This window comes from Sphingomonas aerophila (assembly GCF_014199305.1).
Lineage (GTDB): Bacteria > Pseudomonadota > Alphaproteobacteria > Sphingomonadales > Sphingomonadaceae > Sphingomonas > Sphingomonas aerophila.
The window spans coordinates 115048-228185 of sequence record NZ_JACIJK010000007.1; the positions used below are offsets into that span (position 1 = coordinate 115048).

A 113138-nucleotide genomic window follows, 5' to 3' on the forward strand; every position below is an offset into this window, starting at 1 on the left:
GGGTTGAAGATGTGCTCGCTCATGCGACCTAGCCTGAACAAAAAAGGCCGGAGCGCAAGCTCCGGCCAAGGGGGAGAAATGATGAAGCGTAGGCCTCAATAGGTCAGACGGGCGGTGACGCTGATCCGGCGATCGTTCAGCACCGACGACTGCGGCCGGTTCGCTACACCGTAATAGGTGCGGTTCTCGGTGTTGGTCAGGTTGGTGCCGTCCACCGTCATCGCGAAATGAGGCGCGATGGTATAGGTGATCGACGCGTCCAGCTGGCCACGCGCATCGTTGAAGATCGGCAGGTTGCCCGACCCGTTGCCACGCGTGGTGACCACGTACTTCGACCGCCAGTTGTAGGCGACGCGTGCCGACAGCGGGCCTTTGTCGTAGAAGCCGATCAGGTTGTAGCTGTACTTGGACAACTGCTCCAACGGCACCGTCAACTGCGCACCGGTGGTATCCTGCGCGTCGGGGGAGGGCGCCTTGCTGTCCACATAGGTGAAGTTCGCTTGGGTGCCGAAGCCCGACAGCCAGCCGGGCAGGAAGTCGAAGAAGGTGTTGCCGCCGACCTCGAAGCCCTTGATCTTGCCGTTGTCGCCATTCAGCGGGCGGGTGACCTGATAGGTGTAGCTGTTCGTGCCGAAGGTGTAGGTTTCCGGCGCGGTGACGTTGGCGATGAAGCCGTCGACCTTCTTGTAGAAGCCCGCCGCATACACCGAGGACGTGCGCGAGAAGTAATATTCGAGGCTGACGTCGGCCTGGTCGGCCGTCAGTGGCCGCAGGTTCGCGTTACCGGTCGTGGCGGTGCGCTGGCCGTTGGTCGGGTTGTTTTCGTAGATGATGATGTTCGGGTTCAGCTGGTCGAAGCCGGGCCGGGTCAGCGCCTTTGACGCGGCAAGGCGCAACTGCAGCTTGTTCGTGAAGTGGAAGTTGAGGTTCACGCTCGGCAGGAACTTGGTGTAGTTCGAATCGACCGTCAGTGCGTTGTACACGATCGGGCCGTTGCCGAAGACGGGCTGGCCGGCGGTGTCCACGCCCGTCTGGACCTGGGCCGATGAGCCGATGAAGCCTGACGTGTTCACCTTGGTCTTGACCGCGCGCACGCCGATGTTGCCGTCGATCGGCACCGCACCGGAGGTACCGAAGCGGACCACGCCATAGGCGGTGTAGGTCTTCTCACCCTGCGTGTTGCGGTCGCTTGGCACATAGCCGACGCCGTTCAGCAATGCCTGCTGCTGCGAGGGGTCGACAAAGGGCGCGAGTGCCTGGCGCGTGGCGTCATAGTCGAGCACGACGTCGCGGTTGAAGAATGTCACACCGTCCGGCACGCCCTGGAACCCGCGATACAGGTCACCGCGGAACAGGCGGGTCTGGTACAGGTCGGGCGACAGCGCGCGGGTCAGCCCGTAATAGGCGTAGGTCGAACTGTCCGTAACGGCGGAGCGGTCCGTGTAGCGCACGCCCGCGGCTATCGATCGCAGGAAGCTGTTATCGAACTTGTAGTCCACATCCAGCCGACCCGCATATTCGGTGCCCACCGAGTGCTCGATATGATCGAGATAGCCTCCACCCGACGCGTAGTTTGCCGGGTCATCGACCAGGCCGTTGCCATTGGCGGGGTTGTTGTCGGGCGTGATGATCATCGTCGGCACGCCGTTGCCAACGGCCGTGTTCAGACGCTCGGCGGTGGAGGCCAGGATCACGATGGAGCGCTGCCCGTCGGTCGTGCCGCGGATGTACTGGAAGTCGCCGTTGACGGTCAGCCGGTCGGTCGGCCGCCACTTCGCATTCAGCGAATAATCGCTCGTGACCGACTTGCGCTGTTCCAGGCTGGTGTTCGCGTTGGTCGGCACGTTGACGAAAGTGCCGCTGCGGAAATTGCCGTCCTTGTCATAGGTGAACGGCTGGTTGAAATCGGGCGTGATCGGGTTGTCGCCGGTGTACGCGAAGTAGCTGTAGTCGCCGTAGCGGAACTTGTAGTCCGAGCGGATATATTCGGCGGTAAGGTCCAGTGTGTCGGTTGGGCGCCACTGAAGCGCGGCATCGACGCCAAAGCGGCGGCGGTCACCCAGATACTGGCCGATCCCGACGCCGTGCGACAGATAGGTGGGCTTACCCACCCGGTTCAGGCCCTGCGCGGTGGCGTAATCGGTCGGATTGGCCGGCGTGCCGTTCGCACCAACGGTGTCGTTGAGCAGGTAAAAGGGCTGGCTGGAAATCTGGTCCTGCCGGAACGCCGTCTGTTGATAGGCCAGGTCAACCAGCAGGCCGATCTCGCCGATACCGGTGTCCCAGCGATCGGACACGAGCAGGTTCGCCTGCGGCTTGGTGGTGTCGTACAGGTCGTAATAGTTGGCGCTGCCGCTGGCCGAGAGCTTGAACCCGTCAAAGTCGAACGGTTTGCGGGTGCGCAGGTTCACGAGGCCGCCGATACCGCCCTCGATCAGGTTGGCCGCCGGATTCTTGTAAACGTCGACACCGGCCAGCAGTTCGGAAGGGACATCCTCCAGGCTCAGCGTGCGGCCGTTGTTGGCGGTGAACACGTCGCGGCCGTTGATCTCGGTGCGGACCTGGCTGAGGCCGCGGATCGCGATGGAGCTACCTTCGCCGAAGTTGCGCTGGATCTGGATGCCGGTGATCCGCTGCAGCGCCTCGGCGACGTTGCGGTCCGGCAGCTTGCCGATGTCTTCCGCGACAATGGAGTCGACGATCTGGTCGGCGTTACGCTTGATGCCCTGGGCGGAGCTGAGGCTGGCGCGGACGCCGGTTACGACCACGTCGCCACCGCTCGCGTCGCTGTTGCCGCTGTTGGGATCAACAACACCCTGGTCGCCGCTGGGCGCCGTGGTCGCGTTGACGGTCGATGAGTCCTGCCCCTCGGGCGAGGGCGCCGGCGTCGGAGAAGGAGCCTGGGTCGGCGCGGTGCCGCTCTGATCCTGGGCAAGGCCCGGTGCCGCCCATCCTGCCATCAGCAACGCTGCCAGGGAGGCCGTCGCCTTCAGGTTGGCGCGCGAGCCACGTGCTGCCGTTGAACCCGTCATCATCCTCGTCCTTCACCTCCGCTGAGCCGGACCAGCCAAGCGTGGCCGGATCCTTCGCCGGACATCTCCGTCGGCTTAGCCGCACTGGTGCCCGTCACGTTCATTAGCGCAACAGCAACGCTATTCATATATGAATTTTGATCGCACCAGCGATTACGCTAGGCTGGCGCGATAACGGCGGCAAAACCCGCTGCCTAGCTGTGATAAGAAGGTGACGACGCATGCGGAGCAGCGTGTTGGCCATGCCGGTAGCTGTCGCGGCGCTCGCCCTGTCTGCTTCCTCGCCCGCCAGAACCGCCGACTCAGGCGCCGCGACTGACCAGGGTCATAGTGCCGAGTCAGTGTACCAAAGCTCGCCCGAGCGGCGGGTCGTGGTGGAGCGTGACTGGGGGCAGTGGCTGGGGCCGTTCCGAGCGAAGCTGGTCCCAAGCCTGATGCAGGATTTCGGAGAGCGTTACCTGTACGCCGCTGCCAACCGTGCCCTGGGCGCGCCAAAGCCGGGGGAGCAGCGCGTCGTCTTTCTGGGAGACTCGATCACCGACCGCTGGGATCTGCCGCGCTACTTCCAGGACAGCCATTACGTGAATCGCGGCATAGGCAGCCAGGTCACCGCGCAGATGATCCTGCGCTTTCACCAGGATGTAATCGCATTGAAGCCCGCCGCTGTGGTTATCCTGGCCGGCATCAACGACGTCCAGGGCTTCCTGCAGCAGGAAACGGCCGAGCAGATCGAGGCCAATTGGGAAACCATGGCGGACCTTGCCGACCGCCACGGTATCAAGGTCGTGTTCGGGTCGATCCTGCCCGTCAACAACTACACGGAGTCGGCACGCGACGTGGTGAAGGAGCGTGATCCTGCGACCTTGCGATCGCTGAACGGCTGGTTGCGGCAGTTCTGTCGGCAGCGCGGCTATGCTTATGCCGATTATTATTCCGTGCTGGTGGACGACAAGGGCCTGATGCAGCGGGACCTGACGACCGATGGCGTTCACCCGCTGCGTGCTGGATATGCCCGCATGGCCCCAGTCGCGCGCGCCGCAATCGCTCGCGCTCTGGAGGCGCGCTAGGGCTGCGCCGCCAGATCGAAGATGAGCGCGGCCGGCGTCCATTTCTCGCCGGCTTTCGCCCAGGAAAGCGGTTGCTGGAAGCCGTCCATCAGGCGCTCCCACGCCTGAACGTCAGGGTCGGCCGCATCGCGCGCAGCCTTTGCCGCCGGGTCGAAATCGGCCGTGACGTCCAGGATCATCGCCAGCCGCGGCCCGCTGCGAAAGATCTGCATGGCGGCGATGCCGGCCTGCCGGATGCTTGCGACCACCGCGACGGGGACTTCGCCTGCCGCATGCCATTCTTCATAGCGCTGGATCAGGGCGGGATCGTCCACCAGGTCGAGCATCAAAACATGGCGTGTCATGTCAGTTGATCCAGCCGCCATCGATGATGTGCGCCTGGCCCGTCGTGAACGCGGCTTCATCGCTGGCGAGGTATAGGGCCAGGGCGGCCACCTCTTCGGGCCGTCCCAGTCGGCCCATGGGCTGACGCTGCGTGAAGTCCGCGCGCGCCTTGGCGTAGTCGCCCGTGTCGTGCAGTCTCTGCTGAAGCGAAGGGGAATCGACCGTGCCGGGGCAAATGGCGTTGCAGCGAACGCCTTGCGCGACGAAATCTGCCGCCACCGCCTTGGTCAGCCCGATCACCGCAGCCTTGGTTGCACCATAGGCGAAGCGGTTGGGGATGCCCTTGACCGAGCTGGCGATGGAGGAAACGTTCACGATGCTGCCGCGGCTGCGTTCCAGCATTGCGGGCAGGTACGCCCGGATGGTGCGGTACATGGCGGTGACGTTGATCTCGTTGGAAAAGGCCCAGTCAGCCTCGTCACAGTCGAGAATGGTGCCGTTGTGAACAAAGCCCGCCGCGTTGATCAGGACGTCTATCGGCCCCGTGGTGTGAGGTAAAGTAGCGACCGCCGCCGCATCGCGTACATCGAGCGCCAGTGTCTCTCCCGCTAGTCCCGCCAGCTTGCCCGCATCGATGTCGGTCGCGATCACGCGCGCGCCCTCGGCAACGAAGAGTTCGGCGGTGGCGCGGCCGATGCCCTGGCCGGCGGCAGTGATCAGGGCGGTCTTTCCCGCCAGGCGTCCGCTCATGGTGCGGTCTCCAGATTAGGCTGTGATTGAAGCGCTAGGTGACAATCGTCCCAAAGCGTGTCGGGGATCGCTCGCGCGGCCAGGCACATGGTGGCCCTGACCTGATCGGGGCCGACCAGGCCCGGGATGACGCTGGCCACCGCCGGCGCGCGCTTCGGGAATTGCAGCGCGGCGGCGGCGAGCGGCACACCATAGGTGTCGCAGACCTGTTCCAACCGTGCGACGCGGGCGATCACCTCTGGCGGGGGCGGGGCATAGTTGAAGTGGCTAGCGGCGGCGCGTGCGCTCCCCTCGACCAGAATGCCGCTGTTGTAGGGGCCGCCGATCACGATCCGCGTGCCCAGCCGCTCGCATCGTTCGAGCAGGGGCGCCGCCTCATCCTGCTCGAGCAAGGTGTAGCGGCCCGCCAGCAGGACGACGTCAAGCTCGACACGGTCGAGCAGATCCTGGCAGACCGCGATTTCGTTGACGCCGATCCCGATCTCGCCGACCGCACCCTCGTCACGCAGGCGCCGCAGGGCAGGGTACCCGCCATCGAGAAAGTCGCGGAGGTGCTGCGCTGCCTGCTCACCATGGGTAGCCGTGCCAAGATCATGCGCGAACAGGATGTCGATCCAGTCGCGGCCTAGCCGGGCGAGGCTCGCCTCGTGACTGCGCAGCACCCCGTCATGCGTGTAGTCGAACACGGGTTCGAGCGGCGGCGCGCCGACAAAGCCGTGCCGCTCGACCGCATCGCTGTCGGTGGATGTGAGCAGGCGTCCGACCTTGGTCGAGACGATCGCGTGCTGGGTGGGATCGTGCCGGGCGAGCGCGCGGCCCAGTCGTTCCTCGGCAAGACCGAAGCCATAATGCGGGGCCACGTCGAAATAGGAGATGCCGTTGGCGAGCGCGGCCGCAACCGTTTCATCGGCCAGCTGGTCATCGACGAACCGATACAGGTTGCCAATGGCGGCACAGCCCATGCCAAGTGGGGGAAGCTGGATCATCGGGTCAGGCCGTAGGTCGCCCGCGCCGTGCCACCGAAGACCGCGTCGTGAAGGGAGGGCGGAACCAACCGGCGGGCCTGCTCCAGCCATCCTGCATAGTTGCCGGCCAGGGTAAGGACGGGCCAGTCGCTTCCCCACATTAGTCGATCGGTGCCGAACAGGTCGACCAGGACCGACACGATCGGTTCGATCGCGCCGGCGGGCATGTCAGGCGAGAGTTCGGTCAGCAGGCCCGACAGCTTGCAGCGGACCTGCGGCCGCGCGGCGATCGATGACAGGTCGCGGCGCCATCCCTCAAGCGCGCGCGGATCAGGCTTGCCCGCGTGATCGATGACAATGGCCAGTTCCGGGTGACGCGCGGCCAGGCGATTGAGGCTGGAAAGGTGGGCCGGACGGATCAGCGCTTCGAGGACCAGTCCGGCCTGCTCCATCGCGGCCCAGGCGGGTTCCAGCGCCCCATTGTCGTACCAGTCGGCGGCGCAATCCTGTACCATGGGGCGCAGGCCGCGGAGCCGCGAATGCCCTGCCAGTCGGGCGATGGCCTGCGGGGCGTCTGGCGCTTCCAAGTTTGTCCAGCCGACCACGCCAAGGACGGCCGGGTCGCGATCGGCCAACTCCAGCAGCCAGGCGGTATCGGCCGGGTCTTCCTGGCTCTGCACCAGGATGACACCCTCGGCGGCAACCGGCGCTGTTTCCTTGCGCCAGTCCTGCAGCGAGAAATGGCGGTGGATCGCGCTCAGAGACGGCGGCGGCCAGCTGAAGCCATTCTCACCTATCCGCCAGACATGGACGTGCGCGTCGATCACGCCCGCCGCCGTTCCGCCAGCAACGCAAAGCCGAGTACGACCCCGAAGCAGATGGCCGGCACGATCATCGCGACGACGATCGACCCGGCGCGATCGGACACAAGTCCCATGACGGCGGGGAAAACGGCGCCCCCGACGATCGCCATCACCAACAACGCCGCGGCTGACTTGGTGCGGGCTCCCAGGCCCTCAACTGTCTCGGCGAAGATGGTCGGGTACATGATCGACATGAAGAAGCTGGAGGCGACCAGCGCCGCGATGCCGATGCCGCCGCCGACCACGGCCGCGACGAGCCCGCACATCAGACCCACTCCGGCAAACCCGGCCAGCAGCCGCGTGGGGGAGAAGCGTGTCATCAGCGCGGTGCCGGCAAAGCGGCCCACCATGAACAACACCAGTGATGCGGTCAGGTAGTCCGCCCCCGTCCGCTCATTGGTGCCGGGCACGGCCACCTCGCTGTAGCGGATCAGGAAGCTCCAGATGCCGACCTGCGCGCCGACATAGAAGAATTGCGCGATCACGCCGGCCAGCACGCGGGGATTGCGCAACACGGCCGCGAAGTCGGATGCGGCACCGACGCCTTCCTCCACGTCGTGCTCGGTGGCGACAGCAGGAAAGGGCGTCACCCGGATCAGCAGCGCCCAGACCAGCACCGCCAGCCCAATCACCAGGTACGGACCCTGTACGGCGGCCGCCTCCGATGCCCGGCCGGCTGCGGAGGTTACCGGGGCGGCATCGCCCGACAGGATGAAGGTGCGACCGATCAGCACGCCGGTGATCGACCCCAGCGGGTTGAACGCCTGCGCCAGGTTTAGTCGCCGTGCGGCCGTGTCTTCGCTGCCCAGTCGGGCCACGAGCGGGTTGGCGGACGTCTCAAGGAACCCGAGGCCGCTCGCGATCACGAACAGCGCCAGCAGAAAGGCGGGATAGCTCTGCCACGCTGCAGCGGGCAGGAACATCAGTGCGCCGGCCGCATATAGCAGCAATCCCAGCAGCACCGCGGCGCGATAACCAAAGCGCCGCATGATCAAAGCCGCCGGTATCGCGAGGCAGAAATAGCCGAGGTAAAAGGCCGATTGAACCAGTCCGGCCCCGAGGTCGCTGAGGGTGAACAGCTTCTTGAAGTGCGCGATCAGCACGTCGTTGAGGTTGTTGGCGACCCCCCACAGGAAGAATAACGCGACAACCAGAACCAGCGGCGCGCGCCGCACGGCCAACTGTCCGGTCATGCGATACCCCGGCCGTCGATGCGCACCACGGGCACGAAGCCGCCCGGCGCGCGCCCATTCAGGCCAAGGTGCAGCCCGCGCGCGTCCTGGCGATGCGCCACGGGGCCGCCGCCCAGCATCGTGACCCGCTCCACCACGCCGGCGTTCGCACCCGATGCAAGTGCCGCGATCGTGGCGTCGCCAGGCGGCTTCAGAAACTGGGCATAGAGCGCGCCAGCCCTGGTCGTGAAGCGGACATCCTCCGCCGTGAAGGGCTTGGCCGCTTCTTCGTTCTTCATCCCCGCGACGGGCCGGGTCGGACCCTCGCCATAGATGCGCCACGGCCGCGACGCGAAGATCGCTTCCCCATTGATCGCAATCCAGCGCTCCATGTCGTCGAGGATCTTCTCCTCTTCGCTGTCGAGCGCGCCATGGCCCGGCATCGGGATGGAAAGGAGCAGGTTGCCATTCTTGGACACCACGTCTGACAGCCGCTGGATGACGTCCTCCGCCGTCTTGTAGCTGCGGTCGTTCAGCCGGGCGACGTTGTAGAACCAGTCGCCGATGCAGGTGTCCGTCTGCCACGGTTCGGCGCGCAACCGGTCGCTGAAGCCGCGCTCGACATCCTCGACGATGCCGCCCAGTTCATGTGGTTGCAGCTTCTTGCCGGTCAGCACCACGTCCACCTTGCCGTGCCACTGGATGGAGCGGTTGTAGTAATCCGCTGCCGCTTCGAGCCCGACCGGGCCGAACGGCAGGCCGGTGTCGTCCATGTAGCACAGGTCGGGCTTGTACTTCGCCATCAGGTCCGCCTGGCGCAGCAGCCAGTGCGTGACGTAAGCCGCGTCGCCCGGCGGCGGCGTTTCGATCCATTGCCCGTCATGCGCGTCATGCCAAGCGTTCATCGCCTCGACCGAGTTGATCCCGTCGGGCACGACCATGTGTCGGCCCGTATAGAGTTGCTGGGGATCGAGCCCGTTCCACCACTGACCGCGCCCGCCCGCACGGTTCACGCTATAGGCATCGTAACGAACTCCCGCCTTGGGACCGACCGGGTCATAGCCATAGGCGGGTTGATACCAGTGCCAGCTATGCGCGGAATGGTTGGACACCCCGAACTTCAACCCCGCCCGCCGCGCTGCTCGCTCCCAGATGCCGACAACGTCGCGCTTCGGCCCGACCCGCAGCGAGTTCCACGGGTGGTAGCGGCTGTCATAGCAGTCGAGATTGTCGTGATGGTTGGCGAGGGCCATGAAATACTTGGCCCCGACCCGCTTGTAGCGCGCGATCAGCGCCGCCGGATCCCAGCGCTCGCCGCGCCACAGGTTCTGGATATCCTTCATCCCGAACACCGATGGGTGGCCATAGGTACGGACGTGGTGTTCGTACACGGGGTGGCCCTGCATGTACATGAACCGGCCATACCAGTCGCCCTGCGCAGGCACCGACTGCGGCCCCCAATGCGCCCACAGGCCCAGCTTCGCGTCCCGGAACCAGTCGGGGTACCGATAGTGCTGGCGGAGCGAGTCCCAGGTCGGCTGGACGGGCCCGCGGACCGTGCCCATCGGGCTGGCGGCGAGCGCCCCGCGAGCGGCGGCAAGCGCGGCGGTGCCGGCGAGGAAGCCGCGGCGGTTGATCTGACTCATGCTCCGCGCCCCAATGTGCGGCGGATCGCGTCGATCGCGGCCGGCTCCATTGCGCGGTAGCCTGCGGCTGTCGGGTGCACCCCGTCGCTCGCAAACCCCGGTTTCATCGCACCCTCTGCCGTCGCAAGAACCGGGTGGTAGTCGACCCAGGTAAAGCGGTTGCGGGCGGCGTAACTCTTGATCCAGGCGTTCAGCGCCGCGATTTGTGGCATCGGCTTCTTGTCGCGGCTCCAGGGAAAGCTTGCAGCCGGGGGAATGGAGGCGAGGATCACCTTGATCCCGTTGGCGCGGGCCAGCTCCGCCATGCTCTGGATGTTGCCCTCGACCGTTTCGATCGTCGCGGCGCCGGTGTTGCCGGCGACATCGTTGGTGCCGGCCATTATGTGCACCGCGCGTGGATGAAGATTGATCACGTCCTGGCGAAAGCGGACCAGCATCTGCGGCGTCGTCTGCCCACTGATCCCCCGGTCAACGCGACCGTCGGTCCAGAACGCGCGGTCAAGGTTGATCCAGTTATCGGTAATCGAGTCACCCATGAACACGACGCGTGGCCGTTCGCGTAATGCCCGGTTGTCGGCGGCGTACCGGCACAGCTGGCCATAGTCGCGGGTCAGCATGCGGAGGTTCCACATCTGCCAGCCCTCGCCGTCGCTGGGCTTCGGATGAACAGGGCAGGGATCCGCGACAATGCCCGAGGGATCATCGGCGTAGCGATCGCCAGGCACCCTGGTCTGTGCCGACGCATAACCAGTGGTCAGCAGCGTGACCAGAACCGCTCCGCCAACGAACCTGACCAACTCTTCTCTCCCGCTCCGTCGGCTCACCGCAACTGACGAGTCAGCCGTACGGTCGGTGCCGTTCTGTCGGACCTTACAGCAGAGCGGCCGGGCTAACGCAACATACCATGAAAACGCGTTTCAGATATGAACATCCCACCGGGTTCACCAACGTTTCCGATTACAAGTGCTTGTCGCCTCTGGTTGGTTTCCCATCTTTGCGCCACGAGATTGCGCCCATGCGCGCCCTGTGGAGTTCACTCATGACCTATTGCGACACCCAGCTTTTTATCAACGGCGAATGGCGCGATTCCGCGGACGGCAGGTCGCTTCCGGTGCGCAATCCTGCAACCGGTGCCGAGATCGGCCGCGTCGCTCATGCAGGAACCGCGGACCTGGACAGTGCGCTGGCCGCCGCCGAGCGCGGGTTCGAGGTCTGGCGCGACTTCATGCCGGCGCAGCGCAGCAAGATCATGCGCAAGGCGGCGGCCCTGATGCGCGAGCGGGCCAGCGACATCGCGCAGCTGCTCACGCAGGAGCAGGGCAAGCCGCTCGCCGAGGCGAAGGGCGAGGCGCTGGCCGCCGCGGACATCATCGAATGGTTCGCCGAGGAGGGCTTCCGCGTGTACGGCCGTCTTGTTCCCCATCGCAGCAATCCCGCCATCCGCCAGATGGTGATCAAGGATCCGGTCGGGCCGGTCGCCGCCTTCACCCCGTGGAACTTTCCGATCAACCAGGTTGTGCGCAAAATCGGCGCGGGGCTGGCCGCGGGCTGCTCCATGATCGTCAAGGCACCCGAGGAAACGCCCGCCAGCCCAGCGGCGCTGATCCGGGCGTTCCAGGACGCGGGCCTGCCTGAAGGCGTGCTGGGCCTGGTGTTCGGCAATCCTGCCGAAATCTCCGAATATCTGATCGCTAGCCCCATCATCCGCAAGATCACTTTCACCGGCTCGACCCCGGTCGGCAAGCTGCTGGCGGGGATGGCCGGGCAGCACATGAAGCGGGTGTCGATGGAGCTTGGCGGCCACGCCCCGGTGATCGTGTGCGAGGATGCCGACGTGGCGCTGGCGGTGAAGAGCGCGGGGAGCGCCAAGTTCCGCAACGCTGGTCAGGTCTGCATCTCGCCCACGCGTTTCCTCGTCCACAACAGCGTGAAGCAGCAGTTCGCCGAGGCGATGGCGGAGCTCGCCCGTGGCATCAAGGTCGGGGACGGGATGAGCGCGGATACGCAGATGGGGCCGCTCGCCAACCCGCGCAGGCTGACGGCCATGGCGGAGTTTCAGCAGGACGCGGTGGCGCGCGGGGCGACCGTGCTCGCCGGCGGCGAGCGGATCGGCGACACCGGCAATTTTTGGGCACCGACCGTGCTGACCGACGTGCCGCTGGAAGCCCGTTTGTTCAATGATGAGCCGTTCGGCCCGGTCGCAGGCATCCGCGGCTTCGACCAGCTGGACGAGGCGATCGCCGAAGCCAATCGGCTGTCCTTTGGCCTTGCCGGCTATGCCTTCACCCGCTCGCTCGCCAATGCCGACCTGCTGTCGCGACGGGTCGAAGTCGGCATGTTGTGGGTCAACACGCCGGCTGCGGGTTCGGCGGAGCTGCCCTTCGGCGGCATCAAGGATTCCGGTTATGGCACGGAGGGTGGGCCCGAAGCGCTCGAAGCATATCTGAACACGCGGGCAGTGGTCGTCGCCAACGTTTGACCCTGACGCGGATGGGCTGCCATCGCATAAGGGCAGTCCATCCGGTTGATGCAGATGGATGCGCAGCCGTTGTTAGCGTGTAGGCTGGCGTATGTTTCGCGCCACCACCCACACCGGACATGGCGAACCCGGCCTGCACATCGGCGTGATCACCTCACCGGTGCGGGGCCATATCGACCCGCTGCTTGCCCTGGCTTCCGCCTTGCACGATCGTGGCTGTCGGGTGACGTTCGTCCATGCCGCGGATGCGGGAGCGCTGATCCAGGGTTCCACGGCAGGTTTTCGGGCGGTGGGCGCGCGTGACTATCCGGCCGGCGCGCTGCGCGAATACGTCAGGGTCCTTGGCGGGGCGACCGGTCTGGTGGGCACGGTCAGGATGGTCGCCGCCACCGCGCGCTTGTCCGACATGCTGTGTCGGGAGGCGCCGGAGGCCCTTCGCGAGCTGGGCGTGAAAATAGTGCTCGCCGATGTTGCGGAGCCGGCGGGCGCGCTGATCGCGCGGCATCTTGGCCTGCCGTTTGTTGGTGTGATTACCGGGCTTCCGCTGCATCCCGATCCCATTGTGCCGCCGCCTTATCTCGGCTGGTTGCCCGACACATCGCGCCGCGGTCGCATACGCATCGGCCGGGTGTACCGTGCGGCGGGCGTCCTGATGAGCCCGATCACGCGGGTGCTGCGGCGCTATGCACGATTGTGGAACATCGCCGGTGACCCCACCCAGGTGCTGTCGCCGCTGCTGACGGTGGCGCAATGTCCGCCAGGCCTGGACTTCCCTCGATCCTTGCCTTCGCCGCCGATCGCATGGTGCGGTCCATTCCGCGCGAGGGAGGAGGGCGACTTCGATCCGCCGCACGATGATGGCCGACCGCTCATATTCTGTTCGCTGGGAACGTTGCAGGGCGGGCGGTATGGCGCCTTGCGCATGATCGCGGCGGCCTGTGCGGAGATTGGCGCGCGAGCGGTGATTGCGCATTGCGGCCTTCTGACCGAGGAGCAGGCGCGATCACTGCCGGGTGACCCGCTGGTGCATCCATTCTGGCCTCAGCGTGCCGTCCTGCGTCATGCCCGCGCGGCGATCGTCCACGGCGGCTTCAACACCGTCCTGGATTGCCTGTCGGCCGGGGTGCCGATGGTGGCTGTGCCGATTGCGTTCGAACAGCCAGGCACCTCGGCCCGGCTGCGGGCGGCGGGCGCTGCGGTAGTGGTGCCGCGTCGGCGCATGACCCGCCGCAGTCTTCGCAATGCCCTCAGGAAGGTTTTGAACGAGCCGAGCTATGCGAGGGCAGCCGGCGGGTTTGCCGAGCAGCTCAGGGGGGCCGATGGCGCAGAGATGGCAGCGGCGCACATTGTTGGCGCCTGCGTGCGCCAGCCATAGAGCGGGAAGTCCTCCATTGGCGGGCGTGAGGGCACGCAGGAGCACAGCATCTGCTCGTCTAAGAAAGATCGCCCAACTAGCTTCTTGCTGCCGGCAGTTCGGCTCGTAGCCGCTCGATTTCGTCCTCGGCCGCGCCCTCCACGCCCGCCACCTCGTTCCGGGCCCCGGCAACTGCCACGATCAGCTCGTCAATCTTCAGGTGCAGTGCCTTGTCGCGGCGACGCTGCTCGTTGAGCACCATCTGGGTCAGGACGAACCCGCCAATGGTCAGAGTCGACGCCAGCGCATTCTCACCGCCTCCCAATGCCAGCCATAGAACGCAGGCGATCAGAACGCCCAACTGGATCAGCGGATGTGCAGCAAAGGCCGCCATGGCCCGCGACAGGTGGCCAAGGTTGGTTCGCAGGTATGCCAGCATCGACGCGCAACGCTTCGATCCGCCCGTCAGGTTCATGCAGCCATGTTGATGCCCGAACAGGTCGGCGCCTGCCGTTGCCGATCACGGCCGCGATACGGCATCCGTGGCTGGCGACAGGGGTGTTCCGGGCCGCCAACCGCCGCCCATCGCCTGGTACAAGGTTACGAAGCTGGTCAGCTGATCGCTCTCGGCCTGCACGAGCGACAGCTCCGCGGTGAGGAGCGACCGCTGCGCATCGAGCTGTTCGATGTACGACGAATATCCCGCGCGATATCGGTTGCGGGCATTCTCCAGCGCCCCGCGCGACGCGTTCACCTGTTCGACGAGCGCTGTTGCCTGCTCGCCCGTGCGTTGCACGCCTGCCAGGGCGTCGTCGACCTCTCGAAAAGCGCTAAGAGCGGTGCGACGATAGGCAAACGCCGCCTGATCACGCCGCGCGGTGGCGGCGTTCTCCTGCGCGCGCAGCCGTCCCGCATCAAAGATCGGCGCGAGCCCGCTCGCCCCCAGCGAGAACACGCCCACCGGGTTGCTCAACGCGGTTGACAGGACCAGCCCGACCGACCCGGTCAGGGCGATGTTGGGGAGAAAGGCTGCGCGTTGGCTGTCGAGCGACAGATCCGCCGCGACCAGGGTCTGCTCCGCCTGGAAGATGTCGGGTCGTTGGCGGAGCAACGACGCAGGCAGGCCGTCCGGAATGGCGGGCAGCCTCAGGCGGTTGATCGGCACGCCCCGCGCGATCGGGCCAGGCACGTCGCCGACCAGCAGCGACAGCGCATTTTCCTGCCGCGTGATGGCAAGGTGGGCGGCCGGCACCAACTGCTGCGTGGAGGCATATTCCGCCTGTGACTGGCGATATTCGAGCCTGGATGAATAGCCGGCCTCGTACCGACGACGCGCGATACGCAGCGCGTCGCTGCGCGCGGCCAGGGTTTCGCGCGCGATCTGGAGCCGCTGGTCCAGCGCACGCAGGACAACATAGCCGCTTGCCGCGCTCGCCGCCGTTGCCAGCCTTACCGTGTCGCGGGCGCCCTCGCTGGCGAGCAATTGCGCGCGGGCGGCGCGGCTGGCCAGGCGGAGGCGCCCGAACAGGTCCAGGTCGTAGCTGGCCGTGATGACCGGCTGCGTGCCGATCGCGCGCGATGGCGTGCCGAACGGGCTGAGCGTTTGCCCCTGGGTTTCAGGCAACGAGCCCCCGACTTGCGGTGATAGCTGCGCACGCGATAGGGCTTCGGCAGCGCGGGCTTCTTCCACACGCCCGGCCGCAATGGCGATATCGACATTGTTCGCCAGAGCCTGCGCAACCAGCGCGGTCAGCGCCGGGTCACCGAACCCGGTCCACCAATCGGCGGTAACCGGGCCGCCCGGCTGCAGGTCCGTGCGCCAGGCCGCCGGGGGCGTGACGGCCGCGGCCACTGGCTTCGGCACGCGCGGGCCCGGCGACACGCAGCCGCCCAGGGTGGCCGCCAGTAACAGCGATGCCGAAAAGCGGCGTGTCACGGAGCGACAGCACCCGCGGTATCCACGCGGGCGACCACCGACATGCCCGGACGCAGCCGGGTCCGCAGCTGCTGGCCGGGATCGATGCGCAGCCGGACGGCGATTCGTTGCGGCACCTTGGTGAAATTGCCGGTGGCATTGTCGGATTTCAGTACCGCGAACTCGCTGCCCGCCGCCGGGGAAATGCGCTCCACCCGTCCCGTCAGCCGTGCGCCCGCCAGCGCGTCAACCGTGAAGCTGGCGCGCTGGCCGACCGTGATATGAGCGGTCTGCGCCTCCTTGTAGTTGGCGATCACCCACACTTCCGGCGGAACCAGGAACAGGAGTTGGGAGCCGGCTGTGACATATTGGCCGACGCGGACGCCCACTTCGCTGAGCCGGCCGGCTTCCGGCGCGCGGACCACCGTGTTGGCAAGATCGATGCGGGCGAGCCGCAGCGCGGCCTCCGCACCCGACACACCGGCCTGTTGCCCGCCGCGGCCGACCTCCACCGTGCGGATGTCCTGCCGGGCAATCTCTCGAGCCGACTCCGCCTGCGCCACTGCCGCTTCGGCCTGGCGCAGCGATGCCCGTGTCTGGTCGCGCTCACGCAGCGACACCGAACCATCGGCCACCAGATCGTTGACGCGCGCCATGTCGGCCTGCGCCCGCAGCAACTGGGCGCGCGCGTTGGCCACGGCGGCTTCCTGCGCACCAAGGCTTGCCCGGCGGCTGGCGGCGGCCTGGCGCGCGTTGGCGAGGGTTGCAGCCTGTCCCTCGACCTGCGCCTGTGCCTGCTCGACGCGCTGGGCGTAGATGCGCTGGTCGATCACCACTAGCGGCTGCCCCGTCTTCACCGTGGCGAAATCGGGAACGAGCACGCGGGTGACATAGCCCGACACCTGCGGCGCGATTACCGTGACCCGGCCGCGGACATAGGCGTTGTCGGTGCTCTCGTACGCAGTCGCGAACGGGCCGATGCGCCACGCGGCAAGGACGGCGGCGATCCCCGCAACGGCGAGGATCGTGATGACCGCAACGGCGCGATGGGACAGGGCAGGGGGACGCCAGCCCGATCCGGCGGGCGCACCGGTGACGGCCTGTTCCTCCGCCAGCTTTTCATCCGAAACCGACTCCGCGGACACAGGCGATCGAACGTCGGTCATGCCGCTCCTTTGCGGCGCGCACGGACCGTCCGACGCACCAAGAGCACGCACAGATAGGCGAAAGTCAGCGCTGCCAGCAACGCGATCATGCGGAAAACATCGTCATAGGCCAGCACATTGGCTTCCCGTGTCGCGGTTTGCGACAACAGGGCGCCCCCCTCCGCCGTGCGGAACGCCTGGTCGCCCACGACGCGACCGATCCCGGCAGAGCCCGCCTGCAAACGCGCTTGCACGATCGGATCGGTGGGGTCGATCGCTTGTACGATGGCGGCGCTGTTCGCCTTCTCCCGGACGATTTGATAGGTACCGAGCAGGGCGGTGCCGCCCAAACCGCCGATCGAATTGATGATGCCGAACAGCGCAATGAAGCTGATGATGTGGCCCGTCCCTTCCTTCAGCGCCCGACTGAGGCCAAACAACAGCGCGGGGCCGAGGAAGTAGGTGGTGCCAAAGGCGATCAGCGCCTGCGTTCCATAAAATTGCGGTGCCCGTGTCAGGCTGGTCGCATGGCTGTCGATAAAGGCGGCGATCGCCACCAGTCCCACAGCGAGCATGATCGGATGAGTGGGCCGCTCGACGTCCAGCGTGGCAGCGCTCAGCACCACGCCCGCCACGGACGCAGCTGCCACGATCGCGAACAGCGTCTGCATCTGGTCATTGTTCTGCCCCAGCGCGTTCAGCAGGCCAACAGCGCCCACCGTCTGCTCCGACAGGACGATCCGGGCCATGACCGTCACCACGGTGAAGCGGATGATGTCTGCGCTAGCCAGCCAGCGGGTGTTGAGCAGCGGATTGGCGCGGCCGCTTTCGATCAGGAGGGCGAGCGCGAGCATCGGGATCGCGATGATCAGGGCCCAGCCGATCCAGGCCGCCTGCGTCCACCAGACGATACGGCCCAGCCCCAGCACCGCCGCGAACAACCCCATGCTGCCCGCGAACAAGGCGAAGGTGACAAAGTCCAGCGGCTCAAACGCCTTGCGCCGGACCGTGGGGGGTAATCGGAACGCGAGCACCGCCGCGACGCTCAGGATCGCCAGGCCAAGTTCGAACAGGTACAGGGTGCGCCACTGGCTCATGGCCAGCAGGTCTGGCGAGAACAGCCGGGCGAGCGGCGTCGCGCATTGCGGCACGCCGATGCCAAGCACGACGCCGCGGAGCCGCGCCCGAGCCGGCACCGATTGCATCATATAGTACAGGGCAAAGGTGGAAAGTGGCGCCGCCGCCATCCCGCTTGCCGCCCGCACCAGCACGGCCGTCGTGAAGCTGTGCGCGAACAGGTGCGCGAGCGTCAGCATCGCATACAGGCCAAGAAAGATCAGCGCGAAGGGGCGAAGGCCGAACTGCTGGCGGAACTTGATCAGCAGCAGGTTGATGCTGACATTTGTCATCACGAACACCGTCGGCAGCCACGCAATCTCCGCCGGGTCCAGCCCCAGCGCCCCTGCCAATGTCGTCGTGTTAGCCGATACCAGCGCATTGCCGAAGCCGGCCGTCAGCCCCAGGAGTACGCCTACCGCCGCATAGGCCACCCGCCGCGCGTGCGGATGCTCGGGCGACCCCGGCGACCCCGGCATCGTCGGCTCCTCATGGGGCGCATAGGCCCATTCCTCTTCGCTGAGGAAGCGCTTCAGGCGGGCGATCAATGACACAGGGCTGACATACCCATTTCGGGTGCCTCGTCCTAAACCTGCCTTTATCTCACAACCCCGGCGTTGTTGCTGCGGTCACGGTCGGGCAGGTGATGGTCGGGGTCGAGTTCGGCGCGGATCACGCGTCCTGCCGGTACCAGGATCAGGGTGGTCGGCTGGCGGATAAAGGTTTCGGCCGGCAGCTTCAGGTCGACGCTCCGCCCGCCGGCATAGGTGACCCGCAACGTCGCCGGCATGACCAGCTTGTCGCGCGCGGTGACTCGCACCAGTGTCTCGCCCGATTTGGCGCGCTCGATCCCCGCGACGGCCAGGTCCATCTGCCAGTTGTTGGCGTACCAGCCGCGCCACCACCACGACAGGTCCTCGCCCGCCTCACTTTCCATCGCGCGAAAGAAGTCGGCGGGCTTGGGATGCTTGAATGCCCAGGCGGCAGTGAACCGGCGAAAGGCGGGGTCAAAGCGCTCTGGCCCGATGATCTCCTCGCGGAGCAGCTTCAGCCCCAGGGCCGATTTGAAGTACGTGACGGGGTGGCGATACTTCTCCGTCACAGTGTCCGACCGTGACAGGATCGGCGGCGCGTCGGGGTCGGCCAGCACGGGCAGTACCTCGTCCACCGGGTTGCCGCCGCCCGGCGCGAACTCGCTGTCGCGCTTGGGGCCGTATTCGCCGCGGTTGAATTCATCGGACTGGTAGATGTCTATGAAGGTATTGAAACCTTCGTCCATCCAGGCGTGCCGCCGCTCGTCAAAGCCGACGATCATCGGATACCAGCTGTGCCCGATTTCATGCGCGGTGATCCAGAACAGCTCCTTGCCGGCGTCATCGATCCCGTCGAACACGATGCCGGGATATTCCATGCCCGCCGCCGGCCCCGCTACGTTGACCGCTGCCGGCCAGGGATACGGAAACCACTTCGCAGAAAAGCGCTCAACCGAGTCCTTCAGATACTCGGTGGAGCGGCCCCAGCGATCCCGGCCCTGGGATTCGGGCGGGTAGAAGGACATGGCGATGGACGACTTGCCGCCGGGCAGATTGATCCGCGCCGCGTCCCAGGCGAACGCGGCCGACGCGCTGAAGGCGACGTCGCGGGTGTTCTCCATCCGGTAGTGCCAGGTCCGCGTGCCGCCCGTCCGCGGCCGGGTAGCGGGAGCCGTGACCTCCGACGGTGAGCGGATCAGCACCGTGCGGTCGCTGCCTCGTGCCTGTGCCAGCCGTTCGCGCTGCTGCGCGGTCAACACCTCGCCCGGGTTCTGAAGCTCGCCTGATCCGGCGACGAGCATGTCGGACGGCACGGTGATCCAGTAATCGAAATCGCCGTATTCGAGATAGAATTCCTGGGCGAGGTAGGGGAGCGTGTCCCACCCGCGCAGGTCGTCATACACCGCCATGCGCGGGTACCATTGCGCGATCGAGAAGATGTCGCCCGACTTGCCGGTCAGCCATCCGGTCCGGCCGCCAAATGCTTCCGCCGGGATGAGGTAATGATAGCGAATGCGGATTGTCGCCTTGCCACCAGCGGCCAATGGCTGCGCCAGCCGGAACTGGGCGCGTGTGTCCGTCACGAACGGGGTTACACCGGTTTTGCGCCCGTTCACCTCGACCGAGACCGCGTCGAGGGTCATCCCCTCTGTCGAGGCGCGCGGCACTCCGCCCAGCGCCAGTCCGCTGCGTGAGCCGACACGATAGAGGTTCTGGTCCAGCTGGAGCCACAGCACATCCAGCGTGTCGGGGCTGTTGTTGGTATAGCTGATGTCAACCGAGCCGGTGATGGTCTTGGCAACGGGATCAAGCGTCGCGCGGATCGCATAGTCGGCGCGGTTCTGCCAGTAATCTGGCCCGGGCAGGCCGTTGCCGCTGCGATAACGGTTGACCGGCTGCCCCATGTCGAATGGCGCGAACGTTTCGCGGGGCTGATACGTCTGGGCACTAGCGCCCACCGCAATCAGGGCAGAAATCAACAACCAGCCGCGCGTTTTCACGTGTCCGCTTCCCCGGGAGGGCCGCCCTCCAATCGGAAAAGCTTTGGGTCATGGCGCCGGCGCCTGTCCACCGCAAAGGAGCGGCGGTGGCGCGATATGGTCAGACAGGCTGGCCTTGTCGCAAGCGCCAATTGGAGATGTGTGCCAGGGCCAGCACCAGGCTGCCTGCGACCGTGGCAGGCACTTCGCTGTCGTGATCAAAGGCAAGGGCGCCCGCCGCCAGCAAGGTGAGGCCAGCCACGCCCACGATCAGTGGCCAGCGTCTTCTGTGGCGTGCGCGCCCCTGCCACAATGCGACCAGCGCCAATGGGATCGCGACCGCCAGCACCCACAGGTGAAAGCTTTCAGGCACCACGACCACCGACAAGGCCGGCAGCGCGGCAACGATCAGCGGTAGCCCAACGCAATGGAGCAGGCACGCGATCGAGGTGCCGATCGCCACCCGGTCGGCCCAATCCGTACGGGCGACGGTGAGATCATATCCGCCGCTCATCGCTGTTGTCCTTTCATACGCCTGAACATGATACATTATACCACAACGCGCAAGGAGGAACCCGCATTGCCGTTGGCGCAGGAATCCAAAGGCGCGCATAACAGGACGGGGAACTTGACGAACGCTGCCGTCTGCTCTTCGGCGTCGGCGATGCTGTTCGCGATCGCGTTTGGCGTGGCGGCATCGCTGGCCACCTTGGCTGGCGGCCTGCTGGCGCTGCGGCTGCGCGAGCGGTTGGTGCTGGTGCTCGGTCTAACTGCGGGTATCGTGCTGGGGGTCGCGGTATTCGACCTGATTCCGGAAGCGGTGGAGATGGCGGGCGATCGCTGGACTACCCGCGCGATGGTTGCCTGGGTCGGGGCGGGGCTGGGCCTGTACATGCTGCTGGACCGGCTGCTCAGCCGGACGGAGCGGTTGCCGGTCGCCTGGCGCGCGCATCTGGGACCGGCGACGCTGACCCTGCACAGCTTTCTCGATGGCATGGGCATCGGCCTTGCCTTTCAAATCGACCATCAGGCGGGGTGGCTGGTGGCACTGGCGGTGCTGACCCATGACATCGCCGATGGCGTGAACACGGTCAGCTTGTGCATGGCTGCGCAATCCGAAGCCTATGCGCGGCGCTGGCTGGCGATCAACGGGGCAGCGCCGTTGCTGGGCGTGATCGCCGGGCTGGGCGTGGTGATCCCGGCGGGAGCGCTGGCGCCGATGCTCGCGATCTTCGCAGGCGTTTTCCTGTATATCGGTGCGTGCGAGCTGGTGCCGCGCAGCCACGCGCTCGACCCGCGGTTGCGCACCACGCTGGCGAGCCTTGCCGGAATGGCACTGATGTTCGCGGTCGCGGGTGCCGCTCGCTAGCTCAGCGCCTGTCGCACGGAAGGCAGGATCCGCCCAACGACGATGCTGACGCCCTGCGCGTTGGGGTGGAGCCCGTCGCGCTGGATCAGCGAGCGCTGGCCGGCCACGCCGTCGAGGAAGAACGGGTAGAGCGGCACCCGATGCGTCCGGGCCAGCGTGGGGTACATGCCATCGAACGCCCGCGCGTAGTCGGGGCCGAGATTGGGTGCCGACCGCATCCCGGCCAGCAGCACAGGGATACGGCGGCGCTGCAACTCGGTCAGTATCTGGTCGAGGTTCGCGCGGGCCTGCGCCACTGGCAGGCCACGCAGCATGTCATTGGCGCCAAGTTCCACGATGACCAGGTCAGGCGTGCGCTTCAGGCCGCGCAAGCCCCAGCGCAGCCGCGCGCGGCCCTGCGCTGCGGTATCCCCTGCCACCCCGCCATTCGCGACGGTCGCCGCAATCCCCTGCCGCCGCAGCGCTGTCTGCAATTGGGCGGTGAAGCCCTGGGCTGGCGGCAGGCCATAGCCTGCGGCCAGGCTGTCACCGAATGCCCAGATCAGCGGCTGTGCGGGTGCTGCGGCCGGCGCCGCAGCGCTTGCCGATGCAAACCCCGCCAAGCCCAAAGCGAGGTGGACAAGCACGCGCCGCCGCTCGTACCGCCCCTGTCGTGACAACCATGCCATCCCCGATGCCTAGCGCGGTGATCGACGCGCGCAATGTGCAACTGACGCTCGGCCGTGCCCCTGCGCGGGTAGAAGTGCTTCGCGGCATCGACCTCAGCGTCGGCGACGGCGACAGCGTTGCGCTGTTGGGGCCCTCGGGATCGGGCAAGTCGTCATTGATGGCTGTCCTCGCCGGGCTGGAGAGGGCGAGCGCGGGCGAGGTGAGCGTCGCGGGGCTCGACTTCTCCGCCCTGGACGAAGATGCGCTGGCCGTTGCGCGACGCGGGCGGATCGGGATCGTGCTTCAGGCCTTCCACCTGCTGCCCACCATGACGGCGCTGGAGAATGTCGCGGTTCCGCTGGAACTGGCCGGGGAGGCAGATGCGTTCAGCAGGGCGGCTGCCGAACTCGCCGCTGTTGGTCTGGCCGCGCGTACCGGGCACTACCCAGCCCAGCTGTCGGGCGGCGAGCAGCAGCGTGTCGCCATCGCCCGCGCGCTGGTCGGGCGGCCGGCGTTGCTGTTCGCGGACGAACCGACGGGCAACCTCGACACGGCAACGGGTTCGCAGATCATGGACCTGTTGTTCGAACGCCAGCGGGCGAGCGGCGCGACCATGGTGGTAATCACCCACGACCCGGCGCTTGCCCGCCGTTGCGCGCGCGTGGTCGAACTGGCGGACGGTCGGATCGTCGCGGACCGGCGCGCGGCATGATCGGCGTCGCCTGGCGGCTTGCCTGGCGTGACCTGCGCCGGGGCGGGCAGGGGCTGTGGCTGTTGGCGCTGTGCCTGTTTCTGGGCAGTGCAGCGCTCGCCGGCATCGGCAGCTTGTCGGCCAGCGTCCTTGCCGCACTGGACGAGGGCGGACGGGCGATGCTGGGCGGTGATCTGGAAATGACCGTGTCGCAGCGTCGTGCGAGCGTGGAGGAAGGCGCTGCCTTCGCGCAGGCCGGCCGCGTGTCGGAAGTGGTGCAGACGCGCGCCATGGCGGATGCAGGGCGTGGGCCGGTGCTGGTCGACCTGCGCGCGGTGGACGCGAAGTGGCCGCTGGTAGGCCAGTTTCGCCTGACCCCGGGTGCGTTGGCGGCACGGCCGAAGGGAGCGCAGATTGCGGTTGCCCCCGCGCTCGCCGACCGCTTGGGTGTACGCGTCGGCCAACGGCTGCGGGTCGGGCGCGCGGACGTGCAGATCATCGGCCTGATCGCCGACGAGCCCGATCGACTGGGGGCAGGCTTCGCGCTCGGCCCGCCGGTGCTGGTCGATCCGGCCGGGCTGGACCTGATCGGCGCGATACAGCCCGGCAGCCTGTACCAGAGCCATTACCGGATCGCGTTGCGGCCCGGCATTGCCGCCCGCGCGACCGGGCGCCGCTTGACTGACCGTTTCCCGGGTGCCGGATGGGCGACGCGCACCGCAGGCGACGCGGCGGGAGGATTGAAGCGGGGGTTGGCGCAGCTGGGGCAGTTCCTGCTTCTTGTCGGATTGGCATCCCTGGCGGTCGCGGGTGTGGGTGTCGGCAGCGGGGTGTCGGCCTACCTTGCGGGCAAGACACGTATGATTGCGACCTTGAAGGTCCTCGGCGCGCGCTCTCCCCTGATCGCGGCGGTGTTTCTGGGGCAGATCGGGGCGGTCGCGGCGCTCGGTATTGCGCTGGGGCTGGTCGTCGGCGCGTGCGTGCCGGTGTTGGTGGCACAGGTTGCAGGGTCGGCCCTGCCCGTCAGCCCCCGCCTGGCGATCTATCCCGCACCATTACTGACCGCGGCTGCCCTGGCTGCATCAGTGGCAATGTTGTTCGCGCTTCCGGCGCTGGCGCGGGCGCGGCGGGTTCCCGCGGCGACGTTGCTGCGCGACACGGTTGGGGTAGGGGCGCGCCCGTCATGGCGGCTGATCGCGGTCGTGACCCTGCTGGTTGCGGCCCTGGTCGGGATAGCGGTGCTGACCGCATCGGACGCGTACCTCGCGCTGGGCTTCGTCGGCGCGGCGGCAGCATTGGTCGCGCTGTTGTGGCTTGTGGGCGTGTTATTGCGCCACGGGCTCGCCAGGCTGCCGCGTCCACGTCCGCCGTTGCTGCGCCTTGCTCTCGCCAACCTGCACAGGCCGGGCGCGCAGACGGACCGGCTGGTGGTCGCCCTAGGCCTCGGGTTCTCGCTGTTCGTCGCGATGACGACGATCAACACCAGCCTGTCCGCCGAACTCGCCAGCACCGTGCCCGCCAAGGCGCCCCGCTTCTTAGCCCTCGATCTCCAGCCGGAGGACGCGCCATCGTTCCGCACCGCCGTTGCCGCGGTGGACCGGCACGCGCGGATCGAGGCGGTGCCCTCGCTGCGGGGATCGATCAGCGCGATCAAGGGCGTGCCCGTTGCCCAGCTTCGGGCCCGGTCGGACAGCTGGGTGCTGCGCGGCGATCGCACGCTGACCTGGTCGGCGACCGTGCCCCCGCGCAACCAGGTGGTCGCTGGGCGATGGTGGCCGCAGGACTATCGCGGACCGCCGCTGGTCTCGATCGAGGACCGCGCCGCAACCGCGCTTGGCATACGTATCGGCGACACGATCACCGTGTCAGTGCTGGGGGTCGAAGTGCCGGCACGCGTCGCGGCGCTGCGCAAGATCGACTGGAGCGGCCTTGGCCTGAACTTCGCGATCGTGTTCTCCCCAGGCTATATCGAGGAAGCGCCGCATACGCTGCTCGCCAGCGTCTATGCCCGCCCGACGGACGACGGCGCGATTGCGCGGCAGGTCGGGGCGGCGCTGCCGTCGGTCACGCTGGTGCGGGTCGGCGACATCATCGGGCAGGTCGGCCAGGTGCTGGCCCAGGTGGCGCTCGCGGTGCGTGCGGCTGCCGCCGCGACGGTGGCGGCGGGGTTGGCCGTGTTGGTGGGAGCGGTCGCCGCGACCACACGGGCGCGCCGCTACGATTCGGTGGTGCTGAAGCTGCTCGGCGCCCGCGCGCGGCAAGTGCTGACGGTGCAGACGATCGAGTATCTCCTGCTGTCCGTCCTGCTCGCCGCTATTGCTCTGGTCATCGGGGCAGGCGCTGGCTGGATCGTCGTGACGCGCGTGTTCAACCAGCCCTGGGCACCAGATTGGGCGGCCGTGACGGCCGTGATTGGGACCGCCTGCGCGGTCACGCTCGGCATCGGATTGTTGAGCGGCGTATCGGTGCTCCGCGCCAGACCCGCCCAGGCGCTGCGAAGCTTGTAGCGCTCAGGCGGCCTTGACGGCTGCGTGAGGGGTCGCCTCCTCGGCAATGGCTTGGAGCGCGTCCTTTAGCGACCCCACATACCGGTCCGACCCGATCGTGTGCTGGATTGCCGCATCGCTGAGCGCAGCCTCGCCTTGCGGCCACAGCCCAACCACGATGCGTGCCGAGGGCGCCTTCGCGCGCAGCCGCTTGATGAGGTAGCGCAACTGGGCGGGGGAGCCTGAAACCTCCAGGTAAGACACTGCGATCACAGCGATATCGGACAAGTCGAGCGAGACAATCTCCTCGCGGGAGGTCTGGCCGTTCGCCACGGTGGTTGCGGTCACGCCGCGCGCGCCGAGCAACTGCGCGAGCATGGCGGTGACAACCTCGTCAAACGGACCATGGCCTGCCACGCAGGCGACCTTGCCCGCCGGAACCACGGGTGCTGTGCCCGCGTCGGCATGTTCGGCCAGTTCCGCCACAACATGCTGCATCGTCCGCGTCATCGCGACTTCCCGGGCAGGGTCGATCGTGCCGCGCGCCTGATCCTCGACGGCAAGCTTCAGGCCGGCCAGGGCTACATCGTCATAATAGTCGACCAGCGGCCGGTCGGCGAGCAGCGCTTCGGCATGGGCCAGCGCCTCATCCGGATTGTTGGCGAGCACGCGCTGGTAGAATGTTTCAACCGGAGTCAGCGCCGGCCTGTCGCCCAGCAGGACGTCGAAGAACTCCAGGCTTTTGACGTGCCGGCCCAGCACCACCAGGCAAAGGGTAAGCGGCGTCGACATGATCAGCCCGATCGGGCCCCACAGCCACGTCCAGAAGATCGCGGACACGATCACCGACACCGGCGACAGCCCGGTCGAGTGCCCATAAAGCAGCGGCTCGACCACATAGCCGGTCAGCGGTTCGACGATGAAGAATAGGGCCACAACCTCAACCGTCATGGTCCAGCCCGGGTCCACCGCCGCCGCCAGCGCCGCAGGCGCGACGGCCGCGATCAGCGATCCTATATAAGGCACGAAACGCAACAGCCCGGCCATCACGCCCCACATTGCGGGCGAGGGCACGCCGATCAGCCACAGGCCGATCCCGATGACGAGGCCGAAGCAGGTGTTCACCGCCAACTGCGACAGGAAATATCGGCTGAGCCGTTGTCCGGCATCGTCCATCGCGCGCGTGGTGCGATGCAGGTCGCTTGACCCGAACAGCCGGATCATCCGGTCGCGCAGGTCCTCCTTCTGCATCAGGATGAAAATGGCGACGATCAGAACAAGGATCGTTGTTTCCAGCGGCCCCAGTATCGGCGACAGGACGGTCTTGGCGATGGTGAAGGGCGACGTGCGCTCCTCCACCAGCCGCACCGGCACGGCCCGGTTCTGCTGGGACAGGGCTGCACGCCCCGCGACAGGGGTGGCCGCGCTACCTGACGGCCGATGCCCGCCCAGGCCCTGGGTGATGGAAGCCAGCCGACCCACGGCAAAGGCCTGAACGCCCTGCACCTTGGTTTCGATGGTTCGGGCATACTGGGGCGCGTTGTCGGCAAGCGCCGCGGCCTGGCTGCCGATCAGCGTTCCCACCGCGCCAAGCAGCCCCAGCGCGACGAGCACCGCCACGATCACCGCCGGTGCGCGGGGCATGCGAAGCCGTTGCAGCATGCTGACGACCGGCGACAGCACGAACGACAGCATCACCGCGAGCGTGATCGGGATCAGGACATCCTGGCCGAAGTACAAGGCCGCGACCACCAGCGCTCCTACCGCGACCGCCAGCAAGCTGCGAAGCTCCGGCACCGCAGAATGGGGTACGTTGGCCGCGCCCGCCGCCGGCGGGCCGTCACGCGATCCGGTCAGAACATCCTGATAGCCAGCAGTTTTGTCCGGATCGGTCACGCGCACCCCTTTGCCCCGGAGCCGGAGCAATCGCTTGAACGTCCGACCCAGTGATATGGTCCGTGTCGGAACCGAAACGACTGGATGATGGCTGACAAGGGCGGGGCTACACGCCATATGGGCCCAGAACCGTCGGACGTTGCCCATGAATACCGCGACCTGCAGCCAGCTCCACGCCGATCACAATCCCGCGCGCGACCATCGCCGGTCCGAGCGGGCGACCACGGCCGTGCTGGTGCTGACATTGACGACCATGATCGTGGAAATCGTGGCCGGGTGGTGGACAGGCTCCATGGCCCTGCTTGCCGATGGTTGGCACATGGCCATGCACACGGTCGCCATGGCGGTGGCGGTGTTTGCCTATCGCTTTGCCCGCCGCAATCGCGATTCCGCTCGCTACAGTTTCGGCGCGGGCAAGGCGGCGGATCTTGGCGCCTTCGCCAATGCGGTGATGCTGGCCGTGGTGGCAATGCTGGTTGCGGGCGAGTCGGTACAACGACTGGCGTCGCCCAGCCCGATCGATTTCACGCCCGCACTGTGGATCGCGACGGCCGGCTTGGCCGTGAACCTGCTCAGCGCGTGGCTTTTGCGTGATGAGCCGCACGACCATGGCGATGGGCATGCGCACGACCATGGTCACGATCATAATCGGGAGGCCGCGTTCATCCACGTCTTGTCGGATGCGCTGACCTCCGTTCTGGCAATTGTGGCTCTGCTATGTGGCCGGCGCTTCGGCTGGACGTGGCTCGATCCTGCGACCGGCCTGCTCGGCGCGGTCATGATCCTGCGCTGGTCGGTGTCGCTGATCCGGCGTTCGGGCGCGATCCTGCTGGACGCGAGCCCCGAGTCCGAAACGACGCAACGTATCCGCGCCATTGTCACCGATCATGGCGACCAACTGCACGACCTGCATGTCTGGCCTATTGCGGCAGGCCGTTATGCCGTGGCGGTCAGTGCCAGTCCGACGGGGCAGGACACCTATCGCGAGGCGATCCTGGCATTGCCGGGCGTCGCGCACCTGACACTTGACCGGTCGGATGAAGGGCACGGACCCGTCGCCGCTGGCGCGCTCGATCATCACCACGGCCACCATCACCACCAGTAACTTGGGGCAAGCCTGGCCATTGTCACGAAAGTGACATGGCGGTGTCATCGACCGGGACCATGCGGCAGCGATGGCCACCAGCATCATGACGCCGGCGGGGCTGCCGCTCGGCGCCCGCCCCGGTCCGCGTCTCGACCATTCCATCCATCCCGCCGGGCGCTGGGTATTCCTGGCCGTTCTGGTGGCAGGGCTGGCCTATGCCGGCATCAGCATCACCATCGACACCCAGCAAGTCGGTGAACAGCTCGCCACCGGTGTGTTCCTGTTCCTGGGGCTCGCGCTGCTGATCGCCCTCGGGTTCGAATTCGTGAACGGGTTCCACGATACCGCCAATGCGGTCGCGACAGTGATCTACACCCACGCCATGCCCGCGCCACTGGCAGTGGTGTGGTCGGGCGCTTGGAACTTCATCGGCGTCATGGTGTCCACCGGCGCGGTCGCCTACTCGATCGTGACCCTGTTGCCGGTGGAGCTGATATTGCACGTCGGGTCTGGCGCAGGGTTCGCCATGATCTTTGCCCTGTTGCTGGCGGCCGTGATCTGGAACCTCGCCACCTGGTATGTGGGCCTGCCGAATTCCTCCAGCCACGCGCTGATCGGCTCTATCCTAGGTGTCGGGCTCGCCAATCAGCTGCTGGCCGGCGGCGGCGCCGCCTCCGGCGTCGATTGGGGTCAGGCGTACAAGGTGCTGCGCGGGCTGCTTCTCGCCCCCGTGATCGGCGGCATTGGCGCGTTCGTCCTGCTGCTCGTCATGCGCCGCCTGTTTCGCGAGCCAAAGCTGTACCAGGAGCCAGCCGCCGGCGCGCCGCCGCCAAGGGGCATACGGGCGCTGCTGATCTTTACCTGCACCGCGGTCAGCTTCGCCCATGGCAGCAATGACGGGCAAAAGGGCATGGGGCTGATCATGCTGATCCTGATCGGCTGCGCGCCAACGGCCTATGCGCTGAACCGAACAGTGCCCGACAGCGCGACCCCTGCCTTTGTCCAATTGGCTCAGCGATCGACGGCCGCGTTCGAGCGGCAAGCTGCAGGGACGGCCCCCGCCAGCGCGGATGCTGCGCGACAGGTGCTCACCGGTGCTCTCCAGACCAGGGAGGTCGACCGACCCGCTGTGTACGGCGCGCTTGGAACCTTGTCTCGGGATCTGTCGGGACGCATTGCCGGCTATGGCGCGCTCAGCCGCGTGCCTGCCGCTGCGACGCCCAACCTGCGCAACGATATGTACCTGGTGCTCGACGCCACAAAGCTGGTCGGCACGGACAAGGGCGCCAAGGCCCGCTTCACCAGCGCCGACATGACCACGATCAAGGATTATTCGGGCAAGCTGGAGCAGGGCACACGCTTCATCCCGACCTGGGTCAAGGTGACCGTGGCGCTGGCGCTGGGCCTTGGCACCATGGTCGGCTGGCGGCGGATCGTGGTGACGGTGGGGGAGAAGATCGGCACCACCCACCTGACCTATGGCATGGGCGCCGCGGCAGAGCTGACGGCCGCCGCGACCATCCTGCTGGCGGATCGATACGCACTGCCCGTGTCGACCACGCATGTCCTGTCGTCGGGCGTGGCGGGCGCTTCGGTCGCCAACGGCGCTGGGCTTCAGGCCCGTACCATTCGAAACATGGCGCTCGCCTGGGTCCTAACATTGCCAATCGCGATGGCAATGGCGGGTGGGCTTTATGCCCTGTTGCTCGCCGGGGTCCGTGCAGCCGGCGCCTGATCTACGGTAGCCTCTTCGTTCCCGGGGCCTTATGGCTGTCATTGATATCGGGCCGGGTCGGCGCGCGAGGGAGTAAAGCTATGGCTGGAACCGACGGTTCCGATGTGTCGCGGCGCGGTGTGGTGCTGGGCGGGGTCGCGTCGGCGGCCGTGACCGCCCTGCCCGCAACCGAGGTGGAGGCACAGGCAGCGCACGATCCACGTCAGGCCCCCCCGCGGATGACGGTCGCCATGACCGTGAACGGCAGCAAGCGGCAGGTGACGGTGGACACCCGGACCACGCTGCTCGACACCTTGCGCGAGCATCTGCAACTGACCGGCAGCAAGAAGGGCTGCGATCATGGGCAGTGCGGCGCGTGCACGGTGCTGGTCAACGGCACCCGCATCAATTCCTGCCTCAGCCTCGCGGTGATGCACGAAGGCGACGACATCACCACGATCGAGGGGCTGGGCCAGCCGGGCAAGCTCCACCCGATGCAGGCGGCCTTTGTCGAACATGACGGCTATCAGTGCGGCTATTGCACGCCCGGCCAGATCTGCTCGGCCGTGGCGGTACTGGACGAGGTAAAGCGTGGCGTGCCGAGCCATGTCACCGACGACCTGACCGCAAGGCCGCGCGCGACCAACGCCGAGCTGCGTGAGCGGATGAGCGGCAACATCTGCCGCTGCGGTGCCTATTCCAACATCCTGGAAGCGATGGAAGAAGTCGCCGGGGGCCGCGCATGAAGCCGTTCACCTACACCCGCGCCAAGACACCGGCAGAGGCCGCGGCAGCCGTGGCGGGCACCCCCGGTGCGAAGTTCATCGCAGGCGGGACCAACCTGCTCGACCTGATGAAGCTTCAGGTCGAGACGCCGACGCATCTGGTCGACATCCAGGATACCGGGCTCGACAGAATCGAAAAGAGTGCTGACGGCGGCCTGCGCATCGGGGCGCTGGTCACCAACACCACGGCCGCGGCCGATCCGCGCGTAAGGCGCGACTATGGTGTCCTGACACGCGCCATCGTCGCCGGGGCGAGCGGCCAGTTGCGCAACAAGGCGACAACCGGCGGCAACCTGCTCCAGCGGACGCGCTGCCCGTATTTCTACGACCCCAACCAGCCGTGCAATAAGCGCAAGCCGGGTTCGGGCTGCGCGGCCATCGGCGGCTATAGCCGTGGCCTGGCGGTGATCGGATCCAGCGATGCGTGCATCGCCACATATCCGGGTGACATGGCGGTGGCGCTTCGTGTGCTCGACGCCGGGGTGGAAACGGTGCGCGGCGACGGCACCAAGCGAACGATCCCGATCGCGGACTTCCATCGATTGCCGGGCGACAAGCCGCACATCGACAATGTGCTGGCACCTGGCGAGCTGATCACCGCGGTGACATTGCCGAAGCCGATCGCTGGCCGCCATTTCTACCAAAAGGTCCGCGACCGTGCCTCTTATGCCTTTGCGCTGGTGTCGGTCGCGGCGGTGATCCGTCCCGACGGCACGGGCCGCGTCGCGTTCGGCGGGGTGGCGCACAAGCCCTGGAGGGTGGAGGGGGCCGACGCGGCACTACCGCAAGGCGCGAAGGCGGCGGCGCAACTCGCCTTTGCCGGCGCACGCCCGACCGAGGAGAACGCATTCAAGCTGCCGCTGGCCGAGCGCACGCTCGCGTCCGTCCTGGCGCAGGCAAAGGGTTGATCTGATGAAGTTCGACACGCCCGCGGGCACCAATCCGATCGACAACAAGACAGTTGTCGGTCGCCCGACATCGCGCATCGATGGCCCGCTGAAGGTCAGCGGCACGGCGCCCTATGCCTATGAGCGTCACGACGTCGTGCCGCACCAGGCCTATGGCGTCATCCTGGGCGCCGCGATCGCCAAGGGGCGCATCAACCGGATCGACAGTGCGGAGGCGTTGCGGGCGCCGGGCGTCCTTGCGATCGTGACGCATGAAAATGCGGGCAAGCTCGGCAAGGGCAAGATGAACACGGCCAAGCTTCTCGCCGGGCCGGAGGTCGACCATTACCATCAGGCGGTCGCCGTCGTGGTCGCCGAGACCTTCGAACAAGCGCGTGACGCCGCGACCATGATCCGGGTCGACTACGCCCGCACCAAGGGTCGTTTCGACCTGATGGAGCAAAAGGATGCACCGCTGGTCGGCGGCAGCAGCGGCGAAGGCTCGGGCGCGCCACCCATCGATCGCACGGGCAAGTTCGAGGAAGCGTTCGCGGCAGCGCCGGTGAAGGTCGACGTGACCTATACGACGCCCGACGAGAGCCACATGATGATGGAGCCGCACGCCACCATCGCCGCGTGGGAGGGCGACAGCCTGCGCCTGTGGACGTCCAACCAGATGATCGCCTGGGGCAAGGGCGACGTCGCACGCACGCTGGGCATACCGGCGGACAAGGTGCGGCTCGACTCGCCCTATGTCGGCGGCGGCTTCGGCGGTAAGCTGTTCGTCCGGGCGGATGCGATCATGGCGGCGCTGGGCGCCAAGGCAGCAGGGCGGCCAGTGAAGCTCGCCCTGGCGCGGCCCATGATCCCCAACAACACGACCCACCGCCCGGCCACGATGCAGCGCGTTCGACTGGGCGCGGGGCAGGACGGCAAGCTGACCGCGATCGCGCATGAAAGCCTCTCGGGCGACCTGCCCGGCGGCGGGCCGGAGACGGCGGTGTCGCAGACCAAGCTGCTCTACGCCGGTGCGAACCGACTGACGTCGATGCGGCTGGCCGTGCTGGATTTGCCAGAAGGCAACGCGATGCGCGCACCGGGCGAGGCGCCGGGGCTGATGGCGCTGGAAGTCGCGATGGACGAACTGGCCGAGAAGCTCGGCATGGATCCGGTCGAGCTCAGGATCGTCAACGATACCCAAGTCGATCCGGAGAAAAGCGGCCGCGCCTTCTCGCAGCGGCACCTGATCGAATGCCTTCGCACCGGCGCCGACCGTTTCGGCTGGAACCGCCGCAACTCGAAGCCTGGTCAGGTACGCGACGGGCGCTGGCTGGTCGGCATGGGCGTGGCAGCGGGCTTCCGTAACAACCTGCTGATGAAATCGGCGGCGCGGGTGCGGTTGGAGCGTGATGGCCGCGCCACGGTCGAAACCGACATGACCGACATCGGCACCGGCACCTACACCATCCTGGCCCAGACAGCGGCGGAGATGCTGGGCCTCCCGCTGGACGCCATTACTGTGCGATTGGGCGATTCCGACTTTCCCGTGTCGGCTGGATCGGGCGGGCAATGGGGCGGCAACAACTCTGCCGCGGGTGTCTATGCCGCCTGCGTCAAGTTGCGCGGGCTGGTCGCGGCGCGGCTGGGCCTTGGCGACAATCCGGAGTTCGCAGGGGGAAAGGTGACCGGCGGTGGCCGCTCCGTTCAGTTGCTCGACGCGGTCAAGGCCGGGCCGATCACGGCGGAGGACGGCATCGAATATGGCGACCTGGACAAGACCTACCAGCAATCGACCTTTGCCGCGCATTTCGTTGAGGCGGGCGTCGACGCCTGGACCGGCGAAGTCCGGTTGCGGCGCATGCTGGCGGTGTGTGACGCCGGCCGCATCCTCAATCCCAAGGCGGCGCGCAGTCAGGTGATCGGCGCGATGACCATGGGGGCGGGTGCGGCGTTGATGGAGCATCTGGCGGTGGACAAGCGCTTCGGTTTCTTCGTCAACCACGACCTGGCCGAATATGAAGTTCCGGTTCACGCCGACATTCCGCATCAGGAAGTCGTGTTTCTCGACTATCCCGACGACAAGTCCTCGCCGCTGAAGGCGAAGGGTGTCGGCGAGCTTGGCCTTTGCGGCGTCGGGGCGGCGATCGCCAATGCGGTCTATAACGCGGCGGGCATCCGGGTTCGCGATTATCCCATGACGCTGGACCTGCACCTGGACCGGCTCCCTACCTATCGCGCCTGAGTTATGGTTTGTTGGACACTTGGGTTATCCCGTTCTAAGCGTGGCTGTCGCTGACCACGCGGCCAGGGCTGTCGCATCGCCCGGGTATGCGGGGTCCGCGCGGGCAGGGGGATGAAAGGGCAGGTGCTGGCCGAACCGGGACGCGCCACTATTATCGATGTGGGGCGGGCCGCGGGCGTGTCTGCCAAGACCGTGTCGCGCGTGTTCAACGGCGAACGTTATGTCAGCGAAGGCGTCGCGCAGCGCGTTCGCGAGGCAGCGGCGGCGCTCAACTACCACCCCAACATGCTCGCCCGTGCGCTGGTAAGCCGCCGATCGCATCTCATCGGGCTGGTCTATGAACGGCCGTCCCCGTCCTATGTCGTTGACCTGCAAGAAGGCGTGCTCGCCCGGCTGAAGGATGAGCGGTATCGGCTGGTGGTGATCCCGGTCGCGTCAATGTCAGAGCGTGCCGCTGAAGTGGTCGGCCTGCTCCGCTCCGCAGCGCTCGACGGAGTCGTGCTGGCGCCCCCTGCGTCCGACGACCCTCGCATCCTGGCCGATCTGGCCGCGGCCGGCATCCGATCGGCCCGGATTGCGCCCACGCGGGACATCGAAGCGGCACCCAGCAACCTGATCGACGACATCTCTGCCGCGCGTGAGATCGCTGCCTATGTGCTGGGCCTGGGGCATCGCGACGTCGCGGTGATCCTCGGCGACCCGACTCATGCGGCCACTGATATGCGGCTGGCCGGATACCGGCAGGCGTTCGCGGCGGCGGGGGTGGAGATGGCCGAGGACCTGATCGGGCAGGGCGCGTTCTCGCACGAAACCGGCTATGCGGCTGCGGCAGCACTGCTGGCCGGCCCCCGGCGTTTTACCGCGATTCTGGCGCAGAATGACGACATGGCGGTTGGAGCGTTGCTCGCCGCGAGGGAGGCTGGGCTGCGCGTGCCGGAGGACCTGTCGATCATCGGTTTCGACGATTCGGAAGTGTCTCGGATCAGCTGGCCGCGGATCACCACCATCCGTCAGCCGGTGTTCGACATGGCTGTCGCGGCCGCCGACATGGTGATCGCGCAGCTGGAAGGCAGGGAGCCCCGGCGCCGTGTCCAGCATGCCCATCAGCTCATCATCCGTGAGTCCGTCGCGCCCCCTCCAGCGGGCTGAGCGGAACATAGCCCGTCCGGCAGGCATATGTCGGTGATGAACGATGATGATGTTTCCGCGGAGGCCGGCGAAGAGGCGGGCCGTGCGGTTCCAAGCGGGCGCCTGGCGCGCCTGGGGGGCTTTGGTCGCCTGGCCGGGGGCGTCGCTGGCGGGATGATCGCTGAGGGGGCGCGGCGGCTGGCTGCGGGCGAGCGGCCGCGCATGGGTGACCTTTTGCTGACTCCGGGCAACGCGGCCCGCGTCGCGGATCGTCTGTCGCACCTGCGCGGCGCGGCGATGAAAATGGGGCAGATGATCTCGATGGACGCGGGCGACCTGCTGCCGCCTGAACTGTCGACGCTGCTCGCCCGGTTGCGCAACCAGGCGTACCGGATGCCGCCAGCCCAATTGGCGCAGGTGCTCAGCAAGGAATGGGGTGCGGACTGGCGCCGCCGCTTTCGCTACTTCGATGCGGCTCCCGTCGCGGCCGCTTCGATCGGACAGGTTCACCGGGCGACCTTGCCCGATGGTCGCTTGCTTGCGGTCAAAGTGCAGTATCCGGGCGTGCGGGAAAGCATCGACGCCGATGTCGACAATGTCGCGACCCTGCTGCGCGTATCCGGATTGCTGCCGAGCAGCCTCGACCTGAAACCGCTGCTTGCCGAGGCAAAGCGCCAATTGGCCGAGGAGGCGGACTATCGGCGTGAGGGTGCCGAGATGACGCGCTATGCCGAGCGGCTGGCGGGCGACCCGCGCTATGTGGTCCCCGAACTGGTGCCCGAATTGACCACCGATCGGGTGCTGGCGATGACATTCGTCGAGGGTCGCGCGGTGGAGACGCTGGCCGACGCGCCCCAGGAAACGCGCGACCAGGCAGTGACGGCGCTGATCGAACTGGTTCTTGCCGAACTGTTCCGCTTCGGCGTGATGCAGACCGATCCCAATTTCGCGAACTATCGCTGGCAGCCGGAGACGGGACGGCTCGTCCTGCTCGACTTTGGCGCGGCGCGACCGGTGCCGAAGGAAACTGTGGCAGCGTATCGCGCGCTGGGTCAGGCCGGCCTGTCGGGCAACGCGGACGCGATCCGGGAGGCGGCAATCGGGGCCGGGTTCCTGGGCGAGGCGGCGGTTGCAGCGCACCGGCCCTCGGTGGACCGCATCATCGCCGCGGTCCAGGCGACGATTGCCAGGCCGGGGCCGTTCGACTTCGGCGACCGTGCCTTTGTCCCGGTTGTTCGAGAGGAGGCGCGTGTCATGCTCGCGGATCGCGACACCTGGCATGTGCCGCCCATCGAAACCCTGTTCGTGCAGCGGAAAGTCAGCGGCACAGCGCTGCTGGCCGCGCGCCTTTCCGCGCGGGTCGACATATTGGGACTGGTCGCGCGCGCTTTAGCTTAGCTCGGCCAGTGCTTCGAGAAGGCGGTCGACCTCCGCGGCGGTGTTGTAGTGGCACAGGCCGACCCGGACGAGGCCACCCGTCTCCTCCAACCCCAGCGCAGCCACGGCTTCAACCGCATAGAAATGCCCAGACCAGGCAAAGATACCCCGGTCGGCCAGGTGCTGGGCCACATCGCCAGGCGAGTGACCGGCCACGGTAAAGGCGAAGGTCGGGACGCGACCGTCTACCGTGTCGGGGCCGTACAGCCGCACGCTGTTCAGCCGGCGCAGGCCGGCGAGTAGCCGGTCCCCCAACTCTCGCTCATAAGCGACGCAGCCTTCCATCGCCGCGACCAACCTGTCCCGGCGCGAGGTGCCGCCGCCAAGCTCCCCGCCCAGCCAGGCCAGATACTCGATGGTTGCCAGCGTGCCTGCCTGTGCCTCGAACGACGGCGTGCCCGTTTCCAGTCGTATCGCGGCCGGCCAGGTTGCGGCGGGACGGACCTTGTAGGCGGACAGCGCCCCCCATCGCTCCGCACGGCCCCACAGAACGCCTGCATGCGGCCCGAAGAACTTGTAGGGCGAACAGGCGAGGAAATCGCAGCCGATCGCGCGGACATCAACCGCGATGTGCGGCACGGACTGCACCGCATCAACAAACACCAGCGCCGGGGAATGCTGGCGCACGAGGCTGACGATTGTGGGCAGGTCGTTGAGCGTGCCCAACGCATTGCTCGCGCCACCTACCGCGACCAGGCGGGTACGGTCGTTCAGCAGCCCGGGCAGCTGGTCGAGACACAGCCGTCCGGTGTCCGCGTCGAACGGCAGCCAGCGCACCGTGACGTCGCGATCCTGGGCCGCCAGCAGCCAGGGCGCGACATTGGCATCGTGGTCCAGCCTGGTCAGCACCACCTCGTCCCCCTCGCGCCAGTCACGGGCGAGCGCGCGCGACAGCGACAGGGTGAGCGTGGTCATGTTGGGCCCGAACGCGATCTCGTCCGGTTCCCCGCCCAGCAGGTCGGCCATCGCGGCATGTGCTGCCCGGGTTGTCGCGTCCGTCGTGATCGACGTGGCAAAGCGCCCGCCAGCGTTGGCAGTGCCGCCCAGCAGGTGTCCGGCCATCGCCTGAATCGCGTCGACGCACGCCTGGGTGCCCCCGGGCGCGTCGAAATAGATGCGGGGCTGACCCCCATCGGTCACCGACAGGGCGGGGAAGCGCGCACGCACGGCATCGATGGGAAAGGTCATGAATGGCGTCCTATGGGGCGGATCGATGCAGGGCCGATGCCCAACCACTCTACCTTTCGCAACGGCGCAAAGTTGTTGTGGTCAGCCGCGGCGGTTGTCCGGTCTGCCGCCCGCGCTCACTACGCCGCGACCGGCATCGCCTCATCCCGCTTCAGACGGGTCGGGATCACGAGGTGCCGGATGAAGTTGACGATCTCGGTCCGCCGGCGATCGGTCTCGGCGAACTCGTGGTCGACTCCCAGGTGCCAGCGAAGGTCCAGCCGGTCGGGCCGGGTATCGAGTGCGTCGATCATCGCTGCTCGGTCCGCGACGGCATCGGTCGTCAGCGCCAGGCCTGCTTCGACGATGTCGTCCGCATCGCGCCGTAGGGCCGCCGCGATCTCCGCCAAAGACAGCTCGGGGTGGTATTGGACACCCCAGAATATTCCCGCATCATGGCGGATCTCGACCGCCTGGATCCGGCTGACGCCGTTTCCTGCGAGCAGGGTCGAATGGGGTGGCAGCTCTTCCACCTCGTCACCATGCATGGCCGGCGCGTCCCACGCCGGCCCGCGCCCATCGAACAGGGGGTGGTTAAGCCCCTCCCCGTACCGGGCAATGCGGCGCGCGATTCCGGCCTCTTGCCGTTCCATGGAGCGGACACGCCCGCCCGCGGCAGCAATCGCCAACTGCAATCCCGCGCAGGAGCCAAAGCTCGGCACGCCGGCTGCGAAGACGCGCCGCATGAAGTCGATCTGGCGGCGGGTGGCGGGGCTGTCGTCATAAATGTGCAGGGGCGATCCGGTGACGAACACCGCATCCCAGCCACGGATGGCGTCGCGATCGGGCAGCGCTGCATCCTCGTCGGCGGGCGCGACCCGGTCGCAGGCACAGCCGGGCGCCAGTTGCTCCAGGGTCGCACTATAACTCTCGCCCGAACTTTTCCCGACACGCTCTCGGCGCCGATCACGCTGTTCGGCCGTTTCGCTTTCAATGACCAGGAATCGGAGCGGTGGCGCATCGGCCAGTGGACTGGGTGAGGGCATGGCCGGCAAACGATCCGGCATGGCCCAGGGTCCGTTGAACCAAGGGGAGACGCGGAAACTTGTCTCAGGTTGATCGAGGTTTCTGGCGGCGTAGCGGCGGGGGGCGTATGCCCGTCGCCATGCGAAGCCGCTTCTCCCGTTCGGGCATGCGGGTCTGCCTTGCGGCGGGCATGGTGCTGGTCCTGTCCGCGTGTAGCGGTGGCATCATGGACCCTGCCGGGCCGGTCGCAGCAGGGGAGCGCACGATCATGCTCGACGCGCTCGCCATCATGCTGGCGATCGTGCTGCCGACCATGGCGGCAACGGTGGCGTTCGCCTGGTGGTATCGTGCCGGGAACAAGCGCGCGACCTATCGGCCCGACTTCGTGCATTCCGGGCGTATCGAGCTGATCGTTTGGTCGATCCCGTTGCTGACGATCATGTTCCTGGGGGGCGTGATCTGGGTCGGAAGCCACCGCCTTGACCCCGCCCGCCCGCTGGAGAGCCGGGTACGGCCGCTGGAGGTGCAGGTTGTCTCGCTGGACTGGAAGTGGCTGTTCATCTACCCTCAACAGGGTGTCGCCTCGGTCAACCGGCTGATCATCCCGGCCGGCGTGCCGGTGCATTTCGAGCTGACGTCCGCCAGCGTGCTGAACACCTTTTTCGTGCATCAGCTTGGCAGCCAGATCTACACCATGAACGGGATGCGTTCGCAGCTGAACCTGCAGGCGGACCGTCCGGGACGATATTACGGCCAGTCGGCGCATTTTTCGGGCGACGGCTTTTCCGACATGAACTTCTGGACGATGGCGGTGCCGGTTGGCCAGTTCAATAATTGGGCAGCGGCGGCGCGCGGCAATGGGCCGGTACTCAGCGCCGCGAACTACCGGCAATTCGCGCGACAAAGCCAGGGCGTGAAGCCGTTCACCTTCCGCGCCGTGCAGCCCGGCCTGTTCGATGCGGTGGTGAGGCAGCAACTGCCGCCCGCGCCCGGCCCCGAAACGGGCCGCGGTGGCCACACGATGACCTCTCCCGGAGACGCGCACTGATGTTCGGCAAGCTCGACTGGAGCGCGATACCCTTTGACCAGCCCATCCCGCTGATCGCTGCCGCGGCGATCGGCGTCATCCTGGCCGCCGTGCTCGGCTGGATCACGGTGAAGGGGCACTGGCCCTATCTGTGGAACGAATGGATCACGTCCGTCGACCACAAGCGCATTGGCGTCATGTACGTCATGCTCGGCGTGGTGATGCTCGTTCGCGGGTTCAGCGACGTGATGCTGATGCGCACGCACCAGGCGGCCGCGTTCGGGGCAAGCCAGGGCTATCTGCCACCGGAGCATTACAACCAGATCTTCTCCGCTCACGGCACCATCATGATCTTTTTCGGGTCGATGCCCTTCATCATCGGGCTGATGAACTTCGTGGTGCCGCTGCAACTGGGCGTGCGTGACGTGGCGTTTCCCACGCTGAATTCAGTCAGCTTCTGGTTAACCGCATCGGGCGCGTTGCTGACCAACGTCAGCCTGGTGATCGGGGAGTTCGCCCGGACCGGATGGCTGCCTTATGCGCCGCTCAGCGAAACCAGCTACTCGCCCGGCGTCGGCGTCGATTACTACCTGTGGGCGCTGCAGATCGCGGGTGTGGGCACGTTGATGAGCGGGGTGAACCTGGTCACCACCATTCTCAAGATGCGGGCGCCGGGGATGGGCTACCTGCGAATGCCTATGTTCTGCTGGACGGCGCTTGGGTCCAACATGCTGATCGTCGCGGCCTTTCCGATCCTGACCGCAACGCTCGCGATGCTGACGCTCGACCGGTACCTCGGCTTTCACTTCTTCACCAACGAAGCTGGCGGCAACCCGATGATGTTCATGAACCTCATCTGGGCCTGGGGCCATCCGGAGGTATACATCCTGGTGCTGCCCGCGTTCGGCATCTTTTCGGAAGTCTTCTCGACCTTCTCGTCCAAGCCCTTGTTCGGCTACCGTTCCATGGTGCTGGCGACACTGTTCATCGTCGTGGTCAGCTTCACCGTATGGCTCCACCATTTCTTCACCATGGGCGCGGGCGGCGACGTGAACGCCTTCTTCGGCATCTCTACCAGCGTGATCGCGGTCGGCACGGGGGTAAAGGTCTTCAACTGGCTGTTCACCATGTATGGCGGCCGGGTGCGTTTCGATACGCCGATGCTGTGGGCGCTTGCCTTTGTGCTGTACTTTGTGGTGGGCGGCATGACGGGCGTACTGCTTGCGGTGCCCCCCGCCGACTTCCTGCTCCACAATTCAATGTTCCTGGTTGCACATTTCCACAACGTCATCGTCGGCGGCGTCATCTTTGGCGCGATGGCTGGCTATGAATATTGGTTTCCCAAGGCCTTCGGCTTCCGCCTTGACGAAGGGTGGGGCAAGCTCGCCTTCTGGCTGACGGTGGTCGGCACGGTCGTGGTGTTTGGCGCCTTCTACATCGTCGGACTGGAGGGCATGACCCGTCGCCTTCAGCACATCGACAACCTTGCGTGGTACGACTGGATCATGGTCGCCCTGGCCGGCACGCTGCTGATCGCGGGTGGCGTACTGGCCCAGATCATGCAGCTCGTCGTGTCGATCCGCCACCGCGACAGGCTGCGTGACGAAACGGGCGACCCCTGGGATGGCCGCAGCCTGGAATGGATCACGCCGTCTCCGCCCCCGGTGTTCAACTTTCCCGTCCTGCCCGACGTGCATGGGGAGGAGGCGTATTGGGAGATCAAGCAACGTGCGATCGAACAACAGCAGCTATCCGAAGTGCCCGATTACCAGCCGATCGAGATGCCGCGAAACAGCCCAACGGGCGTGATCACTGCGTTTTTCTGCACCTTTGTGGGCTTTGCGCTGATCTGGCACATCTGGTGGCTCGCCGCGCTGGGGCTGGTCGGGGCCTATGTGACTTTCGTCGTGTTTGCCTGGAGGGACGAGGTCGAGTTTGAAATTCCCGCCGAGGAAGTGGAACGCATCGATCGTGCCCGTCGCGAAAGCCGGCAGGTGATACTTGAGCGCGGGGCCCCGGCATGAGCGGGGCAACTGCCCAGGCCGGCCGCCAGCATGGCGCCCGTGGGCACGATCCCTATGCGCTGGGCCACGGACACGGGGGCGGTGGCGACCACGAAGCGACCGGTCATGGTGAGGGCGGGCCTGCGTCCAAGCGGATCATCACGGGCTACGGCTTCTGGATCTTCCTGCTGTCCGACATCGTCATGTTCTCGGGCTTCTTCGCCGCCTATGCGGTGCTGGCCGGGGAGACGGCGGGCGGGCCCGGCGGGCGCGAGCTGTTCGAACTGCCCCGCGTCGCGATCGAAACAGCGCTTCTCCTGCTGTCCAGCTTCACCTGTGGTCTGGGCAGCGTCGCCACAGAACGCCGGTCGGTGTTCTGGACGCAGATCTGGTTGCTGGCCACCGGTCTGCTCGGCGTCGCCTTCCTGGTGCTGGAGGTGCAGGAGTTCGTGCAAATGGTGGCGGAAGGCGCCGGGCCGCAGCGAAGCGCGTTCCTGTCCGCCTTTTTCGCGCTGGTCGGCTGCCACGGCCTTCATGTCGGCGTGGGCATATTGTGGCTCGGCACCATGATGGCGCAACTATGGGTCAAGGGGTTCCGCGCGGACATCCTGCGCCGGCTGCTTTGTTTCAACCTGTTCTGGCACGCGCTCGACATCATATGGGTCGCGTTGTTCACCATCGTCTATTTATTGGGGTCGGGCGCATGAGCGATCACAAGCGACTGGATGGAGACCGGAACGATTCAGCCCCCGGGGACGAGGGCGTGAACACGCATGAGCCGCTGAGCGGCGTGAAGGGCTATGCCATCGGCTTGGCGCTGGCATCGCTGCTGACCGCGGCGGCGTTCATCCTGCCGGGCACCGGGCTGATCTGGGGGCCCGCGATCCCGGCCGCGCTGGTCGTGCTCGCCATCGCTCAGATGGGCATCCACCTGGTCTTCTTCCTCCACATCACCACGGGATCAGACAACCAGAACAACGTGATCGCGCTCGCTTTTGGCGTGCTGATCGTCGCATTGGTGGTGCTGGGGTCGGTGTGGATCATGAACCACCTCCACCACCAGTTGATGACGCCCGCCGACATGATGCGGATGATGCGTTAGCTGACGCTCTCAGCGCCGGGCCGGGTGACCGTGGCCCGGCCCGCCTCGCGATCGATCCGGACGACAACATCGCCAGCCTTGTCGGGCAGGTGGAGCTCGAAGCCGTTCGCTCCCGCCCACGCATCGGGCGACATCGGCTGGCCGGTAAGATCATACCAGCGTGCCTCCGGGCCTAGCCAGATTGTCTCTTCCAGCACGGACCCGCGCCGCGCCCGGCTGAGCGCTGCCACGAATGCTTCCAGCCTGGTATCGCGGCACGCCCAGTCGACCCAGCTCGTACCGTTGTTCTGGGCATAAGCGTTGTTGTTGCCACCCTGGGTCCGCCCGAACTCGTCACCCGCCGTCAGCATGATCGTTCCACGGCTGGCAAACAGCGTCGTCAACAGGGCCCGTGCGGCAAGGTTGCGGCGGGCAAGCACCTCCGGCTCGTCGCTCGGACCCTCCACCCCGTTGTTCCAGGAGTGGTTCTCGGCAGATCCGTCGCGGTTATGCTCGCCATTCGCTTCGTTGTGCCTCTCCGCGTAGGACAGCGTGTCGGCGAGGGTGAAGCCGTCGTGCGCCGCGACGAAGTTTACGCTGCGCGTTCTGTCTCCGGCGAACAGGTCGGACGATCCCGCCAGCCGCGTCGCGAGCACGCCGGCCTCGCCGTCGCCGCGCCAGAACCGGCGCGCATCGTCGCGAAACCGGTCGTTCCACTCGAGCCAGTTGTCGGGGAACGCGCCAAGCTGGTAGCCGCCCGGCCCGACATCCCAGGGCTCCGCGATCATAACGCGATCGTTCAGCAGCGGGTCGGCCGCAATCTCGGCAAAGAAAGGCGCCGCAGGGTCGAACCCGGGCCCGCGCGCCAGCACGGGAGCGAGGTCGAACCGGAAACCATCAACCCCCGCGCGCGCGAAGTGGCGCAGCGAGGCAAGCACCAGCGCGCGCACCTCTGTTCGCGCGGCGTCCAGCGTGTTGCCGCAACCGGTGTCGTTGATCAGCGTGCCATCGGGCGCGTGCGCGTACCACAGCCCCTCGTCCAGGCCGCGCATCGACAGGGTGGGACCCGCGCGATCGCTTTCGCCTGAATGGTTGAAGACGAGATCCAGAATCACGCCAATCCCCGCCGCTCGCAGCGCCGCCACGGTCGCGGTCAACTCGGCCAGGCCACCTGGAACCAGACCCGGATCGAGCGCCATCGGCACGACCGGGTTATAGCCCCAGGCATTAGATAGGCCGAGCGGTGGCAGGTGCCGTTCGTCGATCCACGCGGTGATCGGCATCAACTCCACCGCCGCAACCCCGATCGTTCGCAGGTGATCGATGATTGCGGGGCGCGCGAGCGCCGCGAGGGTGCCGCGCTGCGCCTCCGGCACATCCGGATGCCGCATGGTGAAGCCGCGGACGTTGAGTTCGTAGATCAAGCCACCGTGGCGGAACAGCGGCGGGGCGGGGGTGCCCGTTAGCGGCGACTGCACCAGGGCGCGCGGTACAAGGTCGGCGGTATCGGCCCCCGGCTGCGACAGGCGCGGGTCGTAGACGAAGCGGCGGTCGAGCACGGTTGCATAAGGATCGACCAGCAACTTGGCGGGATCGAGCCCCGGCCCATCGACGCGAAAGCCATAGGCGGTGCCGACACCCGCGGCGGGCACCTCTATCGACCAAAAATCGCCGGCGCGCACCATCGGCACGCGACGCTCAGCCTCTCCGTTGAACAGGCAAAGCCACGCCGCCGTTGCCGGCCGCGAAGGCAGCGTGAAGCGCGTACCTGTGCCGGTCAGCACAGCGCCCAGCGCCAGCTCCGTCCCGTTCGCGGCGGGACGACCCCTTTCGCCCATCAGGTGATGACGTCCGGCTGCTTGCGTCCCGTGTGGCGCACGATCCCGGCAATCTCGTCCGCCGCCGCGACGATGTCGGCCAGTGCCGCGCCCGTGTCACGGTCAAGGTCGCCGTCCGGCCCTTCATAGCGTTCGAGATAGACGCGGAGCGTCGCACCGCTGGTCCCCGTTCCCGACAGGCGGAACACCACGCGGCTGCCGCCCTGGAACAGGACACGCACGCCCTGGCGCGCGCTGACCGAGCCATCGGTCGGGTCATGATAGGCGAAGTCGTCCGCAGTCTCGACCGTCAGCCCGGCCACCTGCCGCCCGGGCAGGCTGGCCAGGCTGCCGCGCAGTTCGGCCATCAACGCATCCGCGCGTTCGCTCTCCACGCCTTCATAGTCGTGGCGGGCGTAATAATTGCGGCCATAGGTCGCCCAATGTTCGCGCGCGATCTGGTCGACGCTCTTGCCGGTTTTGGCGAGGATGTTGAGCCACAGCAGCACGGCCCACAGCCCGTCCTTTTCGCGGACGTGATCTGACCCGGTACCCGCGCTCTCCTCGCCGCAGATCGTCGCCATGCCTGCGTCGAGCAGGTTGCCGAAGAACTTCCAGCCCGTTGGCGTTTCGAAGGCAGGGATCTTCAACCGCTCCGCCACACGGTCCGCGGCGGCGCTGGTCGGCATCGAACGGGCAATGCCCTTCAGCCCGCCGGCATAGCCTGGCGCGAGGTGTGCGTTGGCGGCGAGCATGGCGAGGCTGTCCGACGGGGTCACGAACCGCCCGCGCCCGATGATCAGGTTGCGGTCGCCGTCCCCGTCGGATGCGGCGCCGAAGTCGGGCGCGTCGTCGCCCATCATGCGGTCGTAAAGCTCGCGGGCATGGACAAGGTTGGGGTCGGGGTGGTGCCCGCCAAAGTCCTCCAGCGGCATGCCGTTGACGACGGTACCGGGCGCGAAGCCCAGGCGCCGCTCCAGTATCTCGGTCGCGTAGGGGCCGGTGATGGCGCTCATCGCGTCGAAGCTGACCGTCAGCCCGGCCGCGCGGATCGCGTCAAAGTCGAACAAGCACTCCATCAGCGCGGCATAGTCGGTGACCGGGTCGACAATCTCGACGGCCATGTCGGCGACTGCCACCTCACCCAATTGGTCGAGATCGACGTCAGGCGTATCGCTGGCCAGCCAGCGGTCGATCACCTGGGTTCGCGCGAAGATTGCTTCGGTCACGCCCTCTGGCGCGGGGCCGCCATTGGCGATGTTGTACTTGATCCCGAAGTCCTCGTCGGGCCCGCCGGGATTGTGGCTGGCGGACAGGATCAGGCCACCGACCGCACCGCGTTGGCGGATCAGGTTGCTGGCCGCGGGCGTGGAGAGCAGGCCGCCTTGACCCACCACGACCCGGCCGACCTTTGCCGCCGCGGCCATCCGGATCGCCTTCTGGATCACCTCGCGATTGAGGTACCGGCCGTCCCCGCCAATGACCAATGTCGCGCCGACAAGGTCAGCCCCGACCACGTCGAACACCGACTGGATGAAGTTCTCGGCGTAGTTGGGTTGCTGGAATACCCGGACCTTCTTGCGAAGGCCTGACGTACCGGGCTTCTGGTCGGGAAAGGGCGTGGTCTGGTGTGTCCGGATCATGTCTGTTCCACGAGAGAGCGATAAAGATTGGCGTAGCGAGCCCCACTGGTAGCCCAGGACCAGTCGGCGCGCATCCCGTTCTTCTGCAACTGGCACCAGCGTTCCGGCTGGGCGTACAATGCCATCACACGGGTCAGCGTGGCGGTCAGGGCGTCCCACGAGACGTCGCCGAACTGGAAGCCGGTTGCGACCCCGGCTGCGAGCGCCGCTTCGTTGGCGTCGATCACCGTGTCGGCAAGCCCGCCGGTGCGCGCAACGACCGGGACGCAGCCATAGGCAAGGCCGTAGAGTTGGGTCAGACCGCACGGCTCGAACCGCGATGGGATCAGGATGGCGTCGGCCCCACCCTGAAGCAGGTGGGACAATGCCTCGTCATAGCCGATCCGCACCCCGATGCGTCCCGGGTGACGCGCGGCTGCCGAGACAAAGGCTGCTTCCAGCGCAGCATCCCCCGATCCGAGCAGTGCGAGCCGGCCGCCACCAGCAACCAGTTCGTCCAGCGCCCAGGACAGGACGTCCATCCCCTTTTGCCATGTCAGGCGACTGACGACGGTGAATAGCGGGCCGTCCCCAGGCTCCAGCCCAAACACGCTTTCCACCGCCCGCTTGTTGCGGATGCGCCGGCCGAGCGCGCGGGCGGAGTAGGGGGCGGGCAGGGCGGCGTCCGTTTCCGGGTTCCAGACCGCGGGGTCGATGCCGTTGACGATGCCGTACAGGCGATCGCGCCGGGCGCTGACCAGCCCTTCCAGCCCCATGCCGAAGCGGCCATCCCGGATTTCCTGCGCATAGGTCGGGGATACGGTGGTGATCGCGTCCGCCGCCTCCAGCCCAGCCTTCAGATAACCGACGCCGCCATAATATTCGACGCCGTCGACTGAAAACGCGGTTTGCGGCAGGCCGAGTTCAGGGAAGATGGCTACATCGAACCGCCCCTGGAACGCGATGTTGTGAACGGTGGTGACGCTTTTCGCCGCCGGGCCCGAACCGGGCGCGAAGCGGAGGTATGCCGGCGCCATCGCCGCTTGCCAGTCATGGGCGTGCAGCAGATCGAACCGATGGGAGGGTACGGCGCCACTGGCCAGGTCGGCAGCAGCGCGGGAAAGGGCCGCAAAGCGGCGCCAATCGTCCGGATGGTCGTACAGTCCCGCGTCGGGGCGAGCGAACAGCTTGGGCGCGTCCAGGACCAGCAAGGGATGCTCGCCCAGCCTCGTCGCGAGCAGTCGCGCTTCCACGCCCAGCAGATCGGGCCAGCGATGGACGACCTTCGCGCCCTCCACCGCTTTGGCCAGCGCGGGATAGCCCGGCAGCAGCGTCGTCGTCGCGATCCCGTGCGGCGCGAGCGCTGCCGGAAGCGCACCCACCACATCGGCCAGCCCGCCGGTCTTGACCAGCGGATAGGCTTCCGATGCGACGGAAAGGACGGACAGGGTCACGACGTCACTTTCGGCGCTCACACCAGCCGGTCGATCATCGGCTGGGTGATCAGGCACACGCCCTTATCGGTACGGCGAAAGCGCTTGCTGTCGAGCAAGGGGTCGTCGCCCACTACCAGGCCGTCCGGAATGTGGACGCCACGGTCTATCACCACCCGGCGCAAGCGCGCGCCGCGGCCGATATGGCAATAGGGGAGCACCACCGCCTCATCGAGCATCGAGAAGCTGTGCGACCGCACGCCCGTGGACAATAGCGAACGGTGGATGGAGGAGCCCGATATGATGCAGTTGCCTGCCACCAGGCTCGCCACCGCCGAACCACGGCGCCCGTCGACGTCATGGACGAACTTTGCCGGTGGCGTGATCTCCGAATAGGTCCACAACGGCCAGCTATGGTCGTACAGGTCCAGCTCCGGCACGACATCCGTCAGGTCCAGGTTCGCGTCGAAATAGGCATCAATGGTGCCCACGTCGCGCCAATAGGCCCCTGGTTCGCCGGCCGAGCGCACGCAGCTCGACGAGAAGCGGTGCGCCTGCGCCTTGCCGTGCTCGACCAAGTAGGGGATCAGGTCCTTGCCGAAATCGCGGCTTGATCCCGGCGTATCGGCGTCCCGGCGTAGCTGTTCGATCAGAAAGCGGGTGGTGAAGACATAGATGCCCAGGCTTGCCAGCGCCACGTCTGGGCTGCCGGGGATCGCGGGTGGGTCCTTGGGCTTTTCGATGAAGTCGATGATCCGGTCGTCGCCATCGACGTGCATCACGCCAAAGCCGGTTGCCTCCATCCGGGGCACTTCCATGCAGGCGACCGTCACGTCCGCACCGCTGTTGCAGTGCTGCTGGAGCATGACCTCATAGTCCATCTTGTAGATATGGTCGCCCGCCAGGATGACCATGAACTCAGGGCCATAGCTCTCGATGATGTCGATGTTCTGGAACACCGCGTCCGCAGTGCCTTCGTACCATTGGAACTCGGAGATACGCTGACTGGCGGGCAGGATGTCGAAGCTTTCGTTGCGTTCGGGACGCAGGAAGTTCCAGCCGCGCTGCAGGTGGCGGATCAGGCTGTGCGCCTTGTACTGCGTCGCGACGCCGATGCGCCGGATGCCGGAATTAAGTGCGTTCGACAGCGCGAAATCGATGATCCGCGATTTCCCGCCGAAATATACGGCAGGTTTGGCGCGAGTGTCCGTCATTTCATGCAGACGACTGCCGCGCCCGCCTGCAAGCACATAGGCCATGGCATCTCGCGCCAATGGTCCTTTGCGATTGTCCATATCCTCTCCCTCCTGTTCGCGGCGTGTGCAACGCCGTCGCCCCTATTCTTCCAGTTCGAGCATGATGGTCGCGAGCGGCGGAAGCGTGACCCACGCCGTCCCCCCTTTCGCTTCCACCACGCCCAAATTACCCAAGCCCGACCCCCAGTAGAAATGAGCGTCAGAGTTGATCACTTCGCGCCAGCGCCCGTCGGCTAGCGGCACGCGATAGGGCGCGCGCGCGACGGGCGTGAGGTTGGCAATGACCGCGATTGGCGGATGGCCCGGCGCCTTGCGCAGCCACGCGAATACCGAGTTTTCCGCATCGTCAGACACCAGCCATTCGAACCCGTCGGGCTCACAGTCGCGGGCGTGCAGCGCCGGCTTCTCGCGGTACAGGCGGTTGAGGTCGCGAACCAGTGTCCGCACCCCGTCATGCGCCGCGGAGTTGAGCAGATCCCAGTCGAGTGCGCGTGCTTCGGACCATTCGCGCCGTTGGGCGAACTCCTGGCCCATGAACAACAGCTTCTTGCCCGGATGGCCCCACATCAGCGCGTAATAGGCACGCAAATTGGCGAACTGCTGCCAGTCATCGCCCGCCATCTTGGTCAGCAGCGACCCCTTGCCATGCACCACCTCGTCATGGCTGAGCGGCAGCACGAAATTCTCGCTGAACGCATAGGCCAGGCCGAACGTCATGTCGTGGTGGTGGTAGCGGCGATGAACCGCCTCGCGTGTCATGTACTGGAGCGTGTCGTGCATCCAGCCCATGTTCCACTTGAACCCAAAGCCCAGATTGGTGCGCGGCGCGTCCTCATTCGCCGGTGCCGATACGCCGGGCCAGGCGGTTGATTCCTCGGCTACCGTGAACACGCCGGGATGGGCACCGTACACGGCCGCGTTGACATGCCGCAGGAAGTCCACTGCTTCCCAATTCTCACGTCCGCCGCCCGCGTTCGGGATCCATTCGCCCGCCTTGCGCGAATAATCGCGGTACAGCATCGACGCGACCGCATCCACGCGCAGCGCGTCGAGATGATAGCGCTCGGCCCAGAACAGCGCGTTGTTGATCAGGAACGAGGCAACCTCTCGCCGGCCAAAATTGTAGATTGCCGTGTTCCAGTCGGGGTGGAAGCCCAGCCTGGGGTCCTCATGCTCGTACAGCGCGGTGCCGTCGAAGCGAGAAAGTCCGAACGCATCGGTCGGGAAGTGCGCGGGCACCCAGTCGAGAATGACCCCGACGCCCGCCTTGTGCGCACCGTCCACGAAACGCGCAAAGCCCTCATGGTCGCCGAACCGCGCTGACGGCGCATAAAGCCCCGTCGCCTGATAGCCCCAGCTCGGATCATAAGGATGCTCGGTGATCGGCAGGAACTCGATATGGGTGAACCCCATCTCGACCACATAGGGGATCAGACGTTCGGCGAGCGCGTCCCAGGTCAGGAACCAGCCATTCTCGTCGCGATCCCAGGACCCGGCATGGACTTCATAGATGGACATCGGACAGCGGCGCGGGTCGACGCTCGCCCAGTGCGCGCGGTGCGCGTCGTCGTCGAAATCGTGGTGCGGCGGGCCGGTCGTGATCGACGCAGTGGCGGGCCGCAGCTCGGCGGCGAAGGCGAAAGGATCGGCTTTTAGCGGCTGTACCTGCCCGTCGGCCCCGACGATTTCGAACTTGTAGCTTCGCCCCGCGCCAAGGTCGGGAACGAAGATCTCCCAAACGCCAACGTCATTGCGGCGCCGCATCACGTGACGCCGCCCGTCCCAGTCGTTGAAGTCGCCGACCACCGACACGCGGCGCGCATTGGGTGCCCAGACTGCAAAGTGCACGCCACGCGCGCCCTGGTGCTCGACCATGTGAGCGCCAAGCTTGTCGAACAGGCGGCGGTGGGTTCCTTCCGCCATCAACAGGTCGTCGATCGGCCCCAGCACCGGGCCAAAGCTGTACGGGTCGCCGACCCACCATTCGACGCCTGCCGCCCCGGCGCGGTATTTGACCGGCTGCGGTTCGCCCGCGATCACGCCCTCGAACAGGCCGCGATCGTCGATGCGTTCCAGCGCACCCAGGTCGTCGCCGGCCAGGCTGAATGCCTGCGCTACTTCAGACCCGGGCAGCCAGACGCGGGCAAACGTGCCCTCGGGCCCCGCATGGGTGCCCAGCAGCGAGAAAGGATCATCGTGGCGCCCTTCCAGAAGCGCGGAAAGGGCGCCACGCGGCGGCTTCACATGACGCCCCAGATCTGGCGGGCATATTCGGAGATGGTGCGGTCGGAGGAAAACCAGCCGACGCGGGCGACGTTGCGGATCGCGGCTGCGTTCCAGTCACCCTCGTTACGCCAGCGCGCATCCACCCCACGCTGTGCGGCATCATACGCGTCGAAGTCCGCGGCGACCATGAACCAGTCATGGTCGTACAGGCCGGCGATCAGGCCCTTGTACCGGTCGGGATCGTCGGGAGAGAAAACGCCGGACGCGATGGCTTCCACCGCCTGGCGCAGTTCGGGCGAGTTATCGATCACCGCACGGGGATCATAGCCTTCACGCCGCTGTGCAACCTCTTCGGCGGTCATGCCGAAGATCACGATATTCTCGTCGCCAACCCGGTCCTTGATCTCGATATTGGCGCCATCGAGCGTCCCGATCGTCAGCGCACCGTTCAGCGCGAATTTCATGTTGCCGGTGCCCGACGCTTCCATGCCGGCCGTGCTGATCTGTTCGGACAGGTTGGCGGCCGGGATGATCTTCTCGGCCAGGCTGACGTTGTAATTGGGCACGAACGCGACTTTCAGCAGGTCGCCGATCGCAGGGTCGCCGTTGACGCGGCGGGCGACATCATTGGCCAGCTTGATGATCAACTTGGCGTTGTGATAGCTCGACGCGGCCTTGCCTGCAAAGATCTTTACCCGTGGCACCCAGTCGCGCTCGGGATGGCTTCTGATCTGGTCGTACAGGGCCACTGTCTCAAGGATGTTGAGCAGTTGGCGCTTATATTCATGGATCCGCTTGATCTGGACGTCGAACAGGGCGTCCGGATCAAGCTTGAGGCGCATGCTCTCCTGAAGATAGGTTGCCAACATCCGCTTGTTTGAACGCTTAACTGCGGCGAAACGCTCCCGAAACGAAGCATCGTCTGCAAATGGGACAAGGTCGGCCAACCGCTCGGCATCATCCAGGAAAGCGGGGCCGATCGCCTCCGTCACGAGGGCGGTAAGCCCCGGATTACATTGCTGAAGCCATCGGCGTGGGGTGATGCCGTTGGTCTTGTTGTTGATCCGGTCCGGATACAGCCGATGAAGATCGGCAAATACGGTGGACTTCATCAGGTCGGTGTGAAGCGCCGCGACACCGTTCACGCTGTGTGCGCCCGCAAAGGCCAGGTTAGCCATGCGCACGCGACGTTCGCTGCCCCATGCGCCGCCCTCGTCGATCAGGCTGATCGCGCGGATCGCCTCCTCGCTGGTGTCGGCAGCCCGCGCCTCCTTAAGCAGGCGCGCATTGATGGCATAGACCAGTTGCATGTGCCGCGGCAGCAGCCGCTCGAACAGCGACAAGGGCCAGCTTTCCAGCGCTTCTGGCAGCAGCGTGTGGTTGGTGTAGCCGAAGGTTGCGCGCGTGATCTCCCACGCTTCGTCGAATGGCAGATCGTGATGGTCGACCAGCAGGCGCATCAACTCTGCAACCGACACCGCCGGGTGAGTATCGTTGAGCTGGATTGCCGCCTTGTCGGGCAGGGTGCGAATGTCGCCGAAATACTGGACGTGGCGGCGAACAATGTCCTGGATGGACGCGGACGAGAAGAAATATTCCTGCCGCAACCGCAGTTCCTGCCCGGCCGGCGTGGAGTCTGCGGGATACAGCACGCGGACCAGTGTTTCGGCGCGGACTTGCCCCGCCAGCGCGAGCTCATGATCGCCCGCGTTGAAGGCGTCGAGCCGGATGGGGTCAAAGGCGCGCGCGGTCCACAGGCGTAGCGTGTTGACCCGCTTGCCGCGCCATCCCACCACGGGCGTGTCAACGGCCACGGCCTCAACCGCCTCGGCCGGGTCCCAATGCGCACGGCCGTCTGCCAGCGTATCCACATCCCCGCCGAAACCGATGAAGTAGGCGCTTTCCCGCCGTTCGAACTCCCACGGGTTGCCATAACGCAGCCAGGTTTCGGGCAGCTCGACCTGCCAGCCCTTGTCGATGCGCTGGCGGAACATGCCGTTCACATAACGGATGCCATAGCCATAGGCGGGCAGGTCGAGGCTCGCGAGGCTTTCCATGAAGCACGCGGCCAGCCGCCCCAGGCCGCCATTGCCGAGTGCTGCGTCAGGCTCGATCTCCTCGAGCTCCCCGATGTCCACGCCCAGTCCGTCGAGTGCGGTGCGAACCTCCTCCATGACGCCCAGGTTCGACAAAGCGTCGCGCAGCAACCGGCCGATCAGGAACTCGAGGCTGAGGTAATAGACCCGCTTGGCGCCGGCAGCGTGGGCCGCCTTGGTCGATTCCATCCAGCGCTCGATGATGTCGTTGCGCACGGTCAGGATCGTCGCGGCCAGCCAGTCATGAGGCAGCGCGGCATCAGCGTCCTTGCCGATCCGGTGGACCAGCGTGTCGACGATCTGGGCGGCGAGGGGAGGAGTGATGGTGGGCGAATCTGGCAAAGTGGCGGTGTCGGTCACAGGCGTCCTTTTAGCCGTCGCGGGGCTGAGCGACGACCGATCGATTGGTGAAATGGCTTAAAGCATTCCGGTGAGCAGTTTGACATTGAGCCCGATGATGACGGCGGCAATCGTCCAGGCAAGGATTCGCAGCCACATAGGACTCGCGAACTGTCCCATGATCGTTCGGTTCCCCGTGAAGCTGACCAACGGCACTACGGCGAACGGCAACTGGAGCGACAGCACCACCTGCGACAACACCAGCAGGTCGGTCGCGCCCCGGTCGCCGACCATCGCGATCACCACAACGGCCGGTACTACCGCCAGCAAGCGCGTGACCATGCGACGCAGCCAGACCGGCAGGCGCAGGTCCAGGAACCCTTCCATCACGATCTGGCCCGCCAGCGTTCCCGTTACGGTAGAGTTCTGCCCCGACGCGAGCAGTGCGACTGCAAACACGACGCTCGCTGCGCCTGCGCCCAGCATGGGTGACAAAAGCTGATGCGCTTGTTCGATATCCGCGACGTCGGTCCGCCCCGCGGAATGGAACGCCGCGGCCGCGAGGATCAGGATCGACGCGTTGATGAAGAACGCGAACGCCAGCGCCACTGTGCTGTCGATCGTGGCGAGCTTGATCGCTTCTCCTGTGCCCTCCGCCCGATAGTCTCGGGTCTGGACGATGGAGGAATGGAGGTACAAATTGTGCGGCATCACTGTCGCGCCGAGGATGCCGATCGCCAGGTACAGCTTGGCCGGGTCGGTGACGATCCCCATCGACGGCACCAGGCCGGCCGCCACCGCGCCCCATGCAGGCCGGGCCAGCGCTAGTTCGAAGGCGAAACATCCCGCGATCAGCAACAGCAGCGCGATGATCACCGCTTCCAGCTTGCGGAACCCGAAGCGCTGGAGCGCCAGGATCAGAAACACGTCAAAGGCGGTAAGGATGACGCCCCACAACAGCGGCAGCCCGAACAGCAGCTTCAGCGCGATCGCCGTGCCCAGCACTTCGGCCAGGTCGCAGGCGATGATCGCCAGTTCGCACAACACCCACAGGCTCAGCGTGACCGGGCGCGAATAGCGGGCCCGACATGCCTGGGCGAGGTCCATTCCGCCCGCGATGCCAAGCCGGGCGGACAGCGCCTGAAGCACGATCGCCATCAGGTTCGACAGCAGAACCACCGACAACAGCGTATAACCGAACGCCGACCCGCCCGCGATGTCGGTTGCCCAGTTACCCGGGTCCATATAGCCGACCGCCACCAGATAGCCTGGCCCGGCAAAAGCCAGAAACCGCCGCCACCAGGAACCGCCGACGGGCACAGCGATCGTCCGGTGGCTATCGCCGAGCGAGCGAAGAACGTTCGGGGTTGAGGCGGGAGGCATCAACCAAGCCTTGGCGGATGGTGGCAGGGGTAACAAGCCTGTTGTGGCTGCCTCGGATCAGGTTGCCGTTCGTTGTGCGGCTCAGCGGGCCGCGACGCGGTTGCCGGCGCTCACCCGCCAGATACTGTTGCCGACATCGTCCGCGACCAGCAATGCGCCGGTACGGTCGGTGATCACCCCCACGGGACGCCCACGTGCCTTGCCCTCCCCATCGAGGAAGCCGGTCAGCACGTCGACTGGCTTCGCGCCCGCGGACGGAAAGCCCCCGGCTGCGAACGGCACGAAGACGAGTTTGTAGCCGGATGCGGGCTTGCGGTTCCATGACCCGTGCTCGCTGACAAAGGCGCCGCTGGCCCAGCGCCCGCCAAGCTTCGCATCGTTGGCAAAGGTCAGCCCCAGCGCCGCGACGTGCGGCCCCATCGCGAAATCGGGACGCTTGGCATATTCCTGCAAGGCAGGATTACGCGGCTCCACCCGCGCGTCCGGGTAGCCGCCCCAGTAATACCAGGGCCAACCGAAATGGTCGCCGAATTCGACCTGGGTCAGGTAATCGGGCGCCAGGTCCGATCCGAGCATGTCGCGCTCGTTCACCACCGTCCACAGCTGGCCTGATTGCGGGTTGATGGCCATGCCACTGGGGTTCCGCAGGCCGGCAGCAAACACCCTGAACGTCTTTTCCTTGGGCCAGACCTGCAGGATGTTGGCGCGGAATTTCTCCTGCTCGATCCCATTCTCGGCGATATTGGAGGATGAGCCAACCGACACGAACAGCGTCCGGCCATCAGGCGCCGGCAGGACGTTGCGTGCCCAGTGATTGCCGCCGCCCGGCAGCTTCACAACCAGCTCGGGCCGCGCGGTGATGCGGGTGGCGCCGTCGGTATAGGGCACCCGCACCAGCGCATCGGTATCGGCGATGTAGAGCTGCCCCTGGAAAAGCGTCATGCCGAAGGGTGAGTTCAGCCCCGTCATGAAAATGGTGCGCGCTTCCGCCACCCCGTCGCCGTTCGCATCGCGCAGCAAGGTGATGCGGTTGGCGGAGGGTACGCCCGCCCCGGCCTTGCCCAACAGGAAGTTCATGACGCGCGTGGTGATCCCGCGCGCCGGGCGGGGCGGCGAATTGGTTTCGGCCACCAGCACATCGCCATTGGGCAGGCGATAAAGCCAGCGCGGATGGTCGAGCCCGGTTGCAAACGGCTGCACGGCAAGGCCCGCCGCGGCCGTCGGCCGCGTTCCTGCGGGCCAGCCCACCGCGTCCGCGATCTTGACGGTCGGCAGCATCTGTTCGCGCGGCGCTGTGATCTTTGGGTTGCGCCCTGCGACCTGTTCCACGTCGAGCTTCGCCGTGTCCGGCCAGGCGAAATAGGCGAAAAGCCCACCCCCGGCGATCAGAACGAGCAGCAGGACGCGCAGGAGGTGCTTGAGCATGACGCAACAGGTAGGCCGGCAAACGCGCCGCCACAATCCTTCGCAGCGGATCAGGTCGCGGCTGGCTGTCGCTACGCGGTTCCTGGCTTAGCAAGTCCGGGTTGAACGCCGGGCGGCCAACACCGCCACACACGCGAAAAGGCCGCCGGCATCGCTGCCGACGGCCCTTCCGCACGGAACGCTTGTTCGTCTTAGTCGGCCAGTTCGTATCGGTCGGCGTTCATGACCTTGGTCCACGCCACCACAAAGTCCTTCACGAATTTCTCGTGCGCGTCGTCCATGGCATATACTTCGGCCAGCGCACGAAGCTGGGAGTTGGAGCCGAACACCAGGTCGGTGCGCGACGCGGTCCACTTGTGCTCATGCGTGAAGCGATCGGTTCCGACAAACTCCTCGTCCGACTCGTCGCTGATCTGCTTCCACGCGGTGCCCATGTCGAGCAAGTTGCGGAAGAAGTCGGTCGTCAGCTGGCCGAGGCGATCGGTGAACTGACCGTGCTTGCCTGCCTTGGGGTCGTTGACGCCCAGCACGCGCAGGCCGCCGATCAGTACCGTCATCTCAGGGCTCGACAGGTCGAGCAGCTGGGCGCGGTCGATCATCAACTCCTCGGTCGGGACGTTGTACTTAACCTGCAGGTAATTGCGGAACGCGTCTGCCTTGGGCTCGAGCACATCGAAGCTTTCCGCGTCGGTCTGCTCGGCAGAGGCATCGGTCCGACCCGGCTTGAACGGCACCTCGATGTCATGGCCGGCGGCCTTGGCCGCTTGCTCGATGCCAACGGAACCGCCAAGCACGATCAGGTCGGCGATCGAAACCTTCTTGGCGCCCTTGCCGTCGAAGTCCGCCTTGATCTGCTCATATTTGGCGAGAACGCGGGCGAGCTGCTCGGGCTGGTTGACCTCCCAGTCCTTCTGCGGGGCCAGTCGGATGCGGGCACCGTTGGCGCCGCCGCGGCAGTCGGACACGCGCCAGGTCGATGCCGACGCCCAGGCGGTGCCGACCAGCTCGGACACGGTCAGGCCCGAACTGGCGATAACGCCCTTCAACTCGGTAACGTCCTGCGTCTCGATCTGCGGGTAATCGGCGGGCGGAATCGGATCCTGCCAGATCAGGTCTTCCTGCGGCACTTCCGGGCCCAACAGGCGGACGCGCGGGCCCATGTCACGGTGGGTCAGCTTGAACCAGGCACGTGCCCACGCGTCTGCGAAGTAGGCCGGGTCCGCCCGGAACTTCTCCATCACCGCGCGGTATGCCGGGTCGACCTTCAGCGCCATGTCGGCGGAGGTCATCATGGTTGGCACCTTCTTGCCTTCCACGTGCGCCGACGGCGCCAGCGTGTCTTCCGGGTTGCCTACCGGCTGGAACTGGAACGCACCCGCCGGGCTCTTCACGATTTCATATTCGTGGTCGAGCAGCATGTCGAAATAGGTCATGTCCCAGCTGATCGGCGTCGGCGTCCACGCACCTTCCAGGCCGGACGTGATCGTGTCGTCACCCATGCCGGTGCCGTGCGTCGATGCCCAGCCCAGGCCCTGGCTGGCGATGTCCGCGCCCTCGGGCTCCTTGCCGACCTTGCTGGCGTCGCCGTTACCGTGCGCCTTGCCAAAGGTATGGCCGCCGGCGGTCAGTGCTGCGGTCTCCTCGTCGTTCATGCCCATGCGGCTGAACGTTTCGCGCATGTCGCGAGCGGAGCCCATCGGGTTGGGGCAACCGCCCGGACCTTCGGGATTCACATAGATGAGGCCGTGCTGGATCGCGGCCAGCGGCGATTCGAGGGTCAGGCCGGCTTCTTCATCGATGCGGGTCTGGCCCAGCCACTCCTCCTCGGTGCCCCAGTACACGTCCTGCTCGGGCTCGAAGCTGTCTTCGCGACCGCCGCCAAAGCCAAAGGTCGGGCCGCCCATCGATTCGATTGCCACATTGCCGGTCAGGATGAACAAGTCCGCCCAGGACAGCTTCGCGCCGTATTTCTGCTTGATCGGCCACAACAGGCGACGCGCCTTGTCGAGGTTGCCGTTGTCCGGCCACGAGTTCAGCGGCGCAAAACGCTGCTGCCCGGACGAGGAGCCGCCGCGGCCATCACCGGTGCGATAGGTACCGGCCGAGTGCCAGGCCATGCGAATGAAGAAGGGCCCGTAATGACCATAGTCGGCCGGCCACCAGGGCTTGCTGTCCGTCATCAAGGCCGTCAGATCGGCCTTCAGCTGGGCATAGTCGATCGTCTGGAAAGCTTTGCCGTAGTTGAACTCGTCGCCATAGGGGTTCGACGACTTGCCCTTTTGATGCAGGATGTGAAGCGACAGCGCCTCTGGCCACCAATCGCGCGGCGTCTGGCCGAGCAGCCTTCGCAGCGCTTCCGGCTGCTTCTTGGGATCGTTGATCGGGCTTTCGGAGCTAATCGCGTCCATAATCTCTCTCCAGCGTGACTTGGCGGGGATGCTACCGCGTCGCCAGAGATTTAGCGAATAATTTGATCTGATCGTGACCAGCGAGAAAATCGATTACTCGCCGGTCACGACCAGCTTTACGCATCCTCTTCGACGCGCTCGACCACAGGGGGATGGAGCCGCAGGCGATTGACTCGACGCTCGTCCGCATCGGTCACCTCCAGCCGCCAGCCGGAAGGATGGTCGACGCACTCACCAACCGCCGGCACGCGCCCGGCCAGCACGGCTGCCAGCCCGCCGATCGTATCCACGTCGCTGTCCGCACGGCCCAGGCGCGTGTCGATCAACTCGGCCGCGTCCTCCAGTTCCGCGCGCGCGTCAGCGTCCCAGGCGCCGCCGTCGATCGGGACCAGCAGCGCTTCTGGCGCTTCGTCATGCTCATCCTCGATATGGCCGACAATCTCCTCGATCAGGTCCTCGATCGTGACCAGACCCTCGGTGCCGGAGAACTCGTCGAGCACGATGGCAAGATGCACTCGCTTGGCGCGCATGTCGGCCAGCAGGTCCAACGCGCCACGGCTCATGGGCACATAAAGCGGCTCGCGGATCAGGTCGGTGATCGACTCGGGCTTGGCCGCACCCGTCGCCAGGATCGCGAACACGTCCTTGACGTGCACCATGCCGATCACATGATCCAGGCTGTCGCGGTATACGGGCAGGCGGCTATGCCCCGCTTCGGCAAAGATCTGGACGAGGTGGTCGAACGTCGTCGCCTGTTCCACCGCGACGATGTCGGCGCGCGGGACACCAACATCGCCCGCGTCACGCTCACCGAAGTGCAGCAGGTTGCGAACCATCTGCCTTTCGAGAAGCGACAGGTCGCCGGGCTCGTCCGGGGCGGGATCGCCCTCGTGCCGGTCCAGCGCATCCTCCAACTGGTCGCGCAACGTGTCCTCGGCATCGTTGCCGAAGATCAATCCCTTAAGCCCGCGCCAGATGCTTCCCTCGTCGCCGTTGGACGGGGCGCCCGCGCGGGCGCTACTTCGGTCGTCGGCCATGGCCGGTATTCATTCCTCCCTGACGAGGTAGGGATCCGCGATGCCAAGCGAGCCAAGCGCCTGGCGCTCGATCTCTTCCATGGCGTCCGCTTCCCCGTCCTCCAGATGATCATAGCCTAGCAGATGCAGAACGCCGTGCACCATCAAATGGGTTGCATGGGTTTCTACGGAGATGCCGCGCTCGGCCGCTTCGGCAACGCACACGCCATGGGCGAGCACGATATCGCCCAGCAGCAACTCCCCATCGTCCGAGTTCTGGCTGACCGTGTCGATCAGGTCTGCCTGGATCATGGGAAAGGACAGGACGTTGGTCGGCTTGTCCTTGCCGCGATACTGCGCGTTGAGGCCGCGCACTTCCTCATCGGAGGCGAGCCGCACCGATAATTCGACCAGCGCTGGCGTGGTCAGGAGCTCGCCATGCGGCGTGCGCTCGATCGCGGCCCGGGCGGCGCGGGTGGCAAGCGCCTCCCAATCGGAACCTCCGGCCGGCGCTTCCGGCCAGGGTTCCTCCCGCAACAGGGCGATTTCAAGCATCGGTGCCCTCGTAAGCTTCAACGATACGCCCGACGATGGGATGGCGAACGACGTCGCCCGCACCGAATCGCGCAAAGGCGATGCCCTCGACGCCCTCAAGCCGGCGGGTCGCGTCGGCAAGCCCCGATGCCTGCACGCCGCCCGGCAGATCGGTCTGGTTGGGGTCGCCACAGATGACCATGCGGCTGTTCTGGCCGAACCGGGTCAGGAACATCTTCATCTGCGCGGGCGTGGTGTTCTGCGCCTCGTCCAGAATAACGAACGCGTCCGCCAGCGTGCGCCCGCGCATGAACGCGATCGGCGCGATCTCGATTTCCCCACTCGCGATCCGGCGTTCGACCTGCTCGGCTGGCAAGCAGTCGTACAGCGCGTCGTAGAGCGGGCGAAGGTATGGATCGACCTTCTCTTTCATGTCGCCGGGCAGGAAGCCCAGTCGTTCGCCCGCTTCCACGGCGGGACGTGACAGGATCAGCCGCTGAACGGAGCCTGTGATGAGCTGCGCCACCGCCTGCGCGACCGCGACATAGGTCTTGCCGGTACCTGCGGGCCCGAGGGCGAAGATCATCTCGTGGCTGGTCAGCGCGCGCATATAGTGTGCCTGTGCCGGCGTGCGCGGGACAATGGTCTTCTTGCGGGTACGGATCATGACAGAGGGCGCACCGGCGCCGCCGCCATCGGCGCGAATGATGCCGTCGAAATGCGGTTCGTCCGCCATGGCGATGGATGCGTCGACAAGACCCGTGTCGACCTCTTCACCGCGGCTGATCCGCGCATAGAGATCGTTCAGCACGTCACGAGCAAGCGCCACCTGCTCCGCTGATCCTTCAAGTCCCACCCGGTTGCCGCGTGCGGTGATATAGACCCCCAGGCGGTTCTCCAGAGCGACCAGATGCTGGTCGTACTGGCCGAACAACTGGCTCAGATACTGGGGTTTGTCGAACAACAGTTCCAGGCGGCTGCGTTCGCCAGGCTGAGCGGGGACGGGCTTTCGACTCATGCGATCCTTTCGGGCGGGGGCACGATTGCCATGTAGGGACGGGCACTGGTCCAGAGAAGCGGTGGGAAGAGGACACGGCCAATCACGCGATCAAGAAAGTGGCACGGCTCGCGCCCGGGTAACAGCCGGAATCCGTATCACCTGAAGCAAGATGGCCGGGATGAACCCGCCGCCTCCCGATCAGGCAGCGACGGCAGCCGGGGACACGGGCACACCGGCCAGCGAGTTTGGCCCCGCCTGAATCAGGTCGACCTCCACCAGTGCGCCGATCGGCGCCTCGGTCAACAGGTGCACCGACTGGAGCCAGGGCGACTTGCCCAGCATCTGGCCGGCAAGCTTGCCCCGCCGTTCCACCAGCACCGTGCAGCGCCGCCCCAGGCTGGCGCGGTTGAACGCGTGCTGGTCGCGGTTGAGCGAGGCCTGCAACCGCTGAAGCCGGTCGTCCATCACCTCCGGTGCGATCTGGTCGGAGATCTCGGCGGCGGGAGTGCCGGGGCGCGGACTGTACTTGAAGGAGAACGCCTGGGCATAGCCGACCTCGTCGACAAGGCTCAGTGTGTCGGCGAACTCGGCCTCCGTCTCACCCGGAAATCCTACAATGAAGTCGCCCGACAAGGCGATGTCTGGCCGCACGGCGCGGATGCGGTCGAGCAGGCGCAGATAGCCGTCACGCGTGTGGTGGCGGTTCATCGCGCGCAGCACCCGGTCGGCGCCCGCCTGCACGGGCAGGTGCAGGAATGGCATCAGGCTTTCGACCTCGCCATGCGCGCGGATCAGCCCCTCGGCCATGTCGTTGGGGTGACTGGTCGTATACCGAATGCGGGAAAGGCCGGGGATGCGGTCGAGCACGCGGATCAGGTCGTGCAGCCCGCGACCGTCCGCGTCCGCCCAGGCGTTCACGTTCTGGCCGAGGAGCGTGATCTCGCGCGCACCGGCATCGACCAGAGCCCGGGCTTCGTCGATGATCGCGTCGAAGCCGCGGCTGACTTCTGCGCCACGAGTATAGGGCACGACGCAATAGGTGCAGAACTTGTCGCATCCTTCCTGCACGGTCAGAAAAGCGCTGGGCGCCACACTGCGACGCGCAGGGAGCCGGCCGAACTTGGCAAGGCGGGCGAGGTCGGTGTCGAGTGCTGGCGTACCCGCCGCTGCATCGGCGACCAGACGCGGTAGATTGTGATAGGCTTGTGGCCCGACCACCACGTCCACCTTTGCGCGGGCAACGATTTCCTCACCCTCCGCCTGTGCGACACAGCCGGCAACCGCGATCATCGGCGCGGTCCGACCCTCCAGCCGCGCATTCTTGCGCAGCCGGCCGATGTCCGAATAAACCTTCTCGGTCGCCCTTTCGCGGATGTGACAGGTGTTGAGCACCACCAGGTCAGCGCTGCCAGCGTCCGCAGCCGCGGTCATGCCGTCGGCGGCCATCAACTCGGCCATCCGCTCGCCGTCATAGACGTTCATCTGGCAGCCGAACGACTTGACGTGAAAGGTTTTTGGAGGGGACGACATCTCGCGGCCCTGTACCCGGTTAAGCCCTGATGGTGAAGGGGTGGCCGCAGGTCAGCCCTGTTGAGCTTGCGTGCGCGTGCCCAAGGCTTCTTCGATCCGTTCGCGCGCGGTGGCGGCAATGGCTTTGCGACCGCCAGCCGCAACGGGGTCGATCGGTTTCAGGCAGTGCACCCTGACGGCTATTGTGCCGACCCGCCCCAGGACGCGGCGCGCGTTGGCGGCTCCACCCTCTTCGCCCCATGCGACCTCAGCGGCAAGGTTCCCATAGTCCAGGAATACAGGCTGCAGCCGTGCCCCTGGCGAGGGCGGGTCGAGGGCGCCGAACAGCGCCGGCTTGAAGGGCAACAACGTGACCCCGTCGCCCGTCGTACCTTCGGGGAAAATCGCAACCGGCCCTGCGGCCATGCCCGCCTGGATCGCGGCGATCTGGGCGGGAACGGCCCGGCGCTCATCCCGACGTATGAAGATCGTCCGGTTGAGGGTGGCCAGCCAGCCGATGACCGGCACGCCCTCCAGCTCCGCCTTGGATACGAAGGCGCAGCCGCACGTGCCGCCCAGGATAAGGATGTCGAGCCAGCTGAGATGATTGGCGACCACCATCACATCTTGCCGCAAGGGCTCGCCGACCAAGCTGGCCCGGACACCGCAAGCGCGTGCCGCGGCAGCGAGGAAGCGGGTAGGCCAGGGGGAAGGCCGCCCGACCACTCGCCACGCTCCATGCATCATCAGATAGCCGGGAACGAGCAGAAGCAGCCGGCTCAAGCGACCGACGAACCGCAGGCGACTCACGCCTTGCGGTCGAGGCTGACGCCGTAAAGCTCCATTCGGTGATCAACCAATCGGAAGCCTAGCTTCTCGGCAATCGCCTTCTGCAATTGCTCGAGTTCGGGATCGACGAACTCGATGACCCGGCCCGACTCGACGTCGATCAAATGGTCGTGATGTGCTTCCGGCGCTGGCTCGTAGCGCGCGCGACCATCGCCGAAGTCGTGGCGGTCGAGGATGCCGGCCTCTTCGAACAGGCGAACCGTGCGGTACACGGTGGCGATGGAGATGCCGGGGTCGATGGCGGATGCACGCTCATAGACCTTCTCGACGTCCGGATGATCCTCTGCCTCGGACAGGACGCGGGCGATCACCCGGCGCTGCTCGGTGATGCGGAGCCCCTTTTGATTGCAAAGGGCTTCAAGATCGATGTTACGCGCCATGGCCTGTATCTACTCGCCTTCGCTTGTTGCGAAAAGCGCTACCGACTCGCAAAAGCCGGATCAGGCGCTTGGTCGTTTCCGATTGGCGGCCGTGCCCAGCCCGATCTGCTTGGCTAGGTCGCGCCGTCGAGCCGCATAAGCGGGCGCAACCATCGGGTAATCAACGGGCAGGTTCCACTTGGCGCGGTACTGTTCGGGGGTCATGTTGTAATGGATCATCAAGTGCCGGCGCAGCATTTTTAAACGCTTACCATCTTCCAGGCAGACAAGATGGTCATCAGCAATCGACTGCTCCGGGGCTACTGCCGGCGGAGCGGCGGTCACTGTCGACGAATCGAGCGCCGCCAAAGCACCATGAACGGTCTGAATCAGTTCGGGGAGGTCACTGGTCGGGACCGAATTGTTGCTCACATGTGCCGCAACAATCTCAGCAGTAAGCGACACCAGTTCGGGACATTCCATTGATCGATTAACGTCCTGCAAAATCACGTATGAAATTCGCTATCACTGTTGCCCGGCGCAGATGCAACCCAATGTCCGAGATCATCATTTCTCTGGTGAGAAGCGGCGATAGCTGTGCGCATCGTGTGCAGTTCCGGTGACTGAGCGATAATAGCCGCGACGTTCGCCAACCTTGTGGAACCCGTTCTGTGCGTAAAGCCGACCTGCTTCGTTGCCCGCGCGTACTTCCAAGTGCATGATTTTCGTGCCGGATTGTTCAACGTCCGCAATCGCGGCGCGTAGCAAGGCGCCGCCGATCCCCTGTCGGCGAAAATCAGGCGCCACCGCCAGCAACAGCAATTCCGCCTCGTCCAGCACGGTTCGGACGAGCGCAAAACCGGCTGGAACGTTGTCAATAAAGGCCAGGGTGAGGCGCACTCCCGGCATGGCGAGCACCCCCAGAACCTGTCCGTGCGTCCAGGCTTCGCCAAAGCGAGGGTCGAAGCTTGCGGCCATCAGCGCATCCACGGCCGCGATATCGCGAGAAGCCCCGGGGCGCAGCGTGACCTGGCGAGTCGCCATCAGCGTACCGCGGGCACCTTGGCATCCGGCGCGCGCCCATAAAGCGGGCGCGGCGAAAGGGCGCGGGCTGCAACGGGCAAGAGCACCGCATCGCCGGCATCGGGCCAGCTGTCCTCACCCACCAGGCCGGGGTCGAGTGCCCGCAACGGCGCCAGGCCGGAACCCGCCGCCGGTCGCCCGTCCAAGGCGGCCAGCGTCGCCGCTGGCGGGCGGGACGCGAGCGTGTCGAGTGGCTGAAGATCGGACGCGAAAGTCTGCATGAACAATTCGCCATGCCCACCTTCCAGCACGGCGGCAAGCGCGGGCGCGCCCGTGCGGTTCAGGGCGGCGGCCGCGATCAGGGCGACCGATGAGTACCCCGAAACCGGGACGTTCCAGCCTAATGCCAGGCCCCGCGCCGCTGCCAGGCCGACACGGATCCCGGTGAAGCTGCCGGGGCCGCAATCCACCAGGATTCGGTCGGCCCGCCCACCGCCCGGCAATTCGGCAATCATGGGGACCAGTCGCTCGGCGTGCCCGCGTCCGACGACCTGATGGTTTCGCGCAATCACCTGGCCTTTGTCGATCAAGGCGACCGAGCAGGCGGCAGTGGCGGTGTCAATCACCAGGGTCAGCCCCGGCATGCCTGCCGGGTCACTACCCTCGGTCGCAATCCCCTCAAGCAATCCGGTTGAACTTCTCGAACGCGGGACGTGGCAGGCGTTCGTGGAGCGTGCTCACGTCACCATGGCCCAGCGTGGAAATGAAGTTGGCATGGACCGAAGGCTGATCGGCAAAGAACGCCTTGTCCACCGCGCCGGCGTCGAACCCGGACATGGGGCCGGTGCCAAGGCCCAGCGCTCGCGCGGCCATGATGAAGTACGCGCCCTGCAACGTCGAATTGCGGAATGCGGATGCCTGGCGCAGCTCGGCGTTACCGGTGAACCAGCTCTTCGCGTCGACGTGCGGGAACAACTCGGGGAGGTATTCATGGAACTCGGTGTCCATGCCGATCACGACGCTGACAGGCGCGGCCAGGATCTTTTCGCCATTGGTGCCGGTAGCACAGGCGGCAAGCTTTGCCTTCGACTCCTGGCTGACGCACCAGACCAGTCGCGCCGGCATCTGGTTGGCGCTGGTCGGCGCCATTTTCATCAAGTCCCAGATCGCATGGAGGTCACTCTCCGCGACCGGTTCGTCCGTGTAGTGATTGAAGGTACGTGCTTCGCGAAACAGCTGATCCAGCGCCTGGTCGTTGATCGCCGGCATCAAACCGCCCTCACTTCGGTGACTTCCGGGACATAATAGCGCAGCAGCTGTTCGATCCCGTTCTTCAGTGTGGCGGTCGAGGACGGGCAGCCGGCGCAGGCGCCGTGCATGCGCAGGAAGACCTTGCCCTTGTCGAACCCGCGATAAACGATGTCGCCGCCGTCGTTGGCCACGGCCGGACGCACGCGGGTGTCGATCAACTCGCGGATCTGGGCCACGATCTCCGCATCGGCGGGATCGTCGGTGATGCCATCATCCTCGGTCGGAACGCTGAACCCGGCTGCGGCCGGGCGGAATAGCGGCATCTGCGCGGTGAAATGATCGAGCAGGATGGCAAGCACGTCCGGCTTCAGGTCACGCCAGTCGGTGCCGGGCGCCGCGGTCACGGACACGAAGTCGCGGCCGAAGAACACGCCCGTCACGTCGCCCAGCGCAAAGATCGCCTCGGCGAGCGGGCTCGCTTCGGCCTCCTCGGGGGTGGCGAAGTCGCGCGTGCCGGCGCCCATGACGGTTCGGCCCGGCAGGAATTTCAGTGTTGCCGGGTTGGGCGTGGATTCTGTCTCGATCAGCATGGCTGCCATGTGGCGTCCCCGCGCGGGGGGATCAAGCACGTCGAGGGAAACGATCCCTTTCGCCCGAACAAGCCGGCCGAAGCCGCTCGACCTCAGTAATCGAGCTGCTTTACCGCCTGATTCCAGCTGTCGATGTTGTCGCGCGCTTCCTGCACAAAGGCCGATCGCTTGACGAAGCCCATGAAGAACTCGGCGAACCACCTGCCCGGCTGTCGCAGCGGCCGCTCGAACTGGATCAACAGCACGACTCGCGTGGATCCGGTGTCGTTCCACACCTCGTGCTGATAGGTGTCGTCGAACACCAGCGTTTCGCCCTCCGCCCAGCGGACGACGCGGTCATGGACGCGCATCCGGACGTCGCCGTCACGCGGCACGATCAGGCCTAGGTGACAGGTGATCAGCCCCTTGGTGACACCGCGGTGATCGGGAATGTGAGTGCCGGGCGCCAGGATCGAGAAAAAGGCGCTATTGAGGCCGGGGATCTGCTCCACCAGGGCAGTCGTGCGCGGGCACCGATCGGCATTGTCGTCGATGCGATAACCATAGCCCCACAGGAAGAATGACCGCCACTTGTTCACCTCCGCGATTGAGCGGTGGTCGGGGGAAATGGTGGCAAGGCTAGGCGCTGCCTCGCCGCGAAGCGCGACCGCCCGCGCTTCGTCGCGAATCGCTTCCCAATTTTCCCGCAACATCTGCGTCCACGGGAAGGCGCGCACATCCAGCACCGGGTCGTTCGGAACCACCGAGGACGACGCGATCAGCTTGTCGAAGATGCCGCGGAGGTGCTTGCCGATCGTGATGATCAGGGGGCGCCCACGCTCCGCCTCCATTCGGGCGCCGGGCACGGGAGCGCCGGAGATCACGTTTAGGTCGGGAACCATCCCGGGCTGCGCCGGACCATTCGCTAGTGGATCCCGCCGTCGATCAGCGGCCATCTGGCCCAGCATATTCGCACCGCTCGTCATACGTTCAATGCCCTGCGACCGAACCATGCGCCGTCGACGCGCTGGACCGGCGGTTCGGCCGGTCCATGGCATGGGTGGTAGCCCGCATCTGGGTCGAAAAGATGGCAGGCGGCGACAGGCCGGATCGTAATCAGCCACCGTCTGATCGCTGGCGGGGAAGCGCCGGGGCCGCTATGGCGAGGACATGCCGTTTTCCTCGCGCGCGTTGCGTTTCGTTCTTCTCCTTCCCCTGCTGGCTCAGCCGCTCGCCGCCCAGCGCGTCGCGCCTGCTGCGCCCGCGCGAGCCACCGCGGCAGCTCCGGTCGCGATCGACCGGACGCCCTGGCTCTACAAGGGCAGCGACATCACGCCCGATCCGGCGTGGCAGTTCGGCACGCTTCCCAACGGCGTGCGCCTTGCCGTGCGGCGGAACGGGGTGCCGCCGGGGCAGGTTGCGATACGCGTGCGGGTCGATGCCGGCTCCTTGTTCGAAAAGGACAGCGAGCGCGGGTTCGCCCACTTCATCGAGCATCTGACATTCCGCGGGTCGCAGTTCGTGCCCGATGGCGAGGCCAAGCGCATCTGGCAGCGGATGGGCACGACCTTCGGCTCCGACACCAATGCGTCCACCACGCCAACCCAGACGGTGTACAAGCTCGACCTGCCGGGCGCGACAGAAGCGAATGTCGGCGAAAGCCTGAAGATCCTGTCGGGCATGATCGCTGCCCCGGCCATCATACCGGCAGCCGTGAATGCGGAGCGACCGGTTGTATTGGCCGAGCGGCGCGAGCAGCCCGGGCCCCAGGTACGGATCGGCGACCTGATCCGCGGCACCTTTTTTGCCGGGCAGCCGCTTGCCGATCGCTCACCGATAGGCACGGTGGAAACCTTGACGGCCGGGACCGCCGACACGATTCGCGCCTTTCACGATCGCTGGTATCGGCCGGAGCGGACCACCGTGATCATATCGGGCGACATGGACCCAGAGGTCGCGATGCGGCTGGTGGCGCAGCATTTTTCCGGCTGGAAGGGCATCGGCACGGCCCCGGCCGAGCCAGATTTCGGCAAGCCCGATCCCAGCAAGCCCGTGTCGGCTACCCTGGTCGAACCGGGCGTGCCGGTACTTGTGGCGATGAGCGTGCTGCGCCCGTGGCACTTCAACAACGACACGGTCATCTTCAACCAGAAGCGGCTGGTGGATACGCTGGCGACCCGGCTGATCAGCCGGCGGCTGGAGCAGCGCGCGCGGGCAGGGGGCAGTTTCCTGCAGGCGGGCGTCGACCTCGACGACGTTTCCCGCTCGGCCAACGTCACCTCCGTCAACGTGGTGCCGGTCGGGGACGATTGGGAAGCAGCGCTGCGCGACGTGCGGGCGGTGATCGCCGATGCAATGGCGAGCCCGCCGAGCCAGGCGGAGGTCGATCGCGAATATGCCGACTACGACACTGCGATGCGGACGGGCGTGGAAACCGCGCGGGTGGAGGCTGGCGCCAAGCAGGCCGACGACATGGCGCAGGCCTTGGATATTCGCGAAACCACGACCAGCCCTCAGACCAGTTATGAGATCCTGAAGGACGCACGCGCCAAGGGGATGTTCACCCCTGAAACGCTTCTCGCCTCCACCCGGCGCATCTTCCAGGGCGACGCCACCCGCGTCGTTGCCAACCTTCATGCCGCAGACCCGGCGGCACCCGCAAAGCTTGCGGCGGCGTTAAAAGCCGATGTGTCGGGCCTGGCCGGCAAACGTCGTGCGCAGGCGGCGGTGACGTTCGACAAGCTGCCCGCGCTTGGCCGTCCCGCGACGGTCACCGCGCGCGAGAAGATCGCGCAGCTTGAGATGGAGCAGGTGACCTTCTCCAACGGCGTTCGCCTGCTGATGTACCCGAACGCGTCCGAATCGGGGCGTGTCTATGTGCGCGTGCGCTTTGGCGGCGGCTGGAACGCGGTGCCTGCCGACCGGACAACGCCGGCCTGGTCGGGTGAGCTGGCGCTGGTGGCGAGCGGGATCGGTTCGTTGAACCAAGGCGACCTCGACCAGCTAACTGCCGGTCGTCGCCTGGGCCTCGATTTCGACATGGGCGATGACGCGTTGTCGCTTGGGGCGATCACGTCGCCTGCCGACTACCCCGACGAATTGCGACTGATCGCCGCGAAATTGCAGGCCCCGGCCTGGGACCCGGCACCGGTTGCGCGGGCGAAGGCGGTGGCGCTGGCAGGCTATTCGGGGCTGGAAGCCTCGCCGGACGGAGTCCTCTCCCGCGATCTCGAAGGATTGCTGCGCGCGGATGATCCGCGTTGGAAGACGCCCAGCCGCGAGGACGTGAACAAGCTTACCCCGGCGGAGTTCAAGCGCTTCTGGGCGCCGCGGCTGGCGTCCGGGCCGATCGAGGTGTCGATCTTCGGGGAGGTGAAGCCGGACGACGCGATCGCGGCGGTCGCGCGCACTCTGGGCACCTTGCCGCCGCGCAAGGGCGCGACAGGCCCGGCGGCTCCCGTCCGCTTCCCTGCGCACAACGCCCGGCCCGTCATCCGCACCCATAGCGGCCCCGATACCCAGGCTGCGGCGGTGATCGCCTGGCCCACCGGCTCAGGAGTGACGGCGATTGCCGAGTCGCGGCGGCTCGATGTGCTCGCCCAGGTCTTTTCCGATCGCCTGTTCGAGCGGCTGCGCAACGAGGCGGGGGCGAGCTATAGTCCCAGCGTCGCCAGTCAATGGCCGCTGGGCCTGACGGGGGGCGGCCGGCTGGTCGCGATCGGGCAGCTGTCGCCCGACAAGGTCGACTTCTTCTTCCGCCTGTCGCGGGAGATCGCGGCGGATCTGGCCGCGCGTCCGGTGGGCGAGGACGAATTGCGCCGGGTGCTGGTGCCGATGGGGCAGCAGTTCCTGCGGGCATCGACCGGCAACCTGTTCTGGTTGCGCCAACTGAGCGGGGCGACCTTCGACCCGCGTTTGTATGACGCAACCCGGTCTTATCCGAGCGACCTGGTCGCGGTGACGCCCGCTATTCTTCAGGAAACGGCGCGCAAGTACCTCCGGCCCGACACAGACTGGACCATGGCCGTATTGCCGCGGGACAAGGGCTCCGCGACGGCGCCGTCGTCGGCCCGCTGACGGGTCACGGCTCCGGGGCTGCCACACTGGGCGGCTCCCGAGTTGGAGCAATCTAAAAAACGGAAACGCGCGGGGGAGAGCAGGCTGTGTGCCGCTCAATCCCCCGCCATCGTCCGGCCGGTGCCGGTCTTACCGGCGGCTCCGCTCCTGCACGCATTTATGTTCTCGGCAGGACGATGGCGTACCGCTACGCCGGACCGGGAACAAAAAAAAGGCCGGTCAAAGACCGGCCGTAAAAGTTTTTAGGAGAGGATGCCTGAAAGGCACACCCCTTTTGCAGCGCAGCAATGGTTATCGCAAGTGCAACATATGCCGCTGCGATTGCAGTTTCTGCATCTGAGAACGTTCACAGTCGAGGTTTTCAGCTATGATACAGCGCATTCAGCCGTTCCTGGTACACACTGCGCAGCACGTGGCGACGGATTTTTAGGCTCGGCGTCAGCTGGCCATTGTCGATGGTGAACGGCTCGTCAGCCAGGATAAAGCGTCGGACCCGTTCGATCTGCGACAGGTCCTTGTTCACCCGCTCAACCGCCTGCCCTATCGCAGTGCGGTATGCGCTGTTCTGCGAAAGCGATTCGGCGCGACAGGGTGATCCGTTCGCCGCGCACCATTCCTGCGTCCATTCGGGATCGGGCACGATCACCGCGACCATGTAAGGTCGGCGGTCGCCGATGATCATCGCCTGGACGATCTCGGGCCGGAGGGTCAGCATGCCCTCCACTTTCTGGGGCGCGATGTTGTCGCCCTTGTCGTTGATGATCAGGTCCTTCTTGCGATCGGTGATCCTGATCCGCCCGGCCTCGTCGAATTCGCCGACGTCCCCGGTATGAAGCCACCCGCCCTGGAGGACCCGCGCGCTTTCCGCGTCGTTGCGCCAATAGCCCTTCATCACCAGCTCGCCGCGTACCAGGATCTCCCCATCCTCAGCGATTCGGACCTCCGTATCGAGCAGGGGCGGGCCCACCGTGTCCATGCGGATGCCGGCGGATGGGCGGTTGCAGGCGATCACCGGCGCCGCTTCGGTCTGGCCATAGCCTTGCAACAGCGTAAGGCCGATCGAATGGAAGAACACGCCGATTTCCGGGTTCAGCGGCGCCCCGCCCGATACCATCGCCTTTAGCCGCCCGCCAAAGCGCGCCGCCATCTTGGGCTTGAACAGCATGTCCACAACAAGGCGCATCGGCCGGTCGGTCCAGCGCAGTTGCCCGCTGTAATCCTTGGCACCGATGTCGAGCCCGCGGGACAACAGGCGCGCGGCAAGCCCGCCCTGCTTCTCGACCGCCTTGGTGATGCGGGTGCGCAGCACCTCGAACAGGCGCGGCACGACGACCATGATGGTCGGGCGAACCTCTTCGATGTTGGAGGCGAGCTTCTCGAGCCCTTCGGCGTAAAAGATCTGCCCGCCGAGCCCGATTGGCAGATACTGCCCGCCGGTATGTTCATAGGCGTGGCTGAGCGGCAGGAAGGACAGGAATACCTCGTCCCCCCAGCCGAAATCCTCGGCGATGACCGCCAGGCACCCGGCGACGTTATGCAGGATGGCGCCGTGGTGCTGCATCACGCCCCGCGGCGCGCCGCCCGTGCCCGAAGTATAGATGATGCAGGCAAGGTCCTGCCGCGTAAAGGTTGCGCCGGCGGCCACGGCGGCGGATTCGGCAGGGTGCGCGTCGATCAGCCCATGCCAATCGTGGAAAGTGAGCGCGCCCGTGGGCACCCGCATCTCGTCCATGCCGATCACCGTGTGGGTCTGGTTCGACTTCAATACGGCAGGCAACAGGGTGCGGGCGAGCTTCTGTGTCGACACGATGATCGCGCACGCGCCGGAGTTCTCGATGATGTGCGCGTGGTCGCGTTCGGTGTTGGTGGTGTAGGTCGGGACCGTGACCAGCCCCGCCGCCATGATGGCAAGGTCGCTGATCGCCCATTCCGGCCGGTTCTCCGACACCAACATCACGCGGTCGCCGGGTGTTAGGCCTATGGCCCGCAACGCCGTGGAAAGGCCCGCAACCTGGCGCGCCGCCTGCGCCCAGCTGATCGATTGCCACTGCCCGTTCTTCTTGCTCCACAGGAACGGCGCATCGCCCCGCTCCAAGGCCCGCGCGAAGAACATCGACACCAGATTGGGGAAGTGCTCGAACTGCCGCAATTGTCTCTCCTGCTTGTCCGGCTTTTGCCGGTTATTCGGGCGGTTGGCCGGGCTTGGCCCCGACACGTTTTAATCTCGTTATGCTGCCATCCTCGCCCATCGCGACGCCCTCGCTTCGTGGGTCGGCGGCGCCGATCCAGCGGCCGTCCTTCCATTCGATCGCGTTTGCTTTCAGGCCGAGCGGCGTCACGGTCACCTTGTCGCCAATCGCACGCATGCCGGCGACCACGGCCTCCCGGTCGGTGCCCTGTTCGACCACCACCGGGCCCGGCGCGAAGACCAGTCCGGTTGCGATCGCATCCTGCGCGCTCATGCCCCAGTCGACTACCCCGACGATCGCCTTGGCGACCTGGGCGATGATGGTCGGCCCGCCCGCCGCACCGACGGCCAGCCGGACCCGGCCGTCCGGACCATAAACGATCGTCGGTGCCATGGAGGAACGCGGCCGCTTGCCGCCCTCCACCCGGTTGGCGGCCAGAGCGCCGTCCTTGTCGGGCACGATGTCGAAGTCGGTCAGCTGGTTGTTGAGCACGGTGCCGTCGACCGACAGGCCCGATCCGAACACGCCCTCGACCGTGGTCGTCACCTCCACCACGTTTCCGCGACGGTCGACGACGGCGAGGTCGGTGGTGCCGGCAACCTCCCTTGCCGGCACGGACATGCGCGGCGGAGCGCCCGCGGGCTGACCGGCGGTCACGGTGTCAATCGCGCGGGTGGGGGAGATCAGCGCCGACCGCCTGGCGAGATAGGCGGGGTCAAGCAGCCCGGTGACCGGAACGCTCACGTAATCGGGATCGCCAACGTACAGGTCGCGATCGGCATAGGCGAGGCGTGAGGATTCGGCGAACAGGTGCCACGCGACGGGCGACGCGCTGCCCAGGCGCGCCATGTCGAACCGTTCCAGTTGCTTCAGGATCATCAGGACGGTGATGCCGCCGGATGAGGGCGGCCCCATGCCGCAGACCTTGTGGGCGCGGTAGGTCAGGCAGATCGGCGGACGCGCCTTCGCATGATAGCTGGCGAGATCACCCGTCGTCATCGCGGACGGATTGCGCCACGCGGTGTTGACGGTCGTGACCAGCTTTTGCGCCTGCGGGCCGACATAGAAGCTGTCGGCGCCAAGCTTTGCCAGTCGCTCCATCAGGGCAGCCTGGGCAGGGTTGCGAACCAGGCTTCCGGCGGGCAGCGTTTCGCCGTTCGGGCCGGAGAAGATTGCGCGCGTCTCGGGCGTGATATGCCGGCCATTCTGGGCCAGGGCGTTGACGAAACGCGGGGTCAGCCGCCAGCCGTCGCGGGCAAGGCGGATGGCGGGATCGAACAACCGCGCCCAGGGCAGCTTGCCCGCCTGTTGATGGGCGAGGGCCATGCCGCGCAACGCGCCGGGCACCCCGACGCTGCGCCCGCCCGGCACTGCGTCGGCATGTCTGAGCGGCGTGCCGGCGGCGGTGTAGAACCAGCGCGGGCCGGCGGCGGCAGGCGCCGTCTCGCGCGCGTCGATGGTGGCGAACCTGCCGCGCCCGTCGTGGCGCACCCAGAAGCTGCCACCGCCCATCCCGGAGCTTTGGGGCTCCACAACCCCCAGCGCGAGCATGGTCGCGATGGCGGCGTCGGTGGCGCTACCGCCTGCGCGCAGGATCTCCACGCCCGCAGCGGCGGCGCGCGGATCAGCGGCGCTGACCATGCCAGGAACGGTACGCGGGGCAGGGCGGCGGGCCTCGGCGGGAAGGGCAGTCAGCGCAGCAGCGGCGCACAACAGGGCAGTAATCGTCCTCATCGCGGCGAACCGTAGCGGCAAGCGATCGACGTGCAAGCTGCGGAACGGGTCAGTTGGTGCCCACCACCTCAGCGACATTGGCGTGGCCATCACGGGAGAGCAGCGCGTCGAGATCGCGCACGATCCGCCACACCAGCCCCGGCCCGCCAAAAGCCAGTGCGGTATAAAGCTGCACCAGGCTTGCCCCGCTACGCAGCCGCGCATAGGCCTCCGCCGCGTCGCCGATCCCGCCCGCGGCCACGAGCGGCAGCGCTCCCCCGGTCGCCGTGCGAAAGTCGCGAAGGCGCTGGTGGGCAAGCGGCGCTAGGGGCCGCCCCGAAAGGCCACCGGTCTCCGCTGCCGCCGGGGAGGTCAGGCCCGCCGGGCGCGACACCGTGGTATTGCCGATCACCAGTGCGCCGATCCGCGCGTCCATGCTCGCGCGCGCCACGCCGTCGAGCGTCGCCGGATCGAGATCGGGCGCGACCTTCAGGAACAAGGGTGTTGTGCCCCGCGCCTCGTTGCACGCGGCCAGCAGCTCGGCGAGTGCCGTCCCTTGCTGCAGATCGCGCAGGCCCGGGGTGTTGGGCGACGAGATGTTGATCGCGACGTAATCGGCACAACCCGTGCTCACCGCCGCTTCCACGCCAGCGTGATAGTCAGCGACACGGTCGGTCGCGTCCTTGTTGGCGCCGACGTTGATCCCAAGCGGTCCACGCCGCCGCGTTGTTGCCGCGCGTGCAACGCCCGCGGCGAGCCCTTGGTTGTTGAAGCCATATCGGTTCACCACCGCCCCGTCGTCGGGCAGGCGGAACAGGCGCGGGCGCGGGTTGCCGGGCTGGGGCAGGGGCGTCAGCGTTCCCACCTCCACCGCGCCCGCGCCAAGGGCGAACAGGCCGGAGGCGCCACGCGCATCCTTGTCCAGCCCGGCCGCGATGCCGACGGGGTTGGGGAAGCTCAGCCCCGCCACCGTGGTGACCAGGCGTGGGAAGCGGGCAGGGTTGCGGCCGCCGGGCGTCCCCAGCGCTCCCCAGCCAGCCAGTGCCTTGATGGCGAGTTCATGGGCGCGTTCGGGATCGAGGCGCTGGAGGAACAAGGACGAAAGCGTCATGTTCGGCGCATCGCACCCGCGCCGGTGCCTGTCAAAATGACGTAAATCGCGCCGATTGCCCGGTTGACGCGACGGGCCCGAAGGACCATCTGCCAATCGGACCGAACTGGTCCGATTTGAGAGTTGTTCGCAACAACATGCGCCTGTCTTCGCTAGCCGATTATGCCGTGGTCATGCTGACCGCCGCCGCCCGCTCCTGTGGCACGGCGCGGCTCAACGCGACCCTGCTCGCCGAGCAGACCGGCGTACCGCTGCCGACCGCGCAAAAGCTGGTCAGCCGCTTGTCCGCCGCGGGCCTGCTGGAAAGCGCGCGGGGCACGGGCGGCGGGGTTCGCCTGTCGCGACCGCCCTCGGCTATCACGCTCGCCGACATCATCGAGGCAGTGGAAGGGCCGATCGCGCTTACCACCTGTGTCGACCTGGAGCGCCACGACTGCGCGCTCGACGGCCACTGCCAGGTCAAGCCGCATTGGGGCATCGTCAACGAAGCGGTGCGCGGTGCGCTCGCTTCGGTCAGCCTTGCCCGGCTCGCTTCGCTTCCTTCTTCCGATCACCGCGCCGCTATGCCCGTCATGGCTGTTGCCGAGGTATTGAACTGATGGCCACCAAGAACGCAGAGGCCTATGCGGCCGTCTCCAAGAAGTACGAGTGGGGCTTTGCCACCGACATCGAACAGGACTTCGCGCCCAAGGGGCTGAGCGAGGACACCGTTCGCTATATCAGCGCCAAGAAGAACGAGCCCGAATGGATGCTCGACTGGCGGCTGAAGGCGTTCCGCTTGTGGCTGACCATGGAAGCGCCCGACTGGTCGAAGCTGAACATCCCGCCGATCGACTACCAGGACGCGTATTATTACGCGGAGCCCAAGGCCAAGGCGACCATCGCGAGCCTGGACGAGCTAGACCCGGAAATTCGCCGGACTTACGAGAAGCTCGGCATCCCGATCGAGGAGCAGAAGCTGCTCGCCAATGTTGAGGGCGCCGAGCCGCCGCGTCGCGTCGCGGTCGATGCGGTGTTCGACAGCGTTTCGGTCGCGACCACCTTTCGCGCGGAACTGGAGCGCGCGGGCGTGATCTTCCGGTCGATCAGCGAAGCGATCCGCGAATATCCCGACCTCGTCCGCAAATGGCTGGGCAAGGTTGTGCCGCAGCGCGACAACTATTTCGCAACGCTCAACAGCGCGGTCTTTTCGGACGGTACGTTTGTCTACATTCCGGAAGGCGTGCGCTGCCCGATGGAGCTGTCGACCTATTTCCGTATCAATGCGGAAAATACCGGCCAGTTCGAGCGCACGTTGATCGTCGCCGACAAGGGCAGCTATGTCAGCTACCTCGAAGGCTGCACCGCGCCGATGCGTGACGAGAACCAGCTCCACGCCGCGGTGGTAGAGCTGGTCGCGCTGGACGATGCCGAGATCAAATACTCGACCGTCCAGAACTGGTATCCGGGTGACGAGAACGGTGTCGGCGGCATCTACAATTTCGTCACCAAGCGCGCGCTTTGTCAGGGCCGGAACAGCAAGGTCAGCTGGACGCAGGTTGAGACCGGTTCCGCGATCACCTGGAAATATCCCAGCTGCGTGCTGGCGGGCGATAACAGCGTGGGCGAGTTCTACTCGGTCGCGGTGACGAACAATCGCCAGCAGGCCGATACCGGCACCAAGATGATCCACCTCGGCAAGAACACGAAATCGACCATCGTGTCCAAGGGGATCAGCGCCGGGCGGTCTGACAACACTTATCGTGGGCTGGTGCGCGTCGCGCCGACGGCGGAGGGCGTGCGCAACTTCACCCAGTGCGACAGCCTTTTGCTGGGCGACCAGTGCGGCGCGCATACGGTGCCGTATATCGAGGTGCGCAATCCCTCGGCCCAGATCGAGCACGAAGCGACCACGTCCAAGATTAGCGAGGACCAGCTTTTCTACGCGATGAGCCGCGGTCTGGATCAGGAGGCAGCCGTCGCGCTGATCGTCAATGGCTTCGCGCGTGAAGTACTGCAGCAGCTCCCCATGGAGTTCGCGGTCGAGGCGCAGAAATTGCTGGGGATCAGTCTCGAGGGCAGCGTCGGCTGATCTGCCACACCCCGGCCAGGTGCCGGGACCAAACCACAACGGTCGGGACGTGATCCCGGCCAACGCCGGGATGACGATGTTAGTTATTGAAAACCTCCACGCCGAGATTGACGGCAAGCCGATCCTCAAGGGCCTCTCGCTGTCCGTGAACGCGGGCGAGGTGCATGCGATCATGGGGCCGAACGGGGCCGGCAAGTCGACGCTGGGCTATGTCCTGGGCGGACGCCCCGGCTATGAGGTGACCGACGGGTCGGTCACGTTCGCCGGTCAGGACCTGCTCGAGCTTGCGCCGCATGAGCGCGCAGCGGCCGGCCTGTTCCTCGGTTTCCAGTACCCGGTCGAGATTCCCGGCGTCTCCAACGTCCAGTTCCTGCGCGAGGCGCTAAACGCGCAACGCGCCAGCCGCGAGGAAAAGGCGCTGTCGGGCGCGGAGTTCCTGAAGCTCGCGCGTGAGGAAGCGCGCAAGCTCGACATGGATGCCGAGATGCTGAAGCGCCCGGTCAATGTCGGCTTTTCCGGCGGTGAGAAGAAGCGGAACGAGATGGTGCAGATGGGCATCGTCAACCCGAAGTTCGCGATCCTCGACGAAACCGACTCCGGTCTCGACATCGACGCGCTGCGGATCGTTGGCGACGGCATCAACCGCATCATGCGGGCCCCGGAGAAGGCGGTGCTGCTGATCACCCACTACCAGCGCCTGCTCGACTATGTGCAGCCCGACTTCGTGCATGTTCTGGCCGACGGCCGCATCACCCGGTCGGGCGGGGCGGAGCTCGCCCACCAGCTCGAGCGTGAGGGCTACGCGGAGATCGCGGCGTGACCCTTTCGCGCCCTTTTGCGGGGGAACGCTGATGCCGTTGATCGATCTTCCGTCCACTCGCGCCGAGGCCTGGCGCTGGGCCGATCTTGGCGCGCTGTCCGCGGCGGCGGCGCTGGCACCGATCGCGCGGGCTGGGCACGAACCGCATTTCCTCGACCTGCCGGGCGCGCGATTGCTGTTCGTCAACGGTGTGCTGGACGAGGCGCATTCGGTGCTCGATCAGGTTTCGCTCGGGCACCTGAGGGGCGGGGAGCATGCGCTGGGTGGCCGCGCGACGGGGATAGGCTGGTCGTTGCGGCTGGATGCGGACGCCGCTGCTGATCCCGTGCAGGTCGTTCATATCGCGACAGGTGGCGAGAACCACCTGCCAGCGGAGATCGTCCTTGCCGACAATGCGGTTGCGCAGGTCGTCGAAACCTTTGTCGGCGCTGGCTGGTCCAATCGCGTGACGCGGATCGAGCTTGGCAGCGCGGCCCGGCTCGGTCGCGCGGTGCGGCTGATCCAGGAAGGCGGCTTCACCAGCCTGCGTGACGAAGCGCAGCTTGGCACCGGCGCCAGCCTTGTGTCCACGTTCCTGGGCGCAGGCACCGCGGGCACCCGCATCGACGGCGCGGTTGTTGTCGGGGAGAGCGGTTATGCGGAAGTCGGCGGTGCGCTGCTGACCGCGGGCGAACAGCGGCAGGAATGCGCGGTGCGTGTCCGCCATGCCGAACCGAACGGGCAATCGCACCAGCTATGGCGTGCGGTTGCGGCCGACACCTCCGTCGCGAGCCTTGCTGCCGCGGTAGAGGTTGCGCGCCACGCGCAGAAGACCGACGGCGAGCAATCGCTGCGCGGACTGTTGCTGCAGCGCACCGCGACCGTCAACCTGAAGCCCGAGCTTGAGATCTTCGCCGACGACGTGAAGTGCGCCCATGGCGCCACGGTCGGCGAGCTCGACGGTCGTGCGCTGTTCTACATGCAGTCGCGCGGTATCCCGCGTCCCCGCGCGCAGGCGCTGCTGACCCGCGCTTTCGTGGCCGACGCGCTGGATCGGATCGGGAACGAGGGCGTCCGTGATGCCTTCGCCGCCGATGCGGACGCCTGGCTGGAACGGACGCTATGATCCTGGGCCTCGACACCCGGCCGCTAGATGTGGTTGCCGACTTTCCGGCAATCCCTGATGGGTGGGCGTATCTCGACACCGCCGCGACGGCGCAAAAGCCGCAGGTCGTGGTGGACGCGATCGCGCGAGCCTATGGCGAAACCTACGCCACCGTTCACCGCGGCGTGTACCAGCGCTCCGCCGACATGACGCTGGCGTTTGAGGCGGCGCGGCGGCGGGTGGCGCGCTTCATTGGCGCCGAATCCGAGAACGAAGTGGTGTTCGTCCGCGGCGCGACGGAGGCGATCAACCTCGTGGCGCAATGCTGGGCCGCGACGCAGCTGAGGGCGGGTGACCGCATCCTGTTGTCGATGCTGGAGCATCACAGCAACATCGTGCCCTGGCAGATGGCGGCCGAACGTGTTGGAGCGGCCATCGACGTGGTGCCGCTGACCGCGGACGGCCAGATCGATCTGGGCGCTGCCGAGGCGATGATCCGGCCCGAGCACAAGCTGGTCGCCTTTGCGCACGTGTCCAACGTCCTGGGCTCGGTCCTGGACGCCGAGCGCGCCGTGCGGATCGCCCATGCGGTCGGGGCGAAGATCCTGATCGACGGGTGTCAGTCCGTGCCGCGTTTGCCGGTCGACGTGGCAGCGCTTGGCTGCGACTTCTACGTCTTCTCCGCGCACAAGCTTTATGGCCCGACCGGGTTCGGTGTGCTGTGGGGCCGGGCCGAACTGCTGGACGCGATGCCGCCATGGCAGGGCGGCGGGTCGATGATCGACAAGGTGACATGGGAGCGGACCACTTATGCCCCGGCGCCTGGACGCTTTGAGGCGGGAACGCCCCACGTTATCGGCGCGCTCGGCCTCCATGCCGCGATCGACTATGTCGACGCGATCGGCCTGCCGGCGATCCATGCTCATGAAACGGCACTGGTGACGCAGGCGCGCGAAGCGTTGCGCGGCATCAACTCGGTGCGGCTGCTTGGCCCTGAAAACTCGGCCGGTATCGTCAGTTTCATGGTGGAGGGGGTGCATCCGCACGACGTCGCCACCATCTTGGACGAGGGCCGCGTGGCGGTCCGTGCCGGCCACCATTGCGCACAGCCGTTGATGACGGCCCTGGGCGTCGAGGCGACCGCGCGGGCAAGCTTCGGGGTATATAACGGCCCGGCGGACATCGACGCGCTGGTGAAGGGCGTCGAGCGGGTATCGAGGATTTTCGGATGAGCTATGAAGTCGAAGAGGTGGAGGGCGTCGCGCCGCCGCCCAAGGCGCGTGTCGAGGGCGTCGGCGAGACGTTGGAGCGCAAGCGCGACTATCTGGACGGCTTTCTGTCGCAAAAGCCGCAAGGCGTGGCACCCGGAGAGCCTGGTGGCGACCTGTATGAGGGCGTGATCGGCGTTCTCAAGGAGATCTATGACCCCGAGATCCCGGTCAACATCTATGACCTGGGCCTGATCTATGGCGTCGAAGTGACCGACGAAGGCCATGCCACCGTCAGCATGACGCTGACGACGCCGAATTGCCCCGTTGCCGAATCGATGCCGGCGGAGGTGGAGCTGCGGGTCGGATCGGTGCCCGGCATCGCGATTGCAGACGTCAATCTGGTCTGGGACCCGCCCTGGGATCCGCAGAAGATGTCCGACGATGCCAAGCTAGAACTGGGAATGCTGTGATGGCGACCACGCTCCGGCCGCGGCCAGCGGCGCTAAACCTGACACCTTCGGCCCATGCGCGGATCGCGGACCTGATGAGCAAGGCGCCGGCCGACGCGATCGGGGTCAAGCTTTCCACCCCGCGCCGCGGCTGTTCGGGGCTCGCCTATTCGGTTGATTATGTCACCGAGGCAAAACCGTTCGACGAACGGATCGACACGCCCGGCGGCACGCTGTTCGTCGACGGGGGATCGATCCTGTACCTGATCGGGTCGACCATGAATTGGGTCGAGGACGATTTCACCGCCGGGTTCGTGTTCAACAACCCGAATGCGAAGGGCAGCTGCGGCTGCGGTGAAAGCTTCACCGTCTAGCCGCAGGCTGGCCGCTTACTCGTCCGACTCCGGCGTAAAGCTGCCCGCAAGGTCCAGGTAGCGCTCGGCGAGCTCGACATGGGCCTGCACGGCCGGGGTAGAGGTAGATCGCTGTGCCGCTTCAATTTCGGCTTCGGCGCGGTGGTAGAAATATTCCTGCTCGGTATCGTCGTTCATGGCCCTCTTCCTGCCCGCCGAAGTGGCTCGCAGGGGCACCTAGTTCAATGATCCAAGTGAGGCTGCTGCGACGAACCGATACGTGGCCACGATTTCTCACGCGATGGACACGGGCCACATAGCGGCCAGTTGCACAGCAGTAATCTCAGCTTGTCAGGCGACCGCGACGGCGTCCTCTGGCTCGCGCAGCACATAGCCGCGGCCCCAGACCGTTTCGATGTAGTTCTCGCCTTCGCAGGCCAGGCTCAGCTTCTTGCGAAGCTTGCAGATGAACACGTCGATGATCTTGAGTTCAGGCTCGTCCATGCCACCATAAAGATGGTTCAGGAACATTTCCTTGGTCAGCGTTGTGCCCTTGCGGAGCGACAGCAGCTCCAGCATCGCATATTCCTTGCCGGTCAGGTGGACGCGGGCGCTATCGACCTCGACGGTCTTGGCATCCAGGTTCACCGACAGCTTGCCGGTACGGATGACCGACTGCGAATGGCCCTTGGAACGGCGCACCACCGCGTGAATCCGGGCAACCAGCTCTTCACGGTGGAACGGCTTGGTGACGTAGTCGTCAGCGCCGAAGCCGAACGAGCGGACCTTGGAGTCCATTTCGTTGATGCCCGACAGGATCAGCACCGGCGTGGTGACCCGCGCAACACGCAGTCTTTTGAGCACGTCATAGCCGTGCATGTCGGGCAGGTTCAGGTCGAGCAGGATGATGTCGTAATCATACAGCTTGCCAAGGTCCAAACCCTCCTCGCCAAGGTCGGTGTTGTAGACGTTGAAGCCTTCGGTCGTGAGCATGAGCTCAATCGCCTTGGCGGTTGTCGGCTCGTCCTCGATCAGCAGTACGCGCATCAGGTAAACCCCCGTTTCCGGCCCCCCGCATTCCCGGCGCGGTAACCAGACCAGATCCATTAACTATGCAAGTTCTGAAGGCAAAAGGTTAATTTAGCGCTAACCCCGGGTATCGAAACCAGAACTGGTCATGTGCTGGATGGCGGCGGGGACGGAGGTGCAGGCCGGCGCGACAATAACGTCTGGTGCTCTGCCCGCGGTATTGGCTCGCCCAACACTTCGCGCAGGTACAGCGAGCGGACCAGCGTGAACAGGACAACCAGCAGGGCCGCCGAAAAGAACAGCCCGAACAGGCCGAAGACATAGCCGACGCCGATTATCACGAACAGGGTCATGGCCGGCGGGATCGAGACGACCCGGCTGGTCACATAGGGCGTGATCAGGTTCGACTGAACCAGCCGAACCACGGCGTAGGTAACCAGCGTACCGATGATCGGGCCGGTCCCCTTGGTCGCGGCCAGGCCCAGCGCGGGCAGCATTGCCGCGGTCGGGCCGATATACGGGATGAATTCGGACAGCCCCGCCAACAGGCCCAGCGCCGCGGCGGATGGCACGTTCGCGATCCATAGGCCGAGGCCGACCAGCACGCCCATGGTGGTCATCTGGATCAACTGCGCGCGAAGCCACAGCCGCAACGTGGAGGCGACGTCGAATAGCGCGTCCTCAAAGGCGGGGCGCTTGGAGGGCGGGATCAGCAGCAGGAACCCGCGCTCATACACCTTCGGATCGGCGGCGAAGAACAGGGCGCCGACCAGCAGCAACAGCGCGTTGAGAACAAGCTCGCCCGCCCCCTCCACCAGCCCCGACAGATCCTGCGCGGCGCGGCTACCGGCATAAGCTGCCCGGACCGCGTCCACGATCTTCGCACCAACGGGCGATGCGGAAAGCCAGGCCGCGAACTGGTTGATCAGTACCGGTGCGCGGGTGACCAGAACCTCCACCTGCTCGCGAAAGGCGACGCCGAACAGCCAGACCAGGAAGGCGATGATTGCCAGCGCCGTCGCCATGCCAAGCGCCAGCGCCGGCTTGGCCGACAGCCGCAGCTTCTCGCGGTAAAGGTCGGCGAGCGCATGGATCGCGATGGCGCCCAGCATCGATCCAAAGGCCAGGATCAACAGGTCGCCCGCCCGGACCAGCGCCGCGACAACTGCCGCAATGACAATCAGGATCACGGTGCGCCGGATGAACCGCGCATCGTCGGCGTCGGGTGAAAGCCGGCTCATCCGAGCGGCGTCGCTCGTCCACGAAGGTTTTTGGTAGATCGCGTTTCGAGCCGGTCAGCCATTCGCCCGTCGTGGCACATCAACGGCCAGTAGGACAGCGGCACATGGATCGCGCAGATTGGCGGCGAGAAACGCGATCAACGCTTCCACGCGTGCCGGCCGCAGCGTGCTGGGCGGGGTCAACAGATGCAGCCCGATCGGCGGGGGCGTCCAGTCGGGCAGGATCGCCACCAGCTCGCCCGATGCCAGGTGGGGGCCGACGATGAAGCCCGGCAGCCGCGCGATGCCCAGCCCGGCGATCAGCGCAGGCACCAGCGCGTCGCCGCTGTTCGCGGTGAGCGGCCCAACTGCGCGCACCGATGCCTCCGCGCCGCCTGGACCCCGAAAGTGCCAGGGTCCGGTCGCGTTCGAGTAGCCCAGCAACCGGTGCTCGCCCAGCTCGACCGGATGGCGGGGCGTGCCATGGCGGGCAAGATAGGCGGGAGAGGCGGCGATATGCACCTCGATCCCGCACAGACGCCGCGCGCGCAGGCTGCTGTCGGGCAGGTCGGCGATGCGCAGGGCAATATCGAACCCTTCCGCAACGATATCCACCCTGGCGTCGGACAGGCTCAGGTCGATCTCTATCCCGGGATGGTCGGCCAGAAATTGCGCCAGCAGCGGTGCAACGCTGGTGACGCCGAAGCTCATCGGCGCAGCGAGGCGGATGCGGCCGGCGAACGCACTCGCGGCGTCGCGCGCCGCCTCCTCTGCGGCGGTCGCTTCGGCAAGGATGCGGCGAGCGTGGTCGGCAAGCGGCCGCCCCGCTTCCGTCAACGCCAGCCGACGCGAGGTGCGGTGGAACAGTGATTGTCCCAGATGCGCCTCGAGCCGCGCCACAGCTTTGGAAACAGTGGCCTTGCTGAGGCCAACCGCGTCGGCCGCACCGCTGAAGGAGCGATGTTCAACCACGGCGGCGAAGATGGCCCAGGCTTCGAGATCGGGCAAACGCATCGGGCGAGACTAAGCGGAGAAACGATCGGTTTCCAGCGTTTCCGTTTACGCGCCGCTCGCGTCGCCTATCTTGTCGGCAACACAGGAGATGCTCCGATGACCACCGACACGGGCACTATAACCAGAGGCGTTGAGCGGCGCGCGTTCGACACGCTGGGCCATGCCAATCATGGCTGGCTGGACGCGCGGCACCATTTTTCATTCGCAGACTATCACGATCCAGAACGCATGGGCTGGGGTTCGATCCGTGTCTGGAACGACGACGCGATCGCCGCCAATTCCGGCTTCCCGCCGCACCCCCACCGCGACATGGAAATCATCACCTATGTCCGCGAAGGCGCGATCACGCACCAGGACTCGATGGGGAACACCGGTCGCACGCAGGCCGGCGACATTCAGGTGATGAGCGCAGGAACGGGGGTCCGCCATGCCGAATACAATCTGGAGCCGGGCACGACCCGCATCTTCCAGATCTGGATCGAGCCGCGCCGTATGGGCGGGGCACCCACCTGGGGCGCGCAGCCGTTCCCGCGTGATGAACGCGCAGGGCGGCTGGTGACACTGGCATCCGGCTTCGCCGAGGACACGGACGCGCTGCCCATCCGCGCCGATGCTCGCGTCATGGGCGCGACGCTCAAGGCGGGTGAAAGCGTGACCCACGGCATCGGCGAGGGTCGCCATGCTTACCTGGTGCCTGCGACGGGCACGCTGGACATCAACGGTGAGCGGATCGGCACGCGCGATGGCGCGGCGCTGGCAGGCGGCCAAGCGGTGGTGATCACCGCAATCGAAGATGCCGAGATCATTCTGGTCGACGCGGCGTAAAAGGAGAAGGTGAGAATGACCAAGGTTCTGGTGCTATACTATTCGTCCTACGGCCATCTGGAGACGCTGGCCGACTCGATCGCAGAGGGCGCCCGCTCGGCAGGAGCGGAGGTGGACGTGTTCCGCGTGCCCGAAACCGCCCCGCAGGCGGTGGTGGAGGCCGCTCACTTCAAGACCGATAGCTCGCACGCGGTGATCGATGGCCCTGACAGGCTTGCCGATTATGACGCGATCGTGGTCGGCGCACCGACCCGCTTTGGCCGGATGCCGAGCCAGATGGCAGCCTTTTGGGACACCACCGGACCACTCTGGGCCAAGGGCGCGCTCGTCGGGAAGGTGGGCGCGGCGTTCACCTCGACAGCAACGCAGCATGGCGGGCAGGAGACGACCCTGTTCTCCATCCTCACCAACCTGTTGCACCATGGCATGACCATTGTCGGGCTCGATTACGGGTTCGAAGGCCATGCGGGCGAGGGTGAGGCGCATGGCGCGACCCCCTATGGCGCGAGCACGATTGCGGGCCAGACCGGCCAGCGCCAGCCGAGCCAGGTCGAACTGGACGGCGCGCGATACCAGGGCGCTCGTGTAGCCAGGCTGGCGGCCAAGATCGCCGCATGATGAATGGGCACCGTCACGCATGCTGCGTGGCGGTGCCGTGCCACTGCCGAACCGGCGTTATCGCCTCAAGGAGCGACAGGCGCCGCGGGGAAGCTGCGGCGAGCCCTTGCGAACAGCGCGCGTGCCCGCGCCGCGCCTGGGGCGGTGGCGGACGTTCCCACCCAGCGCCAATGCCATGGCTCCCACTTCACCCCCTGCTTGTTGCCGGCGGGGAAGGACATCTCGAACCCATAGCGCGATGCGTTGAGGCGTAGCCAGTTGGCGGCCGGCAGCGCGGCCATGCAGCCATCGGCGTCCGGACAGCCATTTTGCGGCCTGATCGCGAAATCGAGCGCATAGCCGGTGGCATGCTCGCTGTGCCCCGGCGGCGCGACGGAGATGGCGCGGTCGGCGGCATCGGGCTGGAACTCCCGGCAAAACACCGCCTGCTGCCAAGTCAGCCCGCGATGGCACGACAGCGCCAAAAGCCGCCCGCCCGCCGCCGGGTCAGCGGCCGCGGCGGCAAGCATCCGCTGCAAGTCGGGCAGTACCTCTGGCCGCAACCGGCAGCCACCTTTGACCGACATGCCTCCCGGAATAGCAGTGAGGTCGGTCGGCGCCGCCTCTCCATAGGGCAGATGTCCCAGCATGCGGCCGTCCGCGGCGATCGGCGCACGGGCCTCGCATTGCGCAAAGGCGGCGGTGGGAGCGATCAGCAGCAGGGCGGAAGCGACACGCAATGTCAGGCTGGGCATGGGCACGGGCACTGGCATGGCCGGCGCAGCAGTGGCAAGGCGCTTCACCATGGACCCAGATCGCATCTTGTTCGTCGACGGCGAGGCACTGGTCATCGACAAGCCCGCCGGCTTGCCCGTCGACCGCCCCCGCGACGGATCGCTCAGCCTCGACAATCACCTGGAACAGCTACGCCTGGGCTTTCGCCGCTGGCCGGTGGCAGTGCATCGTCTTGACCGCGACACCAGCGGCTGCCTGTTGCTGGCGCGCAATCCCAAGGCGGCGGTGCGCTTTGGCCAGGCGTTCGAGGCCGGGCTGGTGGAAAAACGCTACCTCGCCGTGCTGGACGGGGTGCCGGAAGGTGAGGGCGGCACCATCGACCTTGCCCTTGCCAAGGTGTCGAGCCGCGATGCTGGATGGCGGATGGTCGCCGATCCCAAGGGCAAGTCGGCGCGTACCGGCTGGCGGACGGTGCAGGTCAAGGACGGCCGGGCGCTGGTGGAGTTTCGGCCTGAAACCGGGCGCACGCACCAGATTCGCGTTCATGCCGCAACGGGACTGGGCGTGCCGGTAGTGGGCGACCCGGTGTACGGGCAGGCGGACCGTGCCGGCATGATGCTCCACGCTGCCGCACTGAAATTGCCACGACCGGGCAAGGAGCCCGTATTCGCAGAAGCGCCGATGCCGGAGCGTTTCGGGAACTGGTCATGATCGACGTGCCCGACGACGCGCTGGAGGAACGCTTCCTCGCGGCGACGGGACCGGGCGGGCAGAACGTCAACAAGGTCGCGACTGCCTGCCAGCTGCGAGTGGACGTGTTTCGGCTGGGGCTGCATCCGGAAACCTATCGGCGGCTGAAGCTGTTGGCGGGCAGCCGGCTGACCGCTTCAGGCACGCTGGTGCTGACCGCGCGGCGTTACCGGACGCAGGAGGCGAACCGGCAAGACGCGCGGGAAAGGCTGGCCGAGCTGTTGGCCGAGGCGGAGAAGCGGGAGGCCAGGCGTGTGGTGACCAAGCCTTCGCGCGCGGCCAGGGCAAGGCGGGTGGACGAGAAAAAGGGTCGCAGTGTCGTCAAGGCGGCCCGCGGCAAGGTAAGGATCGATTGATGTATGCTTTCGACATTCAGGCGGACGGCAAGGACGCACTGTACCGTGAGGTCGTCGGCGCCCTCGATGCGCTGACCGGGGGCGAGCGCGATGGCATCGCCAACATGGCCAATGCCGCGGCGCTGATCTGGCAATATCTGCCCGACCTTAACTGGGCTGGCTTCTACCGCATGGTGGAGGGCGAACTGGTGCTGGGGCCGTTCCAGGGCAAGGCTGCCTGCATCCGCATCCCCGTCGGCCGTGGCGTGTGCGGCACGGCTGCGGCCTCCGGCGAGACCCAGGTCGTGGCGGACGTCCACGCCTTTCCAGGGCATATCGCGTGCGATGTGGCGAGCCGGTCCGAGCTGGTCGTGCCGATCAAGCGCGATGGCAAGGTGATCGCGGTGCTGGACCTCGACAGCCCTGTGCCGGGTCGCTTCGATGCGGACGATGCCCTTGGGGGAGAGGCGATTGCCGCGTTGCTGGCAGACCGGATCGGCTGATCCGAATCGGGACTCGGCGCGCTCTGGCAGGGCCCAACCCCCAACGGTAAGCACGCGCTAAGCAACCGGCGTTGCGCGGACGTATCGAACAGGGGATTGGCGGGATGCAGAGGCTGTTTCTGGGGACGGCAGTGGCCGTGGCGGCATTGGCCGCGAGCAACGGCTCTGCGCAAACCCGCGTCGGCCATGCTCCGGGTGCCTCCTTCCCGCGTCCGGGCGTTCAGCCGGTCCCCGCTTATCGCCCGACCCCCGGCTATCGTCCGGTTGGCTCGCGTCCGGGCACCCATGTGTCGCGCTGGGGGAGCAAGGTTGGCGGGCATTGGTGGGGCGGGGTCAACGCGCCGGGCGGCTGGGGCGCGTATCGCCGGCCGGCGCGCGGTTATGTGCTGCCCCGCTATTGGGTCGCACCGCGCTTTTACGTCACCGACTGGGCAGGCTATGGCCTGGCGCAGCCGCCGGTCGGGTATAGCTGGTCGCGCTATTATGACGATGCGGTGCTGATCGACGATCGCGGCTCGATCTATGACACCGTGTCCGGCGTCGACTGGGACGGTGAGGGCGACGCCTATGACGATGGCTATGCCGCAAGCGTGTACGAGGATCGCGGTTACGAGCGGGATCGCCGTGACACGGGGCTGGGCGGTGCGGCGGTGGGCGCGGTTGCGGGCGGGGTCGCAGGCAACCTGATCGCCGGGCGCGGCAACCGGCTGGGCGGCACGCTGATCGGCGCAGGCGTCGGCGCGGCGGCCGGCTATGCGCTCGACAAGTCGGAGGATCGCGGCCGTGGCTATCGGCCTGCGCCCGGCGCGCGGGGCTATGCGCCCTATTATCCGCCACAACCTTATGCACCGCCGGCCTATCCCGGCTACCGACCGAACAGCTGGACCTCTCCCGATGGCGCGACCACGGTGGTGGCCACAAGCGCGGGCGGCCATTATGGTGCGGGAACGACGACCGTGACGGTGCAGAGCGCGCCGGTGGTGACCACCACGACGACCACATACGAGGATGTCGTCACCTATTCCCGCCCGCACAGGGTCAATCGCAAGCGCTGGGCCGCGCGCCCGCGGTGCGCCTGCAAGTAACGCCCGCTCTCGGCCGCGGGCTAGTGAACCCCGCGGCCAAACGTGTGCGTGAGCGCGACCCCGCCCGCCAGCTGATTGCGTGACCCAATTTCCCGCAGAACTGGTGAGCGCCCCGGGTCGGCGACGAAGCGGTCGTAGCGCGTATAGGCATAGACGCCCCAGCGCGGGGTGAACTGGCGAACCAGCCCCGCCGTTGCACCCACCGCCTGAAGGCCACCGTCAGGCCGATATGCGGGCAGGCGGGCAGTAACGACGTCCGCCGCGCGGACCCCGAAATAGGCGCGGTTGTAACGGGCGCTGGCCAAGGTGACCCGGGGCCCGAGCGAGAATAGCCACCGGTCGCCATCGCGGGCTACATAGTCCGCGCCGACGGAAGCGATCAGCCCCTTGTGCCCGCCGATGCCCTGGCGCGCCTCGATCCGCAGGCGAAAGGGCGCCGCGACCTGGTAGTTGATGAACCCGCCCGCTTCCACGGTGAAGCCAACCGGCGACAGTCGTCCGTCCGTGTCGCCGCGGCTTCGCTTGCCTTCGAACCCGATGGCCAGCCCGATCCCGACCGGACCTTTGCGAAACAGGCCAGGGCCAAAGCTCTCATCGGCCGCTTCAAAGGCGAAGGGAGCGTCACCGCGGCTGCGCGCCACGTCGACAAGCGGACGCAGGCTGACGGTGTCTGCGCCGGGGTAGCTCGGCGTCAGCTGCGGGCCCAGGGCGACACGGGTGCGCCGGGGGCTCTCCTCGGTTGATTGTGCGTCCGCGGCGGCTGGTGCCAGCACGGCGGGAAGGGCGAGCAAAAGAATGGAACGCATGGAGAAACTCCGGTCAGCTCAGGCGATCAATGTCTTCGCGGGTCAGCGATCCGGGAATGATCATCACCGGCACTGGCAGCGTTCCCGCGTCGGCGCCGGCAAAGTGCGTGACCAGCGGTCCGGGCGCACCGGTTGCCGCCGCACCCAGAACCAGCGCGGCGATATCGGGCTGCTCGGCCATCATCTCGCGAATGATCTTGGGGCCGTCCCCCTGGCGCACGGTGATGGAAGGGCGAAGTCCCGATTCCTCGATCAGCGTGCCCGCGGCTGCGGCGACCAGTCCTTCGGCATGAAGCATCGCTTCTTCCTCGATCGTCGCCTGGACGCCGCCGAACGCCATGAACTCGGGCGTCGGCACCAGGGAAAGTATTTCCACCCCGCCGCCGGTTTTCACGGCGCGGCGTGCGGCGAACCGAAGGGCGATTCCCGCCTCGGGACTATCGTCAATTACCACCAGATATGTTCGCATGGGCACAGCCTGACGTGAGTGCGACACACACGCAAGCGCTGCAAAGCTTGACCCGGCGCGACGGGGGCGCGAGAGACGCCGCATTCCAAGAGCCTTGCCCCTGAGGACCTCATGCCGATCGAGATCAAGATGCCCGCGCTTTCGCCTACCATGGAGGAGGGCACGCTGGCGCGCTGGCTGGTCAAGGAAGGCGACCAGGTGAAGTCCGGCGACATCATGGCCGAAATCGAAACGGACAAGGCGACCATGGAGTTCGAGGCCGTCGACGAAGGTACCATTGCCAAGGTGCTGGTTGCCGAGGGCACTGACAACGTAAAGGTCGGCGCGGTGATCGCGATCCTGGCCGGCGAAGGCGAGGATGTCGCCGCAGCCGCCAGTGGTGCGGGCGCCGCCTCCGGCGCTGGCGGGCATGAGCCGGGCGAGGCGCCGCCGGCAGGATCCGCCGCGGACAAGGCCGGCGCCGAGGACCCGAACAAGACCGGCAAGGAAGCCGAGCCGTTCGAGCGTACGCTGTCCCAGGCCGAGGATCATGGCCGCCCGCCCTCGGGTGGCGCGGAGCCCACCGGCGCGACGCCGTCGTCGTCCGCCAATGGCGGCGGCGCGAATGATGGTGGCCGGGTGAAGGCGAGCCCTCTCGCGCGTCGGATCGCCGCGGAAAAGGGCGTGGACCTGGGCGCAGTGAGCGGATCCGGCCCGAACGGGCGCGTTGTCCGGGCGGATGTCGAGGGCTTCAAGCCCGGCGCTGCGGCGCCTCAGGCTGCCGTTTCGCAGCCCGCGCCCGAAGCGCAGGCCGCCTCGCCAGCGCCTGTTGCAGCGCCCAAGCCGGTCGCCATTCCCGACATCCCGCACGAAGCGACCAAGCTGTCGAACGTTCGCAAGACGATCGCTCGCCGCCTGACCGAATCGAAACAGACCGTGCCGCACATCTATCTGACGGTGGACGTACGCCTGGACGCGCTGCTGAAGCTTCGCGGCGAACTCAACGCGTCGCTGGAATCGCGCGGGGTGAAGCTGTCGGTCAACGACCTGCTGGTAAAGGCGCTGGCGGTGGCACTGGTTCAGGTGCCCAAGTGCAACGTCATGTTCACGCCCGACCAGCTGATCACCTTCAGCCGGGCCGACATCTCGGTCGCGGTTTCGACGCCCTCGGGCCTGATCACCCCCGTCGTGACCCACGCCGATACCAAGTCGCTGTCGGCGATCGCGACGGAGATCAAGGAATTGGCCGGCCTTGCCCGCGACAACAAGCTGAAGCCCGAACAATATCAGGGCGGCACCGCCTCGCTCAGCAACATGGGCATGTACGGGATCAAGCAGTTCGACGCCGTGATCAATCCGCCGCAGGGCATGATCCTGGCGGTCGGCGCGGGTGAAAAGCGGCCCTGGGTGCTGGACGACGGTAGCCTGGGTGTCGCGACCGTCATGTCCGCCACCGGCAGCTTCGACCATCGCGCGATCGATGGCGCGGACGGGGCTGAGCTGATGCGCGCGTTCAAGCACCTGGTCGAGAAGCCGCTGGGCATGCTCGCCTGAGGACCGTGGACATGGGCCGCCACATGCTGACCGAGCTGCTCAACCTTGTAGCCGGGTTGCTGGTAGCGCTTGCCGTGGCGGCGGCGGTAGCCTGGGCCTATCCGCTGGGCCGTGACGTGATCTGGGCCTGTGGCATCTTTGGCGCGGTCGCAACCGTACTGATGAGCATCGGCCCGCTTCGTCGCGCGCAGCTGCTCGACCGGAGTGGACGATGACGAGCTTGCCCGAAGGCTGCCCGACCATAAGGGTGACCGCCATGCCGGCGGACGCCAATCCCTATGGCGACATCTTCGGCGGCTGGCTGATGGGCCAGATGGACCTTGCCGCCGGCTCGATCGCGTCGCGCCACTGCGGCGGACGCGCGGTGACGATCGCGGCGGAGGGCATGAAGTTCCACCGCCCGGTGATCGTCGGGGACGAGGTGTCGGTTTACGCGACGCTGGTTGCCACCGGCAACACGTCCATGACCATCGAGGTCGAGGCCTGGCGTCGCGGCCGTCATTCGGATGAGGCGTACCAGGTAACGCAGGCCCGTTTCGTCTTTGTCGCGATCGGTGAAGATCGCCAGCCCCGCCGCGTGCCGGGGATGGTGGCCGCGTAGCGCCCTCGTTCTTATCTAACTGCCAACTCAATTTCGTCCGGAGCATCCAGTGGCTGACCAATTCGACCTCATCATCCTGGGCTCGGGTCCCGGCGGCTATGTGGCGGCGATCCGCGCGTCGCAGCTAGGCATGAAGGTCGCGATCGTGGAGCGCGAGCGGCTGGGCGGCATCTGCCTCAATTGGGGCTGCATCCCGACCAAGGCGCTGCTGCGCACGTCGGAGGTCTACCACTATATGACCCACGCCAAGGACTATGGTCTGAAGGCGGAGAACATCGGCTTCGACCTGAACGCGATCGTAGACCGCAGCCGCAAGGTGGCGGGCCAGCTGAATGCGGGCGTCAAGGGGCTGATGAAGAAGAACAAGGTCCAGGTGTTCGAGGGCGTCGGCGCGCTGACGGGCAAGGGCAAGCTGACCGTCACGGCTGGCGACCAGAAGACCGAGCTCACCGGCAAGCACATCATGATCGCCACCGGCGCGCGCGCCCGTGACCTGCCGTTCGCCAAGGCGGACGGCAAGCGCATCTGGACCTATCGCCACGCGATGGTGCCGACGGAGATGCCGACCAAGCTCCTCGTGATCGGATCGGGTGCGATCGGGATCGAATTCGCGAGCTTCTACAATGACATGGGCGCGGACGTGACCGTGGTCGAGATGCTGCCCCGCATCCTGCCGGTCGAGGACGAGGAAGTCAGCGCGTTCATGGAAAAGCGGCTGACCAAGGACGGGATCAAGATCATCACGGGCGCGGGCGTCCAGGCGATCAACCCCGGCGCGCAGAGCGTAAAGGCGGAGATCAAGGGCAAGGACGGCAAGGTCACCGCCGAAGATTTCAGCCACGTCATCGTCGCGATCGGCATCGTGCCCAACACGGAGAATATCGGGCTGGAAGCGCTGGGCATCGAAACCGAGCGTGGGCACATCAAGGTCGACGGCTATGGCCGCACCAATGTCGAGGGCATCTACGCCATCGGCGACGTGACCGGCGCGCCCTGGCTGGCGCACAAGGCGAGCCATGAAGGAATTGTCTGCATCGAGAAGATCGCGGGCGAGAACCCGCACCCGTTCGAAACGTGGAACATCCCAGGCTGCACCTACTCCCGTCCCCAGGTCGCGAGCGTCGGCCTGACCGAGGCCAAGGCCAAGGAAACGGGCCGGGAGATCAAGGTCGGCAAGTTCCCCTTCATCGGCAACGGCAAGGCTATCGCGCTGGGCGAAGCGGACGGTTTTGTGAAAACCGTGTTCGACGCCAAGACCGGCGAGCTGCTGGGCGCCCATATGGTCGGAGCGGAAGTGACGGAGCTGATCCAGGGCTATGTGGTCGCGCGGCAGCTTGAGACGACCGAAGCCGAGTTGATGGAAACGGTGTTCGCGCATCCGACCCTGTCCGAAATGATGCACGAAAGCGTGCTGGGGGCCTACGGGCGCGCCGTTCACATCTGACGCGGGCATCATCGGTGACGTGCCCCGCGTCCGCTCGCTGCTGATCGAGGCGGCGCGCGGGGGACACGCGGTCACGTATGCCGGGCTGCTCGGGCGGCTTGGCCTGGCATTCACCCGGCCCAAGATGCGCGCGCTCTGCCGCACGCTCGACGCGGTCGATCGCGAGGGCAAGGGGTCGGGTGAGCCCGAGCTTGCAGTGCTGGTCGTGCGGGCCAGTGACGGGCTGCCGGGGCAGGGCTGGTGGCTCGCCCATGCCCGCGACTCCAGCTACGTCGGCGACTGGACCGGGCCTGCTGCGGCGGGGGAGGTGGCCCGGCTGCAGGCGGCAGTGTTCGCCTATTGGGTGCACCGTTAAGCGACTGGAGACCGTGATCCCGATCCCTGGGTCCTGCTTTCCCCGGGTCCGCTTTTGCACAGGCTGTTTCACCGAAGCGCAAGTTCGGCTGCAGGCGCGGCGCCCGGAGGCGTAGCGTTGTCAGCGTGAAATGGGCCGCGCCCCCTGCGGGCGATCGGCCCGAGCTACAGTGGGAGAGAGATCATGCAGCCGCGATTTATCGCTGCGGCTATTGTCGCAGCTTGCCTCCTGGTGGCCAGTGCCGTCGCCGAGCCGGGCCCTGCAACGTCAAACCATCCGAGTGATGCCGTTACGTTCAAGACCTGGGCGGTTCGCATCCAGAAGGAGCTCGACCGCAACCTGCGCTACCCCAGCGACCTGATGGGCGACTATCCGCGCGGCGGCGTCGTTCGCGTGAAGTTCAATTGCAGCGATGACGGCCGGCCCGACAAGGTGACGATCGCACGAAGTTCCGGCAATCGCCTGCTCGACAAGGCTGCCCTGCACGCGGTTCAGCGGATGGCGAGCATGCACCCGTTGCCGGCCAGCTTCGCTCACGACCAGAAGTTCGCCGCCTTGATCCAGTTCGATGGCATCGGCGGTCCGGACGGGGACTTGTACCAGAAGAAGGTGCTTGAGGAGGCTGCCAGGGACAATGCATGGCTGGATCAGCCGGCCATCGCCCGTGCAGGTACGGGGCGGGAGATTGTGCTGGCCGCGCGCTGACGAGCCTGCGCCTGCCAATCGGCAACCCTGGTCCGGCAACACGCGTTGGCCGCTCTGAAGGAGAGCGCCATGGCCGCGAAGGATGACCACGCCGAAACCTATGCAGCGTTCAAGCAGGCGGTGAACATGACTCCGGCTGCGCTGGAGAAATGGCTTGTTACCGAGGAGTCAAAGGAAGTCGGCTGGAAAGGCGCGGACGGCCACGGGTCGGGCGAAAGCGTCGGCCACAAGGAAGGCGCGCGTATCGTCGCGATCCTGCACAAGAACAAGGGCGCGCTAGACGACGCCGACTATACCGACATGGAGAAGGTCACCGGCTATGTTCACCGCCATCTGGCGCAGGGCGGGCCCGCGGAGGACAAGGAACATAGCCGCTGGCGTTATTCGCTGATGAACTGGGGACACGACCCGTCGAAGGCCTAGCACTGGCCAGTTCGTTGCGTCAGGCGGCGGCGCGGGCCTCATCCCACCGATTGGCGAGAGTGCGGGCCTCCTCGACGGGCAGGGGGCGACCGAAGTAATAGCCCTGGACCTTGGTGCAACCAAGGTCTTGAACCATTTGGTGCTCGGCTTCGGTTTCGACCCCTTCCGCCGTGGTGGCCATTTCGAGGCTCTTGGCGAGCGCCACCACCGCGCGGATGATCGCGATCGCCTCTCGAACGCCCTTGGACGCGGCCTGGACGAAGCTGCGGTCGATCTTGATCGAAGAGAAGCGCGTGCGCGACAGGTAGCCGAGTGACGAATAGCCAGTGCCGAAATCATCGAGGCTGAGCCGGACGCCAAGGTCCAGCACTCGCTCAAGTGTCCGGGTCGCGCCGAGGCCTTCGTGCATGAAGACGCTTTCGGTGACTTCCAGCTCCAGCCGCTCGGGGCTGAGGCCGCTATGCGCCAGAGCTGACACGACTTCGGACACGAAACCCGGGTTTTGAAGCTGGTCGGGCGAGGCGTTCACCGCGACGCGGATGTGCGATGGCCACTGCGCAGCCTCGGCGCAGGCGGTGCGCAGGACCCACTCACCGATGGGGCCGATCAGCCGCGCTTCTTCGGCCAGGGGGATGAACTTGGCGGGCGAGATGGCGCCGAGCTTTGGATGGGTCCAGCGCAGCAGCGCTTCAAACCCGGTCAGCCCACCCGTGCCCGCGTCCACCACAGGCTGATAGGCCAGGTACATTTCATTGTTCTCGATCGCCTTGCGCAGCGCCATTTCCAGCACGCGGCGCTCTTCGGCCTGGACGTGCAACTGCGGCTCATAAGCGCGATACACGCCACGGCCAGCGTCCTTGGCGCGATAAAGAGCGAGGTCGGCCGAGCGGATCAACATCTCCGCCGTGCGGCCATCGCGCGGGCCGATCGCCAGCCCGACCGACGCGCCGACGTGCAGCGTGTGCTGGTCCACCTCATAAGGATGCGACAGGGTTTCGATGATGCGGTGGGCCAGTGCCTCAACCGCGTGGGCGTCGCGCGCGTCACGGATGACGACCGCGAACTCGTCACCGCCAAGGCGCCCGCACATGGCAGAATCGCCCATCAACTGTGACAGTCGCTCCGACACGCGGGACAGCAGGCGGTCGCCGATCGGGTGACCAAGCGTATCGTTGACCGCCTTGAACCGGTCGAGGTCGATCATCATGAAGCCGCATCGCGAGCCCCATTTCTCGGCCTCCGCCATGGCGCGGACCAAGGTTTCGTTGACCTGCAGCCGGTTGGGAAGGCCGGTCAACGTATCGAACCGGGCCATGCGGTTGATCTTGTCCGCCGATGCGCGCTGCTCGGTAACGTCCGAGCCGACGCCGCGGAACCCGCAAAAGCTGCCGCGTTCATCAAAGCGTGGGCTGGCGGCGATTTCCCACCAGCGCTCCTCGCCCTTCACATGAACGGGCAGGCGCAGGTCACGGAAGCTGTCGCGCGCCTTCAGCTTCTCGGCCAGCAGGCGAAGCCCGGCGGAGAAGTTGCCCGACTCCCAGGTCGGTCCGGCGAGCACCTGAAGGAAGGGCATGCCGTTGATCGCCAGCGGGTCGAGACCGCAGGCGAACGCGAAGCGGGGGCTCGCCTTCACTACCCGGCGGGCGGCGTCGGTTTCCCACAGCCAGTCGGCGCCCGATTCCTCGAACTCGCGCAGCAACAGGCTGACGGTTTCGTCGCGCTCGCCCAGCGCCATCTGCGCGGCACGGATCATCACCAAAGACCGTGCGCGATTAAGGCAGGCGATCACCAGCAGAACGGTGAACAACACGGTGGTGCTGGCAGCGACAACATCGCCCGCCACCGCAAGCCTGATCCCGACAATCGTGCCAAGCAGGCCAAGAAACGCCATTGTCGCAAGGGCTAGCGGCGCCATCGCGATCGCGGTCGCCGTCATCAGCAGCGACAGCACCATCCACATGCCATAGGCTGCGGCGGAACCCGGTTGCGCCCCGAACATCAACGCCGGCACGGACCAGACCGCGGCAAGCGCAACACCTTCTCCCACCGCGCCGCGCAGGTCGGCAACCGTAGCATAGCCATCGGCCGCCTTCGGCGTGGCAAGGCGGCGCATCGCGGCCGCTACGGCGACAACGATCGTGACCGCCGCCCAGCCGCCTAGCATCAGTGTCGGCGTCGCGTGCGCGAACAGCATCACGATCAGGGCCGCACCCACCAGGTTCGCGGCGAGCAGGAACAGGACGAACTGGCGACCCGCATGAATCTGGGTCGCGCGTATCCGGCCCCATTCCGCCGGATCGGCACCCTCTGCAAGGCCGAGCAGAGGCCGCCAGGCGGGACTGGCGGTGGTGGATTCAGCGGCGGAGGGCTCGGCTAGACTGGTCACGCCACATCGATAGCGCGACCAGGTTAGCGAACCGTTTCACCGTCGGGGCGATGCCACCGTGCGTGGCAAAACCGATCGGTTACGCGGCCAGGTCGTAGGGCTTGATCTCACCGGCAAGGTAAAGGTTGCGCGCCTTGGCCCGGCTAAGCTTGCCCGAACTGGTGCGCGGCAGGGTGCGTGGCGGGATCAGCTCGACCACACAGTTCATGCCGGTGACGGAGCGGACGCGCTCCTTGATCTCGTCGCGCAGCCGCACGCGCTCATCCTCGTCGGACGATCGGCACTGGACCAGAACCGCCGGGGTTTCCTCACCGCCGGGCGTGGTAATGGCGAACGCAGCGATGTCACCGGCCTTGAACCCGGGCAATTGCTCAACCGCCCACTCGATGTCCTGTGGCCAGTGATTGCGGCCGTTGACGATGATCATGTCCTTGGCACGGCCGACGATGTAGATGTAACCGCCCGACATGTAGCCCATGTCACCCGTGTCGAGCCAACCATCGGTCATGCACGCGGCGGTCGCCTCCGGATCCCGAAAATAGCCGACCATAACGGACGGGCCCTTGCACCAGACCTTGCCGATCGCGCCATCGGGCAGAGGGGTGCCGTCCTCCTCCCGGATCTCTACGGCCATGTCGCGCACCGGCTTGCCGCAATTGACGATCGCGCGAAAACGCTGCGGCCGGTCGCGCCGGTCGGCGCCGCCCGACAGCTCGGTTTCCTCCACCAGTTCGACGCGGATGCCCTCGCCCGGCGGCATCAGCGAAACCGCCAGCGTCGCTTCCGCCAGACCATAGGACGGCAGAAAGGCCGACGCCTTGAAGCCGGCATCCGCGAATGCGTCCACGAAGCTTTGCATCACGTCCGGGCGGATCATGTCCGCGCCGTTGCCGGCCACGCGCCAGCGCGACAGGTCGAAGCGGTCGGACGCCTTGGTCTGCGACGACATGCGACGGGCGCAGATGTCGTAGCCGAAGGTCGGCGAATAAGAGAGGGTGGTGCCCTGGTTACGGGTGATCAGGTCCAGCCAGGCGAGCGGGCGGCGGGCGAAATCCTCCGTTTTCAGGTAGTCGGTCGACACCTGGTTCGCAACCGGCGACAGGAAGCAACCGACCAGTCCCATGTCGTGGTACCAGGGCAGCCAGGAAACGCAGCGGTCGTTGCCGTCGATCTCCATGCCATGGCTATGCGCGGCAAGGTTGTTGAGCAGCGCACGGTGGGTGATCGCGACGCCATGCGGGAAGCGGGTCGATCCGCTGGAATATTGCAAGTAGCAGATCGCATCCGGATCAGCCTGGGGCAGCGCCGCCTCGGGCGCGTCCTGCCCTGCCAGGTCGGACCAGTCGATCCCCTCGACCCCGGCCGCGCGCGCGGCCTCGCCCGCCATCTGGGCCAGTTCCGACGGATAGATGAGCATCCGCGGGTCGCAGCTGGCAAGCTGCACGCGAAGCTGCTCCACATAGCTGTCGCGCCCGCCAAAGGACGTCGGCAGCGGCAGCGGCACCGGCCAGGCGCCGGCATAGACCGCGCCAAAGAACAGGGCCGCGAACTCAGGGCCGGTTTCTGCCACCAGCGCGATGCGGTCCTCGGGCCCGATACCCGCCGCGATCAACCGGCGGGCGGCGATCAGCGCGTCCTCGCGCAGTTCGGAGAACGGATAAGCCCGCAACAGGGAGCCGCGCGCATCGTGGAAGTTCAGGCCGCGCTCGCCGCCTGCGGCATAGTCGAGCGCCTCGCCCAGCGTCTCGAAATCGGCGTAACGGCGCGGAAGCGCGTCCACGCTGGGAGTCGGGGCGATGGTCATTCCTGTGGCGTCCTGTTCGAGAACCGTATCTTCTGGGGCACGAGCGCCCATTTACCCTTCCTCGTCCAGTGTGGCACAAACATGGCCATGCCAGATCGACCCCGCCGCGAAAGGCGCCCGCCGCCGCCGCTGGACGCCGCCGCGCTCGACCGGCTTGCGTTGCGCTATGTTGAACGCTTCGCGACCAGCCGGGGCAAGCTGACCGACTATCTGCGCCGCAAGGTGCGTGAGCGCGGCTGGGAAGGGCCTGCAGCCGATCCGGCCGGGGTAGCCGAGCGTATGGCGGGGTTCGGCTATGTCGACGACCGCGCCTTTGCCGAAGCGCGGGCAGGGGCGATGACCCGGCGTGGTCTTGGCGAACGACGGGTACGCGATGCGTTTCGGGCCGCGAAGATCGGCGAAGAGGACGCGGCGGAGATCGCTCCGGCACTGGCGGACGCGGCGGTGGATGCGGCGCTGACCTTTGCCCGCCGCCGCCGGATCGGGCCCTATGCTGCGGCTGCGCCCGTCGATCGGGCCGCGCGAGAGAAGCAGGTCGCGGCCATGTTGCGGGCGGGACATTCGATGTCGCTCGCCCGGCGGATCGTTGCGATTGCACCGGGAGAACCGATCCCGGACGATTTGGCGCCACTCTCGCGTTGCGATGCGGAAGAACCGTGCTAGCAGAGGTGCATCAGGGGCACGGGGTTGATGCGCGACGACACGCATGACGACCGGTTTGGCGACGTCGACCACGGGGTTGGCGAGCCGATCGCGGCGGACGGCACAATCAAATGGTTCGACGGCACGCGCGGCTTTGGCTTCGCGGTCGCCGATGACCCGTCGTTGGGCGACATTCTGGTGCATTTCTCGGTACTTCAGCCACACGGCCGGCGCAGCCTGCCCGAAGGGGCCCGGGTGGAAACGCGCGCGGTGCGGCGCGGTCGCGGTTACCAGGCCCGTGAGATCCTCTCGATCGACCTGTCGCTGGCCGTCGAGGAACCCGTGGCCCGTCCACGTCGCGATGACGACCGGGTGAACCCTGCCGAATTGATCGAGGAAGCCGGGCCGTTCGAGCCGGTGCTGGTGAAGTGGTTCAACCGCCTGAAAGGCTATGGCTTCCTCGTGCGCGGCAGCGACGGCAGCGACGTCTTCGTGCACATGGAAACGCTGCGCCGCGCCGGATTTGCCGGGGTTGAGCCGGACCAGCCGCTGCGCGCGCGCATCGTGGTCGGCCGCAAGGGGCCGCTGGCAGTGCAGGTCGACGGGGGAGAGGCGGCGTGATCCGCGCCTCGTCCGTCCTGTTCGCGCTGGCGCTGGCGCTGGCCGGTTGCGCCCGTTCCGATCCCGGCCAGGACGCGGCGGTGCAGAGCGGCCTTGCGCCAGTGACGCTGACGGGGGTGGGCGGCGCACGCACGCTCAAGGTGGAGCTTGCTCGCACCCCGGCTCAACAGGAGCGCGGGTTGATGTTCCGCACCGACCTGAAGCCTGGGCAGGGCATGTTGTTCTACCCATACCCGGCCACGGGCGGCCCGCCGCGGCCGGCGAATTTTTGGATGAAGAACACGCCCACCTCGCTCGACATCATCTTCATTCGGGCGGACGGAACGATCGCGCGGATTGCCGAGAACACGGTGCCCTATTCCGAAGAGCAGGTTCCCTCGGGCGAACCCGTCGCGGCTGTGCTGGAACTGGTCGGCGGCCAGGCCGCAGTGCTGGGGCTGAGCGAGGGCGACAAGGTCACGCTTCCCAAGCTTTCGTCCTGACCGGACGCCCGCACCCGCGCATATCGGTTGAAGGCGGCCCGTCGCGCGGGTAAGCGCAGGCGCATGGGCATCAACCTCAACCCCTTCACCTGGTGGAACGGCGCGTCGTGGGGCACCGTTCTGTACGGCCTGCGCGGCAAGACCAAGGTCGGCGAGGACGAGCTTGGCAATGTGTACTGGGAAGGCGGCAAGGACACCGCCGGCCGGGTACGCCGCTGGGTGATTTATTCGGGGGCGAACGATGCCAGCCGCGTGCCGCCTGAATGGTTCGCCTGGCTGATGCACCAGATCGACGATACGCCCGATCGCGCATTGCCGCCGCGGCGCCAGTGGCAAAAGCCGGCGGTGCCGAACCTGACCGGCACGTCCCTCGCTTATCGCCCGCCCGGCGCGCTGGAAAAGGGCGGGCACCGTGCTGCTGCGACCGGCGACTACGAAGCGTGGACGCCGGACGCGTGACAGCCGGACTGTCGGCGTGACGGCCCGGCGCTGGGTTGCGGCGGCGGTGCTCGCTGCGGCGCTGGTGGTTGCCGGGTGGTTTGGCTGGGGCGCATGGCAGCGCCGGCAAGCGGGAGTGGTCGAGCCGTCGGACACGGTTCTGGTTCCCGACGCTCAGCGCCGGGGCGATATAGCCGAGACGATCGAAACGGTGGATACGGCCAACATGCCGCTGCCGACCGGGGGCACCCCGATGGGTGAGCGGGTGGCGGTGCTGGGGCTGCTTAACAAGCGCAACGGTGTCAGCCGCGACCTGACGCTGAAGCCGGGCGGCGCGATTCGCATCGGCGACGCGATCGTGCGGCTGCGCGCGTGCGAGAAAACAGCGCCCTGGGAGGCCGACCAGTTGACTGGCGCCTTTGCCCAGCTCGACGTGCGGGGCGCGGACAAGCATTGGCGGCGTTATTTCTCAGGCTGGCTGTTCAAGGAACGGCCCGCGCTGAACGTCGTCCAGCATCCGGTCTATGACGTCTGGGTCAAGAGCTGCGCGATGACCTGGCCCGACACCGGCCCGGATACCACCACGCTGTCCGGCCCGACCCCACGGTCCAGCGCGAAGAAGTCGCCAGGGGCATCGCGCGAGCCTGAGGCGGCGGAGGTGCCGACCACGCCCGAGAGCGCTTCCGACAACAGTACCACATAGTTTTCGCGGCTGATCTCGACGGCACCAAGGCTGGCGAGATGGCTGGTCTGGAATTGGCAGTCGAGCAGGGTGAAACCGCCGGCGCGCAATCGCGCGACGAGCCCGGCCAGCGCCACCTTGGACGCATTGCTGGCGCGGCTGACCATCGACTCGCCAAAGAACGCGCGGCCGAGCGCCAGGCCATAGAGCCCGCCCGCCAGCCGATCGCCATCCCAACATTCGATCGAATGCGCGAACCCCATCTCGTGCAGCCGTACGAACACCTGCTCGATGCCGGTGTTGATCCAGGTTTCGGGCCGGTCGTCGGCGCTTTCGGCGCACAGGGTCAGCACTTCGCGAAAGGCGCGATCGGCGGTGACGCGGAACCGGTCGCTGACGATCACCTTCCGCAGCGAACGTGACAGGTGAAAACCGTCAAGCGGCATGACGGCACGGGTGCGTGGCTCCACCCAATATACGCTGTCGGCGTCGCGGCTGTCGGCCATCGGGAATACCCCGACGGCATAGGCCCCAAGCACGAGCTGCGGATCGAGAGCGGTCATGCCGAGCCGTGTGTTGCGCGCCAAGGCGCCCGAGGCAAGAGCCTAGCGGCGTGGATGCGTTCACCGGGTGACAAGCGACCCGGCATCCGGCACGAACCCAGTGACGAGCACGGGAGGAACAAGCTTCATATGCGCCAGCGGATCGGTTCGGGGATGGCGATTGCCGCAATGCTGGCGATGACGGTCGGCGAGGTGCCCGCCATGGCCGCGCCGGCGCGGGGGCGGGTGAGTGCGGAGCGGGTCCATGCCGACCTGGCTTTCCTTGCCGGACCGCAATTGCGCGGGCGCGGCAGTGCCACCACTGACGAGGCGACTGCGGCGGCCTATGTCGCGGCGCAGTTCGAAGCCGTTGGCCTGGTCCACGCGCCCGGCATGGGCAGCTATCTCCAGACCGCGCCCGTGCTTCGCCAGACCTGGGGCGGGACGCCCGAACTGCTGGTGGGTGGGGCGAAGGCGCCCGGGGTCACTCTGCTGTCGGGGGCCGGCGGGGTGTGGGGCGGCAAGGTCATGGTGCTGGGCGCGACCAAGCAAGCCGGCAAGGCGGACGTGCTGGTCGTGTCCGACCCCGCCACGCCTCAGGCAACGATCGGAAAGGCCGCAACCGCCGCGGGTGCGAGCCTGATCGTGCTGCCCGAAAGTGAGCGTACTCGCCGCCTCGTGCAATCATCGGGCGGTCGGCCGCGCATGCCCGCTGCCTTCGCCGATGACGCGCCCGTCGGCCGCACCGCCACCGTCAGCGCGGGGCCGGAAGCAATCGCCATGCTGAGGCGGGATGGCGTTCGCGCGGTGCTGTCGGTCCCGTTCGCGCTGGAGCGGACCCAAACCACCAATGCGGTGGGGTATCTGCCCGGCACCGACCCAAAGGCGGGGGTGATCCTGTTGTCCGCGCATCTCGACCATCTGGGTGTCGCGCCCGATGGTACCGTGTGGCCGGGTGCGAATGACGATGCATCGGGCACCGTCGCGCTGCTGGAGATTGCGCGGGTGCTGGCGACGGGCAAGCGGCCGCGGCGCGGCGTGTTGTTCGTCGGCTATGGTTCCGAAGAGCGGGGCGGCTTTGGCGCGCGCTGGTTCGGCGAACATCCGCCGGTTCCGCTCGAGCGGATCATTGCGAACATCGAGTTCGAGATGATCGGCAACCGCGTCGAGAAGTTCGGCAACGACCGGCTGATGATGACGGGGTTTGAGCGATCGAACCTGGGTCCGTCGCTGCGAGCGCATGGCGCGCTGGTCGATGCGGATCCGTACCCGGAGGAGAACTATTTCCGCCGCTCGGACAATTACGCGCTCGCGCTGAAGGGCGTGGTTGCGCACACCGTGTCAGGCTGGGGCGCGCCGCCGACCTATCATACGCCGCAGGACACCCCCGAGCGGGTCGACGACGCCTTCATGGTGCGCGCAATCGAATCGCTGCTGTCGCCCATTCGCTGGCTGGCGAGCAATCGCTTTCAGCCGCGCTGGAATCCGGGCGGGCGACCGACTGAATAGCCGGGGTCATAGCTCTGCCGACAAAGAAAAAGGCCGGCGGTTCAATGCCGCCGGCCCGAATGCTTCAACTATAAAGGCGGCTTACGCCTTGCAGGTCTGGGTACCCTTGCCCGGAGCGGTCAGGGTGATGCTGGTCGGGGTGCCGGTCAGCTTCCAGCCGCCCTCTGCGGTCAGCGGGTCGCCGGCGTTGGCCGCGGTCAGGCGGGTCGGGGACCCGGCCTTTTCCGTCCGTACCAGCGCCTGCTTGTCGCCCTGGAAGAAGGTGACATAGGCAAGGCTGTTGTCCTTGCAGCGCATCGTCTTGTCGGCCTTGATCGCTGGCGGCAGCTCAACGGGCGCAGCGTTGGCGAGGGTGGTCGCCATCGGATCGGGGTTGGAAGTGACAACTTCAGGCTGCGGCTTGGAGCAAGCAGACAGCGCCAGAAGCGCGACGGCGGTGGTGAGGAGGAGGGGGCTCTTCATAACGTACGCGGGCTTCGCGCATGCAGCAAAATGCGTCAAGCGATTGTTAGTCGTAACAATCACTCGTGGAACTCACTTGCCTCTGGGATACGGCCAAACGCGATCTTGGTCCCGATCCGATCGAGGCGTCCGCCGTTCAACGGTCCGACGCTGACCGCGTTGCGCCCCCAGCGTTCGTTGATGCGGTCCATTGCGTGGCTCAGCGCAAACCCGCGCGTTTCGCGGGCCAGCGGGTCATCGGGCGGCAACAGCGCGAACAGGGAGCCTTGTTCAGATTCCGCAGCTTCAATCTCCGCGAGGGTGACGCCCACCATACGCATCCGAAATCCGCCTGGCCTCACCCGGCCCGCCTCGCGCAATTGCGGGAAGAGGCGATCGAGATGGCCGAGCACGGTGAAGCTGTCCTGCGTCGCGGGCAGGCGCGCGGAGCATTGCCAGCGGTCCTTGCTGTCCTCGAACTTGGCGTGGAGTACGAGCAGGCGGGCGCGGTAGCCCTTGCGCCGCAGCCGGCTGGCGGCTTTCAGCGCCAGGCGTCGCGCGGTTAGCCGAACGGGCTCCGGCCCCCGGCGACCGGGCGACAGAACATGGCTGTGCCCGACCGTGCGGCTTTGGGTCGCCTTGTCAGGCAGGTCGATGCCATGGAGCAGGAACCATAGCCGGTCGCCATCGCGTCCACCCCAGGCGCCGCCAGCGGCACGCGGAGTGCGCGCGCACAATCCCGCGACATCGTTGATCCCGTCGCGCGACAGGCGGCGTTCGGTGGCGGGGCCGATCCCGACGATCTCCCGCAGGGCAACCCCGAACAGCGCCTGGGGTAGTTCGTGCCCTTCGAACACCACCAGCCCGTCGGGTTTCTTGAGGTCTGACGCGAGCTTGGCCAGCAGCCGGTTGGGTGCGATGCCGACCGAGGAGGTCAGGCAGTCGCCGACATTGGCGCGGATCCCCGCCTTGATCCGTGTCGCGAGCGCGATCGCGTCCTCGCGGGCGTTCTCGTTGTCGAGCAAGCGGCAGGCAACCTCATCAATCGAGCAGACCCGGGTCACCGGAATGTGTCGCTCGATCTCCGCAACGATCGCATCATGGAATTGGACGTAGCGGTCGTGTCGTGCCGGGGTGACGACCAACTCGCGGCAACGCTGCTTGGCTTCCCAGACGGGCGTCCCGGTCTTGATGCCATAGCGCTTCGCCTCCACCGACGCGGCAATGGCGACGGTGGTGTCGCTGCCAACCGGCGCCACGATCACCGGCCGCCCCCGCAACGAAGGCTGGAGCTGCTGCTCCACGCTGGCAAAATAGCTGTTCAGATCCAGGAAGAGCCAACGTAGCGGGCGCGGCGGAAGGTCGAGGACGCGACTCATGATCGCGCGAACAATACAGGAACAACTTCAGACGAGAAAGCGGTCGAGCGTGCGCCAGGCAGGAAGCTTTCGATCCAGCCCGATCGCATGAAGCGGGCTGGACGACGGAAGCGCAACCCGCTCCACCGCGGGCAGGACCCCGGCCATTGCACGCTCCCCGGTTCGCGCGGCGGTGCCCCCGTTGAACGCGATGGCGGCAAGAAGAGGCAGGCTGCGGGCGAGCGCGGGCAGATCGTTGACGTGGGCGTCGCGGATGGCGGCATCCGCGCTCCCCGCCCGTTCCGCGCTGGCGATCACGTCCCACAGCCCGACGCCGCGATCGAGCAAGGCAACAAGCCTGTCCGGATAATCGAGGGCTGCCAGGTCTCGGCCGGTCGCAGCGCCGATCAACTGCCAGAACTGGTTACGCGGGTGAGCATAATAACGGCTGGCCGCAAGTGACCGGTCACCCGGCAAGCTGCCCAGCACCAGCAAACGCGTCTTCGCATCGACCACGGGTGGCAGGCAGGACTTGATGAACTGATCGGGTGGGACTGGCATGATTGGGCGCACGCTTTGTACGTCTGCGGCCGGTAGAGGTTTCCTAATCTATATCTATTACCGTCGCGAAAACCGGAAAAGGGGCGGATGAGGATGCATAGCGTGGAAGCGGCGGCGGGGGCTGCCGTGCTGGGGACGATCGGACGCAAGCGGGTGCAGCTGGCGTTGGCGGACGGGGGCGGGGGGCTGCGTCCCGACACCATTCGCAGCTACAGCGCCGAGGAAACCATTGGTGTTTCCGGCGCCCTCACCACGTTCCAGCGCGACCTGTCCATTCCGGCCTTGCCGGCGCGTTCGGCGATCGCGGTCGCGGGGTTGGCGCGGGGTGACGCGATCTCCATCACCCGAACACGCTGGTTCCTGTCGCGCTCCGGGCTTCAGGCGATGCTGGGCGAAGCGCCGCTGATCCTGAACGACTTCGCCGCAGAGGCCTGGGCAATGTACGGCGCCGATGTTCGGCCGCTGGAAAGCTTTGCCGGCGCCCCCGTCGCCGTTCGGCAGCCTGGCTGCTACCTGGTGGCTGGTATCACGTCCGGCCTGGGCGTCGCAGTGTTTAACCACAGTCCGGCAGGGCAGGTAAGCGTTATGCCGACCGAAGCGGGGCATGGTGGCTTTGTTGCCGGATCAGCTGCGCTCGCCAAGCTGGCGGCGGACCTGTTCCCGGGTCGTCATCCGGTGTTGGCCGAAGACATCGTGTCCGCACCCGGTTTGCAGGCCATCTATGAACTCCTGGTCCGGCAGGGCGGGGGCATGGTGCGCGCCCGGACGCCCGAAGACATTACCCGATCGATGACGGTTGATCCGATGGCCCGGCGTGCGTGCGAGGTGTTGGCCGAGGCATTCTGGTCGCAGATCGGCAACCTGGTGGTTACCTTTGGCGCATGGGACGGCGTGGTAGTGACCGGCGGGCTGGCCGGCGCGATACGCCCCATCCTGCGCCGGCCGGACCTGCAGGCCGCCTTTGTTGGGGCGGGCAAATATGCCCGGGTGCTGGGCACGGTGCCGCGCTGCTATGGGGAATTGCAGCACGCGGCGCTGATCGGGGCAGCCGAAGCATTGCGGCACGGGGCCTAGTCCACACCGTCCAGCGTCGTTGGGCGCGCTTGGGCGATTGCAAGCTTTGATCGCTTGCCCCTGACCGAGTCGACCGCCATTTACGGCTGATGGCGACCGTTCCTGACACTTTATCACTTATCGGCAACACCCCGCTGGTCCGGCTGAAAGGGCCAAGCGAGGCGGCCGGGGCAGAGATTTACGGCAAGTGCGAATTCACGAACCCGGGCGCGTCGGTGAAGGACCGCGCCGCGCTGGGGATCGTCGAGGATGCGGAGGCGCGCGGCGTGCTGCGGCCTGGCGGCACCATTGTCGAGGGCACCGCGGGCAACACGGGTATCGGCCTGGCGCTGGTGGCGAATGCCAAGGGTTATCGCACGGTGATCGTGATGCCCGAAACGCAAAGCCGCGAGAAGATGGACACGCTGCGCGCGCTCGGCGCCGAGCTGGTCCTGGTGCCCGCCGCGCCCTATTCCAGCCCGTGCCACTTCGTGCACACCAGCCGCCGCCTGGCCGAGGAGCGCGATAATGCGATCTGGGCGAACCAGTTTGACAATGTCGCGAACCGCCGCGCCCACATCACCGGCACCGCGGAAGAGATCTGGACCCAGATGGATGGGCGGATCGACGGCTTCACCTGTGCGGTCGGAACGGGCGGCACGTTGGCCGGCGTGGGGCTGGGCCTGAAGGCCAAGGACGAGAATATCCGTATCGCGCTCAGCGATCCGCACGGGGCCGCGCTGTACGATTACTACGCTTGCGGCGAACTGCGCGCCGAGGGTTCGTCGGTCGCGGAGGGGATCGGGCAGGGGCGCATCACCGCCAACCTGGAAGGCGCGCCGATCGATACCCAATACCGGATCAGCGACGAGGAAGGCTGGCACTGGGTGCAGCGTCTGCTCGACGAGGAAGGGCTGTGCCTGGGGTTGTCGTCCGGCATCAACGTCGAGGGTGCAGTGCGGCTGGCGCGCGAGCTGGGGCCGGGCAGCCGGGTGGCGACGATCCTGTGCGACACCGGTTTCCGCTACTTATCCACCCTGCATAATCCGGATTGGCGAGCCGAAAAAGGACTGAACTGATACCTGGAAAGTTGCGCGAATCGACATCGGGCGAGCGACTCGCTATGCTCGGTGGCCTGCAATGAAGACTGCGCGCGAAACATCCCAAAGCCTGCAACGAGCCAAGGTGGGCCTTGTCGGCCTTGCGGCCGTGCTGTTGCTGATCGGCCTTGCCAGCGTGATCATGCGCGCGGTGAACCGCGAGCGACCGGTCGCGGCGGTCGGGGCGTCCCAGCCCGACGTGGTTGCCAACATGGCCATCGACAATGCGGTGGATGCGTCTAGCGAGCCGTTGGCCGACCTTGGCGTGTCGGCCAGCACAACCAATACCGTATCACCAGCTCCACGCTGATCGGCCGGGGAAATCCGGGAATGAGCCGAAATCGCCAGCTTTCGTGTGCAGCCACGAAGGCGCGATCTGTCGCGTCCGCGCCACAGTTGATGCCCGAGGTACCTGACTAACGCCTCCGATCCCGTTCTTTCCCCGAAAATCCCGTTGTCTCCCCAGGTCACCCATGTTACCGATCATGGCAACATTGGGGGCAAGTCCACTGTTCGTGTTTGATCGAACCGAGGAGCGGTGAAGGCCGCTTCCCGGAGCAGCGGGACTTTGCGCCGCGTATGAGGGCGTAAGTGGCATCCAGGGGGCGATATCAGGGACACGGGATCGGGCTTGTCGATGACAAGGGCCGGGTCGCGATTCCCAATACGCTTCGCACGACGCTGGCCGCCAACGCGCCGCGCCCCGATGGCAAGGATGGCGGCACCATCATCATTGGTCCGCATGAGGAGCAGGAGTGCCTGGTGGCGTACGACCCTGCCTATGTGGAAGTGAAGGCGGCTCTGCTTGACGCCCATGAAGCCGCGCACACGGCCGCCGACGGCAGCTACGACTACAACATCCAGCGCCGCGCCATGGCCGGTGAGGCCGTGCCGTTCGACGGGTCGGGCCGCTTCATCATGCCGGCATTTCCGCGCTTTCACGCGAATATCGGCCAGCACGCCTTCTTCTTCGGCATGAACAACCGGATCGAGATCTGGGACCCGGCCACTGCCCTCGCCGACGAGAAGCTGGACAAGACCGTAAAGAAAATGATCCGCTTCTACATGGCGGAAAAGGGCGTGCAGCTGTGACCGCCGGCCCCGCCCACATCCCAGTGCTGCTCGACGAGGTCGTCACTGCGCTCGCCCCCGCCCCGGGCGAGGTGATGGTCGACGCGACCTTTGGCGCGGGCGGTTATTCGCGCGCGCTGCTGGACCGGGGCATCAGGATCTACGCCTTTGACCGCGATCCCGACGCGCAGCGGGACGGGGCGGGGATGGTGGCCGAATTTCCCGGCGCGCTGTCGATTATCCCTTCTGCTTTTTCCCGACTTGACAGCGAGTTGGAGCGGATTGGCGTTTCCCCCGTTGATGGCGTGGTGTTCGACATCGGCGTGTCCTCGATGCAGCTCGACCAGGCAGAGCGCGGCTTCTCCTTCCAGGGTGACGGCCCGCTCGACATGCGGATGAGCCAGGACGGGCCCTCGGCGGCCGACTTTGTCAATACGGCCGACGAGGAAGAGATCGCGGACGTGCTGTTCCAATATGGCGAGGAGCGGCAGTCGCGCCGCGTCGCCCGCGCTATCGTGGCCGCCCGGCCGCTGACCCGCACGGGGGAACTCGCCGCGGTAGTGCGCCGCGCGCTGGGGCATCGCCCGCACGACAAGAAGGACCCGGCGACTCGGGCGTTTCAAGCGATCCGCATCCATATCAACCGCGAGCTCGGTGAGTTGGCCGATGGCCTGATGGCGGCGGAGCGCGCGCTGCGCCCCGGCGGGCGGCTGGCGGTGGTGACCTTTCACAGCCTGGAAGACCGCATGGTGAAGCGTTTCCTGCGCGACCGATCGGGCGCTGCCCCTTCAGGCTCGCGTCATCTGCCCGCCGCTACCGATGCGCGGGCGCCCAGTTTCGAAAAGGTCGGGCGCGCGGTTCGGGCGGGCGAGGCGGAACTCGCCCGCAATCCGCGGGCGCGCTCGGCGACATTACGGACGGCATGGCGGACGGCGGCGGCCGCCTGGGATCAACCGGTTGGGACGGAGGAGGTGGCATCATGATTGCGGCGTATCGGTTAAAGGGGCTCGGCTGGTTCGCGAGTTGCGTCGCGATCGTGCTCGGCTTCTACCTTGTGTCGCTGCAGGTGGCTGCCGAGCGCAAGAAGCTGGATCGGATGAACGCCCAGATCCTGACGGCCCAGCGCGACATCCGCGCGCTGGAAACCGAGTTCGACACGCGCGCCAACCTTGCCCAGCTGGAGCGCTGGAATGGCGACACGCTGGCACTCGCGGCGCCCATTGCGGGGCAGTATGTGTCGGATGAAGCGCAGCTCGCTTCCATGGATGTGACCAGCGGCAACGGCGCCATGATCCAGACCGCCTCGCTGGTGGTGCCGAGCGCGCCTGTGGGCCTGCCCGCCATCCCCACGCCCAATCCCGACCTGCCCGCCGTGCCGCATCCTGCCACCTCCGCCCCCGCTCCCGTCCAGATGGCGGCGTTGACGCCGGCGCCGCGCATGACGGCCGCCGCCGTGCTGCGCGCGCCTCGCCTGCGGGCGCTTGAGCCGGTTGCGCCGCGCTCCACCCCGGGGCTTGCCCGCAAGGTCAATGCAGAACGCGCCGTCGCGGCCGTCGCCAAGGTGCGTCCGGAAGCGGTTGCCATGCTGGATCGCAAGCTGTTGTCCGACACGACGCTGGGAGACATCCTGAGCGGCGCGCGTGCCGAGGCAGGTCGCCGGCGTTGACCGTACTCGTCGCCTGTCCCGTCAATGGCCGGCGCAGCGCCGGCCAGCGCCACCAATTGGTGGCGACCAGCCACATGCGGCTGATGATGCTGCTCGCCCTGTTCGCGGCGGCGGTGCTGGTGGTGATCGGGCGACTGGCGATGCTG

At 66.5% G+C, this 113138-nt stretch carries 106 protein-coding genes and 1 pseudogene (2 of these 107 only partly in view); 51 read left to right on the forward strand and 56 right to left on the reverse strand.

Translation table 11 applies throughout. From position 1 onward, the window contains the following. Positions 1-23, reverse strand: partial view of an alpha/beta hydrolase gene (locus FHS94_RS12170; RefSeq protein WP_184058208.1) — the start only. The gene continues 958 nt to the left of window position 1, outside the view; 23 of the gene's 981 nt are visible here — the first part of the coding sequence; it begins with the start codon at positions 21-23; its stop codon lies beyond the left edge, outside the window. Between the two features lie 72 nt (positions 24-95). After that, on the reverse strand, positions 96-3032 hold the full coding sequence (locus tag FHS94_RS12175) for a TonB-dependent receptor (protein WP_246348593.1): 2937 nt from the start codon (positions 3030-3032) through the stop codon (positions 96-98). Between the two features lie 221 nt (positions 3033-3253). Here FHS94_RS12175 and FHS94_RS12180 point away from each other — a divergent pair, with 221 nt between their 5' ends. After that, positions 3254-4099 (forward strand): GDSL-type esterase/lipase family protein, encoded by an 846-nt coding sequence (locus FHS94_RS12180; RefSeq protein WP_246348594.1) that lies wholly within the window; start codon positions 3254-3256, stop codon positions 4097-4099. On the opposite strand, the gene FHS94_RS12185 is transcribed toward FHS94_RS12180, so the two are convergent. The 7 genes from FHS94_RS12185 to FHS94_RS12215 are packed head-to-tail and all read right to left on the reverse strand — an operon-like array spanning position 4096 to position 10616. Continuing rightward, complete coding sequence (locus FHS94_RS12185) at positions 4096-4443, reverse strand: L-rhamnose mutarotase (RefSeq protein WP_184058212.1); 348 nt, start codon at positions 4441-4443, stop codon at positions 4096-4098. The genes FHS94_RS12180 and FHS94_RS12185 overlap by 4 nt on opposite strands. A 1-nt stretch (position 4444) precedes the next feature. Beyond that, positions 4445-5173: an SDR family oxidoreductase gene (locus FHS94_RS12190; RefSeq protein WP_184058214.1), complete on the reverse strand. Its 729-nt coding sequence runs from the start codon at positions 5171-5173 to the stop codon at positions 4445-4447. Further along, positions 5170-6159 (reverse strand): aldo/keto reductase, encoded by a 990-nt coding sequence (locus FHS94_RS12195; protein ID WP_184058216.1) that lies wholly within the window; start codon positions 6157-6159, stop codon positions 5170-5172. The genes FHS94_RS12190 and FHS94_RS12195 overlap by 4 nt, the downstream gene beginning before the upstream one ends. After that, a complete protein-coding gene (locus tag FHS94_RS12200) occupies positions 6156-6965 on the reverse strand; it encodes an amidohydrolase family protein (protein WP_184058219.1) in 810 nt (269 codons plus the stop codon). Before FHS94_RS12200 ends, FHS94_RS12195 begins: the two co-directional genes overlap by 4 nt. After that, complete coding sequence (gene fucP / locus FHS94_RS12205) at positions 6962-8194, reverse strand: L-fucose:H+ symporter permease (protein ID WP_184058222.1); 1233 nt, start codon at positions 8192-8194, stop codon at positions 6962-6964. Before fucP ends, FHS94_RS12200 begins: the two co-directional genes overlap by 4 nt. After that, positions 8191-9819 carry an alpha-L-fucosidase gene (locus FHS94_RS12210; RefSeq protein WP_184058224.1) on the reverse strand — a complete coding sequence of 543 codons (1629 nt, stop codon included), beginning with the start codon at positions 9817-9819 and terminating at the stop codon, positions 8191-8193. The genes fucP and FHS94_RS12210 overlap by 4 nt, the downstream gene beginning before the upstream one ends. Next, positions 9816-10616 (reverse strand): SGNH/GDSL hydrolase family protein, encoded by an 801-nt coding sequence (locus FHS94_RS12215; RefSeq protein ID WP_184058226.1) that lies wholly within the window; start codon positions 10614-10616, stop codon positions 9816-9818. The genes FHS94_RS12210 and FHS94_RS12215 overlap by 4 nt, the downstream gene beginning before the upstream one ends. Positions 10617-10858: 242 nt before the next feature. Here FHS94_RS12215 and FHS94_RS12220 point away from each other — a divergent pair, with 242 nt between their 5' ends. Together FHS94_RS12220 and FHS94_RS12225 are read left to right on the forward strand one after the other, a co-directional pair. Next, the gene (locus FHS94_RS12220; RefSeq protein WP_184058228.1) at positions 10859-12298 is read left to right on the forward strand and encodes an NAD-dependent succinate-semialdehyde dehydrogenase; all 1440 of its coding nucleotides are present in this window, start codon (positions 10859-10861) and stop codon (positions 12296-12298) included. 91 nt (positions 12299-12389) lie between these two features. Next, positions 12390-13673: a glycosyltransferase gene (locus FHS94_RS12225; protein ID WP_184058230.1), complete on the forward strand. Its 1284-nt coding sequence runs from the start codon at positions 12390-12392 to the stop codon at positions 13671-13673. A gap of 76 nt (positions 13674-13749) precedes the next feature. Here FHS94_RS12225 and FHS94_RS12230 read toward each other — a convergent pair whose 3' ends face one another. The 6 genes from FHS94_RS12230 to FHS94_RS12255 all read right to left on the reverse strand — a co-directional run bounded on the left by FHS94_RS12230 (position 13750) and on the right by FHS94_RS12255 (position 20854). Continuing rightward, a complete protein-coding gene (locus tag FHS94_RS12230; protein ID WP_221234743.1) occupies positions 13750-14091 on the reverse strand; it encodes a low affinity iron permease family protein in 342 nt (113 codons plus the stop codon). An 81-nt stretch (positions 14092-14172) separates the two neighbouring features. Continuing rightward, positions 14173-15588: an efflux transporter outer membrane subunit gene (locus tag FHS94_RS12235; protein ID WP_184058234.1), complete on the reverse strand. Its 1416-nt coding sequence runs from the start codon at positions 15586-15588 to the stop codon at positions 14173-14175. Beyond that, entirely contained in the window at positions 15585-16733 is a 1149-nt protein-coding gene (locus FHS94_RS12240) for an HlyD family secretion protein (protein WP_184058236.1), read from the reverse strand. The genes FHS94_RS12235 and FHS94_RS12240 overlap by 4 nt, the downstream gene beginning before the upstream one ends. Beyond that, complete coding sequence (locus tag FHS94_RS12245) at positions 16730-18382, reverse strand: MFS transporter (RefSeq protein WP_343055272.1); 1653 nt, start codon at positions 18380-18382, stop codon at positions 16730-16732. Before FHS94_RS12245 ends, FHS94_RS12240 begins: the two co-directional genes overlap by 4 nt. 44 nt (positions 18383-18426) lie before the next feature. Next, the gene (locus FHS94_RS12250; protein ID WP_343055273.1) at positions 18427-20361 is read right to left on the reverse strand and encodes a M1 family metallopeptidase; all 1935 of its coding nucleotides are present in this window, start codon (positions 20359-20361) and stop codon (positions 18427-18429) included. A 100-nt stretch (positions 20362-20461) separates the two neighbouring features. Then, the gene (locus FHS94_RS12255) at positions 20462-20854 is read right to left on the reverse strand and encodes a MerC domain-containing protein (protein WP_184058238.1); all 393 of its coding nucleotides are present in this window, start codon (positions 20852-20854) and stop codon (positions 20462-20464) included. A 114-nt stretch (positions 20855-20968) separates the two neighbouring features. On the opposite strand from FHS94_RS12255, the gene FHS94_RS12260 reads away from it, so the two are divergent. Next, the gene (locus tag FHS94_RS12260; protein ID WP_184058240.1) at positions 20969-21709 is read left to right on the forward strand and encodes a ZIP family metal transporter; all 741 of its coding nucleotides are present in this window, start codon (positions 20969-20971) and stop codon (positions 21707-21709) included. Here FHS94_RS12260 and FHS94_RS12265 read toward each other — a convergent pair. Continuing rightward, on the reverse strand, positions 21706-22377 hold the full coding sequence (locus tag FHS94_RS12265; RefSeq protein ID WP_184058242.1) for an arylesterase: 672 nt from the start codon (positions 22375-22377) through the stop codon (positions 21706-21708). The two genes, FHS94_RS12260 and FHS94_RS12265, sit on opposite strands and share 4 nt — an antisense overlap. A gap of 5 nt (positions 22378-22382) precedes the next feature. On the opposite strand from FHS94_RS12265, the gene FHS94_RS12270 reads away from it, so the two are divergent. After that, entirely contained in the window at positions 22383-23069 is a 687-nt protein-coding gene (locus tag FHS94_RS12270) for an ABC transporter ATP-binding protein (RefSeq protein ID WP_184058244.1), read from the forward strand. Continuing rightward, on the forward strand, positions 23066-25555 hold the full coding sequence (locus FHS94_RS12275) for an ABC transporter permease (protein WP_221234744.1): 2490 nt from the start codon (positions 23066-23068) through the stop codon (positions 25553-25555). Before FHS94_RS12270 ends, FHS94_RS12275 begins: the two co-directional genes overlap by 4 nt. Positions 25556-25558: 3 nt before the next feature. Here the strand turns inward: FHS94_RS12275 and FHS94_RS12280 are convergent, their stop codons facing one another. Next, complete coding sequence (locus tag FHS94_RS12280; RefSeq protein WP_221234745.1) at positions 25559-27430, reverse strand: AI-2E family transporter; 1872 nt, start codon at positions 27428-27430, stop codon at positions 25559-25561. 145 nt (positions 27431-27575) lie between these two features. Here FHS94_RS12280 and dmeF point away from each other — a divergent pair, with 145 nt between their 5' ends. The 7 genes from dmeF to FHS94_RS12315 all read left to right on the forward strand — a co-directional run bounded on the left by dmeF (position 27576) and on the right by FHS94_RS12315 (position 36671). Beyond that, a complete protein-coding gene (gene dmeF, locus FHS94_RS12285) occupies positions 27576-28535 on the forward strand; it encodes a CDF family Co(II)/Ni(II) efflux transporter DmeF (RefSeq protein ID WP_184058246.1) in 960 nt (319 codons plus the stop codon). A 70-nt stretch (positions 28536-28605) separates the two neighbouring features. Further along, positions 28606-30252, forward strand: coding sequence for an inorganic phosphate transporter (locus tag FHS94_RS12290; protein WP_184058248.1), 1647 nt, complete (start codon positions 28606-28608; stop codon positions 30250-30252). An 80-nt stretch (positions 30253-30332) separates the two neighbouring features. Next, complete coding sequence (gene paoA / locus FHS94_RS12295; RefSeq protein ID WP_184058250.1) at positions 30333-30977, forward strand: aldehyde dehydrogenase iron-sulfur subunit PaoA; 645 nt, start codon at positions 30333-30335, stop codon at positions 30975-30977. Next, the gene (locus FHS94_RS12300) at positions 30974-31924 is read left to right on the forward strand and encodes an FAD binding domain-containing protein (RefSeq protein WP_184058252.1); all 951 of its coding nucleotides are present in this window, start codon (positions 30974-30976) and stop codon (positions 31922-31924) included. The genes paoA and FHS94_RS12300 overlap by 4 nt, the downstream gene beginning before the upstream one ends. 4 nt (positions 31925-31928) lie before the next feature. Beyond that, entirely contained in the window at positions 31929-34145 is a 2217-nt protein-coding gene (paoC, locus tag FHS94_RS12305; RefSeq protein ID WP_184058254.1) for an aldehyde oxidoreductase molybdenum-binding subunit PaoC, read from the forward strand. Between the two features lie 111 nt (positions 34146-34256). Then, the gene (locus tag FHS94_RS12310) at positions 34257-35294 is read left to right on the forward strand and encodes a LacI family DNA-binding transcriptional regulator (protein ID WP_184058257.1); all 1038 of its coding nucleotides are present in this window, start codon (positions 34257-34259) and stop codon (positions 35292-35294) included. A gap of 36 nt (positions 35295-35330) precedes the next feature. Further along, positions 35331-36671 (forward strand): ABC1 kinase family protein, encoded by a 1341-nt coding sequence (locus tag FHS94_RS12315; RefSeq protein ID WP_184058259.1) that lies wholly within the window; start codon positions 35331-35333, stop codon positions 36669-36671. Here FHS94_RS12315 and FHS94_RS12320 read toward each other — a convergent pair. Next, on the reverse strand, positions 36663-37898 hold the full coding sequence (locus tag FHS94_RS12320) for a cysteine desulfurase-like protein (protein ID WP_184058261.1): 1236 nt from the start codon (positions 37896-37898) through the stop codon (positions 36663-36665). The genes FHS94_RS12315 and FHS94_RS12320 overlap by 9 nt on opposite strands. A gap of 119 nt (positions 37899-38017) precedes the next feature. Beyond that, positions 38018-38944, reverse strand: coding sequence for a type 1 glutamine amidotransferase (locus FHS94_RS12325; protein ID WP_246348595.1), 927 nt, complete (start codon positions 38942-38944; stop codon positions 38018-38020). Between the two features lie 86 nt (positions 38945-39030). Between FHS94_RS12325 and cyoA the strand changes: the two genes are divergently transcribed. From cyoA to cyoD, 4 genes are read left to right on the forward strand one after another with little or no spacing between them, the layout of a single operon-like run. Further along, positions 39031-39951, forward strand: coding sequence for a ubiquinol oxidase subunit II (cyoA, locus tag FHS94_RS12330; RefSeq protein WP_246348596.1), 921 nt, complete (start codon positions 39031-39033; stop codon positions 39949-39951). Next, positions 39951-41954 carry a cbb3-type cytochrome c oxidase subunit I gene (locus tag FHS94_RS12335; protein WP_184058263.1) on the forward strand — a complete coding sequence of 668 codons (2004 nt, stop codon included), beginning with the start codon at positions 39951-39953 and terminating at the stop codon, positions 41952-41954. Before cyoA ends, FHS94_RS12335 begins: the two co-directional genes overlap by 1 nt. Beyond that, on the forward strand, positions 41951-42640 hold the full coding sequence (locus FHS94_RS12340; protein ID WP_184058265.1) for a cytochrome (ubi)quinol oxidase subunit III: 690 nt from the start codon (positions 41951-41953) through the stop codon (positions 42638-42640). The genes FHS94_RS12335 and FHS94_RS12340 overlap by 4 nt, the downstream gene beginning before the upstream one ends. After that, positions 42637-43035 (forward strand): cytochrome o ubiquinol oxidase subunit IV, encoded by a 399-nt coding sequence (gene cyoD / locus FHS94_RS12345; RefSeq protein WP_184058267.1) that lies wholly within the window; start codon positions 42637-42639, stop codon positions 43033-43035. The genes FHS94_RS12340 and cyoD overlap by 4 nt, the downstream gene beginning before the upstream one ends. On the opposite strand, the gene glgX is transcribed toward cyoD, so the two are convergent. From glgX to FHS94_RS12450, 21 genes are all read right to left on the reverse strand, one after another. Then, a complete protein-coding gene (gene glgX, locus FHS94_RS12350; protein WP_184058270.1) occupies positions 43032-44852 on the reverse strand; it encodes a glycogen debranching protein GlgX in 1821 nt (606 codons plus the stop codon). The genes cyoD and glgX overlap by 4 nt on opposite strands. Continuing rightward, on the reverse strand, positions 44852-46474 hold the full coding sequence (locus FHS94_RS12355) for an alpha-D-glucose phosphate-specific phosphoglucomutase (RefSeq protein WP_184058272.1): 1623 nt from the start codon (positions 46472-46474) through the stop codon (positions 44852-44854). The genes glgX and FHS94_RS12355 overlap by 1 nt, the downstream gene beginning before the upstream one ends. Beyond that, the gene (glgA, locus tag FHS94_RS12360) at positions 46471-47907 is read right to left on the reverse strand and encodes a glycogen synthase GlgA (RefSeq protein WP_184058274.1); all 1437 of its coding nucleotides are present in this window, start codon (positions 47905-47907) and stop codon (positions 46471-46473) included. Before glgA ends, FHS94_RS12355 begins: the two co-directional genes overlap by 4 nt. A 17-nt stretch (positions 47908-47924) precedes the next feature. Continuing rightward, positions 47925-49181: a glucose-1-phosphate adenylyltransferase gene (glgC, locus tag FHS94_RS12365; protein ID WP_184058276.1), complete on the reverse strand. Its 1257-nt coding sequence runs from the start codon at positions 49179-49181 to the stop codon at positions 47925-47927. A 42-nt stretch (positions 49182-49223) separates the two neighbouring features. Continuing rightward, entirely contained in the window at positions 49224-51386 is a 2163-nt protein-coding gene (gene glgB, locus FHS94_RS12370; protein ID WP_184058278.1) for a 1,4-alpha-glucan branching protein GlgB, read from the reverse strand. Then, a complete protein-coding gene (locus FHS94_RS12375) occupies positions 51383-53824 on the reverse strand; it encodes a glycogen/starch/alpha-glucan phosphorylase (RefSeq protein ID WP_343055274.1) in 2442 nt (813 codons plus the stop codon). The genes glgB and FHS94_RS12375 overlap by 4 nt, the downstream gene beginning before the upstream one ends. A 57-nt stretch (positions 53825-53881) precedes the next feature. Then, positions 53882-55186 carry an Nramp family divalent metal transporter gene (locus tag FHS94_RS12380; RefSeq protein WP_184058280.1) on the reverse strand — a complete coding sequence of 435 codons (1305 nt, stop codon included), beginning with the start codon at positions 55184-55186 and terminating at the stop codon, positions 53882-53884. A gap of 81 nt (positions 55187-55267) precedes the next feature. Beyond that, a complete protein-coding gene (locus FHS94_RS12385; protein WP_184058282.1) occupies positions 55268-56611 on the reverse strand; it encodes a PQQ-dependent sugar dehydrogenase in 1344 nt (447 codons plus the stop codon). Between the two features lie 191 nt (positions 56612-56802). After that, positions 56803-59019 (reverse strand): catalase/peroxidase HPI, encoded by a 2217-nt coding sequence (gene katG / locus FHS94_RS12390; RefSeq protein WP_184058284.1) that lies wholly within the window; start codon positions 59017-59019, stop codon positions 56803-56805. Positions 59020-59135: 116 nt separating this feature from the next. Further along, complete coding sequence (locus FHS94_RS12395; protein WP_184058286.1) at positions 59136-60056, reverse strand: hemolysin family protein; 921 nt, start codon at positions 60054-60056, stop codon at positions 59136-59138. Positions 60057-60065: 9 nt separating this feature from the next. Beyond that, on the reverse strand, positions 60066-60590 hold the full coding sequence (gene ybeY, locus FHS94_RS12400) for an rRNA maturation RNase YbeY (RefSeq protein ID WP_184058288.1): 525 nt from the start codon (positions 60588-60590) through the stop codon (positions 60066-60068). Next, positions 60583-61587, reverse strand: coding sequence for a PhoH family protein (locus FHS94_RS12405; protein ID WP_184058291.1), 1005 nt, complete (start codon positions 61585-61587; stop codon positions 60583-60585). The genes ybeY and FHS94_RS12405 overlap by 8 nt, the downstream gene beginning before the upstream one ends. A gap of 180 nt (positions 61588-61767) precedes the next feature. Beyond that, on the reverse strand, positions 61768-63099 hold the full coding sequence (miaB, locus tag FHS94_RS12410; RefSeq protein ID WP_184058293.1) for a tRNA (N6-isopentenyl adenosine(37)-C2)-methylthiotransferase MiaB: 1332 nt from the start codon (positions 63097-63099) through the stop codon (positions 61768-61770). Positions 63100-63150: 51 nt separating this feature from the next. Beyond that, complete coding sequence (locus FHS94_RS12415) at positions 63151-63861, reverse strand: lysophospholipid acyltransferase family protein (RefSeq protein WP_246348597.1); 711 nt, start codon at positions 63859-63861, stop codon at positions 63151-63153. Positions 63862-63884: 23 nt separating this feature from the next. Further along, positions 63885-64307, reverse strand: coding sequence for a Fur family transcriptional regulator (locus FHS94_RS12420; protein ID WP_184058295.1), 423 nt, complete (start codon positions 64305-64307; stop codon positions 63885-63887). A 60-nt stretch (positions 64308-64367) separates the two neighbouring features. Then, positions 64368-64769: a Ros/MucR family transcriptional regulator gene (locus FHS94_RS12425; protein ID WP_184058516.1), complete on the reverse strand. Its 402-nt coding sequence runs from the start codon at positions 64767-64769 to the stop codon at positions 64368-64370. 84 nt (positions 64770-64853) lie between these two features. After that, positions 64854-65330: a GNAT family N-acetyltransferase gene (locus FHS94_RS12430; protein ID WP_184058297.1), complete on the reverse strand. Its 477-nt coding sequence runs from the start codon at positions 65328-65330 to the stop codon at positions 64854-64856. Next, a complete protein-coding gene (gene tsaB / locus FHS94_RS12435; RefSeq protein WP_184058299.1) occupies positions 65330-65953 on the reverse strand; it encodes a tRNA (adenosine(37)-N6)-threonylcarbamoyltransferase complex dimerization subunit type 1 TsaB in 624 nt (207 codons plus the stop codon). The genes FHS94_RS12430 and tsaB overlap by 1 nt, the downstream gene beginning before the upstream one ends. 34 nt (positions 65954-65987) lie before the next feature. Then, complete coding sequence (locus FHS94_RS12440) at positions 65988-66578, reverse strand: malonic semialdehyde reductase (protein ID WP_184058301.1); 591 nt, start codon at positions 66576-66578, stop codon at positions 65988-65990. Then, the gene (locus tag FHS94_RS12445; protein ID WP_184058518.1) at positions 66578-67150 is read right to left on the reverse strand and encodes a NifU family protein; all 573 of its coding nucleotides are present in this window, start codon (positions 67148-67150) and stop codon (positions 66578-66580) included. The genes FHS94_RS12440 and FHS94_RS12445 overlap by 1 nt, the downstream gene beginning before the upstream one ends. A gap of 92 nt (positions 67151-67242) precedes the next feature. Then, positions 67243-68031 (reverse strand): aspartyl/asparaginyl beta-hydroxylase domain-containing protein, encoded by a 789-nt coding sequence (locus FHS94_RS12450; protein ID WP_184058303.1) that lies wholly within the window; start codon positions 68029-68031, stop codon positions 67243-67245. A 268-nt stretch (positions 68032-68299) separates the two neighbouring features. On the opposite strand from FHS94_RS12450, the gene FHS94_RS12455 reads away from it, so the two are divergent. Next, positions 68300-71206, forward strand: coding sequence for a M16 family metallopeptidase (locus tag FHS94_RS12455; protein WP_184058305.1), 2907 nt, complete (start codon positions 68300-68302; stop codon positions 71204-71206). 361 nt (positions 71207-71567) lie between these two features. Here FHS94_RS12455 and FHS94_RS12460 read toward each other — a convergent pair whose 3' ends face one another. From FHS94_RS12460 to FHS94_RS12470, 3 genes are read right to left on the reverse strand one after another with little or no spacing between them, the layout of a single operon-like run. Beyond that, positions 71568-73355 (reverse strand): AMP-dependent synthetase/ligase, encoded by a 1788-nt coding sequence (locus FHS94_RS12460; protein WP_184058520.1) that lies wholly within the window; start codon positions 73353-73355, stop codon positions 71568-71570. A 31-nt stretch (positions 73356-73386) separates the two neighbouring features. Beyond that, positions 73387-75129 (reverse strand): gamma-glutamyltransferase, encoded by a 1743-nt coding sequence (ggt, locus tag FHS94_RS12465; protein WP_425506183.1) that lies wholly within the window; start codon positions 75127-75129, stop codon positions 73387-73389. A 49-nt stretch (positions 75130-75178) separates the two neighbouring features. After that, positions 75179-76219 (reverse strand): quinone-dependent dihydroorotate dehydrogenase, encoded by a 1041-nt coding sequence (locus tag FHS94_RS12470; protein WP_184058307.1) that lies wholly within the window; start codon positions 76217-76219, stop codon positions 75179-75181. A gap of 137 nt (positions 76220-76356) precedes the next feature. Between FHS94_RS12470 and FHS94_RS12475 the strand changes: the two genes are divergently transcribed. The 7 genes from FHS94_RS12475 to FHS94_RS12505 all read left to right on the forward strand — a co-directional run bounded on the left by FHS94_RS12475 (position 76357) and on the right by FHS94_RS12505 (position 82228). Continuing rightward, a complete protein-coding gene (locus tag FHS94_RS12475) occupies positions 76357-76818 on the forward strand; it encodes an SUF system Fe-S cluster assembly regulator (RefSeq protein WP_184058308.1) in 462 nt (153 codons plus the stop codon). After that, positions 76818-78290 (forward strand): Fe-S cluster assembly protein SufB, encoded by a 1473-nt coding sequence (gene sufB / locus FHS94_RS12480; protein ID WP_184058310.1) that lies wholly within the window; start codon positions 76818-76820, stop codon positions 78288-78290. Before FHS94_RS12475 ends, sufB begins: the two co-directional genes overlap by 1 nt. Positions 78291-78366: 76 nt before the next feature. After that, complete coding sequence (sufC, locus tag FHS94_RS12485; RefSeq protein WP_184058312.1) at positions 78367-79110, forward strand: Fe-S cluster assembly ATPase SufC; 744 nt, start codon at positions 78367-78369, stop codon at positions 79108-79110. A 31-nt stretch (positions 79111-79141) separates the two neighbouring features. Further along, on the forward strand, positions 79142-80215 hold the full coding sequence (locus FHS94_RS12490; protein ID WP_184058314.1) for a SufD family Fe-S cluster assembly protein: 1074 nt from the start codon (positions 79142-79144) through the stop codon (positions 80213-80215). Further along, positions 80212-81426, forward strand: a complete 1215-nt coding sequence (locus FHS94_RS12495; protein ID WP_184058316.1) for an aminotransferase class V-fold PLP-dependent enzyme — start codon at positions 80212-80214, stop codon at positions 81424-81426. The genes FHS94_RS12490 and FHS94_RS12495 overlap by 4 nt, the downstream gene beginning before the upstream one ends. After that, positions 81423-81875: an SUF system Fe-S cluster assembly protein gene (locus FHS94_RS12500; RefSeq protein WP_184058318.1), complete on the forward strand. Its 453-nt coding sequence runs from the start codon at positions 81423-81425 to the stop codon at positions 81873-81875. The genes FHS94_RS12495 and FHS94_RS12500 overlap by 4 nt, the downstream gene beginning before the upstream one ends. Further along, positions 81875-82228, forward strand: coding sequence for a HesB/IscA family protein (locus FHS94_RS12505; RefSeq protein WP_184058319.1), 354 nt, complete (start codon positions 81875-81877; stop codon positions 82226-82228). Before FHS94_RS12500 ends, FHS94_RS12505 begins: the two co-directional genes overlap by 1 nt. Before the next feature lie 15 nt (positions 82229-82243). Here the strand turns inward: FHS94_RS12505 and FHS94_RS12510 are convergent, their stop codons facing one another. From FHS94_RS12510 to FHS94_RS12525, 4 genes are all read right to left on the reverse strand, one after another. Beyond that, positions 82244-82405, reverse strand: coding sequence for a hypothetical protein (locus tag FHS94_RS12510; protein ID WP_184058321.1), 162 nt, complete (start codon positions 82403-82405; stop codon positions 82244-82246). Between the two features lie 153 nt (positions 82406-82558). After that, positions 82559-83254: a response regulator transcription factor CtrA gene (gene ctrA / locus FHS94_RS12515; protein WP_184058323.1), complete on the reverse strand. Its 696-nt coding sequence runs from the start codon at positions 83252-83254 to the stop codon at positions 82559-82561. Positions 83255-83382: 128 nt separating this feature from the next. Continuing rightward, complete coding sequence (locus FHS94_RS12520) at positions 83383-84477, reverse strand: AI-2E family transporter (RefSeq protein ID WP_184058325.1); 1095 nt, start codon at positions 84475-84477, stop codon at positions 83383-83385. 54 nt (positions 84478-84531) lie between these two features. Next, positions 84532-85470: a LysR family transcriptional regulator gene (locus FHS94_RS12525; protein ID WP_184058327.1), complete on the reverse strand. Its 939-nt coding sequence runs from the start codon at positions 85468-85470 to the stop codon at positions 84532-84534. A gap of 96 nt (positions 85471-85566) precedes the next feature. Between FHS94_RS12525 and FHS94_RS12530 the strand changes: the two genes are divergently transcribed. After that, the gene (locus tag FHS94_RS12530; protein ID WP_184058329.1) at positions 85567-86295 is read left to right on the forward strand and encodes a pirin family protein; all 729 of its coding nucleotides are present in this window, start codon (positions 85567-85569) and stop codon (positions 86293-86295) included. A 15-nt stretch (positions 86296-86310) separates the two neighbouring features. Then, the gene (gene wrbA / locus FHS94_RS12535; RefSeq protein ID WP_184058331.1) at positions 86311-86913 is read left to right on the forward strand and encodes an NAD(P)H:quinone oxidoreductase; all 603 of its coding nucleotides are present in this window, start codon (positions 86311-86313) and stop codon (positions 86911-86913) included. A gap of 65 nt (positions 86914-86978) precedes the next feature. Here the strand turns inward: wrbA and FHS94_RS12540 are convergent, their stop codons facing one another. Beyond that, complete coding sequence (locus tag FHS94_RS12540) at positions 86979-87713, reverse strand: M15 family metallopeptidase (protein WP_246348598.1); 735 nt, start codon at positions 87711-87713, stop codon at positions 86979-86981. Here FHS94_RS12540 and FHS94_RS12545 point away from each other — a divergent pair. The 4 genes from FHS94_RS12545 to FHS94_RS12560 all read left to right on the forward strand — a co-directional run bounded on the left by FHS94_RS12545 (position 87697) and on the right by FHS94_RS12560 (position 90300). Beyond that, positions 87697-88338, forward strand: a complete 642-nt coding sequence (locus FHS94_RS12545) for an RluA family pseudouridine synthase (RefSeq protein ID WP_184058333.1) — start codon at positions 87697-87699, stop codon at positions 88336-88338. The genes FHS94_RS12540 and FHS94_RS12545 overlap by 17 nt on opposite strands. Beyond that, the gene (gene arfB / locus FHS94_RS12550) at positions 88335-88733 is read left to right on the forward strand and encodes an alternative ribosome rescue aminoacyl-tRNA hydrolase ArfB (RefSeq protein WP_184058335.1); all 399 of its coding nucleotides are present in this window, start codon (positions 88335-88337) and stop codon (positions 88731-88733) included. The genes FHS94_RS12545 and arfB overlap by 4 nt, the downstream gene beginning before the upstream one ends. Further along, a complete protein-coding gene (locus FHS94_RS12555; protein WP_184058337.1) occupies positions 88733-89215 on the forward strand; it encodes a GAF domain-containing protein in 483 nt (160 codons plus the stop codon). Before arfB ends, FHS94_RS12555 begins: the two co-directional genes overlap by 1 nt. 104 nt (positions 89216-89319) lie before the next feature. Continuing rightward, positions 89320-90300: an RcnB family protein gene (locus tag FHS94_RS12560; protein WP_184058339.1), complete on the forward strand. Its 981-nt coding sequence runs from the start codon at positions 89320-89322 to the stop codon at positions 90298-90300. 20 nt (positions 90301-90320) lie between these two features. Here the strand turns inward: FHS94_RS12560 and FHS94_RS12565 are convergent, their stop codons facing one another. Together FHS94_RS12565 and FHS94_RS12570 are read right to left on the reverse strand one after the other, a co-directional pair. Next, positions 90321-91106 carry a MipA/OmpV family protein gene (locus FHS94_RS12565; RefSeq protein ID WP_184058341.1) on the reverse strand — a complete coding sequence of 262 codons (786 nt, stop codon included), beginning with the start codon at positions 91104-91106 and terminating at the stop codon, positions 90321-90323. Positions 91107-91119: 13 nt separating this feature from the next. Then, the gene (locus tag FHS94_RS12570; RefSeq protein WP_184058343.1) at positions 91120-91575 is read right to left on the reverse strand and encodes a universal stress protein; all 456 of its coding nucleotides are present in this window, start codon (positions 91573-91575) and stop codon (positions 91120-91122) included. Between the two features lie 111 nt (positions 91576-91686). Here FHS94_RS12570 and FHS94_RS12575 point away from each other — a divergent pair, with 111 nt between their 5' ends. The 7 genes from FHS94_RS12575 to FHS94_RS12605 all read left to right on the forward strand — a co-directional run bounded on the left by FHS94_RS12575 (position 91687) and on the right by FHS94_RS12605 (position 96636). Further along, a complete protein-coding gene (locus FHS94_RS12575; protein ID WP_184058345.1) occupies positions 91687-93108 on the forward strand; it encodes a pyruvate dehydrogenase complex dihydrolipoamide acetyltransferase in 1422 nt (473 codons plus the stop codon). Positions 93109-93119: 11 nt separating this feature from the next. Further along, positions 93120-93323, forward strand: coding sequence for a hypothetical protein (locus FHS94_RS12580; protein WP_184058347.1), 204 nt, complete (start codon positions 93120-93122; stop codon positions 93321-93323). Continuing rightward, on the forward strand, positions 93320-93709 hold the full coding sequence (locus FHS94_RS12585; protein WP_184058349.1) for an acyl-CoA thioesterase: 390 nt from the start codon (positions 93320-93322) through the stop codon (positions 93707-93709). Before FHS94_RS12580 ends, FHS94_RS12585 begins: the two co-directional genes overlap by 4 nt. A 49-nt stretch (positions 93710-93758) precedes the next feature. Then, positions 93759-95153, forward strand: coding sequence for a dihydrolipoyl dehydrogenase (gene lpdA, locus FHS94_RS12590; protein ID WP_184058351.1), 1395 nt, complete (start codon positions 93759-93761; stop codon positions 95151-95153). Between the two features lie 19 nt (positions 95154-95172). Next, positions 95173-95508: a ribose-phosphate pyrophosphokinase gene (locus tag FHS94_RS12595; RefSeq protein WP_343055276.1), complete on the forward strand. Its 336-nt coding sequence runs from the start codon at positions 95173-95175 to the stop codon at positions 95506-95508. 183 nt (positions 95509-95691) lie between these two features. Next, the gene (locus tag FHS94_RS12600; protein WP_184058353.1) at positions 95692-96213 is read left to right on the forward strand and encodes a cell envelope integrity TolA family protein; all 522 of its coding nucleotides are present in this window, start codon (positions 95692-95694) and stop codon (positions 96211-96213) included. 69 nt (positions 96214-96282) lie between these two features. Then, on the forward strand, positions 96283-96636 hold the full coding sequence (locus FHS94_RS12605) for a DUF3140 domain-containing protein (RefSeq protein ID WP_184058356.1): 354 nt from the start codon (positions 96283-96285) through the stop codon (positions 96634-96636). A 19-nt stretch (positions 96637-96655) separates the two neighbouring features. On the opposite strand, the gene FHS94_RS12610 is transcribed toward FHS94_RS12605, so the two are convergent. Both FHS94_RS12610 and FHS94_RS12615 read right to left on the reverse strand, forming a co-directional pair. Then, positions 96656-99022, reverse strand: a complete 2367-nt coding sequence (locus FHS94_RS12610; protein ID WP_184058357.1) for an EAL domain-containing protein — start codon at positions 99020-99022, stop codon at positions 96656-96658. A 79-nt stretch (positions 99023-99101) separates the two neighbouring features. Further along, positions 99102-100826, reverse strand: coding sequence for a fatty acyl-AMP ligase (locus tag FHS94_RS12615; RefSeq protein ID WP_184058528.1), 1725 nt, complete (start codon positions 100824-100826; stop codon positions 99102-99104). A gap of 81 nt (positions 100827-100907) precedes the next feature. Here FHS94_RS12615 and FHS94_RS12620 point away from each other — a divergent pair, with 81 nt between their 5' ends. From FHS94_RS12620 to FHS94_RS12640, 5 genes and pseudogenes are all read left to right on the forward strand, one after another. Continuing rightward, on the forward strand, positions 100908-101489 hold the full coding sequence (locus tag FHS94_RS12620) for a regulatory protein RecX (protein WP_184058359.1): 582 nt from the start codon (positions 100908-100910) through the stop codon (positions 101487-101489). Between the two features lie 27 nt (positions 101490-101516). Continuing rightward, complete coding sequence (locus FHS94_RS12625) at positions 101517-102089, forward strand: cold-shock protein (RefSeq protein WP_184058361.1); 573 nt, start codon at positions 101517-101519, stop codon at positions 102087-102089. After that, positions 102086-102571 carry a DUF192 domain-containing protein gene (locus FHS94_RS12630; RefSeq protein ID WP_184058363.1) on the forward strand — a complete coding sequence of 162 codons (486 nt, stop codon included), beginning with the start codon at positions 102086-102088 and terminating at the stop codon, positions 102569-102571. The genes FHS94_RS12625 and FHS94_RS12630 overlap by 4 nt, the downstream gene beginning before the upstream one ends. Before the next feature lie 63 nt (positions 102572-102634). Beyond that, entirely contained in the window at positions 102635-103030 is a 396-nt protein-coding gene (locus tag FHS94_RS12635; RefSeq protein WP_184058365.1) for an NADH:ubiquinone oxidoreductase subunit NDUFA12, read from the forward strand. A gap of 232 nt (positions 103031-103262) precedes the next feature. Continuing rightward, positions 103263-103496 (forward strand): annotated as a pseudogene (locus FHS94_RS12640) (DUF2155 domain-containing protein); the annotation flags it as partial. A 35-nt stretch (positions 103497-103531) separates the two neighbouring features. Here FHS94_RS12640 and aat read toward each other — a convergent pair. Continuing rightward, positions 103532-104254, reverse strand: a complete 723-nt coding sequence (gene aat, locus FHS94_RS12645; RefSeq protein ID WP_184058367.1) for a leucyl/phenylalanyl-tRNA--protein transferase — start codon at positions 104252-104254, stop codon at positions 103532-103534. Between the two features lie 129 nt (positions 104255-104383). Here aat and FHS94_RS12650 point away from each other — a divergent pair, with 129 nt between their 5' ends. Continuing rightward, positions 104384-105742 (forward strand): M28 family metallopeptidase, encoded by a 1359-nt coding sequence (locus FHS94_RS12650; protein WP_246348599.1) that lies wholly within the window; start codon positions 104384-104386, stop codon positions 105740-105742. 81 nt (positions 105743-105823) lie between these two features. Here FHS94_RS12650 and FHS94_RS12655 read toward each other — a convergent pair whose 3' ends face one another. Genes FHS94_RS12655 through FHS94_RS12665 form a run of 3 tightly spaced genes read right to left on the reverse strand, consistent with a single transcriptional unit; the run spans position 105824 to position 108102 of the window. Next, the gene (locus FHS94_RS12655; RefSeq protein ID WP_184058369.1) at positions 105824-106204 is read right to left on the reverse strand and encodes a hypothetical protein; all 381 of its coding nucleotides are present in this window, start codon (positions 106202-106204) and stop codon (positions 105824-105826) included. Positions 106205-106263: 59 nt separating this feature from the next. Beyond that, positions 106264-107562 (reverse strand): DNA polymerase Y family protein, encoded by a 1299-nt coding sequence (locus FHS94_RS12660; RefSeq protein WP_184058371.1) that lies wholly within the window; start codon positions 107560-107562, stop codon positions 106264-106266. Between the two features lie 27 nt (positions 107563-107589). After that, positions 107590-108102 carry a DNA-deoxyinosine glycosylase gene (locus tag FHS94_RS12665; protein WP_184058373.1) on the reverse strand — a complete coding sequence of 171 codons (513 nt, stop codon included), beginning with the start codon at positions 108100-108102 and terminating at the stop codon, positions 107590-107592. Positions 108103-108189: 87 nt separating this feature from the next. Between FHS94_RS12665 and FHS94_RS12670 the strand changes: the two genes are divergently transcribed. From FHS94_RS12670 to FHS94_RS12700, 7 genes are all read left to right on the forward strand, one after another. Then, on the forward strand, positions 108190-109176 hold the full coding sequence (locus FHS94_RS12670) for a glucokinase (protein ID WP_184058375.1): 987 nt from the start codon (positions 108190-108192) through the stop codon (positions 109174-109176). Between the two features lie 89 nt (positions 109177-109265). Continuing rightward, the gene (locus FHS94_RS12675; RefSeq protein ID WP_184058377.1) at positions 109266-110234 is read left to right on the forward strand and encodes a cysteine synthase A; all 969 of its coding nucleotides are present in this window, start codon (positions 109266-109268) and stop codon (positions 110232-110234) included. 61 nt (positions 110235-110295) lie between these two features. Next, positions 110296-110565, forward strand: a complete 270-nt coding sequence (locus FHS94_RS12680) for a hypothetical protein (protein ID WP_246348600.1) — start codon at positions 110296-110298, stop codon at positions 110563-110565. 281 nt (positions 110566-110846) lie between these two features. Further along, positions 110847-111347 carry a division/cell wall cluster transcriptional repressor MraZ gene (locus FHS94_RS12685; RefSeq protein WP_184058379.1) on the forward strand — a complete coding sequence of 167 codons (501 nt, stop codon included), beginning with the start codon at positions 110847-110849 and terminating at the stop codon, positions 111345-111347. After that, positions 111344-112309 (forward strand): 16S rRNA (cytosine(1402)-N(4))-methyltransferase RsmH, encoded by a 966-nt coding sequence (gene rsmH, locus FHS94_RS12690; RefSeq protein ID WP_343055278.1) that lies wholly within the window; start codon positions 111344-111346, stop codon positions 112307-112309. Before FHS94_RS12685 ends, rsmH begins: the two co-directional genes overlap by 4 nt. Beyond that, entirely contained in the window at positions 112306-112992 is a 687-nt protein-coding gene (locus FHS94_RS12695; RefSeq protein ID WP_184058381.1) for a hypothetical protein, read from the forward strand. Before rsmH ends, FHS94_RS12695 begins: the two co-directional genes overlap by 4 nt. Further along, a protein-coding gene (locus FHS94_RS12700) for a peptidoglycan D,D-transpeptidase FtsI family protein (protein WP_184058383.1) crosses the window boundary here: on the forward strand, positions 112989-113138 show its beginning. It continues 1572 nt past the right edge of the window; the window shows 150 of its 1722 coding nt (coding positions 1-150); the start codon lies at positions 112989-112991; its stop codon lies off the right edge, out of view. The genes FHS94_RS12695 and FHS94_RS12700 overlap by 4 nt, the downstream gene beginning before the upstream one ends.

Excerpts from the sequence above, each read along its gene's own strand:
- FHS94_RS12175 (WP_246348593.1), bottom strand. The coding sequence starts at position 3,032 with ATGACGGGTTCAACGGCAGCACGTGGCTCGCGCGCCAACCTGAAGGCG.
- FHS94_RS12180 (WP_246348594.1), top strand. The coding sequence starts at position 3,254 with ATGCGGAGCAGCGTGTTGGCCATGCCGGTAGCTGTCGCGGCGCTCGCC.
- FHS94_RS12185 (WP_184058212.1), bottom strand. The coding sequence starts at position 4,443 with ATGACACGCCATGTTTTGATGCTCGACCTGGTGGACGATCCCGCCCTG.
- FHS94_RS12190 (WP_184058214.1), bottom strand. The coding sequence starts at position 5,173 with ATGAGCGGACGCCTGGCGGGAAAGACCGCCCTGATCACTGCCGCCGGC.
- FHS94_RS12195 (WP_184058216.1), bottom strand. The coding sequence starts at position 6,159 with ATGATCCAGCTTCCCCCACTTGGCATGGGCTGTGCCGCCATTGGCAAC.
- fucP (WP_184058222.1), bottom strand. The coding sequence starts at position 8,194 with ATGACCGGACAGTTGGCCGTGCGGCGCGCGCCGCTGGTTCTGGTTGTC.
- FHS94_RS12210 (WP_184058224.1), bottom strand. The coding sequence starts at position 9,819 with ATGAGTCAGATCAACCGCCGCGGCTTCCTCGCCGGCACCGCCGCGCTT.
- FHS94_RS12220 (WP_184058228.1), top strand. The coding sequence starts at position 10,859 with ATGACCTATTGCGACACCCAGCTTTTTATCAACGGCGAATGGCGCGAT.
- FHS94_RS12225 (WP_184058230.1), top strand. The coding sequence starts at position 12,390 with ATGTTTCGCGCCACCACCCACACCGGACATGGCGAACCCGGCCTGCAC.
- FHS94_RS12230 (WP_221234743.1), bottom strand. The coding sequence starts at position 14,091 with ATGCTGGCATACCTGCGAACCAACCTTGGCCACCTGTCGCGGGCCATG.
- FHS94_RS12240 (WP_184058236.1), bottom strand. The coding sequence starts at position 16,733 with ATGACCGACGTTCGATCGCCTGTGTCCGCGGAGTCGGTTTCGGATGAA.
- FHS94_RS12255 (WP_184058238.1), bottom strand. The coding sequence starts at position 20,854 with ATGAGCGGCGGATATGATCTCACCGTCGCCCGTACGGATTGGGCCGAC.
- FHS94_RS12265 (WP_184058242.1), bottom strand. The coding sequence starts at position 22,377 with ATGGCATGGTTGTCACGACAGGGGCGGTACGAGCGGCGGCGCGTGCTT.
- FHS94_RS12270 (WP_184058244.1), top strand. The coding sequence starts at position 22,383 with ATGCCTAGCGCGGTGATCGACGCGCGCAATGTGCAACTGACGCTCGGC.
- FHS94_RS12275 (WP_221234744.1), top strand. The coding sequence starts at position 23,066 with ATGATCGGCGTCGCCTGGCGGCTTGCCTGGCGTGACCTGCGCCGGGGC.
- dmeF (WP_184058246.1), top strand. The coding sequence starts at position 27,576 with ATGAATACCGCGACCTGCAGCCAGCTCCACGCCGATCACAATCCCGCG.
- FHS94_RS12290 (WP_184058248.1), top strand. The coding sequence starts at position 28,606 with ATGGCCACCAGCATCATGACGCCGGCGGGGCTGCCGCTCGGCGCCCGC.
- paoA (WP_184058250.1), top strand. The coding sequence starts at position 30,333 with ATGGCTGGAACCGACGGTTCCGATGTGTCGCGGCGCGGTGTGGTGCTG.
- FHS94_RS12300 (WP_184058252.1), top strand. The coding sequence starts at position 30,974 with ATGAAGCCGTTCACCTACACCCGCGCCAAGACACCGGCAGAGGCCGCG.
- paoC (WP_184058254.1), top strand. The coding sequence starts at position 31,929 with ATGAAGTTCGACACGCCCGCGGGCACCAATCCGATCGACAACAAGACA.
- FHS94_RS12310 (WP_184058257.1), top strand. The coding sequence starts at position 34,257 with ATGAAAGGGCAGGTGCTGGCCGAACCGGGACGCGCCACTATTATCGAT.
- FHS94_RS12315 (WP_184058259.1), top strand. The coding sequence starts at position 35,331 with ATGAACGATGATGATGTTTCCGCGGAGGCCGGCGAAGAGGCGGGCCGT.
- FHS94_RS12320 (WP_184058261.1), bottom strand. The coding sequence starts at position 37,898 with ATGACCTTTCCCATCGATGCCGTGCGTGCGCGCTTCCCCGCCCTGTCG.
- FHS94_RS12325 (WP_246348595.1), bottom strand. The coding sequence starts at position 38,944 with ATGCCGGATCGTTTGCCGGCCATGCCCTCACCCAGTCCACTGGCCGAT.
- cyoA (WP_246348596.1), top strand. The coding sequence starts at position 39,031 with ATGCCCGTCGCCATGCGAAGCCGCTTCTCCCGTTCGGGCATGCGGGTC.
- FHS94_RS12335 (WP_184058263.1), top strand. The coding sequence starts at position 39,951 with ATGTTCGGCAAGCTCGACTGGAGCGCGATACCCTTTGACCAGCCCATC.
- FHS94_RS12340 (WP_184058265.1), top strand. The coding sequence starts at position 41,951 with ATGAGCGGGGCAACTGCCCAGGCCGGCCGCCAGCATGGCGCCCGTGGG.
- cyoD (WP_184058267.1), top strand. The coding sequence starts at position 42,637 with ATGAGCGATCACAAGCGACTGGATGGAGACCGGAACGATTCAGCCCCC.
- glgX (WP_184058270.1), bottom strand. The coding sequence starts at position 44,852 with ATGGGCGAAAGGGGTCGTCCCGCCGCGAACGGGACGGAGCTGGCGCTG.
- FHS94_RS12355 (WP_184058272.1), bottom strand. The coding sequence starts at position 46,474 with ATGATCCGGACACACCAGACCACGCCCTTTCCCGACCAGAAGCCCGGT.
- glgC (WP_184058276.1), bottom strand. The coding sequence starts at position 49,181 with ATGGACAATCGCAAAGGACCATTGGCGCGAGATGCCATGGCCTATGTG.
- FHS94_RS12380 (WP_184058280.1), bottom strand. The coding sequence starts at position 55,186 with ATGCCTCCCGCCTCAACCCCGAACGTTCTTCGCTCGCTCGGCGATAGC.
- FHS94_RS12385 (WP_184058282.1), bottom strand. The coding sequence starts at position 56,611 with ATGCTCAAGCACCTCCTGCGCGTCCTGCTGCTCGTTCTGATCGCCGGG.
- katG (WP_184058284.1), bottom strand. The coding sequence starts at position 59,019 with ATGGACGCGATTAGCTCCGAAAGCCCGATCAACGATCCCAAGAAGCAG.
- FHS94_RS12395 (WP_184058286.1), bottom strand. The coding sequence starts at position 60,056 with ATGGCCGACGACCGAAGTAGCGCCCGCGCGGGCGCCCCGTCCAACGGC.
- ybeY (WP_184058288.1), bottom strand. The coding sequence starts at position 60,590 with ATGCTTGAAATCGCCCTGTTGCGGGAGGAACCCTGGCCGGAAGCGCCG.
- FHS94_RS12405 (WP_184058291.1), bottom strand. The coding sequence starts at position 61,587 with ATGAGTCGAAAGCCCGTCCCCGCTCAGCCTGGCGAACGCAGCCGCCTG.
- miaB (WP_184058293.1), bottom strand. The coding sequence starts at position 63,099 with ATGTCGTCCCCTCCAAAAACCTTTCACGTCAAGTCGTTCGGCTGCCAG.
- FHS94_RS12420 (WP_184058295.1), bottom strand. The coding sequence starts at position 64,307 with ATGGCGCGTAACATCGATCTTGAAGCCCTTTGCAATCAAAAGGGGCTC.
- FHS94_RS12425 (WP_184058516.1), bottom strand. The coding sequence starts at position 64,769 with ATGGAATGTCCCGAACTGGTGTCGCTTACTGCTGAGATTGTTGCGGCA.
- FHS94_RS12430 (WP_184058297.1), bottom strand. The coding sequence starts at position 65,330 with ATGGCGACTCGCCAGGTCACGCTGCGCCCCGGGGCTTCTCGCGATATC.
- tsaB (WP_184058299.1), bottom strand. The coding sequence starts at position 65,953 with ATGCCGGGGCTGACCCTGGTGATTGACACCGCCACTGCCGCCTGCTCG.
- FHS94_RS12440 (WP_184058301.1), bottom strand. The coding sequence starts at position 66,578 with ATGCCGGCGATCAACGACCAGGCGCTGGATCAGCTGTTTCGCGAAGCA.
- FHS94_RS12445 (WP_184058518.1), bottom strand. The coding sequence starts at position 67,150 with ATGCTGATCGAGACAGAATCCACGCCCAACCCGGCAACACTGAAATTC.
- FHS94_RS12450 (WP_184058303.1), bottom strand. The coding sequence starts at position 68,031 with ATGGTTCCCGACCTAAACGTGATCTCCGGCGCTCCCGTGCCCGGCGCC.
- FHS94_RS12455 (WP_184058305.1), top strand. The coding sequence starts at position 68,300 with ATGCCGTTTTCCTCGCGCGCGTTGCGTTTCGTTCTTCTCCTTCCCCTG.
- ggt (WP_425506183.1), bottom strand. The coding sequence starts at position 75,129 with ATGAGGACGATTACTGCCCTGTTGTGCGCCGCTGCTGCGCTGACTGCC.
- FHS94_RS12470 (WP_184058307.1), bottom strand. The coding sequence starts at position 76,219 with ATGACGCTTTCGTCCTTGTTCCTCCAGCGCCTCGATCCCGAACGCGCC.
- FHS94_RS12475 (WP_184058308.1), top strand. The coding sequence starts at position 76,357 with ATGCGCCTGTCTTCGCTAGCCGATTATGCCGTGGTCATGCTGACCGCC.
- sufB (WP_184058310.1), top strand. The coding sequence starts at position 76,818 with ATGGCCACCAAGAACGCAGAGGCCTATGCGGCCGTCTCCAAGAAGTAC.
- sufC (WP_184058312.1), top strand. The coding sequence starts at position 78,367 with ATGTTAGTTATTGAAAACCTCCACGCCGAGATTGACGGCAAGCCGATC.
- FHS94_RS12490 (WP_184058314.1), top strand. The coding sequence starts at position 79,142 with ATGCCGTTGATCGATCTTCCGTCCACTCGCGCCGAGGCCTGGCGCTGG.
- FHS94_RS12495 (WP_184058316.1), top strand. The coding sequence starts at position 80,212 with ATGATCCTGGGCCTCGACACCCGGCCGCTAGATGTGGTTGCCGACTTT.
- FHS94_RS12500 (WP_184058318.1), top strand. The coding sequence starts at position 81,423 with ATGAGCTATGAAGTCGAAGAGGTGGAGGGCGTCGCGCCGCCGCCCAAG.
- FHS94_RS12505 (WP_184058319.1), top strand. The coding sequence starts at position 81,875 with ATGGCGACCACGCTCCGGCCGCGGCCAGCGGCGCTAAACCTGACACCT.
- FHS94_RS12510 (WP_184058321.1), bottom strand. The coding sequence starts at position 82,405 with ATGAACGACGATACCGAGCAGGAATATTTCTACCACCGCGCCGAAGCC.
- ctrA (WP_184058323.1), bottom strand. The coding sequence starts at position 83,254 with ATGCGCGTACTGCTGATCGAGGACGAGCCGACAACCGCCAAGGCGATT.
- FHS94_RS12520 (WP_184058325.1), bottom strand. The coding sequence starts at position 84,477 with ATGAGCCGGCTTTCACCCGACGCCGACGATGCGCGGTTCATCCGGCGC.
- FHS94_RS12525 (WP_184058327.1), bottom strand. The coding sequence starts at position 85,470 with ATGCGTTTGCCCGATCTCGAAGCCTGGGCCATCTTCGCCGCCGTGGTT.
- FHS94_RS12530 (WP_184058329.1), top strand. The coding sequence starts at position 85,567 with ATGACCACCGACACGGGCACTATAACCAGAGGCGTTGAGCGGCGCGCG.
- wrbA (WP_184058331.1), top strand. The coding sequence starts at position 86,311 with ATGACCAAGGTTCTGGTGCTATACTATTCGTCCTACGGCCATCTGGAG.
- FHS94_RS12545 (WP_184058333.1), top strand. The coding sequence starts at position 87,697 with ATGGACCCAGATCGCATCTTGTTCGTCGACGGCGAGGCACTGGTCATC.
- FHS94_RS12540 (WP_246348598.1), bottom strand. The coding sequence starts at position 87,713 with ATGCGATCTGGGTCCATGGTGAAGCGCCTTGCCACTGCTGCGCCGGCC.
- arfB (WP_184058335.1), top strand. The coding sequence starts at position 88,335 with ATGATCGACGTGCCCGACGACGCGCTGGAGGAACGCTTCCTCGCGGCG.
- FHS94_RS12555 (WP_184058337.1), top strand. The coding sequence starts at position 88,733 with ATGTATGCTTTCGACATTCAGGCGGACGGCAAGGACGCACTGTACCGT.
- FHS94_RS12560 (WP_184058339.1), top strand. The coding sequence starts at position 89,320 with ATGCAGAGGCTGTTTCTGGGGACGGCAGTGGCCGTGGCGGCATTGGCC.
- FHS94_RS12565 (WP_184058341.1), bottom strand. The coding sequence starts at position 91,106 with ATGCGTTCCATTCTTTTGCTCGCCCTTCCCGCCGTGCTGGCACCAGCC.
- FHS94_RS12570 (WP_184058343.1), bottom strand. The coding sequence starts at position 91,575 with ATGCGAACATATCTGGTGGTAATTGACGATAGTCCCGAGGCGGGAATC.
- FHS94_RS12575 (WP_184058345.1), top strand. The coding sequence starts at position 91,687 with ATGCCGATCGAGATCAAGATGCCCGCGCTTTCGCCTACCATGGAGGAG.
- FHS94_RS12580 (WP_184058347.1), top strand. The coding sequence starts at position 93,120 with ATGGGCCGCCACATGCTGACCGAGCTGCTCAACCTTGTAGCCGGGTTG.
- FHS94_RS12585 (WP_184058349.1), top strand. The coding sequence starts at position 93,320 with ATGACGAGCTTGCCCGAAGGCTGCCCGACCATAAGGGTGACCGCCATG.
- FHS94_RS12600 (WP_184058353.1), top strand. The coding sequence starts at position 95,692 with ATGCAGCCGCGATTTATCGCTGCGGCTATTGTCGCAGCTTGCCTCCTG.
- FHS94_RS12605 (WP_184058356.1), top strand. The coding sequence starts at position 96,283 with ATGGCCGCGAAGGATGACCACGCCGAAACCTATGCAGCGTTCAAGCAG.
- FHS94_RS12615 (WP_184058528.1), bottom strand. The coding sequence starts at position 100,826 with ATGACCATCGCCCCGACTCCCAGCGTGGACGCGCTTCCGCGCCGTTAC.
- FHS94_RS12620 (WP_184058359.1), top strand. The coding sequence starts at position 100,908 with ATGGCCATGCCAGATCGACCCCGCCGCGAAAGGCGCCCGCCGCCGCCG.
- FHS94_RS12625 (WP_184058361.1), top strand. The coding sequence starts at position 101,517 with ATGCGCGACGACACGCATGACGACCGGTTTGGCGACGTCGACCACGGG.
- FHS94_RS12635 (WP_184058365.1), top strand. The coding sequence starts at position 102,635 with ATGGGCATCAACCTCAACCCCTTCACCTGGTGGAACGGCGCGTCGTGG.
- aat (WP_184058367.1), bottom strand. The coding sequence starts at position 104,254 with ATGACCGCTCTCGATCCGCAGCTCGTGCTTGGGGCCTATGCCGTCGGG.
- FHS94_RS12650 (WP_246348599.1), top strand. The coding sequence starts at position 104,384 with ATGCGCCAGCGGATCGGTTCGGGGATGGCGATTGCCGCAATGCTGGCG.
- FHS94_RS12655 (WP_184058369.1), bottom strand. The coding sequence starts at position 106,204 with ATGAAGAGCCCCCTCCTCCTCACCACCGCCGTCGCGCTTCTGGCGCTG.
- FHS94_RS12660 (WP_184058371.1), bottom strand. The coding sequence starts at position 107,562 with ATGAGTCGCGTCCTCGACCTTCCGCCGCGCCCGCTACGTTGGCTCTTC.
- FHS94_RS12665 (WP_184058373.1), bottom strand. The coding sequence starts at position 108,102 with ATGCCAGTCCCACCCGATCAGTTCATCAAGTCCTGCCTGCCACCCGTG.
- FHS94_RS12670 (WP_184058375.1), top strand. The coding sequence starts at position 108,190 with ATGAGGATGCATAGCGTGGAAGCGGCGGCGGGGGCTGCCGTGCTGGGG.
- FHS94_RS12675 (WP_184058377.1), top strand. The coding sequence starts at position 109,266 with ATGGCGACCGTTCCTGACACTTTATCACTTATCGGCAACACCCCGCTG.
- FHS94_RS12680 (WP_246348600.1), top strand. The coding sequence starts at position 110,296 with ATGAAGACTGCGCGCGAAACATCCCAAAGCCTGCAACGAGCCAAGGTG.
- FHS94_RS12695 (WP_184058381.1), top strand. The coding sequence starts at position 112,306 with ATGATTGCGGCGTATCGGTTAAAGGGGCTCGGCTGGTTCGCGAGTTGC.